General features: G+C 65.7%; 101 protein-coding genes, 2 tRNA genes, 1 pseudogene and 1 riboswitch (1 of these 105 running past the window's edge). Of the genes and pseudogenes, 37 read left to right on the forward strand and 67 right to left on the reverse strand.

All coding sequences use genetic code 11. From position 1 onward, the window contains the following. The 4 genes from ACZY08_RS24665 to prpD all read right to left on the reverse strand — a co-directional run. A partial coding sequence (locus tag ACZY08_RS24665) for an ATP-binding protein (RefSeq protein WP_463747246.1) occupies positions 1–1,454 on the reverse strand: 1,454 nt, incomplete at its 3' end. Next, positions 1,451–2,587, reverse strand: coding sequence for a bifunctional 2-methylcitrate synthase/citrate synthase (locus ACZY08_RS24670; protein ID WP_463747247.1), 1,137 nt, complete (start codon positions 2,585–2,587; stop codon positions 1,451–1,453). The genes ACZY08_RS24670 and ACZY08_RS24665, both read right to left, overlap by 4 nt. Then, the gene (gene prpB, locus ACZY08_RS24675; protein WP_463747248.1) at positions 2,584–3,501 is read right to left on the reverse strand and encodes a methylisocitrate lyase; all 918 of its coding nucleotides are present in this window, start codon (positions 3,499–3,501) and stop codon (positions 2,584–2,586) included. Before prpB ends, ACZY08_RS24670 begins: the two co-directional genes overlap by 4 nt. A 28-nt stretch (positions 3,502–3,529) precedes the next feature. Next, complete coding sequence (gene prpD / locus ACZY08_RS24680; RefSeq protein ID WP_463747249.1) at positions 3,530–5,035, reverse strand: 2-methylcitrate dehydratase PrpD; 1,506 nt, start codon at positions 5,033–5,035, stop codon at positions 3,530–3,532. Between the two features lie 120 nt (positions 5,036–5,155). On the opposite strand from prpD, the gene ACZY08_RS24685 reads away from it, so the two are divergent. Both ACZY08_RS24685 and ACZY08_RS24690 read left to right on the forward strand, forming a co-directional pair. Continuing rightward, a complete protein-coding gene (locus tag ACZY08_RS24685; RefSeq protein WP_463747250.1) occupies positions 5,156–6,562 on the forward strand; it encodes a short-chain fatty acyl-CoA regulator family protein in 1,407 nt (468 codons plus the stop codon). 75 nt (positions 6,563–6,637) lie between these two features. Next, positions 6,638–7,345, forward strand: a complete 708-nt coding sequence (locus ACZY08_RS24690) for a DUF2275 domain-containing protein (RefSeq protein WP_463747251.1) — start codon at positions 6,638–6,640, stop codon at positions 7,343–7,345. Positions 7,346–7,350: 5 nt separating this feature from the next. On the opposite strand, the gene ACZY08_RS24695 is transcribed toward ACZY08_RS24690, so the two are convergent. Further along, positions 7,351–7,989, reverse strand: a complete 639-nt coding sequence (locus ACZY08_RS24695) for a DUF5134 domain-containing protein (protein ID WP_463747252.1) — start codon at positions 7,987–7,989, stop codon at positions 7,351–7,353. A gap of 160 nt (positions 7,990–8,149) precedes the next feature. Between ACZY08_RS24695 and ACZY08_RS24700 the strand changes: the two genes are divergently transcribed. Continuing rightward, entirely contained in the window at positions 8,150–10,105 is a 1,956-nt protein-coding gene (locus tag ACZY08_RS24700) for a cytochrome c oxidase assembly protein (protein WP_463747253.1), read from the forward strand. Positions 10,106–10,393: 288 nt separating this feature from the next. After that, the gene (locus ACZY08_RS24705) at positions 10,394–10,873 is read left to right on the forward strand and encodes a hypothetical protein (RefSeq protein WP_463747254.1); all 480 of its coding nucleotides are present in this window, start codon (positions 10,394–10,396) and stop codon (positions 10,871–10,873) included. Here ACZY08_RS24705 and ACZY08_RS24710 read toward each other — a convergent pair. Next, positions 10,843–13,131, reverse strand: a complete 2,289-nt coding sequence (locus tag ACZY08_RS24710) for a heavy metal translocating P-type ATPase (RefSeq protein ID WP_463747255.1) — start codon at positions 13,129–13,131, stop codon at positions 10,843–10,845. The genes ACZY08_RS24705 and ACZY08_RS24710 overlap by 31 nt on opposite strands. A gap of 110 nt (positions 13,132–13,241) precedes the next feature. Between ACZY08_RS24710 and sigC the strand changes: the two genes are divergently transcribed. Next, a complete protein-coding gene (sigC, locus tag ACZY08_RS24715; RefSeq protein WP_463747256.1) occupies positions 13,242–13,808 on the forward strand; it encodes an RNA polymerase sigma factor SigC in 567 nt (188 codons plus the stop codon). Here sigC and ACZY08_RS24720 read toward each other — a convergent pair. From ACZY08_RS24720 to ACZY08_RS24755, 8 genes are all read right to left on the reverse strand, one after another. Continuing rightward, positions 13,805–15,271: a PepSY-associated TM helix domain-containing protein gene (locus ACZY08_RS24720; RefSeq protein WP_463747257.1), complete on the reverse strand. Its 1,467-nt coding sequence runs from the start codon at positions 15,269–15,271 to the stop codon at positions 13,805–13,807. The two genes, sigC and ACZY08_RS24720, sit on opposite strands and share 4 nt — an antisense overlap. A gap of 80 nt (positions 15,272–15,351) precedes the next feature. Further along, positions 15,352–15,711 (reverse strand): heavy-metal-associated domain-containing protein, encoded by a 360-nt coding sequence (locus ACZY08_RS24725; RefSeq protein WP_463747258.1) that lies wholly within the window; start codon positions 15,709–15,711, stop codon positions 15,352–15,354. Then, positions 15,702–19,937 carry an AMP-binding protein gene (locus ACZY08_RS24730; RefSeq protein ID WP_463747259.1) on the reverse strand — a complete coding sequence of 1,412 codons (4,236 nt, stop codon included), beginning with the start codon at positions 19,935–19,937 and terminating at the stop codon, positions 15,702–15,704. The genes ACZY08_RS24725 and ACZY08_RS24730 overlap by 10 nt, the downstream gene beginning before the upstream one ends. After that, positions 19,924–20,157, reverse strand: a complete 234-nt coding sequence (locus ACZY08_RS24735) for an acyl carrier protein (RefSeq protein ID WP_463747496.1) — start codon at positions 20,155–20,157, stop codon at positions 19,924–19,926. Before ACZY08_RS24735 ends, ACZY08_RS24730 begins: the two co-directional genes overlap by 14 nt. Before the next feature lie 4 nt (positions 20,158–20,161). Continuing rightward, on the reverse strand, positions 20,162–21,736 hold the full coding sequence (gene fadD10, locus ACZY08_RS24740; protein WP_463747260.1) for a fatty acid--CoA ligase FadD10: 1,575 nt from the start codon (positions 21,734–21,736) through the stop codon (positions 20,162–20,164). A gap of 18 nt (positions 21,737–21,754) precedes the next feature. After that, on the reverse strand, positions 21,755–22,309 hold the full coding sequence (locus tag ACZY08_RS24745; RefSeq protein WP_463747261.1) for an FcoT family thioesterase: 555 nt from the start codon (positions 22,307–22,309) through the stop codon (positions 21,755–21,757). Between the two features lie 2 nt (positions 22,310–22,311). After that, on the reverse strand, positions 22,312–23,181 hold the full coding sequence (gene scoE, locus ACZY08_RS24750; RefSeq protein WP_463747262.1) for a (3R)-3-[(carboxymethyl)amino]fatty acid oxygenase/decarboxylase: 870 nt from the start codon (positions 23,179–23,181) through the stop codon (positions 22,312–22,314). A gap of 81 nt (positions 23,182–23,262) precedes the next feature. Continuing rightward, positions 23,263–24,732 (reverse strand): PPE domain-containing protein, encoded by a 1,470-nt coding sequence (locus tag ACZY08_RS24755; RefSeq protein ID WP_463747263.1) that lies wholly within the window; start codon positions 24,730–24,732, stop codon positions 23,263–23,265. Between the two features lie 191 nt (positions 24,733–24,923). Between ACZY08_RS24755 and ACZY08_RS24760 the strand changes: the two genes are divergently transcribed. Further along, the gene (locus tag ACZY08_RS24760) at positions 24,924–25,733 is read left to right on the forward strand and encodes a class I SAM-dependent methyltransferase (RefSeq protein WP_463747264.1); all 810 of its coding nucleotides are present in this window, start codon (positions 24,924–24,926) and stop codon (positions 25,731–25,733) included. Between the two features lie 94 nt (positions 25,734–25,827). On the opposite strand, the gene metE is transcribed toward ACZY08_RS24760, so the two are convergent. The 3 genes from metE to ACZY08_RS24775 form a co-directional block, all read right to left on the reverse strand. Continuing rightward, positions 25,828–28,101 (reverse strand): 5-methyltetrahydropteroyltriglutamate--homocysteine S-methyltransferase, encoded by a 2,274-nt coding sequence (gene metE, locus ACZY08_RS24765; RefSeq protein ID WP_463747265.1) that lies wholly within the window; start codon positions 28,099–28,101, stop codon positions 25,828–25,830. Positions 28,102–28,228: 127 nt separating this feature from the next. Then, positions 28,229–28,433, reverse strand: a riboswitch (cobalamin riboswitch). A 76-nt stretch (positions 28,434–28,509) separates the two neighbouring features. After that, positions 28,510–29,184 carry a sensor domain-containing protein gene (locus ACZY08_RS24770; RefSeq protein WP_463747266.1) on the reverse strand — a complete coding sequence of 225 codons (675 nt, stop codon included), beginning with the start codon at positions 29,182–29,184 and terminating at the stop codon, positions 28,510–28,512. 58 nt (positions 29,185–29,242) lie between these two features. Further along, on the reverse strand, positions 29,243–29,764 hold the full coding sequence (locus ACZY08_RS24775) for a hypothetical protein (protein ID WP_463747267.1): 522 nt from the start codon (positions 29,762–29,764) through the stop codon (positions 29,243–29,245). Positions 29,765–30,255: 491 nt separating this feature from the next. Here ACZY08_RS24775 and ACZY08_RS24780 point away from each other — a divergent pair, with 491 nt between their 5' ends. The 4 genes from ACZY08_RS24780 to ACZY08_RS24795 all read left to right on the forward strand — a co-directional run bounded on the left by ACZY08_RS24780 (position 30,256) and on the right by ACZY08_RS24795 (position 33,013). Further along, positions 30,256–30,948 carry an MspA family porin gene (locus ACZY08_RS24780; protein ID WP_463747268.1) on the forward strand — a complete coding sequence of 231 codons (693 nt, stop codon included), beginning with the start codon at positions 30,256–30,258 and terminating at the stop codon, positions 30,946–30,948. A 91-nt stretch (positions 30,949–31,039) separates the two neighbouring features. After that, entirely contained in the window at positions 31,040–31,726 is a 687-nt protein-coding gene (locus tag ACZY08_RS24785; protein ID WP_463747269.1) for an MspA family porin, read from the forward strand. A gap of 10 nt (positions 31,727–31,736) precedes the next feature. Further along, positions 31,737–32,483 carry a hypothetical protein gene (locus ACZY08_RS24790; protein WP_463747270.1) on the forward strand — a complete coding sequence of 249 codons (747 nt, stop codon included), beginning with the start codon at positions 31,737–31,739 and terminating at the stop codon, positions 32,481–32,483. A 251-nt stretch (positions 32,484–32,734) separates the two neighbouring features. Next, positions 32,735–33,013: a hypothetical protein gene (locus ACZY08_RS24795; RefSeq protein ID WP_463747271.1), complete on the forward strand. Its 279-nt coding sequence runs from the start codon at positions 32,735–32,737 to the stop codon at positions 33,011–33,013. Between the two features lie 72 nt (positions 33,014–33,085). On the opposite strand, the gene ACZY08_RS24800 is transcribed toward ACZY08_RS24795, so the two are convergent. Continuing rightward, a complete protein-coding gene (locus tag ACZY08_RS24800) occupies positions 33,086–33,484 on the reverse strand; it encodes a hypothetical protein (protein ID WP_463747272.1) in 399 nt (132 codons plus the stop codon). Next, positions 33,471–34,016 (reverse strand): signal peptidase II, encoded by a 546-nt coding sequence (locus tag ACZY08_RS24805; RefSeq protein WP_463747273.1) that lies wholly within the window; start codon positions 34,014–34,016, stop codon positions 33,471–33,473. The genes ACZY08_RS24800 and ACZY08_RS24805 overlap by 14 nt, the downstream gene beginning before the upstream one ends. Before the next feature lie 106 nt (positions 34,017–34,122). On the opposite strand from ACZY08_RS24805, the gene ACZY08_RS24810 reads away from it, so the two are divergent. Continuing rightward, positions 34,123–34,875: an enoyl-CoA hydratase gene (locus tag ACZY08_RS24810; protein ID WP_463747274.1), complete on the forward strand. Its 753-nt coding sequence runs from the start codon at positions 34,123–34,125 to the stop codon at positions 34,873–34,875. Between the two features lie 8 nt (positions 34,876–34,883). Here ACZY08_RS24810 and ACZY08_RS24815 read toward each other — a convergent pair whose 3' ends face one another. The 8 genes from ACZY08_RS24815 to ACZY08_RS24850 form a co-directional block, all read right to left on the reverse strand. After that, entirely contained in the window at positions 34,884–36,071 is a 1,188-nt protein-coding gene (locus tag ACZY08_RS24815) for a dihydrolipoamide acetyltransferase family protein (RefSeq protein ID WP_463747275.1), read from the reverse strand. Beyond that, on the reverse strand, positions 36,068–37,075 hold the full coding sequence (locus tag ACZY08_RS24820) for an alpha-ketoacid dehydrogenase subunit beta (RefSeq protein ID WP_463747497.1): 1,008 nt from the start codon (positions 37,073–37,075) through the stop codon (positions 36,068–36,070). Before ACZY08_RS24820 ends, ACZY08_RS24815 begins: the two co-directional genes overlap by 4 nt. 83 nt (positions 37,076–37,158) lie before the next feature. After that, entirely contained in the window at positions 37,159–38,262 is a 1,104-nt protein-coding gene (gene pdhA, locus ACZY08_RS24825) for a pyruvate dehydrogenase (acetyl-transferring) E1 component subunit alpha (protein ID WP_463747276.1), read from the reverse strand. A gap of 251 nt (positions 38,263–38,513) precedes the next feature. Beyond that, entirely contained in the window at positions 38,514–39,326 is an 813-nt protein-coding gene (locus ACZY08_RS24830; RefSeq protein ID WP_463747277.1) for an HpcH/HpaI aldolase/citrate lyase family protein, read from the reverse strand. Next, positions 39,326–39,826, reverse strand: a complete 501-nt coding sequence (locus tag ACZY08_RS24835) for a MaoC family dehydratase (protein ID WP_463747278.1) — start codon at positions 39,824–39,826, stop codon at positions 39,326–39,328. The genes ACZY08_RS24830 and ACZY08_RS24835 overlap by 1 nt, the downstream gene beginning before the upstream one ends. Then, positions 39,823–40,983 carry an acyl-CoA dehydrogenase family protein gene (locus ACZY08_RS24840; RefSeq protein ID WP_463747279.1) on the reverse strand — a complete coding sequence of 387 codons (1,161 nt, stop codon included), beginning with the start codon at positions 40,981–40,983 and terminating at the stop codon, positions 39,823–39,825. The genes ACZY08_RS24835 and ACZY08_RS24840 overlap by 4 nt, the downstream gene beginning before the upstream one ends. Further along, a complete protein-coding gene (locus ACZY08_RS24845) occupies positions 40,980–42,977 on the reverse strand; it encodes an acetyl/propionyl/methylcrotonyl-CoA carboxylase subunit alpha (protein ID WP_463747280.1) in 1,998 nt (665 codons plus the stop codon). The genes ACZY08_RS24840 and ACZY08_RS24845 overlap by 4 nt, the downstream gene beginning before the upstream one ends. A gap of 47 nt (positions 42,978–43,024) precedes the next feature. Then, entirely contained in the window at positions 43,025–44,578 is a 1,554-nt protein-coding gene (locus ACZY08_RS24850) for a carboxyl transferase domain-containing protein (protein WP_463747498.1), read from the reverse strand. Between the two features lie 70 nt (positions 44,579–44,648). Between ACZY08_RS24850 and ACZY08_RS24855 the strand changes: the two genes are divergently transcribed. Continuing rightward, entirely contained in the window at positions 44,649–45,242 is a 594-nt protein-coding gene (locus ACZY08_RS24855; protein ID WP_463747281.1) for an SACE_7040 family transcriptional regulator, read from the forward strand. Here the strand turns inward: ACZY08_RS24855 and ACZY08_RS24860 are convergent. Beyond that, positions 45,239–47,116, reverse strand: coding sequence for an alpha/beta hydrolase family protein (locus tag ACZY08_RS24860; protein WP_463747282.1), 1,878 nt, complete (start codon positions 47,114–47,116; stop codon positions 45,239–45,241). The two genes, ACZY08_RS24855 and ACZY08_RS24860, sit on opposite strands and share 4 nt — an antisense overlap. Before the next feature lie 104 nt (positions 47,117–47,220). On the opposite strand from ACZY08_RS24860, the gene ACZY08_RS24865 reads away from it, so the two are divergent. Next, positions 47,221–47,976, forward strand: coding sequence for an MmpS family transport accessory protein (locus ACZY08_RS24865; RefSeq protein WP_463747283.1), 756 nt, complete (start codon positions 47,221–47,223; stop codon positions 47,974–47,976). Positions 47,977–47,996: 20 nt separating this feature from the next. Here the strand turns inward: ACZY08_RS24865 and ACZY08_RS24870 are convergent, their stop codons facing one another. Next, positions 47,997–49,295, reverse strand: coding sequence for an MFS transporter (locus ACZY08_RS24870; protein ID WP_463747284.1), 1,299 nt, complete (start codon positions 49,293–49,295; stop codon positions 47,997–47,999). A gap of 43 nt (positions 49,296–49,338) precedes the next feature. On the opposite strand from ACZY08_RS24870, the gene cmrA reads away from it, so the two are divergent. Further along, positions 49,339–50,145: a mycolate reductase gene (cmrA, locus tag ACZY08_RS24875; protein WP_454791102.1), complete on the forward strand. Its 807-nt coding sequence runs from the start codon at positions 49,339–49,341 to the stop codon at positions 50,143–50,145. A gap of 145 nt (positions 50,146–50,290) precedes the next feature. Here the strand turns inward: cmrA and ACZY08_RS24880 are convergent, their stop codons facing one another. Continuing rightward, positions 50,291–51,862 (reverse strand): helicase HerA-like domain-containing protein, encoded by a 1,572-nt coding sequence (locus ACZY08_RS24880; protein WP_463747285.1) that lies wholly within the window; start codon positions 51,860–51,862, stop codon positions 50,291–50,293. Positions 51,863–51,980: 118 nt separating this feature from the next. Between ACZY08_RS24880 and orn the strand changes: the two genes are divergently transcribed. The 3 genes from orn (at position 51,981) to ACZY08_RS24895 (ending at position 53,258) form a co-directional block, all read left to right on the forward strand. Next, positions 51,981–52,628 (forward strand): oligoribonuclease, encoded by a 648-nt coding sequence (gene orn, locus ACZY08_RS24885; protein WP_463747286.1) that lies wholly within the window; start codon positions 51,981–51,983, stop codon positions 52,626–52,628. A gap of 40 nt (positions 52,629–52,668) precedes the next feature. Continuing rightward, positions 52,669–52,741, forward strand: a tRNA-His gene (locus tag ACZY08_RS24890). Between the two features lie 118 nt (positions 52,742–52,859). Further along, positions 52,860–53,258 (forward strand): DUF7715 family protein, encoded by a 399-nt coding sequence (locus ACZY08_RS24895; RefSeq protein ID WP_463747287.1) that lies wholly within the window; start codon positions 52,860–52,862, stop codon positions 53,256–53,258. 30 nt (positions 53,259–53,288) lie between these two features. On the opposite strand, the gene ACZY08_RS24900 is transcribed toward ACZY08_RS24895, so the two are convergent. From ACZY08_RS24900 to ACZY08_RS24910, 3 genes are all read right to left on the reverse strand, one after another. Beyond that, the gene (locus tag ACZY08_RS24900) at positions 53,289–53,915 is read right to left on the reverse strand and encodes an NADPH-dependent F420 reductase (RefSeq protein WP_463747288.1); all 627 of its coding nucleotides are present in this window, start codon (positions 53,913–53,915) and stop codon (positions 53,289–53,291) included. A 135-nt stretch (positions 53,916–54,050) separates the two neighbouring features. Further along, positions 54,051–54,476, reverse strand: coding sequence for a nuclear transport factor 2 family protein (locus ACZY08_RS24905; protein ID WP_463747289.1), 426 nt, complete (start codon positions 54,474–54,476; stop codon positions 54,051–54,053). Between the two features lie 11 nt (positions 54,477–54,487). After that, positions 54,488–55,222 carry an SDR family NAD(P)-dependent oxidoreductase gene (locus ACZY08_RS24910; RefSeq protein WP_463747290.1) on the reverse strand — a complete coding sequence of 245 codons (735 nt, stop codon included), beginning with the start codon at positions 55,220–55,222 and terminating at the stop codon, positions 54,488–54,490. Between the two features lie 126 nt (positions 55,223–55,348). Between ACZY08_RS24910 and ACZY08_RS24915 the strand changes: the two genes are divergently transcribed. Further along, positions 55,349–55,951: a TetR/AcrR family transcriptional regulator gene (locus ACZY08_RS24915; RefSeq protein ID WP_463747291.1), complete on the forward strand. Its 603-nt coding sequence runs from the start codon at positions 55,349–55,351 to the stop codon at positions 55,949–55,951. Positions 55,952–56,202: 251 nt separating this feature from the next. Here ACZY08_RS24915 and ACZY08_RS24920 read toward each other — a convergent pair whose 3' ends face one another. Then, positions 56,203–57,147, reverse strand: coding sequence for an SDR family oxidoreductase (locus ACZY08_RS24920; protein ID WP_463747292.1), 945 nt, complete (start codon positions 57,145–57,147; stop codon positions 56,203–56,205). A 34-nt stretch (positions 57,148–57,181) separates the two neighbouring features. Further along, positions 57,182–57,814 carry an NADPH-dependent F420 reductase gene (locus tag ACZY08_RS24925; protein ID WP_463747293.1) on the reverse strand — a complete coding sequence of 211 codons (633 nt, stop codon included), beginning with the start codon at positions 57,812–57,814 and terminating at the stop codon, positions 57,182–57,184. 98 nt (positions 57,815–57,912) lie between these two features. On the opposite strand from ACZY08_RS24925, the gene ACZY08_RS24930 reads away from it, so the two are divergent. Further along, on the forward strand, positions 57,913–58,395 hold the full coding sequence (locus ACZY08_RS24930; protein WP_463747294.1) for a MarR family winged helix-turn-helix transcriptional regulator: 483 nt from the start codon (positions 57,913–57,915) through the stop codon (positions 58,393–58,395). Between the two features lie 59 nt (positions 58,396–58,454). Here the strand turns inward: ACZY08_RS24930 and ACZY08_RS24935 are convergent, their stop codons facing one another. Together ACZY08_RS24935 and ACZY08_RS24940 are read right to left on the reverse strand one after the other, a co-directional pair. Beyond that, complete coding sequence (locus tag ACZY08_RS24935) at positions 58,455–59,966, reverse strand: PPE domain-containing protein (RefSeq protein ID WP_463747295.1); 1,512 nt, start codon at positions 59,964–59,966, stop codon at positions 58,455–58,457. Between the two features lie 370 nt (positions 59,967–60,336). Further along, complete coding sequence (locus ACZY08_RS24940; protein ID WP_463747296.1) at positions 60,337–61,110, reverse strand: SDR family oxidoreductase; 774 nt, start codon at positions 61,108–61,110, stop codon at positions 60,337–60,339. Between the two features lie 155 nt (positions 61,111–61,265). On the opposite strand from ACZY08_RS24940, the gene ACZY08_RS24945 reads away from it, so the two are divergent. Beyond that, positions 61,266–61,949 (forward strand): DUF899 domain-containing protein, encoded by a 684-nt coding sequence (locus ACZY08_RS24945; RefSeq protein WP_463747499.1) that lies wholly within the window; start codon positions 61,266–61,268, stop codon positions 61,947–61,949. Then, positions 61,949–62,428, forward strand: coding sequence for an SRPBCC family protein (locus ACZY08_RS24950; protein WP_463747297.1), 480 nt, complete (start codon positions 61,949–61,951; stop codon positions 62,426–62,428). The genes ACZY08_RS24945 and ACZY08_RS24950 overlap by 1 nt, the downstream gene beginning before the upstream one ends. Here the strand turns inward: ACZY08_RS24950 and ACZY08_RS24955 are convergent. Beyond that, entirely contained in the window at positions 62,385–62,792 is a 408-nt protein-coding gene (locus ACZY08_RS24955; RefSeq protein ID WP_463747298.1) for a nuclear transport factor 2 family protein, read from the reverse strand. The genes ACZY08_RS24950 and ACZY08_RS24955 overlap by 44 nt on opposite strands. A gap of 85 nt (positions 62,793–62,877) precedes the next feature. After that, positions 62,878–64,098, reverse strand: coding sequence for a L,D-transpeptidase (locus ACZY08_RS24960; protein WP_463747299.1), 1,221 nt, complete (start codon positions 64,096–64,098; stop codon positions 62,878–62,880). 146 nt (positions 64,099–64,244) lie between these two features. On the opposite strand from ACZY08_RS24960, the gene ACZY08_RS24965 reads away from it, so the two are divergent. Further along, a tRNA-Lys gene (locus ACZY08_RS24965) sits at positions 64,245–64,320 on the forward strand. A gap of 68 nt (positions 64,321–64,388) precedes the next feature. On the opposite strand, the gene ACZY08_RS24970 is transcribed toward ACZY08_RS24965, so the two are convergent. Then, on the reverse strand, positions 64,389–64,568 hold the full coding sequence (locus tag ACZY08_RS24970) for a hypothetical protein (RefSeq protein WP_463747300.1): 180 nt from the start codon (positions 64,566–64,568) through the stop codon (positions 64,389–64,391). Between the two features lie 1,026 nt (positions 64,569–65,594). After that, on the reverse strand, positions 65,595–65,822 hold the full coding sequence (locus ACZY08_RS24975; RefSeq protein ID WP_463747301.1) for a DUF3618 domain-containing protein: 228 nt from the start codon (positions 65,820–65,822) through the stop codon (positions 65,595–65,597). 105 nt (positions 65,823–65,927) lie between these two features. Here ACZY08_RS24975 and bcp point away from each other — a divergent pair, with 105 nt between their 5' ends. After that, positions 65,928–66,401 (forward strand): thioredoxin-dependent thiol peroxidase, encoded by a 474-nt coding sequence (bcp, locus tag ACZY08_RS24980; RefSeq protein ID WP_463747500.1) that lies wholly within the window; start codon positions 65,928–65,930, stop codon positions 66,399–66,401. Here the strand turns inward: bcp and ACZY08_RS24985 are convergent. From ACZY08_RS24985 to ACZY08_RS25000, 4 genes are all read right to left on the reverse strand, one after another. Beyond that, positions 66,398–67,741 (reverse strand): M20/M25/M40 family metallo-hydrolase, encoded by a 1,344-nt coding sequence (locus ACZY08_RS24985; protein ID WP_463747302.1) that lies wholly within the window; start codon positions 67,739–67,741, stop codon positions 66,398–66,400. The two genes, bcp and ACZY08_RS24985, sit on opposite strands and share 4 nt — an antisense overlap. A 32-nt stretch (positions 67,742–67,773) precedes the next feature. Then, entirely contained in the window at positions 67,774–68,166 is a 393-nt protein-coding gene (gene acpS, locus ACZY08_RS24990; RefSeq protein WP_044522422.1) for a holo-ACP synthase AcpS, read from the reverse strand. A 35-nt stretch (positions 68,167–68,201) separates the two neighbouring features. Beyond that, the gene (locus ACZY08_RS24995) at positions 68,202–77,453 is read right to left on the reverse strand and encodes a fatty acid synthase subunit beta domain-containing protein (protein ID WP_463747303.1); all 9,252 of its coding nucleotides are present in this window, start codon (positions 77,451–77,453) and stop codon (positions 68,202–68,204) included. A gap of 552 nt (positions 77,454–78,005) precedes the next feature. After that, positions 78,006–78,617: a MerR family transcriptional regulator gene (locus ACZY08_RS25000; protein ID WP_463747304.1), complete on the reverse strand. Its 612-nt coding sequence runs from the start codon at positions 78,615–78,617 to the stop codon at positions 78,006–78,008. 318 nt (positions 78,618–78,935) lie between these two features. Here ACZY08_RS25000 and ACZY08_RS25005 point away from each other — a divergent pair, with 318 nt between their 5' ends. After that, positions 78,936–80,204, forward strand: coding sequence for an MFS transporter (locus ACZY08_RS25005; protein ID WP_463747305.1), 1,269 nt, complete (start codon positions 78,936–78,938; stop codon positions 80,202–80,204). Here the strand turns inward: ACZY08_RS25005 and ACZY08_RS25010 are convergent. Continuing rightward, complete coding sequence (locus ACZY08_RS25010) at positions 80,189–81,409, reverse strand: low temperature requirement protein A (RefSeq protein WP_463747306.1); 1,221 nt, start codon at positions 81,407–81,409, stop codon at positions 80,189–80,191. The genes ACZY08_RS25005 and ACZY08_RS25010 overlap by 16 nt on opposite strands. Before the next feature lie 202 nt (positions 81,410–81,611). Here ACZY08_RS25010 and ACZY08_RS25015 point away from each other — a divergent pair, with 202 nt between their 5' ends. Continuing rightward, on the forward strand, positions 81,612–82,199 hold the full coding sequence (locus ACZY08_RS25015) for an AfsR/SARP family transcriptional regulator (RefSeq protein WP_463747307.1): 588 nt from the start codon (positions 81,612–81,614) through the stop codon (positions 82,197–82,199). A gap of 136 nt (positions 82,200–82,335) precedes the next feature. Here the strand turns inward: ACZY08_RS25015 and ACZY08_RS25020 are convergent, their stop codons facing one another. The 5 genes from ACZY08_RS25020 to ACZY08_RS25040 form a co-directional block, all read right to left on the reverse strand. Continuing rightward, positions 82,336–83,010: a twin-arginine translocation pathway signal gene (locus ACZY08_RS25020; RefSeq protein ID WP_463747308.1), complete on the reverse strand. Its 675-nt coding sequence runs from the start codon at positions 83,008–83,010 to the stop codon at positions 82,336–82,338. Further along, the gene (locus ACZY08_RS25025) at positions 83,007–83,885 is read right to left on the reverse strand and encodes a hypothetical protein (protein WP_463747309.1); all 879 of its coding nucleotides are present in this window, start codon (positions 83,883–83,885) and stop codon (positions 83,007–83,009) included. Before ACZY08_RS25025 ends, ACZY08_RS25020 begins: the two co-directional genes overlap by 4 nt. A 143-nt stretch (positions 83,886–84,028) precedes the next feature. Next, a complete protein-coding gene (locus tag ACZY08_RS25030) occupies positions 84,029–85,546 on the reverse strand; it encodes a FadD3 family acyl-CoA ligase (protein ID WP_463747310.1) in 1,518 nt (505 codons plus the stop codon). Positions 85,547–85,585: 39 nt separating this feature from the next. Next, the gene (locus tag ACZY08_RS25035) at positions 85,586–86,776 is read right to left on the reverse strand and encodes an amidohydrolase family protein (RefSeq protein WP_463747311.1); all 1,191 of its coding nucleotides are present in this window, start codon (positions 86,774–86,776) and stop codon (positions 85,586–85,588) included. Positions 86,777–86,855: 79 nt separating this feature from the next. After that, positions 86,856–88,397 carry an AMP-binding protein gene (locus ACZY08_RS25040; protein ID WP_463747312.1) on the reverse strand — a complete coding sequence of 514 codons (1,542 nt, stop codon included), beginning with the start codon at positions 88,395–88,397 and terminating at the stop codon, positions 86,856–86,858. A 58-nt stretch (positions 88,398–88,455) separates the two neighbouring features. On the opposite strand from ACZY08_RS25040, the gene ACZY08_RS25045 reads away from it, so the two are divergent. Then, positions 88,456–89,172: an enoyl-CoA hydratase/isomerase family protein gene (locus ACZY08_RS25045; protein WP_463747313.1), complete on the forward strand. Its 717-nt coding sequence runs from the start codon at positions 88,456–88,458 to the stop codon at positions 89,170–89,172. Positions 89,173–89,291: 119 nt separating this feature from the next. Here the strand turns inward: ACZY08_RS25045 and ACZY08_RS25050 are convergent, their stop codons facing one another. After that, a complete protein-coding gene (locus ACZY08_RS25050) occupies positions 89,292–89,819 on the reverse strand; it encodes a VOC family protein (protein WP_463747314.1) in 528 nt (175 codons plus the stop codon). Positions 89,820–89,918: 99 nt separating this feature from the next. Between ACZY08_RS25050 and ACZY08_RS25055 the strand changes: the two genes are divergently transcribed. Continuing rightward, positions 89,919–90,356 carry a Zn-ribbon domain-containing OB-fold protein gene (locus ACZY08_RS25055; RefSeq protein ID WP_463747315.1) on the forward strand — a complete coding sequence of 146 codons (438 nt, stop codon included), beginning with the start codon at positions 89,919–89,921 and terminating at the stop codon, positions 90,354–90,356. Further along, a complete protein-coding gene (locus ACZY08_RS25060) occupies positions 90,353–91,498 on the forward strand; it encodes a thiolase family protein (RefSeq protein ID WP_463747501.1) in 1,146 nt (381 codons plus the stop codon). Before ACZY08_RS25055 ends, ACZY08_RS25060 begins: the two co-directional genes overlap by 4 nt. A gap of 75 nt (positions 91,499–91,573) precedes the next feature. Here the strand turns inward: ACZY08_RS25060 and ACZY08_RS25065 are convergent, their stop codons facing one another. Next, positions 91,574–92,179 carry a TetR/AcrR family transcriptional regulator gene (locus ACZY08_RS25065; protein WP_463747316.1) on the reverse strand — a complete coding sequence of 202 codons (606 nt, stop codon included), beginning with the start codon at positions 92,177–92,179 and terminating at the stop codon, positions 91,574–91,576. A gap of 191 nt (positions 92,180–92,370) precedes the next feature. Between ACZY08_RS25065 and ACZY08_RS25070 the strand changes: the two genes are divergently transcribed. From ACZY08_RS25070 to ACZY08_RS25080, 3 genes are all read left to right on the forward strand, one after another. Then, complete coding sequence (locus tag ACZY08_RS25070; protein WP_463747317.1) at positions 92,371–93,654, forward strand: cytochrome P450; 1,284 nt, start codon at positions 92,371–92,373, stop codon at positions 93,652–93,654. A gap of 167 nt (positions 93,655–93,821) precedes the next feature. Beyond that, a complete protein-coding gene (locus ACZY08_RS25075; protein ID WP_463747318.1) occupies positions 93,822–94,295 on the forward strand; it encodes a hypothetical protein in 474 nt (157 codons plus the stop codon). 15 nt (positions 94,296–94,310) lie between these two features. Further along, on the forward strand, positions 94,311–94,745 hold the full coding sequence (locus ACZY08_RS25080; RefSeq protein WP_463747502.1) for a hypothetical protein: 435 nt from the start codon (positions 94,311–94,313) through the stop codon (positions 94,743–94,745). Positions 94,746–94,819: 74 nt separating this feature from the next. On the opposite strand, the gene ACZY08_RS25085 is transcribed toward ACZY08_RS25080, so the two are convergent. Further along, positions 94,820–95,176, reverse strand: coding sequence for a hypothetical protein (locus ACZY08_RS25085; protein WP_208301462.1), 357 nt, complete (start codon positions 95,174–95,176; stop codon positions 94,820–94,822). 230 nt (positions 95,177–95,406) lie between these two features. Here ACZY08_RS25085 and ACZY08_RS25090 point away from each other — a divergent pair, with 230 nt between their 5' ends. Further along, on the forward strand, positions 95,407–95,916 hold the full coding sequence (locus tag ACZY08_RS25090) for an Rv2253/PknI dimerization domain-containing protein (protein WP_463747319.1): 510 nt from the start codon (positions 95,407–95,409) through the stop codon (positions 95,914–95,916). Positions 95,917–96,011: 95 nt separating this feature from the next. On the opposite strand, the gene ACZY08_RS25095 is transcribed toward ACZY08_RS25090, so the two are convergent. The 10 genes from ACZY08_RS25095 to ACZY08_RS25140 all read right to left on the reverse strand — a co-directional run bounded on the left by ACZY08_RS25095 (position 96,012) and on the right by ACZY08_RS25140 (position 108,924). Then, a complete protein-coding gene (locus ACZY08_RS25095; protein ID WP_463747320.1) occupies positions 96,012–97,754 on the reverse strand; it encodes an MCE family protein in 1,743 nt (580 codons plus the stop codon). After that, the gene (locus ACZY08_RS25100) at positions 97,754–99,139 is read right to left on the reverse strand and encodes an MCE family protein (RefSeq protein WP_463747321.1); all 1,386 of its coding nucleotides are present in this window, start codon (positions 99,137–99,139) and stop codon (positions 97,754–97,756) included. Before ACZY08_RS25100 ends, ACZY08_RS25095 begins: the two co-directional genes overlap by 1 nt. Further along, entirely contained in the window at positions 99,136–100,611 is a 1,476-nt protein-coding gene (locus ACZY08_RS25105; RefSeq protein ID WP_463747322.1) for an MCE family protein, read from the reverse strand. Before ACZY08_RS25105 ends, ACZY08_RS25100 begins: the two co-directional genes overlap by 4 nt. After that, on the reverse strand, positions 100,611–101,693 hold the full coding sequence (locus ACZY08_RS25110) for an MCE family protein (RefSeq protein WP_463747323.1): 1,083 nt from the start codon (positions 101,691–101,693) through the stop codon (positions 100,611–100,613). The genes ACZY08_RS25105 and ACZY08_RS25110 overlap by 1 nt, the downstream gene beginning before the upstream one ends. Next, a complete protein-coding gene (locus ACZY08_RS25115) occupies positions 101,693–102,718 on the reverse strand; it encodes an MCE family protein (RefSeq protein ID WP_463747324.1) in 1,026 nt (341 codons plus the stop codon). Before ACZY08_RS25115 ends, ACZY08_RS25110 begins: the two co-directional genes overlap by 1 nt. After that, complete coding sequence (locus tag ACZY08_RS25120) at positions 102,715–103,992, reverse strand: MCE family protein (RefSeq protein ID WP_463747325.1); 1,278 nt, start codon at positions 103,990–103,992, stop codon at positions 102,715–102,717. The genes ACZY08_RS25115 and ACZY08_RS25120 overlap by 4 nt, the downstream gene beginning before the upstream one ends. 9 nt (positions 103,993–104,001) lie before the next feature. After that, positions 104,002–104,859 (reverse strand): MlaE family ABC transporter permease, encoded by an 858-nt coding sequence (locus ACZY08_RS25125; protein ID WP_463747326.1) that lies wholly within the window; start codon positions 104,857–104,859, stop codon positions 104,002–104,004. Between the two features lie 13 nt (positions 104,860–104,872). Beyond that, the gene (locus ACZY08_RS25130; RefSeq protein WP_454791140.1) at positions 104,873–105,670 is read right to left on the reverse strand and encodes an MlaE family ABC transporter permease; all 798 of its coding nucleotides are present in this window, start codon (positions 105,668–105,670) and stop codon (positions 104,873–104,875) included. Positions 105,671–106,240: 570 nt separating this feature from the next. Then, positions 106,241–107,449, reverse strand: coding sequence for a CaiB/BaiF CoA transferase family protein (locus tag ACZY08_RS25135; RefSeq protein WP_463747327.1), 1,209 nt, complete (start codon positions 107,447–107,449; stop codon positions 106,241–106,243). Then, positions 107,446–108,924, reverse strand: coding sequence for an aldehyde dehydrogenase family protein (locus tag ACZY08_RS25140; RefSeq protein ID WP_463747328.1), 1,479 nt, complete (start codon positions 108,922–108,924; stop codon positions 107,446–107,448). The genes ACZY08_RS25135 and ACZY08_RS25140 overlap by 4 nt, the downstream gene beginning before the upstream one ends. A 262-nt stretch (positions 108,925–109,186) precedes the next feature. Between ACZY08_RS25140 and ACZY08_RS25145 the strand changes: the two genes are divergently transcribed. From ACZY08_RS25145 to ACZY08_RS25165, 5 genes are all read left to right on the forward strand, one after another. Then, the gene (locus ACZY08_RS25145; RefSeq protein ID WP_463747329.1) at positions 109,187–109,888 is read left to right on the forward strand and encodes an SDR family NAD(P)-dependent oxidoreductase; all 702 of its coding nucleotides are present in this window, start codon (positions 109,187–109,189) and stop codon (positions 109,886–109,888) included. Positions 109,889–109,936: 48 nt separating this feature from the next. Further along, entirely contained in the window at positions 109,937–110,812 is an 876-nt protein-coding gene (locus ACZY08_RS25150) for a mycofactocin-coupled SDR family oxidoreductase (protein WP_463747330.1), read from the forward strand. 34 nt (positions 110,813–110,846) lie between these two features. Then, entirely contained in the window at positions 110,847–111,041 is a 195-nt protein-coding gene (locus tag ACZY08_RS25155) for a ferredoxin (protein ID WP_454791145.1), read from the forward strand. Positions 111,042–111,077: 36 nt separating this feature from the next. Then, positions 111,078–112,469: a cytochrome P450 gene (locus ACZY08_RS25160; protein WP_463747503.1), complete on the forward strand. Its 1,392-nt coding sequence runs from the start codon at positions 111,078–111,080 to the stop codon at positions 112,467–112,469. Positions 112,470–112,595: 126 nt separating this feature from the next. Next, positions 112,596–112,931, forward strand: coding sequence for a hemophore-related protein (locus tag ACZY08_RS25165; RefSeq protein WP_463747331.1), 336 nt, complete (start codon positions 112,596–112,598; stop codon positions 112,929–112,931). On the opposite strand, the gene ACZY08_RS25170 is transcribed toward ACZY08_RS25165, so the two are convergent. From ACZY08_RS25170 to ACZY08_RS25180, 3 genes and pseudogenes are all read right to left on the reverse strand, one after another. Further along, positions 112,925–114,133, reverse strand: coding sequence for a cytochrome P450 (locus tag ACZY08_RS25170; RefSeq protein ID WP_463747332.1), 1,209 nt, complete (start codon positions 114,131–114,133; stop codon positions 112,925–112,927). The genes ACZY08_RS25165 and ACZY08_RS25170 overlap by 7 nt on opposite strands. 52 nt (positions 114,134–114,185) lie before the next feature. Beyond that, entirely contained in the window at positions 114,186–114,968 is a 783-nt protein-coding gene (locus tag ACZY08_RS25175) for a spirocyclase AveC family protein (RefSeq protein WP_463747333.1), read from the reverse strand. Positions 114,969–115,119: 151 nt separating this feature from the next. Then, a pseudogene (locus ACZY08_RS25180) lies at positions 115,120–115,343 on the reverse strand (mycofactocin-coupled SDR family oxidoreductase); it runs 651 nt beyond the window's last position.

A 115,343-nucleotide genomic window follows, 5' to 3' on the forward strand; every position in this document is an offset into this window, starting at 1 on the left:
GGGTACACCGTCGACGGCCGCTCGCCATTGGGCTTGTTCACCGTGACATCGGCCAGATAATTCAAGATCTTGGTACCCCGATCCGCCGGCGTGTGCGCGGTCAGAAGCTGCGGACGGTCGTCGATGAACGAGGTGGTGACCCGACCAGCGGCGAAATCGACGTCCTCCAACACGGCCTGCAGGAACGGAATGTTCGTCGATACGCCGCGAATGCGGAACTCTGCCAAGGCGCGACGTGCGCGCCGCACGGCCACACCGAAGTCCCGGCCCCGGCAGGTGAGCTTCACCAACATGGAGTCGAAATGCGCCGAGATCTCAGCACCGACATTGGTGCCGCCGTCCAGACGTACACCAGCTCCCCCGGGCGAGCGATAGCCGGCGATCCGCCCGGTGTCCGGCCGAAAGCCGTTTGCCGGGTCCTCGGTGGTGATCCGGCATTGCATAGCAAACCCGCGCACCGTCAACTCGTCCTGAGCCAAACCCAATTCCGAAAGCGTTTCGCCACCGGCGATTCGCAGCTGACTCGCCACCAGGTCGACATCGGTGATCTCTTCGGTCACCGTGTGCTCCACCTGGATGCGCGGGTTCATCTCGATGAACACGTGGCGCCCGCGCGCGTCGAGCAGGAACTCCACGGTGCCGGCGCACGAGTAGCCGATCTCACGGGCGAACGCCACCGCATCGGTGCAGATCCGTTCCCGTAGAGCAGGATCCAGGTTCGGCGCCGGCGCCAGCTCGATCACCTTCTGATGCCGCCGCTGCACACTGCAATCCCGCTCGAACAGGTGCATCACATTGCCCTGCGTATCGGCCAGGATCTGCACCTCGATATGGCGCGGATCGAGCACAGCCTGCTCGAGGAATACCGTCGGATCCCCGAACGCTGACTCGGCTTCCCGTGACGCGGCTTCGATGGCCTCGGGCAGCACCTGCGGCTCGGCGACCCGCCGCATGCCACGCCCACCGCCACCGGCAACCGCCTTGACGAACAACGGAAATTCCATGCCGCTCGCCGCTGCAACCAGTTCGTCCACCGAAGCAGACGGCTCCGACGACGCCAAGACCGGTAGACCCGCGGCCCGAGCTGCCGCAATCGCGCGCGCCTTGTTGCCCGTCAACTCCAGAACCCGTGACGGCGGACCGACAAAAGTTATCCCGGCCTCCGCGCAGGCGGCCGCCAGTTCCGGGTTCTCCGACAAGAACCCGTAGCCCGGATACACCGCGTCCGCGCCCGAATACTTTGCCACGCGGACGATCTCGTCCACCGACAGGTACGCCCGTACCGGATGGCCGATCTCGCCGATCTGATACGACTCGTCGGCCTTCAGCCGATGCAATGAATTGCGATCCTCATACGGATACACCGCCACCGTCGCGATGCCCATCTCGTAGGCAGCGCGAAACGCACGGATCGCGATCTCGCCACGATTGGCGACCAGAACCTTGGAGATCACGAGAGCGCGCGCTGCGGCTGTCCGCTGTAGTCACTGAGCGGCCGGATCAAGGCGTTCGACGCGGCCTGCTCCATGATGTGGGCAGTCCAGCCGGTGATCCGACTCATCACGAAAAGCGGCGTGAAGCTTGGGATGTCGAAGCCCATCAGGTAATAGGCCGGCCCGGTTGGGAAGTCCAGGTTCGGCTTGATCTTGGTGGCCGCGAACATCGCGCTCTCCAGCACGCTGTAGATGTCCAGCCACCGCTGGCCATCGCGCACCGCCGCAATGTGCTGCAGCGCGGCCTTCATGGTGGGGACCCGGGAGTCACCGTTCTTGTACACCCGATGCCCGAATCCCATCACCTTGTCTTTGCGGGACAGCTTGCCGTGCAGCCACTCCGCAGCGCGGTCGGCCGAGCCGATCTCGAGCATGTCGTGCATCACCGCCTCGTTGGCACCACCGTGCAGCGACCCCTTCAAGGCGCCGATGGCAGCCGTCACCGCGCTGTAGATGTCCGATTGGGTCGAGGTGACGACCCGTGCCGCGAACGTGGACGCGTTGAAGCTGTGCTCGGCGTAGAGAACCATCGACTGCTCGAAAGCGTTGACGATCGCCGGGTCCGGCACGTCGCCGAAGCACATGTTGAGGAAGTTCTCCGAGTAGCCCATGTGGCTGTGCGGGGCAATCGGTTCCAGCCCGCGACGCCTGCGCATATCGGCCGCGACGATGGTGGGCAGAACCGCGAACATCCGCAGCGACTTGGCGAAGTTGGCCGAGGGGCTGCTGTCGTCCTCTTCCGGGTCCTCGGCACCCAGGTAGCTGATCGCGGTACGTACCACATCCATCGGATGGCAGTTGTCCGGCAGCTTGGCCAACAGTGACTGCATCGAGCGGTCGATGCGGCGCGAGGCGCGCTCCCGCTGGGTGAACAATGCCAGTTCCTGATCGCTAGGCAGTTCGCCGTGCCACAGCAGGTAGGCCACCTGCTCGAAGCTGCAGTGGGCGGCAAGGGCCTGCACCGGGTACCCGCGGTAGGTCAGCGTGTTCGTCTCGGGCACCACCTTGGAGATGGCGGTGGTGTCGACCACCACCCCCGCCAGGCCCTTGTGGATCTTCGGCGTGTCGGCGGCGCCGTTCGCGGTAATAGTCACTGCGTCGCCCCTTGCAGCGAGAAGTTGTAGATATCGGAGTCGAACTGGTTGTAGTCGGTGTAACGCAGCAACTCGTAGAGCCGGCTGCGATGTTGCATCTGATCCACAAGGCCGGATTGTGTTCCTGCCGAGGAAATCTCGCGGAGCCCGACCTCGACCGCGTGCATGGCCAACCGCAGGGTGGTGACCGGGTAGATCACGATGTTGTAGCCGATCTCGGACAACTGCCCCGCAGTGAGTAGCTCGGATTTGCCGAACTCGGTCATGTTCGCCAACAGGGGCACATCGACCGCCTCACGGAACTGCTCGAAATCTGCCGGGGTGTGCAGTGCCTCGGTGAAGATCAGGTCCGCACCGGCGTCGGCGTAGGCCTTGGCCCGGTCGATGGCCGCGGAGATTCCTTCGATACCCGCGGCGTCGGTACGGGCACAGATGATGAAGTTCGGATCTCTGCGCGCCGCGACGGCCGCCCGCAGACGCTTGACCATCTCCGAGGTCTCGACCACGGCCTTACCGTCGAGATGGCCGCACCGCTTGGGGTTCACCTGGTCTTCGAGGTGAAGACCGGCCACGCCGGCATCCTCGAGTAGCGTCACGGTGCGGGCCGCACTCATCGGCTCCCCGAACCCGGTGTCGGCGTCGATGAAGGTCGGAAGTTCGGTGGCCGAGGCGATCTGGGCGCCTCGACTCGCCACTTCGGTCAGCGTGGTCAAGCCGATGTCCGGCAGGCCCAGGTCGGCGGACAGCACCGCACCGGATACATAGACGCCGTCGAAGCCGATCTCGGCGACGAGCTTGGCGACCAGTGGTGAGAACGCGCCGGGAAAGCGCAGGAGACGACCAGACTCCAACCCGCGGCGGAACTTTTGGCGCTTCTCCGAGGCCGGTGTGGCCGAGCCGAGCAACCCGCTCATCGGTGCTGTCCTCTCTTCGCGCAAGCGCTCATCGGAAAATCCCCGAGGGGACCGTCGGCGCCTTGTCCAACACCCGCGGATCGACCCGGACATTGAGCGCACCGAGCCCACCCGACTTGGTCGCCGAGACGTTCTCCACGGCAGACAGGAACCGTTGCTGTTCTTCGGCTTCCACGACACCTTCGGCCAGCTCGGCGAACTTGGCGACATATTGCGCACGCTCGAAGGGACGCGCTCCGAGCGGATGAGCGTCGGCGACCGCGAGCTCGTCGACGATGGTCTCACCGCTCTTGAGGGTGATGACGGCCTTGGCGCCGAATGCTTTTTGGGCCGGGTCGTTCGAGTGGTAGCGCCGCGTCCACTCCGGGTCTTCGACAGTGGAGATCTTGCGCCACAGCTCGACGGTGTCGGGCCGGTGCGCCCGCTCCGGCGCGTAAGACGTTTCGTGGTGCCATGTTCCGTCCTGCAGCGCGACGGCGAAGATGTACATCACCGAGTGATCGAGCGTTTCGCGGGAAGCATCGGGATCGAACTTCTGCGGATCATTGGATCCGGTACCGATCACGACGTGGGTGTGGTGGCTGGTGTGCAGCACGATGGTGGCGATCTGGTCCAGGTCACCGATTCGCCCCCGCATCCGGCGGGCCAGGTCGATCGGCGCCTGACTCTGGTACTCCGCCGAGTGTTCCTTGGTGTAGGTGTCCAGGATGGCGCGCTTGGGCTCGCCCGGTGCCGGCAGCGGCACCTGGTAGGTGTGGTCCGGGCCCGACAGCAGCCAGGCGATCACCCCGTCCTCGCCTTCCCAGATCGGGGCGGGCGATCCCTCACCGCGCATCGCACGGTCGACGGCCTCGATGGCCACCTTGCCTGCCCATGCCGGGGCGTAGGCCTTCCAGCTCGAGATCAGCCCCTTCCGCGATTGGCGGGTGGCGGTGGTCAGGTGCAGGGCCTGACCGATTGCGGCGTAGATGGTTTCGGGGTCCAGCCGCAGCATGGTGCCCAAACCGGCGGCCACCGACGGTCCCAGGTGGGCAACGTGGTCGATCTTGTGCTCGTGCAGGCAGATTCCCTTGACCAGGTCGACCTGTACCTCGTAGGCGGTGGCGATACCGCGGATCAGGTCGGCACCGTTCACCCCGAGCTGCTGGGCCACGGCGACCAGTGCGGGGATGTTGTCACCCGGATGGGAGTACTCGGCGGCCAGGAAGGTGTCGTGGAAGTCCAGTTCGCGGACGGCGACGCCGTTGGCCCACGCCGCCCATTCGGGTGAGACCGCGCCGTCGACGCCGAACACTCCTGCGCCCCTCGGTGTCTTGTGCGCGAGCGCCTGGGCACGGGCCACCGTCACCGGCCGGCGAATCACCGACGCGGCCGACACGGCGGCGTTGTCGATGATCCGGTTGATCACCATCGCCTCGGTCTCGGGCGGTACCGGTACCGGGTCGGCGGCGATCTCGGCGATCTTCCAGGCCAAGTGTTCGCTACGCGGGAAGTCCTCGGCGCTGCGCCGTGTTCTGACGTCATGTTCAAGCATGATCCGCACGGTACGCAGATGCGACCACCGGGGAAACCACCTGTAAATGCGTATTTTTGTGTCCTTTGAACCCCACTTTTGCGAATGTTGTGAAACCCGATCGAGGTAGCCTCGTCAGCGGTGACCAAGACATTCGCCGGCGCCCGTCTGCGACGGCTACGCGACGAGAGAGGCCTGACGCAGGTCGCGCTCGCGCGCGCCCTGGGACTGTCGACCAGCTACGTCAACCAGCTGGAGAACGATCAGCGCCCGATCACGGTCCCGGTGTTGTTGGCCCTGTCCGACCGCTTCGATCTGCCGACTCACTACTTCGCCCCCGATGCCGACGCGCGGCTGGTATCGGACTTGCGCGAAATCCTGACGGACAGCGCCACCACCGCGCAGATCGAGGAGCTTGTCGCACGGATGCCCGAGGTCGGTCAGACCATGGTGAACATGCATCGCCGTCTGCACGATGCCACCGCCGAACTGGAGGCCGTGCACGGTCGGGCCAACCTGGATGCGCAGGCGGGCGCGCAGCAGCCCATGCCTTTCGAGGAGGTGCGCGACTTCTTCTACGACCGACGAAACTACATCGACGCGCTCGACCGCGCCGCCGAGGAGCTGTTCGCCCGTCACCGCCTCCAGATTGGCGGGCTCGACCGGCAACTGGCCGACTTGCTGGCAGGCGAGTTCGGCATCTCCGTCGTAGTAGACGACGGAGATGTGTTGGGTTCCAGCGTGAAACGCCGGTACCAGCCCGAAGCCGGCACGCTCCACGTGGCGCGATGGTTGCTGCCCGGCCAGCGCGCATTCCAACTCGCCACCCAGATCGCTTTGTTGCTGCACTCTGAACTGATCAACTCCATCGTGTCCACCGATGACCAATTGAGCTCGGAAGCAAGGGATGTCGCACGGATCGGGCTGGCCAATTATTTCGCCGGCGCCCTGCTGCTCCCCTACCGGATGTTCCTGTCCGCCGCCGAGGAGTTGCGCTACGACATCGACCAACTTGCCCGGCGTTTCGAGATGGGATTCGAGACGATCTGCCATCGGCTGTCCACTCTGCAGCGGCCGGAGGCCCGCGGCGTCCCGTTCATCTTCGTCCGTACCGACAGCGCAGGAAACATTTCGAAGCGTCAGTCCGCCACGGCCTTTCACTTTTCCCGGGTGGGCGGAAACTGTCCGCTATGGGTGGTGCATCAGGCGTTCTCCCGTCCCGGCGAGTTCCTGACCCAGGTCGCTCAGATGCCTGACGGCCGGAGCTATTTCTGGATCGCGAGAACCTCCGCGTCGGCACCGAGCCGGCACCTGGGTACCCCCAAGAGTTTCGCCATCGGGCTCGGCTGCGATCTGAGCCATGCCGACAAGCTCGTCTATTCGGTGGGCATCGATCTGGCCGATCCCGAAGCCACAGTGCCCATCGGAGCGGGTTGCCGGATATGCGACCGACCGGCCTGCCCACAGCGGGCATTCCCATATATGGGGCGGCCGGTCCATGTCGACCCACAGACCAGCAGCAATCTGCCCTACTCCCCGACCACGTAGGGGTCGACGCAGCCGCGTTGCGCGCGGAGCCGAGCGGGTGTGCAATCCCCGAGGTCAATGCGGGAGAATGGTCCGGTGGACTGCGTTGTGGCACGTGAGGCGCTTTCGGCACGCCTCGATGGGGAGCGTGAGCCGGTCCCCTCTGCACGCGTAGACGAGCATCTCAGCGATTGCCCGGAGTGCGCCACCTGGTACGAGCGGGCCGGAGTTCAAGCCCTGCAATTACGCGATCTGGCCAACACCGGGCTGATCGGCGCCGTGGGCGGACACCCTCACCGCGGGGCGGGCGCCGTGAGCGGGCTGTGGCAACGGCTGAGCCCCCACCTGCGGACCATCGCGATCGTCGTCATCGGGGTAGCCCAAGTGGGTTTGGCGATCGTTCAAGCGGCAGGCATCAATTTCGGGATGGTCGGCGCACATCACGGCTCGGCCAGCGGGGCTCATTTGCTCAACGAGTCCACGGCGTGGTCGGCGGCGCTGGGGATCGCGACGGTTGCCATGGCGTTCCGCCGGCGCATCGCGCCCGGTCTGGCCTGCGTGCTCGTGATCTACTGCGGATTCCTGACCTATTACGTGGTGTCGGATGCGCTGGCGGGGCAGGTGACACCGGTGCGCGTCCTGAGTCATGTTCCCGTGGCGTTGGCTGCCGTCGTCTCGATGTGGGCTTCGCGCACCACGCGTCCGCACGACCCGTCGCCCAGGGCACACGGTGCGGATGACGAATCGGGCCCGGCCGAGCCGAACCGTCGTCATCTCCGCGCAGCCGATGACCCAGCCGCCTGAGCGGCTTACAACATCACGCCGAACATGATCGCCATCCCTGCGGCCATCATCGCCCGGCACAACGTTCCGAAATGCGAGGACGCCGGAGTTTCGGACCGCTGGCGGCCCGCGAAGTAGCGGTACAGCCACACGGCGGCGGCGATCACGAAACCGATTGTCAACAACCAGTTGATCGCAGGGATCCAGAGCGGCGGCTGCACCGAGACATGTTCCACGGCCATCGCCGTGCCGCCATGGTGCCCGGCCGGATGCATCGCAGACATGTCGTGGCTGCCCTCGCCGACCGTTTCGGTATGGCGCCCAATCACATTGCCGTCCATGACGGCATACATCCAGGCCATCGCCAGCATCATCGCGGCGTGATAACCGTCGACCAGGTGGTCATGTTTCGTCCCGGACCTCACCGATCCGGCCACGAACCAGACCGCCGCGGCGACGAAGAAGAACATCGGCCCCTGCGTCGGCAGCTCGGCCCCACGCGGCCAGGCCATCACCACCATTGCGATGGCCATCGCCAAGTGGAGCAGCCGGCTCACCGCAGCGCTCGGACGGCCACGAGAACCCGCCAACGCGTAGGTGCACTCGAACGCACTCAGGGCGAACAAACCCGTCACCACCCAGCGGAGTGCAAGATCGGCGATCATTCCGGGTCCTGTCTACAAGAGTGTCGGGGTGCGGTCATCCTCTGTTGGTCGCAGATGCGGGCGCCAAAGTTCCCGCACCCGTCAGCACTACGACACGTTGTCGTAGAATCGCATGGCCGCGACGTTTCGTTCGTTTCCGCGGCGGAAGGCCGGTTCGACTATGGCGCGTGTGCGCATGTCCGCTGCGGCCGGGGTGTGGCGGGAACGCCTGACACTGCTCGGCATCGTCGCAGGTTGCACTGTGGTGCTGTTCATGTGCGCCTCGCAGCTGGGTGCACAGCGGCTGGACGCGGCGGGGATCGCCGATCCGGGAACCGTCACCAGCGCAGCTCGCTTGCTCGGACACTGGGCCGGCATCCTGGCGGGCGCGGTGTGCGTCGGGGCTCTCGTCTGGATTGTGACGACGGCGACACCTCGCGACGACGGGCGAATCGACGCGGCGTCCTTTTCAGCGCATCTGCTCGTCGAACGCATCGCCATCGTCTGGGCCTGCTGCGCCGCGGCGATGGTCGTCGTCTCGGCGTCGGCCGACGCGGGTATTCCCGTCGGCCGCCTCGTCTCCGGTCCCGGCCTCGGCAGCACCATCGCCGCCTCTGAGGCCGCTCGCGGGTGGTGCGTAGCGACGTTGTGTGCGCTGGCACTGGCCGTCGGCGTCCGTTTCACTCTCCGCTGGGTCGGGCATTGCGTGGCCCTCCTGCCGGCGTTGGTCGGAGTGGTCGCAGTGCCTGTGACCGGCAATGCCGGGCAGGGGCCGGACCATGACATCGCCACCAGCGCGGTGATCGTCTTCTCGGTGGCCGTCGCGGTTTGGGCCGGAACGAAAATCGTGTCCGCCGGATTGCCGGACGTCGTGTTTCGACGCCGGGTCCAGGTGCTACAGCTGGCATGTGGGTCAGTAGCCATCATCTACGGCGCCCTCCTCGCCACGCTGATGTTGGGCGGGTTGCCGATCCTGGGATCGGCCTACGGGCGGGCCGTGGTGGTCGCGGGGGTGCTGCTGGCACTGGTCTGGGTTGGCGACGGGGTGCTGCTGGTGACGCGCGGTGCCCGGTCGCGGCTGCTCAATACTGTGTCCGCGGCCGCGATGGTCATCGTCACCGCCGCGGTGGCGCTCGCCGCGAGCAGTGTCCCGCCACGATTCACGGTCCACGAATTCTCAACGTGGGACGTCTTTTTGGGCTACCAGCTCGATTCACCGCCGAATGTGGTCAGCCTGATGACGGCGTGGCGGTTCGACCCGCTGATCGGAACGGCAGCCATCGTGCTCGCACTCGGCTATCTCCTCGCCGCGACACTGCTGCGGCGACGTGGCGACCACTGGCCGGTGGGACGCACGATCGCCTGGTCACTGGGTTGCGCGGCCCTGTTGATCACCACGAGTTCGGGTGTGCGTGCCTACGGATCGGCGATGTTCAGCGTGCACATGGGTGAACACATGGCCCTGAACATGTTCGTACCGGTACTGCTGGTACTCGGCGCACCCGTCACCCTCGCTCTACGGGTCCTGCCCGCCGCACCGAAAGGCGGGGCACCGGGGCCCCGCGAGTGGCTGGTGTGGCTCGTGCATGCACCGGTGACACGGTTCGTGTCGCACCCGGTGACGGCGTTCATACTGTTCGTCGGCTCTCTGTACCTCGTCTACTTCACGCCGCTTTTCGACACCTTGATCCGGTATCACTGGGGCCACGAGTTCATGAGCGTGCATTTCCTGCTGACCGGCTACCTGTACTACTGGGGAATCATCGGCATCGACCCGGGACCGCGGCGCCTCCCCTTCCTGGGGCGTCTCGGGCTCCTGTTCGCCGTGATGCCGTTCCACGCCTTCTTCGGCATCGCCACCATGACGATGACATCATCTCTGGGCGAGAGCTTCTACCGATCCGTCAATCTGCCTTGGTTGCAGAGCATCTCGGATGACCAACACCTGGGCGGCGCCATCGCGTGGGGTTCGAGCGAGCTGCCGGTGATCATCGTGGTGATCGCCCTGGTGACCCAATGGGCCCGCCAGGACCGCCGAGCCGGAGAGCGGGAGGACCGCCACAGCGACCGCGGGTACGACGACGAACTCGACGCCTACAACGCGATGCTCAGCGAGCTCGCCCGTAACCGTCGGTGAAGCGCGTCCGGACCGATCCGACCCGGATTGCGGCGATGGCTGGGTTATTCGGCGGTGTCAGAACCGCACGTGCAGTTGCTCCCGCAGTTGCAGTTCTCGCACGTACAGTTCGGGTTGTCGCACTTCGTCGACTCGGCTGTTTCATTGCTGGTCATGCATGTGAGATTACGCCCAAGGGTTGCTGATCAGGCCGCAACGGAACTAATCCCGCTGTGTTCCCGACCAATCAGTGGACACCCCAACGGTCGATGTCAGGCGGTCAAATACATTGATGAGCGAGGTATCTCGGTGACTTCGAGGCAGATCACCGGCACTGTCGAGACCGAACTGCGGGCTATTGAGCGCCGAGTGTTCGAAGACGTCTGGATCAGCACCACGCGCGCCCGTGCCCTGGCCGCACTTGCCGCAGTGCTGGCGGTGCTGGCCCTGACGCTGCGGGCGACCGGCGAAGCCGCTGCCGGCGTTACCCGCAACGGGCACTGGATATCTCTGGTCGCTGTTTCGCTGTTTGCTTTCGCGGCATCGGTATCGGCATTCGCTCTGCTGCGTCGCCGATTTCGATGGTGCTGTATGGCGATGTGTGCGTCAGCTCTGGCCACCGTGGACGGCGCCGGAGCGTTCTGGTGGCATCACACCGCACATACCGCTTCCTGGATTCCGGCGGCTCTGGGCACGCTCACCGTTGCGGCACTGACTGCCGGCTGGCTGGGCGTGTGCCTGGCGCCACTGGCCTCGTCTCAGCCGGATATGCGCGCGGCCGGCAACTGAGCATCACCGAACGTGTTCGGTTGGACCGTCCCGTAATTGCGTAACCGCAGGCTGTTCGACACGACCAGGAAAGATGACACCGCCATCGCCGCGCCGGCGATCAACGGATTCAGCAGGCCCGCCGCGGCGATCGGAATAGCCGCGATGTTGTATCCGAAGGCCCAGATCATGTTGACCCGGATGGTGCGCATTGTCGCCCGGGCCAGGCCCAACGCCTGCGGAACCGAATCGAGATTGTCACGGACCAGGATGATGTCGGCCGCGCCGATGGCCACATCGGTCCCCCGGCCGATGGCCAGGCCCAGGTCAGCACAAGCCAACGCGGGGCCGTCGTTGATCCCGTCGCCGACCATGGCCACCACCCGGCCCTGATCGCGCAGCTTCTCGATCGCGCCGACCTTGTCCTCCGGCAGTACCTCGGCGACCACATCGTCGATGCCGACCGCTGCGCCGATCGCGGCGGCGGTCGCGGCGTTGTCACCCGTCAACAGCATGGTCTTCATGCCCTCGGCATGAAGTTGCGCGATGGCACCGGCCGCCGACTCCTTGACGGCGTCGGCGACGCAGATGGCACCGCAGACCGTGTCGCCGGCGGCGACGAATACGACTGTCTGACCTTGTGACTCGCCCACTTTGCGGGCCGCGGCAAGATCGGCGGGAATCACCCGATCCCGGGACACCCAGGCCGGGCGGCCGACGACGACCGCCACACCGTCCACGGAACCCGCCACGCCGTGGCCGGCGAACGCTCGGAAGTCCTGCACCGCGGCGACCTCACGTTCCCCGATGGCGGTGACGATCGCATGGGCCACGGGGTGTTCGGATGCCGACTCGACCGCCGCCGCATGCCCGAGAACCTCGTCCTGGCTCCAGCCGTCGGCCGCGACGACGGTGATGACCTGCGGCTGTCCGGTGGTCAGGGTGCCCGTCTTGTCGAATACGACGGTGTCGACTGCGCGAATCGCCTCCAGGGCGCGGTGTCCCTTGAGGAAGATCCCGAGCTGAGCGCCTCGGCCGGAGGCCACCATCATCGCGGTCGGGGTCGCCAGTCCCAGTGCGCACGGGCACGCGATCACCAGGACGGCCAAGGCGGCCGATACCGCTCGGTTGACATCGCCATCGACCAACAGCCAACCGATCGCGGTGACTGCCGCGATCACCAGCACACACGGCACGAACACCGCGGCGATGCGGTCGGCCAGTCGCTGCGCGTCAGCCTTCTGCGCCTGCGCCTGCTCGACCAGGCGGACCATCCCGGCGAACCGGGTGTCGGGTCCCACCGCGGCAGCCTCGACGATCAGGCGGCCATCGAGCACCACGGTGCCGCCCACGACGCTCGAACCTTCGCGTGTCTGTAGCGGTTTCGACTCTCCGGTCATCGCGCTGACATCGACCGCGGCCGCCCCGCTCACCACAAGACCGTCGGCGGCGATGGCCTCACCGGGGCGAACGACGAAACGCTGGCCCTCCTTGAGCTCGTCGGCGGGCAGCACGAGTTCACTGCCATCCGCAAGCAGCACGGTCACCGACTTGGCGCCGAGCGCTGCGAGCGCCCGCAGCGCTCCCCCGGCGCGCGAGCGAGCCCGGGCCTCGAAGTAGCGGCCGGCAAGCACGAAAACCGTGACACCCGCGGCGACTTCGAGGTAAATCGCGTCGCTTCCGAGCAGTGCCTGCCAGATGCCCGCAGCGTGATAGGTCTGGTGGTCGAAGAAGATCGTGTACATGGACCACACGGTGGCGGCCGTGACGCCGATGGAGATCAACGTCTCCATGGTGGAGGTTCCGTGCCGGGCGTTGCGAAGCGCGCTGCGGTGGAACGGCCATGCCGCCCACGTCACGATCGGCGCCGCCAACGCGGTGAGCACCCACTGCCACCCGGCGAATCTGGTGTCGGGCACCACCGCAAACATCACCGACAGATCGGCGAGGGGGATGAACAGCACGGCGGCGATCGCCAGCCGGCGGAGCAGGCTGCGGGCATGGTCGGCATCGGGGTCGACGTCGGTCGTGGAGCGCTCGGTCCGGGGGGCCGCTTGATAGCCGGCCCGCTCGATGACGGCACACAGCTGCTCGACTCCGACGTCCGCGGTGGCTTCGACGCTGGCGACGCGTGTGGCGAAGTTCACTGACGCCCGCACCCCGTCGACCTTGTTGAGTTTGTTCTCCACGCGGGCAGCGCAGGCCCCGCACGACATTCCGGTGACGTCGAGCGCAATGCGCTGAGTCGCCTCTTTGTCGGGGACAGTTGCTGTTGTCACCACTACTCCCAATTGCTCACTCACCACGTCGGTGGCCTACGTCAGCGACATACGTCACCAGATATCTAGTCGGTCCGGGCCGATGCCGAGTTCCCGGGCGTCATCGAATAATGTCGATGGCTGTGACTACCGAACGCAGCGAGGATCACGTTACGCGGTTGGCCTTCGCCGCCGGCCGCGGTGATTCGGCGGCGCTCGAGCAATTCATCCGGGCCACTCAGACCGATGTCTGGCGAACCGTCGCCTACCTGGGCGATTCCGGGTCGGCCGACGACCTGACGCAAGAGACATTCATGCGCGCCATCACGGCGCTGCCCCGGTTCAGTGGCCGGTCATCGGCCCGTACCTGGCTGCTGTCGATAGCTCGGCGCGTCGTGGTCGACCAGATTCGCCACAAGCAGAGCCGGCCGCGCACCCAGCACGGAGTCGACGTCGAGCAGGTCCTCGACAGCTACCGCCCGGTCGGTGGCTTCGAGAAGATGGTGGAGATTCGTCTCCTTTTGGACGGACTGGACCCCGACCGTCGACACGCGCTGTTGCTGACCCAGGTCCTCGGCCTGTCCTATGCCGAAGCGGCCGAGGTCTGTGGCTGCCCTGTCGGCACCATTCGTTCACGCGTGGCACGAGCCCGCGAAGATCTGATTGCAGCATCCGAACGGGACGATCTGACCGGCTAGGGCCGCTGCTCCTGTCTGCGATGTTGCCGCCACCCGATCATGGCGTCGACGACCACGAACGCGACCAGGCTTGCCCCCAGCAACGGGATGAACCAGCCGACGGCGGCCGCCACGAGAACCACGGCCACTGCCGCGCCGGGCGGCAGTCCGGTCAGGACACCACGACGTGCCGCACTACCCACCGGGCGGCCCCCGGCAATGGGGCGGCGATGCCACCACAGCAGGTAGCCGCGAACAATCACGGTGACCAACGCGACCGCAAGGCCCAGCAGCAGGAGCTGGTTGGCCACCCCGAACAAAAGTCCCATGTGCAGCTGGATGCCCCACGCGGAAAGCTTTGCCGCCAACGGCCAGTCGGCGAACCACGAAGTGTCGGTGATTCGCCCGGTTGCGCCGTCGACAGCCACCGCGTTGTTGGACATCACCCACGGCTGTCGCGTCTGCGCCACGGTGAATGCGGTATCGGCGCGGGCGGGAATGCCGACCTCGACCTTGCCGCCGACACCGGCATCGCGGGCAGCCTCCAGCACCCGGTCGAGGTCACCCACCATGGGTGCGGTGTCCTGGGGAGCCGCAGCCGCAGCGGGGGCACTCTGATGCCCTTCATGACCGGACATTTCTGCAGGCGGGCCGTGAATGGCTGTCGACACGGACGGTGTCGTCCATGACAGTGCGGCGCGCACAGCGGTGACGTTGTCACCGGCGAACCGGGACCACGTCAGGCCCGTCGCCGACAGGAACAGCAGCCCGACGGCGATCCAGATCCCCACCGCCCCATGCCAGTTCAGTATCCGCACCCGGCCCCGGGCAGAGCGGTCGAGCGTCAGCAGTCTGGGCTTCGAGTCATCCTGCCGCGGCCTTCGCCGGTATCGGCCCCACCACAGGAACACCCCGGCGAGCGCGATCAACCACAGCCACGACGCCGCGAGTTCGCTGTACAACCGACCCGGTTCGCCCAGGTGCAGGCTTCGGTGCAACTGATCGATCCAGGTCCGCAGCGGCAGCGCACCGCTGCTTCCGTAGACCGTCAGTTCCCCGCGCGAGGCCGCTGTCACCGGGTCGATGAAGACGGCATGACGCTCGGACTCAGCCAATGACGGATCATCGAACATCACCCGGGTGGTCTCGCCGGGCCCGGTCGCTGGACGTACCGCGGTAACCGGAAGGTCGGGCCGTTCGGCCTGCGCGGCCCGAACCTGATCGGCGACCGGCAGCATGTCACCGATGCTGGCCGATTGAAGCTGATCGCGATAGGCGAACTGCTCGATGGTGGGTGCGATTGCGTACAGCCCACCGCTGATCGCGGCAATCAGCAGGAAGGGCCCGACGAAGATCCCCGCGTAGAAGTGCAGGCGCAGCAAGAACGCACGGTAGGGCGCGGTCCCCACCGGTGGCGGATTCGACGCCGCTGGCCCCGTTGGCGTCGGGGTTTCATCTGTGGTTGTCGACGGGTTCTCGCCCATGGCTCCTCAGCGGTCGAACGGTCCTCGATAAGAGTGGTCGTTCGGACCGCGTCCACAGTTCCCGATGGACATTCAGTAATTCAGCCCCCCATGTGTCCCACGGTCACCCAGCGGATGGCCCTCGACACCAGCGAGGAGGGTTCCTGGGGCGGCGCTTCAGACGGGGATGCCGCGTCGTCGTCGACGGCGGTGCGCTCTTCGGCGTGGTAACCGGCCTGTTCGACCGCGGCACACAGGTCAGCGATGCTGACGTCGTGACGGGCATCGATGGTCGCGATCTTGGTGGAGATGGCCACCGAGGCGCGCACTCCGTCGATCTTGTTAAGCGCGTTCTCGACCCGGCGCGAGCACGCTCCGCAGGACATTCCGGTCACATCGAGTCGGATCCATCGGGTACCTGTTGCCTCGGTACGGTGTGCGGCTACGTCTGTCACTGCCATCCCTCACTGTCTAACGGCGTCTGGTTGATAAGTCGTTGGGCACGGGTGTTCAGTTCCCGAGAACATCCCTGGGCGAGCAGATTCTGCAACGACGGCGATCTCGCCACGATTTGGCCGACGGTGTCGATGTCCAATGGAAGTGTCGGATACTCGGCCAGGTATTCCGCGTAGGAACGTCCATCGAGCTTGCGGCCCAGGCCGATCCATGCGTCGATCACCGACCAACGCCGCGGATTGGCCCTCGCCCAGTCACTTTCATCCAGCCGGCGCTTCCACTCGTGACTGTCGATATCTTCGGAAGCAACCGCGCCGAGTAATTCCCGGTACGCCACGGTCTGCCCGCGCATCACATCGATCCCCGATCCCAGCTCGTCGGGTCCACCGAACTGCGACAACCTGCGAAGGATGCTCTCCGCCGCCGCGCGGCCGGTCGTCACATCCTCGGTCAACTCCACCGCCGGGTAGGCCTTCAGCGCATGGCAGGCATCGACTACGGACACCAGGATGTCGGCGGACCCGCGTACCTGTTCGGGGGTCCCCAGTACCCGGGGCAAGCGCACGATCGTGAAGTCGAGTTCTCGGCCCGCCCCGGCCACCGCCAATTCCGCGAGTGCCTTGGACGCTGCGTACGGGTACGGAGCCTGACGCGGGTCGACCACGTGAGGCGCGTCGACGTCCGCATTGACGACGTACGTCGACAGGTGGGCCAGCCGGGCACCCGAAGCAACGCACGCCCGCGCCATGGCCGCCACCAATTCCACATTGGCCGAACGAAGTTCACGGTACGGAACCACCACGTTGGTGTTCCCGATGCAGTTGACAACGGTCCGGGTGCCGGTCTCGCGGATGAGCGCCTCCAACTCGACCGGACCGAAACCGGGGACGAGGGGCTCGATCCGGATACCCGGCATGCCGCGCAGCTCCGTCCAGATCCGGGTATCAGGTGGGGCCGACCTCATCGCCAGCACCACGTCAGGACGCGGTACCCCCGAACGCGTCAGCTCCAGAATCGCCTCGGCGAATCCGGTGCCCAGCACTCCCGACGCACCCACCACCAGGATTGGCTCAGCTCCATGAGCTGAGGATTGCGGTGGGTTCGACACCGCACGGGCACGCCGCATCGACAGTGTGGTGACGTCACATTCGATCTCTGCCGCGGTGTCGGCGTCCATCCAGCTGTCTGTGGTCGACATGTCGTGCACCAGGTTTGCCGCGGTGTCGGCGCTGATCAGGTCCAAAATCGACACCTGCCGGCCGAGATATCTGCGCGTATCGGGCAGGATCCGGGCGAGATCCAGCGACCCGACGCCTCCCTGCAGGAGCGAACCGTGCGGCGTGATGGGCCGGTCGAGGCGGACGCTCCACAGAGTGGCGAGACCGGCCGCCGACTCTCCGGGTTCGTCGGCGTGGGTTCCTTGTCCGGATGCGGCAGATGCCGGCAGCCTTGCGGTGTCGATCTTCCCACCGGGCTTTCGCGGAACGGCGGCGACGCTGGTAACTGCGAACGACGGGACCCGCGCATCGACCAGGATGCGCCTGATCCGTGCTGCCGCCGCGGGGTCTTCGCCACCATCGCGGGTCCGCCGAGTCTCGAACCAGATGCCCAGACCGCCGTTGTGAAGCTCAACGGCGATGTCCACCACCGTCGGGTCGGCCACGATCCGTCGGGTGATCTCGGCGGTGTCCACCCGCTTGCCGGAGATCTTGACGAGCGCATCCTTACGGCCCGCGAAGATCGGGTATCCGTCGCCGTCGATCGTTACCCGGTCGGCGGTCGCAAAGACACGCTGCTGCCGCCCGCCGGGCGTGGTGACCAATCCGAAACCGGCACTGTCCACGCCGAGATAGCCGTCGGCCACCATCTGCCCCATCACCACGACTTCGCCGAAGGCGATCACCACCGTATTCGGAACGAGCGGTCGTCCCAGTCGAAGTCGCGCACCGTGCGCGAGCACCTCACCGCCCTCAACGATCGGCAGGTAGGTCACCACGACCGTGGTTTCTGTCGGACCATAGCTCGACACCAGTGAGATGTTCTCGGCGCCGGCGGTCTTGATCCACTTGTCGACGGCAGTCGCACGGACGGGCTCACCGCCGATCACGATCTGTCGCAGACCAGATTCGCGAACAACCGACATCGCGTCGACGTCGTCGCACCATAGCTGCCACACCGCGGTGGGCAGATCGACGATGGTGGCCCCGGCCGCCACCAGATCGGTGCAGAGTGCCTGCAGATCACCGGCTTTCAGAGCAGCGGAACGCACGATTGCCGCGCCGCTGAAAGCTGCACCGAAGATTTCTTCGACGCTGATATCGGATGTCAGCGGCGCGCATTCAAGGATGGTGTCATCCGGCCCCCAGCCGTACGAGCGGGTCACTCCAGCGCAGAACACCGCCAGCGAACCATGGCTGACCTGCACGAGTTTGGGTTCCCCGGTCGATCCGGACGTGGGCATGAAGTATGCAGTCCTGGCCGCGAGGTGCGGGTCAGTTGTCGCCTCGTCGATACGCGCCTCGACCCGCCGCCGATGACCGTCGTCGAGAAGTTGCCGGACGGGAGCCGAGTAGACATCGACGATGTGCGTTGAGATGCCGTTGCCGTACTCGTCGATCCGACGAGCCCGCACTCCCAGCTGATCCTTGCTGTCGCAGACGCTGTAGCCGCAGCCCGCCAAGTGGCACGCGATCAAGAGATCGATCGTCTTGTCGGTGCCATCATCGGTGAGAACCACCACATCTCCTGGTGTCACATCGTTTTCGAGCAGCCAGGTGATCCAGGAGTCGACATGGAGACGCTGTCGACGACACTCGCCGACGGCCCCGGCGCGGCCGAGGAACCACGCGAGAGGCACCGGATGCTCCGGCTTTGGCGCTTCCGATATCGGACGCGGCGTCCCGTCACTCGCGATCGGCCGCCATGCCCCGACCGTCATCGCGATCGGGGAATCCCACATCGCTGTCATCGATTTCAGCGCAGCCGCGACCCGCAACGCCACGTTCGGAGCATTCAGGCGCGGCAGATCGGGCCGAGTCCAGATGTTGAGGGTGAGCGTGCGTCGTTGCTCATCGAGCACCGCAGCAACGGTGACGCCCTCGATCGGGCCGATATCCGACGTCACGGGTGCGTCACACAAGAACGGCGCCAGCTCAGAAGCACAGGGCTCACGGAGAAAATTGAGCGCCAACGTCCCTACGGAGGTTGTCCGATTGATCGCCAGATACATTCGACGGTAGTGCTCTTCGCGCAGCCAGCGGCGCCGACCGGCCTTGACGTAGCCCCGGTCCACCGCGCGCACCACGTCCGCCACCGATGCATACGGCAGGAACCGGACCGGCTGCGCCACCGAGTTGACCAGGCACGTCGCGACATCGAGATCGGGGTCGCCGAACCGGTTGTCCACCGCGTGCACCAGAAGGCACTCGGTGGTGCGACGAATACTCGCGTCCACTGCCGTTGCCGCCGCCGCGACGAGCACGTTCAGCGGAATGTTCTCGCGGTCGGACAGTTCAAGGATCCGGTCGTAATCTTCGCCGAGGATCACCGAGGTTTCGATGAGGGTCCCCCTGGTCGCGAACACCGGGGCCTCGCCATCCGCATGTCCGTGGCCACCCTCCGCTGCGGCCGCGGTGAGCTCCTGTTGCACAGCGATGGTGAGCCGCTCAAGTGATTCGTCGATACGGCTCGACTCCCGACGATGCGCGGTGGCGACACCGGTCAGGCCATCACGGACACCGGCGGTATCAGCCGGGCCGCCGTGCGCGAGCGCGCGCCCGAGGTGGGCCTCGATGATGCCGATCGCTCCCCCATCGAGCAGGAGGTGATGCGCTTGGGCATCGAGGCCACACACCAGGCCGTTGCCGTCGAGATGCACGGTGTAGCGCGCCAACGGCTTTGCGACGATGCCCGATCGCCACTCCTGGGTCAGCGCTGTGCTGTGGTCATCGTCCGACACGTACACGATGTCATCCACATCCAACTGGGGCACGAGGACGGGATATCCGCCGTCATCGGGGGGCGGCACCAGAACACACAGCTGAACGGGGTTGGCGAGGACGGTCTTCCGCAGAGCGGCCAGGAATTCGGCTTGCACCATCGGCCGCAACCGGTAGCGCCTACCGATCAGGTACAGGTGGGGATCATCGTCCCGCAACACTCCGTTGTAGATGTTCTGTTGTGACCGGCTCAGCGGAATACGCAGTGCCTGAGGACCTTCAGACAGGTTCACCCAGCTTCTCCAACTCCTGGACCCAGCCGGTGATCGACAGGTTCTCCGCCAGTCGCCGCGGTAGGTCTGACTCCCGATCGATGCCGAGCCGCTTCATCAACAGAACGAACCGGACCGAGTCCAGCCCGAGATCTCGCAGGTCTGTCGCATCGCCGTCGACGAAATCCGATTCATCGACGTAGAGCACCTCCGAGAGGGCCGCGAGCAGTCTGCCCCTCAGACACTCATCCACCGGTCGTCACGCCCAGTGATGCCCGCATGACCTTGCCCGACCTGGTTCGCGGAATCTCCTGCACGAACCTGATCGTCGAGGGCCTGGCGATCGGTTCCGACTCCTGCCGGAACCGTGCCGCAATAGCGTGTTTGAGCTTCCTTGCCGCTGACTCATCCCGCATCGTCGACGTGACCACCGCCAGACCTACCAGCGCACCGAACTCGTCGTCGGGGATTTCGTAGCAGGCTGCCTCGTCGACGCCGGCGACACTCTCCGCGATCCGATCAACCTCATCGGGCACGATGTTCACCCCACCCGAGATGATCATCTCTGACGATCTTCCCCGGATATAGAAGAAGCCGTCGTCGTGGCGGTCGAGAAGATCCCCGGTGTTCACCCACCCGTCAACCAGAGCTTCCGCGGTACGGTCGGGATTGCCCCAATACCCCAACATGTTCGCCGGGGACTTGATCCACAGCGTGCCCGAGGAAGCCGAACCACGGCCGGACCGAGGCGGCGGGCCGCTGCCGTCATCATCCAGGTGAACTTCCACGCCGGGATACGGCCGTCCCACCGCACCCGCCGCAATTCTGGCGATCGACCCGTCATCGGTGGGGAGGCACAGTGCGGTGCACCCTGTTTCGCTGAGGCCGTAGACCTGCGCGGTATGAACCCCCGCCCCTTCGACAAAGCTGACGTCGGAGGCGACCGCGCGAGATCCGCCATAACCCACCATGCGTAGCGACGGCGGGACCGGAGTTCCGGTGGACCGCAGTTCGGACACCAGCCGGGTCAGTAGCGTGGGAACCAGACATGTTGTCGCTACCTCATTCACGGTGAGGATCTCGGCGATGGACGACGTGTTCTCGCCACCGGTGATGCACGACCCGCCCTGCATCAGACAATTGAGGATCCACCACAGCCCACCGATGTGCGTCGCGGGCAGCGGCGAGTACGTGGTCTCGCCGACGATCCAGTCGATCCAGTTCAGCTGCTCGCGCCGCAGAATGTCGGCAACGGAGTAGAAGGTCCGATTCGGGAGCAGGACGGCTTTCGGCATACCGGTCGTACCACTGGTGAAGATCATTGCCAGCGGGTGTTCTGCTCCTCCAACAGGAGTGCTGGGTAATGGTCCTGAGACCGGACGGTCGGCGCGGACAGCTGCTCCGGCCGTGATGGCGACGTTGATGGCAGGGATCGACCGGAGAGTCCCGAGGTCGGCGGTGCGCAGCCGGCAGCGCGCCGCGATCAGCATCGCACTGGGCGTCGTGATCTCACCGAACCGGTCAATGGTTGCGGCGGGCAGGGTGCCGTCCACCATGACCGCGACGGCGCCCACTGCCGCACAGGCCAGCACCGCCAGGTACGTCTCGGGCCCGTTGTCCGAGATGACGAATACACGACTTCCCGGAGCGACCGATCGGGAGACGAGATCGGCTGCGAGCCTGTCCACTTCGACCATGAGGTCTCGGTAGCGAATGGAACTGGTTCCGTCGCAGCGGCGTAGGGCGATCGTCTCGGGATGTTGCCGTGCCCGCTCGACGATACGTTCCAGCACCGTGGATGGTGGGGGTGTCATAGCCATACCGCTCTTGTACGGGAATCAGGGGATGTTGAGGGCTGCCAGTTCGACTTCGCCGGATGCGGCGCCGCCGTCCTCATCCCAGAATTCGACCGTGCACGGAATCTTGAGATAGCGAATCGTTCGGTCGACAACCTCGAAGTCCTTGCACAGCAACCGCGCCGAGAATCTCTGCGACTTGATCGGACGCTTGAACCGCGATTTGGTCGTCTTGATCAACATGCTGGGGAGTTGGTAGTTGAAGTAGTCCTCGATCGACCAACCCCGGAATTCGGGTATCACCTCGTTGAGGATGGCCGGTGCGAATGCACTGTAGGCGAGTTGGTTGAAGCACAGCACCCACTCGGCGGCGTTGAAGTGGCCGGTATCCCGAATGTATGCGGGCTCTTTGATGCTGAAGTTCCCGACGGCGGATACCGAGCTCTCGGTAGCCTCGTATTCCGCGTCGAGAAGATAGCGGCACCCCTTGTAGGAGTACGGCTCCAGCACCTTCACCAGCAGATCTTCGGGGATCGGCGTCATGCGGGCGATGTCGTACCCACTCGTGACCACAGACAGTGTTTCGGCGGTGCTCATGCTCATACCCCATATCCCGGTGTTGTGAGGCCGTCCAGCATGGTCAGCCGATGTGTCGTCACAGTGCCTGGTGTCGTGCCGTGTTTTGCCCGGTGCATCAGAACCCGGTTGTCCCACAACACGACATCGCCGACCTCGTAGTGCTGGGCATGGATGAACGGCGAGGTGAAATCCGGATCGAGTTGTCCGGTGGCAGTCATGAGTTCCTGCAGCACGGTGGGATCCAAGACACGCCCGTTCCCGTCCTCGATCTTCGTGGTGCCCGACGCGCAGATGTAGAGAATCTCCTGCCCGGTCTGCGGGTGTCTGATCACCGTCGGCCAGGCGATCGGAGGCGTGGTGCCGGAGATCTCGTCCCACACCTCGCCGATCGGCTTGTACACATCGTGCGGGCGAATCTTGATGTGGCGCCGCGGATCATGAGTCGCGAACGTGCCACGCACCGGGTCGCGCACAGCGTCGGGAAGGGACTCCCACACCTTGTTGAGGTCGATGAAGTAAGTCCCGCGGTCACTCCCGGGCACCGCAAGTGGCACCACCATCGAGAAAGCGAATGGCTCGGGCATGAACATGTAGTCGATGTGCCAGAACGCACCGGTCCTGGGTACTCCGTGCCCCTCCTCCGTCGAGGAGACGAAGATCTCTGGGTGGTCTTTGTGGTGATAGATCGGCTCGTAATACGTGACGACATCACCGACGATGCGGCCCAGTCGAAGGAATTCCTCAGGAGTCGGATGGACATCCTTCAGAATCACCAGCTTGTTCTGGTAGACGATCTCGCGGATCTCGTCCCTGGTGACGTCACCGAGGTTCTTGGGGTCGATTCCCGTGACTTGCGCCCCGAGCCCCTCCCCCAACACATTCAGCGTCAACTCTTCTCCCTCGTTCGGCACTGCACAGCGCCGGTGGTGCGACTATCGGATTGGTCGAATCAAACCGGTTGAAAGTTCCCGCTATTCGCGGGTCTCCGGCGAACTGCCCGCCCAGGTGGCGGGCAGCATGGGAACGGATTCCCCGGCGCCGTCGGACGCGCACTGGACCATCCCCGCCGCGGGCGCACTCGTGGCGACCGCAGCGACCCCGGAGAACCCGAGACTGGTTGTCCCGTGCTCACTGGATGCCGGTGACGCGGGCCGGCCGCTCTCGGCGCGCTCCACCGGGTCGGGGTCGTCCAGAAATTCGTAGCGGTAGCTCCTGGCGCGGTCTCGGTTGCGCCCAGCCTGCTTTCGACGGCTACGCGCGACGACCGCTGCCCTGGCCGCCGCAACGGCGGTGACGGTATCTGCCATTCCATCAGGTGATTTCGCGCCCACCCTGGGCCCTGCGGCCACCGCCGGCGGATCCAAACCCGGTACGGCGTAGCCGACGACGGATGGGCCTGGCGGCCCGCCCGCGGCGCCCGGACTGCTCGGGGTGGGCACACCTGACCCCGTACCGGTCTGCGGAACTGCTGTCGAGGCAGTGGACAGGGGCGGTGGCACGCCGATATCGGCTGACCCGCCGGCGCGATGACCCACGTGGACCGCGGCGGGTCCTGGTATCAGCCCAGATGCTGGAACCTGGTTCTGCAGCAGCGCCAGTGCGCTGAGCGCGCTGAGAGCACTGAGCGCCGGCGCGAAGAACGGTAGGAGAAGTAGCGAATACGAGGCGTAGTACGGGTACCAGAGCATGTCGTAGAGCACCAGCGCGATTGCGGCGAGTATGGCGGTCTCGGCCGGGTTGAATCCCAGTTGCCCGAAAAACTGTTGGAACGTCTCGAGGAGCTGCTGGGGATTTCCGGCTCCCGAAATGAGCTCAGAAATCAGTTTCCAGATGTCGCTCAGTTGCAGGTTGCCCGAGGTTGTGCCGGAGGCATCCTGCTGCTCGCTTCGCCCTTGACCGCCCGGCGCCAGGATCGACGGAGCCGGCCGGGTCGGCGGAACCACCGAGTACGCGCTCGCCGCCACCGCTTCGTAGATCATCATCACTTCGGCGGCCTGTAGCCACATTCGCACGTAATCGGCTTCGTTGAGTGCGATGGGGATGGTGTTGATTCCGAAGAAGTTGGTGGCCAACAGAACGCCTTGGGTGACGTGGTTGGCAGCGAGCTCGGCCAGGGTAGGCATGGTCGCCAGGGCGCTGCTGTACGCGGCCGCGACGGTCTCATGCTGCGCGGCGGTGACCGCACTGTCGGCCGAGGCCTGCTCGAGCCACGTCAGGTAAGGGCCGTGGGCTGCCACATACCTTGCGGCGCTCGGACCTTCCCAACTCCCGGCCTGAACTTCGGCCATGATCTGCGTGAGTTCGGCAGCCGCTGCACTGTACTGCGCGCTCAAGCCCTGCCACTCGGCAGCTGCCGCGATCAGTGATCCGGGGCCCGGTCCGGCAGTCAACAACGCCGAATGCACCTCCGGAGGCACCGCAAACCAGAGCGGTGCGGTCACGTCATCACCTCCTCGCATGAGCGTTGATTGCGGCCACACAGGCCGGTACGCGTTGCCTCGTAATTCAGCTAGTCGGGCAGGAGTGCCGGAAAGTTCCCGAGATGTCGGCAATGACCGGTCAACCGGGGCAATGACTCTCGACGGCATGACACGTGTGCCGCTGCTTGTGCGTTGCCGGGTACGGTCGGCGCATGCCAGTCATCGACGCTCGTCACCTGACCGCGATCTCAGAGACCGCGCTACTGACACTGCACCAGCGAGCTACCGAGGCGGCCCGGCCCGACGGCATCATCGACGACCCGATGGCGATCACGTTGCGGGATGGCCTCGGGTACGACTATCAGCATTTCGGCCACACCCATCAAGCCACCGCGCTGCGGTCCCTGGCATTCGACAACGCTTCTCGCCGATATCTCCAGACGCACCCGCGTGCCACCGTGGTCGCGCTCGCCGAGGGACTGCAAACCAGCTTCTGGCGTCTCGACAATGGCGAGATGATCTGGCTTTCAGTGGATCTGGATCCGATTGTGCGTCTGCGTCAAGAATTGCTGCCGTCACCCGACAGACTCCGCCACCTGGCGCAGTCCGCCCTCGACTACTCCTGGATGGATCAGGTGGACACCGCCAACGGTGTGCTCATCACTGCCGAGGGCCTGTTCCAGTACCTCGACCACGATGCGGTGTTCGATCTCATTGCCATCTGCGCCAACAGATTTCCGGGCGGACAGCTGATCTTCGACAGCGTTCCCCGCTTTCTGAGCTGGTACTCGCAAAGACGCGGCATCAGACTCAGCAAGCAGTACACCGCTCCGCCGATGCCATTCTCATTCACCGCCGACCGGTACGGCGAGCTCCGTTCTCTACCAGGAGTTCTCGCGGTACACGAGCTTGCGATGCCAGGAGGGCGGGGCAAGGTCTTGTCGCGCGCCGCGGCACTCGTCTACCGATCGCGCACACTCGAACGTTTCCGCGCACCAACCAACGTCATCGAGTTCGGCTGATACCCGGAAGGGTAGGCGGCACCGAGCGTGGGTCTTGCGCACGGGATCGAACCCATCGCGCGCATGAGACCCACGCTCGGCGACCTGAACGCCGCTATCCCGCGCGAACTTCCGCTGCAGCACTGACCACGTGCCTGAGCGCCGCAGTAACCTCATCAGTGGTGCGGGTCTTCAAGCCACAGTCGGGGTTGACCCAGAGTCGTTCGGCAGGAACCGCTTTGAGTGCTTCACGCAGAGATATGGCAATCTCCTCCACGCCTGGCACCCGGGGTGAGTGGATGTCGTAGACACCCGGACCGACGCTGTTCGAGAACCCGGCCGCATTGAGGTCGGCGAGCACCTCCATGTGAGACCGGGCCGCCTCGATGGAGGTCACGTCGGCATCCAGGTCGGCGATCGACCCGATCACCTCACCGAACTCCGAGTAGCAGAGGTGGGTGTGGATCTGCGTGGAGTCGGTGACGCCGGAGGTGGACAGCCGGAACGCATCGACGGCCCAGCGTAGGTACGCCGCCTTGTCCTTGGTGCGCAGCGGGAGCAGTTCGCGCAACGCGGGCTCGTCGACCTGGATGATGGCGATGCCCGCCGACTGCAGGTCCACGGTCTCGTCTCGGATGGCCAGGGCCACCTGAAAAGCGGTGTCGGACAATGGTTGATCATCCCGGACGAAGGACCAAGCCAAGATGGTGACCGGGCCGGTGAGCATGCCCTTGACCGGCTTGTCGGTCAACGACTGGGCATAGGTGATCCACTCAACGGTCATGGGCTCGAGTCGCGCCACATCCCCGTAGAGGATCGGCGGGCGCACGCACCGACTGCCGTAGGACTGCACCCAGCCATTCTGCGTGGCGAAGAACCCGTCGAGTTGTTCGGCGAAGTACTGCACCATGTCGTTGCGCTCGGGCTCACCGTGGACCAGCACGTCGAGGCCCAGCTGCTCCTGCAATCCGATGACATCGGCGATCTCCGACTTCATCCGGCGTTCGTATTCGGCGGCATCGATCTTGCCGGATCGAAAGTCCGCACGGGCGATACGAATGGCCGAGGTCTGCGGGTAGGACCCGATCGTGGTGGTCGGCAGGGACGGCAGCTTCAGGCGGTCCTGCTGTACAGCACGACGCTGGTCGGCCGGTCCGCGTGTGGAGCCCGAGGCGACGATCGCCGAGATCCGCGCCCGGACTTCTCCGTTGTCGAGTCGTGGATCGGACTTGCGTGAAGCGATGGCCGCGTCGGAGGCGGCCACTTCGGCCGCGATCGCGTCCTGCCCCTCACTGAGACCGCGCGCCAGGGCCGCGACCTCGTCAACCTTCTCGGACCCGAAAGCCAGCCAACTGCGCAGCGCCCCATCCATATCCGACTCCGCGTCAAGCGTATAAGGCACATGCAGCGTCGAGCACGCCGTGGAAACTGCGATCGCCGCGGCTGATTCCCGCAGCGTGGCCAGGGTTCCCAGCGTCCCCGCCAAGTCGGTGCGCCAGATGTTGCGGCCGTCGACCACACCGGCCACGAGGAGCTTGTCCTTCAGCTCTGGAACCGCTGCCAAGCTCTCGGCAGTGCCGGCCACCAGATCGATACCGATGGCCTCGACCGGAGTCCCGGCCAGGGCAGGCAGCGCGTCCGTCAGCTCGCCGAAGTAGGTCGCGACGAACACCGAAGGCCGCTTGTTCAGCGCACCGAGTCGCGAGTACGTCTGCTCGGCAAGCTCGGCAGCGTTGTCCAGGATGTCGGTCACCAACACGGGCTCGTCGAACTGGACCCACTCCACTCCGTGGTCAGCCAGCAGTCCCAGCAGTTCGGCATAGACATCGACGAGTACGTCCAACCGTCCGATCGGCGCGTCGGCCCCCTCGACCGCCTTGGCCAGCGCCAGGAAGGTGATCGGGCCGACGATCACCGGTCGAGCCGGGACACCCTGGGCTGCAGCTTCTTCCAGCTCGCCGAGCACTTTCGCCGGGTTGAGCGCGAAGTTGGTGTCCGGTCCGATCTCCGGCACCAGGTAGTGGTAGTTGGTGTCGAACCACTTGGTCATTTCCAGTGGCGCGATGTCGTCGTTTCCACGCGCGGCAGCGAAATAGCGCTCGAGATCATTGGCGATGCCGTGGACCCGGGACGGCAGTGCACCGACCAGCACTGCGGTGTCGAGCACGTGGTCGTAGTACGAGAAGGTGTTGACCGGGACCGAGTCCAGCCCGGCCGCGACCAGCGATGCCCACGTGTCGCGGCGCAGCGTGGCAGCGACGGACTCGAGTTCATCGCGATCGATCCGTCCGGCCCAGTATTTCTCGACGGCGCGCTTGAGTTCCCGGTTGGGACCGATGCGGGGCGACCCCAGAATCGTGGCGACGAAAGGTGTTGCGGTTGTGCTCATGACGACGTCCTTCAGCGTGCGGGGGATGGCCACCGCCAAGAGACGTCGAACCGAACGCAGCCACCCGCCACGAGTGACCCGCCTTCGGCCACTGCCTATTCCGCGAGGCGATGAACCACCGGGCGCGGCGCGCCCGGTACGGCTGGCAGGTCTTCGGACTCACAGGCACGCACGGAGACCGTGCACCTACTGGCCGTCGCTTCCCAGCTGCAGATCCCTGCGTGCCAGTGCTGATGACGGCGGTCGTTCCTGCATACCGCTGCGGGACAGTCCCGGATTCTCACCGGGTTCCCTCTCACGTCGCATCTGAACCAGCCTGCGGCGCTCGATGTCGGCACCGCAAACACCCCGGCACCGACAAACCAGCTGCGAGCCTGAGACTACCCGCAGCACGCCGGCGGGCACCGGTCAGCGCGGCATCGCGGCCTTGATCTTGTCCACCACATCAGCGGCCTGGGTCACGGATGAACCGTCCGGCTTGCACGCCTGGATGTCCATGACGAGATTGGCGGCAACGGCCAACGCACGCTGGCAGTCGCGCGTCTGATCCCCATCGACGCGGGTGAACGGCAGCGTGAGCTCGGACTCGGTCTTCGTGAGATCGCCGCTCGTCCACTTGGGCAACCGTTCCCCGTTGAGAGTGATGTTCACGTGGTGGTTGGTGCACTTGGACCAGCGGTCGGCCGACTGATTGAGGAAGTCGGTGGCGTCCTGCGCGGACGGGAAGATCACCACCGACTGCACCAGCAGGTTGTCCCAGTTGTCGTTGTCCGGAGCCCTGAGCAAGACCTGACGCATCGCGGCCCAGTGATCCCCGTAGATGGCGGCCTCGTCGACCTGCCACGCCCCCAGGCAATTCAGATTGGGCAGCAGGTTGCGGTGGTCGTTCATCTGGGTGACCGCGGGATGCGCCGTCATCCCATCGGTCCCCATCAGGGTGTTGACCTCTTCAGTGCTGAGCAGCAGTCCCTCTAGTGCCGACCTGGGTACGTCGCTCGGCGGCCCCTGGGCCTCGTCACCGTTTCCGGTACAGCTGGTTGCCACGAGCACGAGCGCAACCAACGAGATCACAAGCCGGATCACGGGCATTCCTTTACTGAAGGCACGGCGCACCGCGCATTCCAACACGATTGAGTTTCCGTCAGGCGTGCGTGCCCGCGGCGGCGCAAGCCATCTGAGCGTTGTTGGCGTCGGTGTTGAGCTGGGTGGCCGTGTCGTTGAGCGATTGACCACCGGTCCGCAGGCCCATCTTCAGCAGCAGCTTCGTGGCACCGAAAGACCACGACCGCATCGGGTTGGCAATATCGGGCGAGAGCCCCGGCGTGCCCGCGGCATTCATCGCCGACGAGGCAGCTTCACGCAGCGCCGTCCGGCCACTCGTGTTCGTGGTGCTGATGGTCGGATCCCCATAGTCGGGGCGCTCCACACCTTCGATGGAATCCGCGAAATCGCCGTAGAAGGTCGATGCCGAATCGAGAGCATCGGCAAACGTCGAGCACGCCGTAACCGCAGGCACGCCGGCGTCATCCGTGCTCGCAACCGGTACCGGGACCGGACCTGCCACCGGCGCACCCGCCGTCACCGGAGGTAGCTCGGGCACCCCGGGCGCCGCCGGCCCCGGCGTGCCGGCCTCGTCACCAGGTTCGGCGAGTGCCATGGGCATGGCGCCGAACCCAACGCTGAAGGCAATGAGCAGCGATGCAATCCCTCGTTCGTACACCTGAGACCACCTCAACGATTCCTCCGTCAGTCGGATAGCAGTTCGGCGCCGAGCGCCACAGTTGACGTCTGCGTCTCACCGACGCATCTGCCGTCCCCCCGGATCACCACACGGTCGAGGGTTCACATGTCCAAAAGGTGAACACCCGGCCAACCCGTTCCCCCTGGCGGTCGTCCATTGTGCGTCGGCCGCCGTCGCCGATGCCTCATATATGTAATGCGCTGCGGCGCAGGGCGTTTCCCAGCAACCTCACAGGTTCGAGAACTTCAGCTGGACGGAAACGCGGCGGCAGTTGTTGGGGCGTTGTTCACCGAATCGAAACGCAACCGGTTAATGATTCGTCGCGACAGATTCCTTGGGCCCATTGGCTTCTGACGACCACGGCGCGTCGCAGAAGGACTGGGTCCAGAACCACGAGAGGCGCAAGTTCACGCATGTTGAGTCGTTTTGCCCCCCTGGCTGCAGTCTGCATGTTGGCCCCTGTAGCGATTGCGCCCCTTGCATCAGCGGATCCCCCGCCCCCGCCGGACCCCGCGGTTGCCGCCGCGCCTGCCCCACCCCCACCGGACACCGGCGCGGTGCCGTCCTCACCTCCCGGCGTCCTGGACACCCCGGACGGCTGGCACGTGACCGTGGTCGGCTCCAACGAGACCCTGCTGCCGGTCGCACCGCTGACCACCGCGATCTCGTCACGCGAGTATCTCGTCGGTGGCACCTTCAACGGCAAGGTCTCCGGCGGTGGCAAGACGAAACTGACCGGCGGCACGCTTGAGGCCGGGGCTCAGATCGGTTGCGGCATCATCAGCGACGAGGCCGAGATCAACCCCGGTCTCAGCTTCACCCCGAGCCTCAAGATTCCGTTCACCGGGTCCGCGGGCGATGTCGGCGGCGGCACCGGTATCAGCTTGCAGGGCAAGGTGTATCTGAAGCCGGGAACGGTCACGATCGTCCCGATCGACAAGAAGTCGTTCAAGGGCACGGGTACCCGCGTGACCATCACGGGCGTTCGGATCAAGTTCGATCAGTGCGCGGGGCAGTCGTTCATTCGCACCTACGCGACCCTGACCAGCTCCACCGACAACACCGACGACGTCATCACGTACCTCGGCGTCACCAAGGCCGTCTGACCGCGGCCCGGCGACGACACCGACCATGTATCGCACTGATCACGACGTCGATCCCTCTGATTCGAAACCCATGAGAGGCACAAGTTCCCGCATGTTGAATCGTTTCGCCACCCTGGCTGCTGTCTGCCTGTTGGCCCCGGTAGCGTGGGCGCCGCTGGCGTCCGCCGACCCGCCACCGCCGCCGCCGGACCCCGCGGCACCGGTGGATGCCGGCCCACCGCCGGACAACGGACTCGTCGCCTCCGCCGAGCCGGGCGTCGTCACCACCCCGGACGGCTGGAAACTCACGGTCTCGGCGAAAGACGAGAGCCAGCTGCCCGTGGCGCCGCTGACCACCGCCGCATCGTCTCGCGAATACCTCGTCGCGGCCACGTTCACCGGCACCGTCACCGGCGGCGGGTCGACGTCGCTGAACGGCGGCACACTCGACACCGGCTACCAGATCGGCTGCGGGATCGAACTCGGTCAGGTCCGCCTCATCGGTTCGATCGGCCTGAGTACATCGGGCTCGACGCTGGCCGGCATCATTCCGACCGGTGTCAGCATGCCGATGTCGGGCACCATCGAGATCCACGCCAAGCCCGGCACCGTCACCAACGTCTCGGTGAACAAGAAGTCGTTCAAGGCGGCACCGGTGCGCGTCACGGTGAAGGACGTCCACATCAAGATCGACGGCTGCGTGGGCCAGTCCTTCCTGCGCTCGTACGCGACGCTGACCAGCTCCACCACCGACACCGACGATGTGGTGGCTTACTACGGCGTCACCAAGGCAGTCTGACGGACTGGACGTGAGAGCGAAACACGAAGGCATGAGCGAGAACCCGGACAGCACATTCGCGGTCAAGAACGCGATGGCCACCCTCGCCGCAGCCGGATTGTTCGTGGTCGGCGCGGCGGTTGCGTGCTCGGCAACCGCCGCCGCCGACCCGGCACCGCCGGAGGTTCCAGGTGCGCCCGCGGTGGCCGCCCCGGCTCCTGAACCGGCACCGCCCGGACCGACGGTACCCATCATGGGGGCACCGCTCGGGCCGAACGGCCTGTCGGTTCTGGGCCAGACCGGCAACGACACGGCACCCGGCAGACTCGGCGTCCCGAACGGGGTTGACATGAGCCCCGGCGCGCTGCTGGGCCAGTATGAAGCTCCGTCGGCGCCGGGAGGGCCGCCACCAACCCAGGCGCCCAACCTCCGGGCGTTCAACAACGGAAACTTCTTCCCGCAGAACGAGGAGCCGGCGGCGCCCGGACAGGGCACCATGGTGGGCGTCGCACCGGGTCAGGAGAATGCGGACATCTCCGGGCTCGACTGGATGCGACAGATGCACACGATGTACCGCAACGGGAACCTCCGTGGCGCAGCGCTTGGCCAGATGCCCAAAGAGCAACTGGGTGAACCACTTCCGGGCACCGCCCCGCCGCCCGGGACCAACATGCCGCAGGGTCTCGGCGAGAACCTCCCCGACCCGGCAGCTCCCCCGCCGGCACCGGGAACACCGCTCCCCCCGGCGGATCCGGTTCCGCCAGCGCCTGCTCCGTAAGACATTCGGGCAGCGTCCGGCTATGCCGGACGCTGCCCGTCTGCTTTCTGACCCACCCGTCACCCGGTCAGCCGAACTCGAGCCCGGTGCCGCCAGTTGGACGAATTTTCGTAACTTTCCGTTAACTTTGCATACATCGGGAATACACTGACTGGCAACGGTCGGGGCTACCGGTGAGAGCGACAGCATGAGATCCGACCGCCGGGAGGATCGAGATGCTGACTCATGCTCGATGTTCGAAAGCCGCCGGTATGGCCGTGCTCATCCCCGTCATTGGGATGGGGGGCATCCCGTTGGCCGCGGCCGACCCGACTCCCGGCAGTCAGCGGGCCGACGAGACCATCTCGGCCCTGAGTGCCGAGGGCTACACCGTCGCGATCAACTGGGTGGGCGGCACCAGCACATTGCCGCTGGACAGATGCCGGGTCAATGCGATCCACAATCCGAACCGGGGAATACCGGCCTTGCCCAAGTCAGCGGTAACGGTCTACGTGGATGTGCAATGCCCAGACGAGAGCTCGAATTCGTGACTCTGCCGCCAGTCACGGTGGCCGGAACCGGATCCGGCTGAACCTCGACTCGGGCCATCCGGTCGGCTTACTTCAGAATGCCCCGGCATTGGGCGCCGAGGTGGTGGCGTAGGGATTCGACATGGTCGTGGTCGCCGGTGTGGTGGTCTCCACCGGAGCTTCCTGCGGTGGCGTTGGCGCGCTTGATGTTCCGATGTCTTCGCTGGTGCTCACCGGCGTCCGTGGCGAAGTGCTCGTGCTGGTTGTGAACGACCGCGACGATGGCTTGAGGGGTGTCACCGGGGTGAGTCGATCAGGTTGAGGAGGCAGTACCGAGTGGTGCGACGTCATCAGGATCGCGAAAACCAACGCGCCGACGGCCACCACGCCGCCGATGCCCGCAACGACCATCGCCGCGGGGGTCTCGTGCCACGGCGTACTCGGCGGGTCCTCGATTGAACCGACCCGGTGGTCTCGATCAACGTCCGGCATGCGACCCCGAGGTCCGGGCGGCACCGTTGAACGGAAAACCAGACAGCGACAACGCGATCAGCCACACCACGCCCGCCAACACAGCCAGGTCCGCCACGTTGAACACCGGCATCGGGCCGACTGCCAAGAAGTCGATCACCTGACCGCGCAATGGTCCTGGGGCTCGGAAGAAGCGGTCGATGAGGTTGCCCGCGGCACCGCCGAGGATCGTTCCGAGGCCCAGCGCCCACCACGGTGAGCGGACATTCACGCCGATCCAGGCAATGACCGCGGCAACCGCAAGGACCACGATGGTCAGCATCACGGTGCGGTCGGCAGCCATCGACAACGCGGCACCAGAATTGCGGGTGAGCTCGACCGTCAACCAGTCGCCGAGCAACGGCACCGCGCGACCGGGTTCGAGCAGGCCCACGGCCAGCGTCTTGGTCCCCACGTCGACCGCAAAGATCGATCCGGCCGCCAGCAACAGCAATCGGCGCCGCGTCGGCTGCGTCGACCGGGCGCCAGAAATACCGGCAATGTCAGCCGTCATCGAATCATTGTCCGCTCGCACCGACCGGACCGCCGGACCACACGGCTGACATTTCGATGAACATCGGTGGTCACCACCCCCGGCAGGGGCGCGCTAGGGTGACCTGGTGTCGGATTCCGTGTTGGTCAGCGTCGACGATCACATCGCAGTCATCACCGTCAACGATCCCGATCGCCGCAACGCGGTGACATTCGAGATGTCGGCGGCCCTGCGCGCCGCGGTCGAGGCCGCCGAGGCCAACCCCGACGTGCACGCGGTCATCGTCACGGGCGCCGGCAAGGCGTTCTGCGCCGGCGCCGATCTGACCGCTCTCGGCGAAGCCACCGAGGACGGGCTGCGCAAGATCTACGACGGGTTTCTGGCGGTCGCGCACTGCACCCTGCCGACGATCGCCGCGGTCAACGGCGCAGCGGTGGGCGCGGGCCTGAACCTCGCGCTGGCTGCCGATGTGCGTATCGCCGGCCCGGCGGCATTGTTCGATCCACGATTCCAGAAGCTGGGCATCCATCCCGGCGGCGGCGCCACCTGGATGCTGCAGCGCGGCGTCGGCCCGCAGGTAGCCCGGGCAGCGCTGTTGTTCGGGATGCGCTTCGACGCCGAATCCGCGGTGCGCCACGGGCTGGCGCTGTCGATCGCCGAGGATCCGGTGGGCGCTGCACGCATACTCGCCGCAGGCCCTGCCGGCGCTCCACGCGACGTGGTGATCGCCACGAAAGCTTCGATGCGGGCAACCACCAATCCCGGGACAGTCGACATCGACCAACATGGGGCCGCCGTCGACATCGAACTCGGTCCGCAGGCCCGCTCCATCGAGTCCCCGGAATTCGCAGCGCGTTTGGCTGCCGCCAAGCGCAAGTAGCCTCCGCCTCAGAGGTCGATCACGGCCAGCTCGGGCGCTTCGAGCAGCGCGCGCAGGTCGCCCAGGAACGCGGCGGCCTGAGCACCGTCGACGACGCGGTGGTCGAAGACACAGGTCAACGACATGGTCGGGCGGGCCACCACCGCGCCGTCCACCACGACCGGGCGCGGTTTGATCGAGCCCATGCCCAGAATCGCCGCCTCCGGATAGTTGATCACCGGCACACCGTCGTCCAGCCCGAGAGCGCCGAAGTTCGACACGGTGAATGTCGATCCACTCAGCTCGGCCGGGCTGAGCGTTCCCGCTCTGGCCTGCTCCACCAGGCCGGCCACCGTGCCGGCCAACTGCCGGGTCGTCATCGCTTGCGCGTCGCGGACCACGGGGACCAGCAGGCCGCGCGGTGCAGCCACCCCGAAGCCCAGATGCACGGCCGGATGCCGGTGAATCTGAGCGCCTTCCGTGGTCTCCAGCCACGTGGAGTTCAGTAGCTGATGCCGTCTCAGCGCCAGCACCAGCAGCCGCAATGTCAGGACGAACGGCGTGACGGGCAACTCCGCATCGACGATCCGGATTCGGTCGCGCAGCTCCAACAATGCAGTGCAGTCGACGTCTACACGGGCGTGGGCATCGGGAATTTCCTTGTGTGACAGAGACATCCGCCGCGCCATGGCGGCCTGCACCCCACCGACGTCCAGAATCTCCGAACTGCCCGCGGCGGCCAAGACGTCGTCGCGGGTGACGATGCCCTCGGGCCCGGACCCGGGGGTGAGCGCGTCGAGGTCCACGTGCAGGTCGGCCGCCAGCTTGCGCACCGGTGGTTTGGCACGGGCCCGGGAGCTACCCGGCGCCGGCGTGCGTCTGCTGGCATCCATGCTGTCGTCGGCGCCGTACCCGACCAGTACCGATTTGCGTGGTGTCGCACCATTTTTCGCGGTATCGGTGGGTACGGCGGCCGACTCACCGGCCTCGATCCGGACCAGCAGCGAGCCGACGGTCAAGGTATCCCCCGCTGCACCGCCGAGTTCGAGCACCTGCCCGGCGAACGGGCTGGGGATCTCCACCTCGGCCTTGTTGGTCTCGACGGTGCACAACGTCTGATTGAGCTCGACCGTATCGCCCACCGCGACACTCCAACTGGTGATGGTGGCGTCCTGCAGCCCCTCGCCGAGATCAGGGACCAGGAACTCCCGGTTCACGGCTGTTCCAGCGCACGCTCGACGCAGTCAAGCAACCGGTCGACGCCGGGCAGCCACGCCTTCTCCAGCCGGGCCGGCGGGTACGGCGTGTCAAACCCGGTGGCGCGCAACACGGGTGCCTCAAGGTCGTAGAAACACTCCTCGGAGATCCGGGCGGCGAGCTCGGACCCGAAGCCCAAGGTCCGAGGCCCCTCGTGCATCACCACGGCGCGCCCGGTGCACTGCACCGAGGCCGCGACGGTATCGAAGTCGAGCGGGTTGAGCGAGCGCAGATCCACCACCTCGAGGCTCCAGCCCCGATCGGCTGCCAGGTCCGCGGCGTTGAGCGCGGTGCCCACCAGCCCGCCATATGTGATCACCGTGACATCGGTTCCGTTGCGCCGCACCGCGGCCCGGCCGATCGGCGGCGCCGGCGCGCTGGTGTCGACGAGTTCGCGGGACCAGTAGCGCCGCTTGGGCTCCAGGAAGATCACCGGATCCGGGCTGCTGATCGCGTACCGCAGCAGCCAGTAGGCATCCGACGGGGTGGACGGCACGACCACCTTCAGGCCGGCGGTGTGCAGCCAGTACGACTCGGTGGACTCTGAGTGATGCTCAACTGCACCGATGCCGCCGAACGACGGAATTCGCACCGTCACCGGCATGTTCACATCGCCGTGGGTACGCATGTGGTACTTCGCCAGGTGGCTGGCGATCTGGTCGAAGGCCGGGTAGCTGAATCCGTCGAACTGCATCTCCGGCACCGGGATGAAACCGCGGATGGCCAGGCCGATGGAGGCACCGATGATCGCCGATTCGGCCAGTGGAGTGTCGAAGCACCGGTCGGGACCGAATGTTTCGGCCAGTCCCTCGGTGACCCGGAAGACTCCGCCGAGGGTGGCGACGTCCTCGCCGAACACCAGCACATGCTCATCGGCCGCCATGGCGTCGCGCAGCGCCCGGTTGATCGCGGCGGCCATCGTCAGTTCGGCGGCCACCGGCATGGACCCCGCCGACGGGGGCATCTTGAGCGGAGTCAGGGCAGGCTCCCACGGTTCCGGTGAATCACCCTGAGCGGCAGGACGATCGATGATCTGAGTCATGGGTCTCACGCCTCCTTCGCCAGTTCGGCCAACAACTGATCGCGTTGGCGTGCCAAATCCGGGGTGATCTCGGCATAAACGGAGTCGAACAGCTCGGCCGGATCGGCGTCGGCGGCACCGACGATGGTGTCGCGGAGCTCGGTGCACAGCCGGTGTGACCGCGCCGCCACACGTTGGTCCAGGCGGTCGTCGAGCACGCCGACAGTCTGCAGGTAGGTGCGGTAACGCGCGATCGGATCGCGGGCCAGCCAGTCGTCGAGCTCGCTCGCCGACCGATAGCGGGTGGGATCGTCGGACGTGGTGTGCGGACCCATCCGGTAGGTGACCGCCTCGATGAGCGTGGGACCGCCGCCGCGGCGCGCCCGTTCGGCCGCCTCGGCCATCACGGCAAAGCAGGCCAGCACATCGTTGCCGTCGACGCGGATCCCCGGCATGCCGTACCCGATCGCCCGATGTGCGATCGACGGGCCGGCCTGTTGCCGGCTCACCGGCACGGAGATCGCCCACTGATTGTTCTGCACGAAGAACACGCATGGCGTGTGGAACACCGATGCCAGATTGAGCGCTTCGTGCGCGTCGCCCTCGCTGGTTGCGCCGTCACCGAGAAAGGCGACGGTCACCGAATCCTCACCGAGGCGTTGGGCGGCCATCGCCGCGCCGACCGCATGCAGCCCGTGGGTGCCGATCGGAATCGCGATCGGGGCGACGCAACGGCTGACGAACTCCACGCCCCCGTGCCATTTGCCCCGCCACACCGCACCCATCTGACCCGGGGTGATCCCGCGCAGCAGGAAAGCGCCGATCTCCCGGTACTGCGGGAACAGCCAGTCGGTCTTGCGCAGACAGGCCGTCGCCCCGATCTGCGCGGCCTCCTGGCCGCGACACGACGCGTACAACGCCAGCTCACCCTGGCGTTGCAGGTTGATGAACTCCGTGTCCAGATCACGGGTGACCACCATGGACTCGTACAGCCAAGCCAGAGTCTCCTGAGGCAGATCGCGGCTGTAGCGAGTCTCTGTGGTGGGTGACCCGTCGGCGTCCACCAAGCACACCGGCTCGAGATCGACACTGAGATGTGCCGGGGCCGGCCCTGCAAATGACTCAGCCATACCGCCTCCTTCTCTGGTGACGGCATGTTGCGCCGCCATTCCACGAGGTGCTCAGGGCAGCGGCGGTACGTGCAAAACCCCTGGTGAGAGGCCTCCGGCTAGGTGCCTGGGTATGGCGCTAGCCGGACGATCCGCTCGGCCCGTCGCAGCACTGGGGCATATCGCCATTATGCGCCCGAACCGGCGGCAGCTACCGCCATCACAGATAACGGAATGGAGGCGTGTCGGATGCGGCCGGCCCGCGGACCAGGTCAGCCCCGTGGAGCCAGGGCGACGATCCGTTCGGCACGGCGCAGCACCGGAGCGTCGACCATCAGGCCGTCGTGCTGGAATACGCCACGTTCACCTGCCACCCGATCGAGCACCGCGCGCGCCCAGGCGATCTGCTCATCGGTCGGCGCATAGGCCGACCGGATGACCGCGACCTGCGTCGGGTGGATCGCCACTTTGGCGTCGAAACCGACGGCGACAGCGTCGTCGGACTCCGCCCGCAACCCGTCGAGATCCTTGATGTCGAGATACACCGAATCCAACGCGAGCTTCCCGTAGGCCTTGGCCGCCAGCAGGGTCTGTGACCGCACATGCTGAGCGACGTCGCGATAGGTGCCGTCGGGCCAGCGGTTGGCGGTGCCACCGGTGACGGCGAACAGATCCTCGGCTCCCCACATCACCGCGAAGGCGTTAGCCGGCTGCGCCAGCTCCACCACGTTCAGTGCGGCCAGCGGCGTTTCGATCAGCACCACGACAGCCAGGGGCGCCAGCGCGCGTACCTGGTCGGCATGTTCGGTCTTCGCCAGCATCACGGTGGTGTAGTCGGTGGCCGCGACCGCCTTCAGGTCCAGCTCATGATCTGCGCTGTCGGTCGGGTTGACCCGCACCACGGTGCGGGCCGGATCGAGCGGGGTGTCGATCAGGGCCTGCCGTGCCGCGGGACGGTCCTTGGCCGCGCACCCGTCCTCGAGGTCGAGGATCACCACATCGGCTGCCGCCGCGGCCTTTTCGAACCGCTCGGGGCGGTCGGCCGGGCAGAACAGCCAGCCCGGGCCGGTTGTCTGTAAAGCCATCAGGCTTCCCCCTCCGGGCGCATCCGCACCATCGTCTTGCGCGAGGCCGTCGCCACGATGTCGCCGTGCTGATTGCGGCCGGTGTGGGCGAACGTCACGATGCCCTCACCCGGCCGGCTCTTCGACACCCGCTTCTCGGTGATCTCGGTTTCGGCGTACAGCGTGTCACCGTGGAAAAGCGGTTTGGGGAAGGCGATGTCGGAGAATCCGAGGTTACCGACGATGGTGCCCTGGGTCAGCTGCGCCACCGACAGACCGACGAGCGTCGACAGGGTGAACATCGAGTTGACCAGGCGGGCGTTGAACGGCGGCAAAGCATCGGCGAACGCCGCATCCAGGTGCAGCGCCTGGGTGTTCATGGTCAGCGTGGTGAACAGCACGTTGTCGGCCTCGGTGATGGTGCGGCCGGGGCGGTGCAGGTAGCGCACCCCGATCTCGAACTCCTCGAACCAGAGCCCCCGTTGCACAACAACTTTCTCCGACTGTTCTGATCCTCTCACAGGCCCGCCTCCCGCGCGATCAGCATCAGCTGCACTTCCGTTGTCCCCTCGCCGATTTCGAGAATCTTGCTGTCGCGGTAGTGACGGGCCACCGGGTATTCGTTCATGAATCCGTAGCCGCCGAAGATCTGGGTGGCATCGCGGGCGTTGTCCATCGCGGCCTCGCTGGAGACCAGCTTGGCCACCGAGGCGGCTTTCTTGAAGGGCTTGCCGGACAGCATCAGCGCGGCCGCGTCGTAGTAGGCGGCGCGGGCCGTGTGGGCGCGGGCCTCCATGCGGGCGATCTTGAAGGCGATGGCCTGATAGGTGCCGATGGCCGCACCGAAGGCCTGACGCTCCTTGGCGTACTTGACACATTCGTCCACGCAGCCCTGCGCGACACCGACCGACAGCGCCGCGATGGCGATGCGGCCCTCGTCGAGGATGCGCAGGAAGTTGGCGTAGCCGCGTCCCCGCTCACCGAGCAGGTTCTCGGCGGGTACGCGCACATCGTCGAAGCTCAGTGGGTGGGTGTCCGACGCATTCCAGCCGACCTTGTTGTAGGCGGGTTCGGCGGTGAATCCCTCGGTGGGAACCGGCACCAGGATCGACGAGATCTCCTTCTTGCCGCCCGCCTCCCCGGTGACCGCGGTGACGGTGACGAGCTTGGTGATGTCGGTACCGGAGTTGGTGATGAACTGCTTGGAGCCGTTGATTATCCAAGTTGATCCATCCGTTCGGGCGGTGGTCTTGGTGGCGCCGGCGTCGCTGCCACCGCCCGCCTCGGTCAGCCCGAAGGCACCGAGGGCCTTGCCGCTGGCCAGCAGCGGCAGCCACTCCTGCTTCTGGGCGTCGTTTCCGAAGCGGTAGATCGGCATGGCGCCCAGCGAAACCCCGGCCTCCAGGGTGATGGCCACGCTCTGGTCGACCTTGCCGAGTTCCTCCAGGGCCAGGCACAGCGCGAAGTAGTCGCCGCCCATGCCGCCGTATTCCTCGGGAAACGGCAGGCCGAACAATCCCATGTCGGCCATGCCGGAGACGACCTCGTACGGGAACGAGTGTTCTTCGTCGTGTTTGGCGGCCACCGGAGCGACGACGCTCTGGGCGAAGTCGCGGACGGTCTTGGCCAGTTCCGCGTAGTGATCCGGCAGAGTGCCGGTGGACAGAAAGTCCGTCATTGCTCGTTCTCCTGTGTTGCAGCGGTAATCCGGGCCAACGGCTGGCCCACCTTGACCTGGTCGCCGACGGCGACAAGTAGTTCGGCCACACCGGCGGTGGGTGCCGTCAGGGCATGCTCCATCTTCATCGCCTCCACGGTGACCACCATGGTTCCGGCAGCCACCTCGGCGCCGCTCGCAACACCCACGGCGACAATCGATCCCGGCATGGGGCTGACCAGTTCGGCGTCGCCGCTGTGCTCGTCGTCGGGCCGCACCGGAGCCTCTCGTACCTCCTCGACGACGTAACTGCGCCCGGCACCGGAGAGCCAGAGTTGGCCGGTCCCACCGCTCAGCTGGGTGGCGACCAGGTACTCGGCACGCATTCCGTCGAGCGTGAGGATGAACCGATCCGCGACGAAAGACGCGCTGACGGTGTGGGTTTCACCGTTCTCCACCGCCGCGGTGGCCTGGTCGGGAGTGCCGGTGAGGTAGACGTGATCGGTGCGGTCGCCGGCCCGGAGCCGGAAGGCCGCCGGGGCACGCTCCCCCACCCGCCATCCCGTCGGACGGGCCCAGAGGTCGTCGCCAGCCTCCGTCCAGTTGCTGATCCACTGGTAGGCCGCCGCCGCGATCAACTCCGCATCGTCGATTGCCTGGGGTGTGAAATCCGGGGCCCGACGGTCCAACAGGCCGGTATCGAGCCGTCCCGCGGCCACATCGGGATCGGCCAGCAGGAAGCGCAGGAACTCGGTATTGGTGGTCAGGCCCAGTACCGCGGTATCGGCCAGCGCCCGGTCCAGCTTGTGCAGCGCCGCCGCGCGGTCGGCGCCGTGGGCGATGACCTTCGACAACATCGGGTCGTAGTCGCTGCCGATGACCGTGCCCGTAGTCAGACCGGAATCCACCCGAACACCTGGTCCATTGGGCTCACGCAGTCCGAGCACGGGCCCGCCCGTAGGCAGGAAGCCGTTGGAGGGATCTTCGGCATAGACCCGAGCCTCCACCGCATGCCCGGTCATGACGATGTCGTCCTGGCCGATCGCGAGCTTCTCCCCGGCCGCGATGCGGACCTGTTGTTCCACCAGGTCGACACCGGTCACCATCTCGGTGACCGGGTGTTCCACCTGAAGCCGGGTGTTCATCTCCATGAAGAAGAACTCGTCGGGCGCATCGGCGGACACGATGAACTCCACCGTGCCGGCACCCGTGTAATCGACACTACGCGCGGTATCGCACGCGGCCGCTCCGATGCGGGCCCGGGTGGCCGGGTCCAACAGCGGCGAGGGCGCCTCCTCGATGACCTTCTGGTGCCGGCGCTGCAGGCTGCATTCCCGCTCGCCCAGGTGGATCACATTGCCATGTCCGTCGGCGAGCACCTGCACCTCGATATGGCGGGGCCGCAACACAAATCGTTCCAGGAACAGGGTGTCGTCGCCGAAGGCGGAGGCGGCCTCGCGGCGCGCACTCATCAGTGCGGCAGGCAGATCAGTGGCCTGCTCGACCACCCGCATGCCCTTCCCCCCGCCGCCCGCAGACGGCTTGACCAGTACCGGGAAACCCACCTCGGGCGCCCCCGCGATCAGGTCCTCGTCGGTCAGACCCGGACGCGAGATGCCGGGTACGACAGGGACACCGAACGCCGACACCGCGGCCTTGGCCGCGATCTTGTCGCCCATCGTGGCGATTGCCGTAGCCGGCGGGCCGATGAACACGATGTCTGCGGCCTGTAGCGCGGCGGCGAATTCTGCGTTCTCGGAAAGGAATCCGTACCCCGGGTGCACGGCCTGCGCTCCGGTGCGCTGTGCGGCTGCGACCACTGCGCCGATATCGAGGTAGCTCTGCCGGGCCGCGGCGGGTCCGATACGGACCGCCACGTCCGCCTCTGCGACATGACGCGCGCCGGCGTCGGCATCGCTGAAGATCGCGACCGACCGGATGCCCATGGCGCGCAGGGTGCGGATGACCCGTACCGCGATCTCGCCACGGTTGGCGACGAGGACTGTATCGAACATCCCGTCGCTCCGCTCGCCCTGACTGTCGAACATCGTTGAGCTCATCATCACATCCGGAATACGCCGTAGGAGACCGGCTCCAGCGGAGCCTGGCCGACAACCGAAAGAGCAAGTCCGAGCACGGTTCTGGTATCCGCCGGATCGATCACGCCGTCATCCCAGAGCCGGGCGGTCGAATAGTACGGGTTGCCCTGGTGCTCGTACTGGGCGCGGATCGGCGCCTTGAACTGTTCTTCCTCCTCGGCGCTCATCTCGCCGCGCACGGTGGCCAGCACCGAGGCGGCCTGCTCGCCGCCCATCACCGAGATGCGGGCGTTGGGCCACATCCACAGGAACCGCGGCGAATACGCGCGACCGCACATCGAGTAGTTGCCCGCGCCATAGGAGCCGCCGATCACCACGGTCAGCTTCGGCACCCGGGCGCAGGCCACCGCAGTGACCATTTTGGCGCCGTGCTTGGCGATGCCCGAGGCCTCGTAGTCGCGGCCGACCATGAAACCGGCGATGTTCTGCAGGAACAACAGCGGCGTCTTGCGTTTGTCGCACAGCTCGATGAAATGTGCTCCCTTGAGCGCGGATTCGCCGAACAGCACACCGTTGTTCGCGACGATGCCGACGGGGTGGCCGTGGATGCGGGCGAACCCGGTGACCAGCGTGGTGCCGTACTCGGCCTTGAATTCGCTGAATTCGCCGCCGTCGACGATACGGGTGATCACCTCGTGCACGTCATAGGGGACGCGGGCGTCGACCGGAACCACGTCGTAGAGCTCGCTCTGGTCGGCGACGGCGTCCACGGTGGGCGTCACAGCCCACGGCGGGGCTTCGGCCGGCCCCAGGGTGGCGACGATGTTGCGCACGATCCGCAGCGCGTCACGGTCGTCGTGGGCCAGGTGGTCGGTGACGCCGGAGGTCTTGGAATGCAGATCCCCGCCGCCGAGGTCCTCGGCGGTCACGACCTCACCGGTGGCAGCCTTCACCAGCGGCGGGCCACCCAGGAAGATCGTGCCCTGGTTGCGCACGATGACCGCCTCGTCGCTCATCGCCGGAACGTAGGCCCCGCCGGCGGTACACGAGCCGAGCACCGCGGCGATCTGGGCAATCCCCTGCGCACTCATCGTGGCCTGGTTGTAGAAGATCCGGCCGAAGTGCTCACGGTCGGGAAACACCTCGTCCTGACGCGGCAGGAAGGCCCCGCCGGAGTCCACGAGGTAGATGCACGGCAGCTTGTTCTGCAACGCGATCTCCTGTGCGCGCAGATGCTTCTTGACGGTGACCGGGTAATAGGTGCCGCCCTTGACGGTCGCGTCGTTGGCGATGATCAGACATTCGCGGCCCGAGACCCGACCTACGCCCGCGATCATCCCGGCGCCGGGACATTCGTCGTCGTACATCCCGTCGGCGGCCAGTGCGGCGATCTCCAGGAACGGACTGCCCGGGTCCAGCAGGCCGTCGACCCGGTCGCGAGGCAGCAATTTACCCCGGTCGACGTGGCGTTGACGGGCCCGCTCGGGGCCGCCGAGGGCAGCGGTGGCGAGCTTGGCGCGCAACTGCCCAACCAGCGCCAGATGGTCGTCGCGGTGCGATGACAAGGCAGCCCTCATTTCGGTTAATGACAACTAACTCATGGTAGGTTAGTTTCCATTAACTGAGTTGTCTACCCCCGGAGACGCCATGTCCGACAGCGCCGTCACCCGTCGCAGTCAGGCCAAGTCCGACCGCCGCAGCCAGCTGATCGCTGCCGCCGAACGGCTTGTGGCCGAACGCGGTTACCTCGCCGTGCGCCTGGAGGACATCTGCTCGGCTGTCGGGATCTCCGGACCGGCCATCTATCGGCACTTCCCCAACAAGGAGGCGCTACTGGTCGAACTGCTCGTCGGGATCAGTACCCGCCTGCTCGCCGGCGCACAGGAGGTCGCCGCCCGGGACGCCCCGCCCGCAGACACCCTGAACGGCCTGGTGGACTTCCACCTCGACTTCGTCTTCGGCGAACCCGACCTGATCCGCATCCAGGACCGCGATCTGGCCCATCTGCCGGACGCCGCCAGGCGTCAGGTGCGGCGTTCTCAGCGGCAGTACGTGGAGATCTGGGTGGCGGTCCTGACCCAGCTCAACCCCGATCTGTCCGAAGACGACGCCCGCGTGATGGCACACGCCGCATTCGGCCTGCTGAACTCCACGCCTTACAGCGTGAGACCTGCTGTCCCCAAAACACATTCACGCGCTCTTCTGCGCCGGATGACGCTGGCGGCGCTCACCGCGGACTAGGCACCGAACGCCTTGGACAGCCAACGGGTCGCGGCATCGACCAACACCGCGCGGTTCTCCCGTTTGACGATCTCGTGGCCGTCATCGTCGAAGATCAGCAGTTCGACGGTGCGCCCGAGCGCCACCAGCGCTTCGTACATCTGACGCGATTCGTCGGGCGGCACGTTGGTGTCGTTTCCACCGTGCACCAGCAGCAACGGGGCGATCACCGCATCTGCCTTCGGCAACGGCGAAAGCTGTTCCAGCAGATCACGATCCGCCACCGGATGACCGTATTCGGGATAGGACGCCGCTGCGATCCACGGCTCAGTGGTGTGATAGAAGCTGTTCAGGTCGCTCATCCCGCAGATACTGATGCCGGCCACGAACAGCTTCGGATGGAAAGCCAGCGCCGCCTGGGTCAGGTAGCCACCGTACGACCAGCCCGTGCAAGCCAGCCGGTCGGCCGGCGCAATGCCCCGGTCGACCAGATACTTCGCACAATCGGCGACGTCGTCGATCGCGGCGAACCGCAACTCCTTGTTGTCGGCGTGCACGAACGCCCGGCCGAATCCACCCGAACCACGCACATTCGGCGTCAGCACCGCGAAACCCGCATCCAGCAGGGCCGGGAAGATCTCGTTGTATCCGGGCCGCGCCTGCCCCTCGGGCCCGCCGTGCAGGAACATCACCGCGCCCACCACTTCGACCGGCGGCCGGTACAGCCACCCGGTGAGCTCCAAACCGTCGCGCGCGGTGATCCGTTCCAGCGTCGGCATCGAGGTGAGCGGACCGCGGCTCGGCTCCCGGTCGATGCGCTCCCACTCCAGCGAGCGCGGATCCACGAGTTCGACGGTGCGCGGCAGTGACGGCCCCTGCACGGTCACCGCCACCATGGACCCGCCCGCGCTGATGCTCAGCTCGCCGGCGACCGGGCCGGGCAGCGGAATCGGCACGGACAGCGTCTCGTCGGCATACTCCAGGATCTGCAACTCGCTGCGGCCGTCGATGTTCCACAACAACGCGACAGCGGACAGATCGTCACTGACCACGAACTCGTCGAGCTCGTAACCGGCCCGCTCGGCGACCACGTGATAGGTCACGCCCTCGGCGGTGACCGTGACCTCCAGGAGCCGGGCGTGGGCCGCGCCGTTGTCACTGCGGATCAATGCCCGCACAAAGCCTTCGGTGCTGCCGGGCCCGTATGTACTGGCCGGGTGGTACAGCGTGGTCTCGCCTTCGAAGCCGCTACGGAGCCGGCGCGGGGTGTGATCGTCGAGGATCACCCCGAAATCGGTGACCGATCCGGGATCCGATGGCAGCAGCGCGATTTCGGTGAGCCCCCACAGCATGATGAGCTCCTGGTACCCCCGCGGGCCGACCCGCACGAGCGAGGCTCCCGCCCATGCGTCCACCAGCCGGCCGCCCGAGCGCCGGTCGAGCACAACTGTCTCCCCGGTGGCCGGATCGATCAGACAGGAGCTGCCGACGCCGTCCTCCCCGGTGAGGATCGCCGCGACCTGGGTGCCGTCCCAACTGATCAGTTCCGCGGTGCCCTCCGCGTCGCCCGGCCAATAGTCGATCCGACGCGCATCACGGTCGTCGGGATCGGTCGTCACCACCCAGATCTGGCTGCGGGTCCTGCCCTCGGGAGCCACCTCGCAGGCCAGCCAATGGCCGTCGGCGGAATGGATGACCTTCGTCACTGGGCCCACCACGGGCAGCTCGACGTCGCGCGAGGAACTGGCCCGCCATCCGCGCAGGAAGCGCTGCACCGCGCGCGGATAGCCGCCATCGTCGACCAAGTGGGCAAAGGCCGTCGCATCCGGTGACAACGACGCCCCGTAGTTCACCCGCACATGCCGGTCTGCGGCCACCTCGTGTCCTCCCGTCACTTCCGCAGTCCACTGAAGCATCTCTCACTCCCGCTCGAACGCTGGGACCTCGGCCGCAGCGGACTGAGCATCCGCACAGGTACCCTCGCAGCCATGAGGTGGGCATGACCGATTCACCACGCCGCGACGGGTCCGAACCGACCCAATCTTTCGGTAGCGGCTACCCCGTGGACTATCCGGATCCGGCGTACTCGAACCAGCCGCCGTATCAGGGCGTGTACCCGGCCGTGCCCGGTTCGACGTCACAGGCGTCCCCGAATCCCACCCAACAGCTGCCGCCCTACCCTCCCCACGGGTACGACGCAGGCGCACCCTGGCATCCGCCGGGCGCACCCATTCCGCCGGAACCCGATGGCAACGGGCCCCGGCTGTGGCTGTGGGTCCTGGCCGCGGTGGCGGTGCTGGTGGCCCTCGGCCTGGTCATCGCGTTGGTGATCGCCAACGGGTCGAGCCAGGAGACCGTGGTCGCGCCGCAACCGATCACGCCGCAGCCCAGCTTCAGCACGTCGCCGAAGCCCACCACCACGACCTCGCGCGCACCGAGGCCGATGCCGCCGCCCACCACCGCGCCGCCCGGTGAGACCACGCCTGGGCCCACCGAATCCGTCACCTACGAGGTCACCGGCGAGGGCCGGGCCATCAACATCACCTACCTGGACACCGGCAACATGCTCCAGACCGAGTTCAACGTCATGCTGCCGTGGAGCAAGCAGGTCGAACTGGCTCAGCCGGCAACGGAAACCGCCAGCGTGAGCGTCGTGAACTTCGGCCCCGAGGTGGCCTGCACCGTGACCGTCAACGGCGTACAGACCCAACATCGCACCGGCTCGGGGATCACCATCTGCGTCGGTACGGCCTGAGCTGACGACGCGCGACGCCGTCAGCTCGTTGTGACGGCGGTACCGGGATGCCGGGCGGGCACCCGCACGGCCAACATGCCGGCCAATCCCAGCGCCAGCACCAACACCAATCCGCCCATCCCGGCGCGGTCGGCGCCGAACACATTGATGAAAATGGAGAACAGCAACGGCGCCAGGGGGGACGCTGCGCGTCCGACGGTGGTGTAGAGCCCGAACGCCACGCCTTCCTTGCCGTCCGCGGTGATCCGCAGCATCAGGTTGCGGGACGAGGCCAGCGTCGGCCCGATGAACAGACACAGCAACAGGCCGCACACCCAGAAGGCCACCGGTCCTGACAGCACCAGCAAGGCCAGCCCCACCGCGATCAGGGAGACCAGCGATCCGACGATGACGGGTTTGGAACCGACCCGGTCATCGAGCATGCCCCCCACCACCGCACCGACCGCCGCGATCACACAGGCGCTCATACCGAACAACAGCACGTCTGCCTCGGAGATGCCGTAGACGCTGACCCCCAGCACCGCGCCGAAGGTGAACACCCCGGCCAGCCCATCGCGGAACACCGCGCTGGCCAGCAGGTAGTAGACCACGTTGTGGTCGCGTTGCCACTCGCTGCGGATCTCGGACCACAACTTGCGGTAGGCGCCGAAGAAGCCGACCCGCTCAACAGGGGGCGCATCGGTCACCGGCGGCACCATCACGAACATCGGCAGCGCGAACAATGCGAACCAGACCGCGGTGAGCAGCATCACCGCTCGCACGTTCTGCCCGTCTTCGGTCTGGATGCCCAGCACCCCCCCGTCACCGGCCATGAATCCGACGTAGGCCAGCAGCAACAGCACAACGCTGCCCCCGTAGCCCATCGCCAGGCCGAGCCCGGAGATCCGCCCTGACGTCTCAGGGGTGGACAGCTGTCGCAGCATGGCGTTGTAGGGCACGGTGGCCAGCTCGTTGCAGGCCGCCGTGCAGGCCAACAGGATCAACCCCGGCAGCAGGTAACGGTGGTCGTCGCGGATCAGGCTCATCGCCGCGGTGAACGCCACGGCGGCACCCGTCATCACCGCCAGTACCCGACGCCGCCGCTGCGGCGCGTCGACCCAGATCCCGACGGCGGGCGCCAGCAGAGCCACCGCGAGACCGACGGCGAACATGGCCCAGCCCAGCCAACTGGCCGGCGAGGTGTCGCCGGGCAGGTCCGATCCGACACCTTTCGTCAGATACACCGAGAACACAAACGTGATGACGATGGCGTTCAGCCCAGTCGCGCCGCAGTCCCACAGTGCCCACGCGAGCACACTCGCCCGCCGGGGGTTAGTCATGACCGACACCTTATGGGTTCGGGCGCCTTCTAGGATTGGCCGCATGCCAGTACCCGCACCCAGTCCGGATGCCCGTGCCGTCGTGACCGGCGCCTCACAGAACATCGGCGAAGCGTTGGCCACCGAACTCGCTGCCCGCGGCCACCACCTGATCATCACTGCGCGACGCGAGGACGTGCTGACGTCACTGGCCCAGCGCCTCACCGAGCGCTACGGCGTAACCGTCGAGGTGCGCGCCGTCGACCTCACCGATCCCACCGCCAGAGGCGTCCTGTGCGACGAACTGGCCCAGCGCGAGATCTCGATCCTGTGCGCCAACGCGGGCACCGCCACGTTCGGTCCGGTCATCGATCTCGATCCGGCCGGCGAGAAGGCACAGGTACAGCTCAACGTTCTCGGCGTGCACGATCTGGTGTTGGCCGTACTGCCGGGGATGGTCAAACGCGGATCCGGCGGGATCCTGACCTCCGGATCGGCGGCAGGCAACTCACCGATCCCCAACAACTCCACGTACGCGGCGTCCAAGGCGTTCGCCAACACGTTCAGCGAGTCGTTGCGCGGCGAGCTCAAAGGCGCAGGCGTGCACGTCACCGTGCTGGCGCCGGGACCGGTGCGCACCGACCTGCCCGACACGTCCGACCAATCCCTGGTGGAGCGGTTGATCCCCGACTTCCTGTGGATCTCAACCGAATACACCGCCAAGCTGTCGCTCGACGGCCTGGAGAAGAACAAGATGCGGGTGGTGCCCGGGGTGACCTCCAAGGCCATGTCGATGGCCAGCGGCTACGCGCCGCGGGCCATCGTCACCCCGATTGTGGGCGCCGTCTACAAGAAGCTCGGCGGCGGCTAATTTCTCGGCACCCATCTGCGGCCCTCTGCGGCCCTCTGCGGCGAAACGGCATTCCAGCAGCGAAACATCGAGTAACGCCCTGCCGGAATGCCGTTTCGGCGGATTCGTGGACTAGTCGCTCAGCGGCGCAAGCCTGATTCGCCGCTCAGCGGCGGCGGCCCGTCCCGAAAATACTGCGGGTTATCTCACGGCCGAGAACGGTGCCCGCCGAGCGCATCGCGCTCTTGAACGCCGAGCTCTTGAGCACCTGCTCAAGCATCCCCGGTTCTGCCGGTTGCGCCGGGGCGGGCATCGCCTCGATCTCACCCGAGGCCTCGACGCCGCCGAAACCACCTGGGTCCTCGGGCGACGGCGCCGGCGCCAGTTTCGCGGCAAGCCGCTCATAGGCCGAATCCCCGTCGATGGTCTGGCCATACGTCGCCTGCAGCGGGCTGGCCTTGGCGACCGCGGTGATCGCGTCGGTCCCGATGGTGTCCATCAACGACCGCGGCGCCCGCATCCTCGTCCAGGCCACCGGCGTCGGCGCGCCCTTCTCCGAGAGCACCGTGACCACAGCCTCGCCGATCCCCAACGACGTCAACGCCTTCTCCAGGTCGTAGACATCGGTCTTCGGGTAGGTGCGCACCGTCTTCGACAACGCCTTCTGGTCGTCCGGGGTGAACGCGCGCAACGCATGCTGCACCCGGGCACCCAGCTGCGACAGCACCGCGTTGGGCACATCGGTGGGCAGCTGCGTGCAGAAGAACACGCCGACGCCCTTCGAGCGGATCAGCTTGACGGTCTGCTCGACCTGTTCCAGGAACGCCTTGGACGCATCGGTGAAAAGCAGATGAGCCTCGTCGAAGATGAAGACCAACTTGGGCTTGTCGATGTCGCCGACCTCAGGCAGGGACGTGAACAGATCAGCCAGCACCCACATCAGGAACGTCGAGAACATCACCGGCCGCGCGGCCTGCGAACCCAACTCCAGCAGGCTGATGATGCCGCGACCCTCGGCGTCGGTGCGCAGCAGATCCTTGGGCTCCAGCTCCGGTTCGCCGAAGAACGAATCAGCGCCCTCGCCCTCAAGGTTGACCAAGGCGCGAAGGATGACGCCCGCTGTCGTGGTCGACACCGCGCCCAGCGCCTTGAGTTCGGGCTTGCCCTCATCGCCGGTGAGGAACTGGATCACCGAGCGCAGGTCCTTGATATCCAGCAGGGGCAGGCCCTTCTGGTCGGCCCAGTGGAAGATCAGGCCGAGCGTGGACTCCTGGGTTGCATTCAGACCCAACACCTTCGACAGCAAGATCGGGCCGAAGCTGGTGATCGTGGCCCGCACCGGAACACCGATGCCCTCGGTGCCCAGTGACAGGAACTCCACCGGGAACGCCGTCGGCGTCCAGGTGTCACCGGTGTCCTTGGCGCGCTGCTCGGTCTTGTCATTGGCCTCGCCGGGCTTCGACAACCCCGACAGGTCACCCTTCACATCGGCCATCACCACTGGAACGCCGGCAGCCGAGAGCTGCTCGGCGATCACTTGCAGCGTCTTGGTCTTGCCGGTACCGGTGGCGCCCGCGATCAACCCGTGCCGGTTGACCGTGGCCAACGGGATACGGACCTGCGCGGTCGGGTCGACAGCGCCGTCTACGACGACCGTTCCCAATTCCAGTGCCTGGCCTTCGACTGCGTAGCCGGCAGCGATCTGCTGCGCGGGGGTGGCTGTCGATTCGGTGGTCATTGCCGCGGTCCTCCCAGTTTGCGCGAACGAGCCAATCGGGGTCTGACACTACTTGTCAGGCGGCGCGAGCGGTGGGTGTCGCGGCTCGTCGACCGGTATGGGAATAATGTGGATCTTCGTGCGAGACGAACTGGTATGGATCGACTGCGAGATGACCGGCCTGGACCTCAAGTCCGATCGGCTGATCGAGATCGCGGTTCTGGTCACCGACGCTGACCTGAACATCCTCGGTGACGGCCTGGACGTGGTCATTCACACCGACGACGACGCGCTGTCCTCCATGGTCGACGTGGTCAAACAGATGCACAGCCGGTCCGGGTTGACAGAAGAAGTCCGGGCGTCGACCGTCGATGTGGCCACCGCCGAACAGATGGTGCTCGACTACATCCGCGAACACGTCAAGACCGCCAAGTCCGCTCCCCTGGCCGGCAACTCGATCGCGACCGACCGCGGCTTCATCGCCCGCGACATGCCCAAACTCGACGAATACCTGCACTACCGGATGATCGACGTCAGCTCGATCAAGGAGCTGTGCCGCCGCTGGTACCCGCGGATCTACTTCGGCCAGCCGGAGAAGGGTCTGGCACACCGCGCCCTGGCCGATATCCACGAGTCGATCCGCGAGCTCAAGTACTACCGCTCGACGGCGTTCGTCGCGCAGCCCGGCCCGTCTACCAGCGATATCGCTGCGATCGCCGCCGAGCTCGGCCCGCCGAGCAACGACCCGACCGAAACCGATTCGGCACTACAGCACCCGAGCAGTTAGTATCTACGAGCCGCATATGCCGAAAGGCAGCGCGGCGATGGTGGCTGTAGTTCAGTTGGTAGAGCACCAGGTTGTGATCCTGGCTGTCGCGGGTTCGAGTCCCGTCAGCCACCCCGATATCGGGAACGCCGTCTGCGCAAGCAGGCGGCGTTTCTGGTTTCGGCCCGTCATATGCGTACTCCCCCGCACCGGGCGTTGCCCACGGAGCTTCCGAGCCTTACCGTCGCAAACATGAAAGTGCTTGTGGCCAAGCGTCCCTCACGCCCCCTGGCCACGACCGACCGCTGGTCTGCCACCGAGGGCGAGATCGTCGTCGCGCCACTGGTCTGCGATGACGTGACGTGCGGATGCGACATCGTCCACCAGGGCATCACATCGCACGGCTACTCGACCCTGACTGTCGTCCGTGAGGTCACGGCCGCACCAGACGACCTGATCACGGCCTGCCGGACGCATCTGGCGGCCAGCGCATGGGCCGGGGTCGTCAATGAACCTGCTGAACTGGACCTCATCGCTGAGGACCTCGTCACCGACATGTGCGACGCGGCCACACACCATCCCGCCGGAACGTTGTTGCGCATGAGTTTCAACCGGCACCGCGGCGGCTGGGATTACCAGCCGCCGGGTTGACCTGCGACTACTTCAGTCCAGGGGTGCGGCTCAGTCGGGAAATTCGGTGGCGCCGAGGGCGACGTCGAAGTTCCCCACCCCATGACGGGCGAGACCCATGAGGACCAGGCCCGTTCCCTCCAGCCAGTGCGCCATGTTCAAGCCGCCGACGTCCAACGGACGCAGCTCGAGACTCGTGATGAACTCCGCTACGCGTGCCTTGGCCTGCGCATCGTCGCCGGCGAAGAACACATCCGGCGTCCGGCCCTTCTCCAGGACATGACCGAAGACGGTGTTGAACGCCTTCACCACGCGGGCGCCGGCCGGAGCTGCCTTGGCGACTTCCTGTGCGATCGAGGTGTCATCGGCAATGGCGAGCCCGTCGGCCGCGGCATTGAAGGGGTTGCTGATATCGACGATGACTTTGTCCGCCAAAGCGTTTCCGTACCGAGTGACGACCGGAACTACATCGGCGCACCTCAGGGCCACGATGACGATGTCCCCGGCCGGGACTGCGCCGAACTCTCCTGTCGTGGCGCTGCCGCCGAGCGCTTTGGCCAGGTCGGCAGCCTTGGACTCATCGCGGCCGATGATCTCAACGGTGTTGCCGCCCGCTACGGCCAGCGCGCCGATCGCGCGGGCCATGTTCCCGGTGCCGATGATGCTGATGTTGCTCATAAGGTGTCCCATGTTTTCGTTTGAATAAAGGGTTGACGGCTCCGCCATGTGCGGATTGGTCTGTGCATCAACCAATCCGGCAATGTGGAGGTCGATGGAACCGGGCCGTACGCTCGGCGGGCACGACCTTCGTCGTTACTGCCCGTTCGTGAGAAGTTGCCAGGGCTGCATGCCGAGGAGACCGGCAAGGTGACCCTGCATCTGGACGCCGGACGGCAATGGGCGCCACCAGATGGTCACCTCGGCGATCTTGCCGTCAGCATCGAGCCGGATGTAGTCCATCCCGTTGACCACGGTGTCTTCGATCTGCAGCCGGAAGTGCGCGGCGTGGTGCGTTTCGCCGCTCAGGACTTCTGTGTAGGTGAGGTCGGTCGCCACCGTGCCGACCGCCCGGATGGCTTCCAGGACTGCCTCACGGCCGGTGAGCGGCTCATCGCCGAGCGGGCCGTACAGCACCACGTCTTCGGCGAGGATTCCGGCAAGAGCGGCTTTGCCTGCGCCGCCGTGCATGCAGTCGACAAAGGACTCCACGGTGTTGCGGTGCGGGGCGAAGGTAGTCATGGCTGGCTCCTTCAGATCGCCGCGACGCCGCCGTCGACAACCAACTCCATGCCGTTGACATAGCTCGAGTCGTCCGAGGCGAGGAACAACGCGACCGACGCGATCTCCTCGGGGCGGCCCATCTTTCCCCGCGGGATCAGGGATTCGAACTGCGCCTTCGTCGCCTCGTCGAACAGTTCCTCCTGGATGGGAGTGGCGACCTGGCCGGGGGTCAGCACGTTGACCCGGATGTTCCTGTCCTTCAACTCGGATACCCACACCCGTGCGTAAGCGAGGAGGACTGCCTTGCTCGCCGCGTACACACTCCACTCGGGGTAGCCCTTGAGCGACGCGTTCGACCCCGTCATGAAGATCGAGCCACCGTCGTTGAACAACGGCAGTGCCTTCTGGACCGTGAACAGTGTGCCGCGCGCGTTCAGCGAGAAGGTGGCATCGAAGTCCTCCTCGGTGATCTCGCCGAGCCTGCCCTGCTTGCCCATCCCGGCGCTTGTCCACAACACGTCGATCGCGCCTTTTTCCTGCTTGACGGTGTCGAACAAGCGGTCCAGATCGTCGAGATCGGCTGAATCGCCCTGTACGCCGGTGACGTTCCGCCCGATCAGTTCGACGGCTTCGTCCAGCGCGTCCTTCCGTCGACCCGAGATGAAAACGTGAGCTCCCTCGTCAACGAACAACTTGGCACCTGCCAGTGCCAGACCACTGGTCGCGCCGGTGATTACCGCGACCTTCCCATCGAGCTTTCCCATGATCGCTCCATTCATTCATTGATGTCGATGTTAAGCACACCGATCTGAGTACTTAACGTAGCCCGTGACCGGGCAATGCGCAAGCTATGTACACCGATCCGTACCAAACTGGGCTACGCTGGACATATGACGGAGTTGGAGAAGGGGCCGCAAGGCCTGCGCCGCGGCCGGGGCGCGCGCGAGCGCATCCTCGGCGCTTCACGACGACTGTTCCGCGATCAGGGCATCAACAGCACCGGCCTGGACCAGCTCTGCGCCGAGGCGCAGGTGTCCAAACGCACGTTCTACCAACACTTTTCCAGCAAGGACGAGCTGATCGCCGAACACCTACGCAGATTCGATCCCGAGGTCCTTCCCGAGGTGTTCGACTGCACCGACCTCACGCCCCGTGAGCGGCTCCTCGCCGTCTTCGACATTCAGGGACCGCTGTGCCCGTTCATCGCGGCGGCCGTCGAACTCCACGACTCGGACCACCCGGCACGCGTACACGCCCGCGACTACAAGCAGGCCTTTGCCGCACGACTCACCGAGACCGCGCGCGAGGCCGGCGCCGCCGACCCCGAACAGCTCGGCGAACAACTGGCACTGCTCCTCGACGGCGCCTCGGCCCGCAACCGAGTCCTCGACGCCGACACCTACGCCACCGCCACCGCCGCCGCCATCGCGGCCGTCCTCATCGACAACGCCATCCCCGCGACAGCGACACTGTCCGGCACAGGCGGGAGCTAATCCGCCATGCGCCTTCCATGTCACTCCCCATCTGTACGAAGTTCCCAGGGCTGCATGCCGATTACATCCGCAAGGTTCCTTTGCAGCGCGACGCCGGACGGCAGCGTGCGAGCAAACGGGTGAGGGTGTCTTTGTCTGCGCCGCTGTTGATGCAGTCGACGAAGGACTCCAAGGTGCCGCGGTGCGGGGCGAACATGGCCATGCCTACTCCTCGTAGTGTGAATTTCGTAGTGTGAATTCGATTGGTGCGCCTAGGCCGTCAGCTGCCCGGAGAAGTAATGGCCGTTGTCCAAATCAGCAAAAAGGTTGGGCTGGATGGGTTCCCAGCCGAGGGTCTGGCGAGTGATCAGAGTGGAGACCGGAAGGTCCATCGTGACCAGATTCGTGAACATCCCGAAATATCCCGGCAGCATCAGGACATCCACGGGAACACTCACGGCGGGCAGGCCCAGGCGGCTGCCGATGGCCTCGGCGATGTCGCGGAATGGGATGGCCCCATCCTGAACCGCGTGCCAATATCTACCCGCCGGACCCTTCTCCAACGCCAGGCGGAACAGGGAGGCGACATCGCGAATGTGGACGGCGTTCCACGCATTCATGCCATCTCCGGGGTAGCCGGCGAAACCCTTCTCCTTGGCGAGCCCGATCAGCCCCGGCAGGAAGCCAGCGTGGTCCGTCATGTCGTGGGCGATGAGCGGAAGCCGTACGATCGACGACCGCACTCCCTGCTCGGCGAGGCCAATTACCGTCCTTTCCACGATGTTACGAGCCCGCAGCGTCCCCTTGTGCTCCTCCCCGCCGGGAAGGGCCGGGTCTTCCTCGGTGGCCGGCCGGCCCAGGTTTCCCGGCGAGCCGATGCTGCCCGCCGCAACCAGTGGCTTTCCGGTTCCCGCGAGCGCCTCGCCGTAGGCAAGCATGATCGGCAGTTCCGCGGCGGCCACGGCGTCCATTCCGCCGGACGGAAGCAGGTCCTGCCGGTGCGCGAGGTGGATGACGCCGTCGGAGTCCCGGGCTGCCTCCTTGAGCCCGTCGAGATCTTCGAGGCTGCCGCGACGCACACTCGCGCCGAGGGTGGACAAGGCCGCTGCGGAGGCGTCCGAGCGGGCCAGGCCGGTCACCTCGTGCCCGGCAGCGATGAGCTCGGGGATGATGCATGAACCGGAATGGCCGGTCCCGCCAGTGATGAAAACGTGCATGTGACTGTCCTTTTGGAGGTAGGTGGGGGCTTACTCAGCTGAGAATGTTGACGCCGAGGGCAAAGTTGGTGTGGTTGACCGTGTGGGTCATCAGGCCGAGCTGCAGCAGACCCGCGTTCTCCAGTGCCCGTGCCATCGGCAGCGGCCCGGCGTCCATCGGGCGCAGTCCCAGGCTCTCGATGAACGCCGACACCCGTGCCTTTACCTGCGCGTCGTCGCCGGCGATGAACACGTCCAATGGGTGACCCTCGCCTGAGCCCGCTGCCAGAACATTGGCGAACAGGGTGTTGAACGCCTTGACGACATGCACGCCGCTGGGGGCAGCCTTGGCGATCTCCTGCGCGCCGGAACTACCCTCGGGGGTAACGAATCCCATGAAATCCGGGGAGACCGGGTTGGTGATATCGACGACGACCTTGCCGTGTAATGCCTCCCCGTACTGACTGACCACCGCCGCCGCGTTGGCATACGGCACGGCGAGGATGACGATGTCCCCCACCGGGGTGGTGCCCAGCGTCCCGAAAGTGGCGCCACCGAGCGCGGTGGCCAACTCCTTGGCTCTGACCGGGTCGCGACCGACGATCTCGACTGCGTTGCCGCCGGCGAGTGCTCGCTCGGCCAGTGCGCTGGCCATGTTTCCCAGGCCGACGATGCTGATGCTGTTCATGTGGTGTCCCGTCTTGGCTGACGAATGGAAAGGTTGATACATCAACCATATGCCGATTATTGGTGACGCGTCAACCAATCGAGGTAGCATGGAGGCCGATGGAAGCGAACTGGCTGAACTCCCGCGAGGACCGCGCCTGGCGGGCCTTCATACACGCGCATCAACAGATCGAGGTCCACCTCAGCCGACGTCTGCAGAAATCGGACCTGTCCGGGACCGACTACGAGGTCTTGGCGGCGCTTTCGGCGGTCGACGAAAACCGCTTACCCTCCCACGCCCTGTGCAACGCACTGGGCTGGGAGAAAAGCCGCCTCTCACATCAGGTGCGGCGCATGCAGAAGGACGGGCTGGTCAGCCGTGAGCCCAATCCCGACGACGCCCGCAGCACCGTCGTCCGCCTGCTGCCGGCCGGCCTCGCCGCCATCAAGAAGGCGGCACCGAGGCACGTCGAGGACGTCCGCCGGAACTTCATCGACCTGTTCACCCCGGCTGAACTCGACACGCTCGCCACCCTCAACGAACGAGTCCTGCACCACCTGGCCAAAGACGACATCTCCCCCGCCGAAGACGGACCGTCGTAACCTCCGCCAGCAGTATGGGTGTCAGCTCCATCCCAGGCTTTCAGGCGGGGATCTGCCGCTCAGTCCTCGTGGTCTGGATCCCAGGTCGACGGCAACAGCGGCACTGCCGAGCCGGCATCAAACCCGGCACCGCCCAACGTCGTCAATCCCGCCGTCGTCGCATCCGCCTTGTCGAGTACGCCGGAAAAGCCCACCGGCCCCGCACCGCGGTCCGAGGCCGTCGGCGATATGTCCGGAGCGGCATCCCCCGGCGGATCGGCTTGGAGGTCCATGTATTCGTTGCCGTGTCCGCGCTCCCGGATCGCTGCGCGCCGACGACGGCGGGCCCGCGCCTCGCGGGCTGATTCGCCGGCCGCCGCCACAGCGATATCGGGTTCTGCGGCTTTCTTCTTGGCGGCGGCCGCGGCGTTGGCCCGCGCCGCGGCAGGGACGCCGACGCCGGGCGCACCGATCAAGTAGGGCGGGAAGAAACCTGGTCCACCGCCCGGGGCAGCCGAGGGCGCCGGTCCGGCGGCGCCCGTTGCGTTCGCCGCCACCCCGGCCGAAGGCGCCGCGGGAGCCGTCGGCGCAGTCGGAGCCGGTGAGCTGCTCGACACCGTCGATGAGCTCCCGGCCGCCGGCCAGGATCCGGAGTCGGTGCCGGCCGGAATCTCCGCGACACCGGATGCAGGCGGCTGAATTGCGGCCAGACCGGTGATCGCCCACCCCAGGTTGGCAATCACGACACTCAGGGCCGGCTGGATCAGCGCCGGGGACAATTGAACAACGACCTGCAACAGCTGTGCCGCATGGAAAGCCATGTCGGCCAATACCATCGGCAGATTGGTCAGCAGCGCAGCGGGATCGTTGAGCAGATTGTCGATCAGGAGGTGGATGTTCTCAATCTGCTCTTGGCCGACTTCCAGCCACCACTGCGGGTCGAGTGGGCTCAAGTCTCCATGCCCATGGTCGTCGTCGTGGTCGTGGTCGTGGTCGTGGTCGTGGTCGTGGTCGTGGTCGTGGTCGTCATGATCGTCGTGATCGTGGTCGTCCTCGCCGTGCAGGATCCGCGGCGCCATCGGCGTCGACGGGGTGGATGCCACCGCCGCTTCTGACACCCCTTGATAGACGGTCATCGTGGTTGCCGCCTGAATCCACATCCGCACGTAGTCGGCCTCGTTCACCGCGATCGGGATCGTGTTTATACCAAAGAAGTTGGTGGACAACAGGACTGCCTGCCGGGCATGATTGGCGGCCAGTTCGGCCAGGGTGGGCATCGTCGCCAATGCGCTGGCGTACGCCGCGGCTGCGGTTTCGTGCCGGGCGGCGATCGCCGCTGTGTCGGTGCCGGCCTGGCGCAACCACGCCAGGTAGGGAAAATGTGCGGCGACGTATCGTTCGGCACTCGGGCCTTGCCACGCACCCGCCTGTACCCCGCCCAGAATCACGGCGAGTTCTGTTGCCACCGTGGAATATTCGACGCTCAACGAGGACCAAGCGCCGGCGGCAGCCAATATCGGACCCGGGCCCGGGCCGCTGGTCAGCAAGGCTGAGTGCACCTCCGGCGGCGACGCCATCCATACCGCGGCCATCAGAACCCTCCTTGTAACCGTCTACCCGAAGCGTCCAAATTATTGAATATGATTGTCATTATCAATGAATCTGGCGAAACTCATAGAAACGCCGGCCGGAAGCAGGTTCAAATTCTGCGAGATCGCCACAGCTCCGCACCCAGAAGGAGCAGTGACAGTTGCTGCGGTTCAAGGCATCTGGCTATGGACGCGGAGTCGTGAGGCAAGGAGCCCCCAGGCGTCAGCCTCGCCCGATAGGCATACGGCCGACCACAGCGGTCACCAACGGTTCACCGCCAACAGTCGGGCAGTGCAAAATGTGTTTGCCCGAATACCGGCCCATCCACTACGACGGCCGAGAAGTAATCCAACGGGACAGCCCGGCTGAGCGCTACTTCGACGCGCGCCCTGTGCCCTTCTTGATCCGCGGGGCGAGTTGCACGATCTCGGGCACCACAGTCGGATTCTCGTAAGCAGTGGTCACCAATGACACCAAAGTGTTGGCGACATCGCGCAGGGCCGACATCCGGGCCGGCAGTGCGCCCTGGGCCACCCACGTCTTGAGCAGTTGATCCAGCAGGTCACGGTCGGCGCCACGCAGGATCTCGGTGTCGTCGGTCGGACCGATGCCCACCCGAATCAACGACAGTTCCGGATGCTCACTGCGCCAGGAATGCAGGATCTCGTCGAGAGCGGCCTTGCTCGCGCTGTAGGCCGCTACGCCGGCTCGTGGCCGGCCCACGTCATGACTGGAGGCGACCAGGACCACGCCGTTCTCGGTCAGTCGGGGCTCCGCGGCACGCAGCACGTTGTTGGCACCGACGGTGTTGACGCTGAATGCGTGCAACCAGGTAGCGACGTCGGTGTCCTCGATGTGGGCGAAGGGGATCACCGTGCTGGTGAACACCACGGCATCCAGACCGCCCAGCGCATCCGCCGCCTCGTTGACCACGCGACCGATGGCTGCGGAGTCCTCGACGTCAAGTTCGTAGGCGAAGCCACCGATGGCATCGGCCAGGGAATTCAGCAGGTCGATACGTCGCGCGGCCACGGCAACCTTGGCACCGCGTTCGGTGGCACTGACCGCAACAGCGTGGCCGATGCCCGACGAGGCACCGACGACGAGGAGACGCAGCCCAGCTGCATCGGCTCGCTGACCGCTCATTCTGGATCAACCTCCATGGTTCATCTCGAGGTGTTAGGTCACCCTTCGCTCGTCGGACATTACCGGGTGCGATGAGTTCCGGCCGCGCGGTGGGTCCACTTGAGAGACCGTGTTTTCACCAGATGCCAGTCGAGGAGCCCACAATGACGACCGAGATGACGACAGGAAAGCCTCCGATAGTCGACCCGCAGACCTGGCAGACCGCGCTCGGCGAGTTGCGGCGCCGGGAGAAGGCCGCCACCCGGGAGTTGGACGCGATCGCCGCAGCGCGACGGAGACTGCCGATGGTGGAGTTGCCCGACTACACGCTGATCGGCGCGGACGGCCCGGTGCGGCTGGCCGACGTGTTCGACGGCCGCACGCAGCTGATCACCTACCACCACATGTGGACCGACGGCGCGGAATGGCAGTGCGGCGGTTGCACGGGCTTCACCTCGCAGTTCACGCGACTCGACTTCCTGGACAACTATGACGCCCGCTTCGTGATCGTCACCAACGGTCCGATCGAGGAGGCGCTGACCTATCGCGACAAGGTGGGTAACCGGATGGAGTGGTACTCGTCGTCGGAGAGTTCGTTCGGCACCGACGTCGACGCCGCACCGAACGACGGTTTCGCCGTCAACGTGTTTCTGCGCGACGGGGAGACCGTGTATCGCACCTGGCACACAAATGGCCGTGGCACCGAGCAACTCAGCCACTCCTTCGCCCTGATCGACCTGCTGCCCTACGGCCGCCAAGAGGAATGGCTGGATTCGCCGGAAGGGTGGCCGTCGCGCCCCACATACTCGGGCTGGTTGGACAGCCCTGACATCGCCCGCCTGTATGGAAAGGACTCCTGATGACCGCATCCACCGACCAACAGCGCTACGTTCTCACCCGCACCATCTCGGCCTCGCCGGCGGAGGTGTTCGCCGTCCTGGCCGACCCGGCCCGCCACTGCGAGACCGAGCCCGGCGACTGGGTGCGCGACGCGATCGATCCCCAGCCGATCACCGGGACCGGCCAGATCTTCGCGATCAACATGTTCCTGCCGGCCGCCGGCGGCCACTACGTCATGCACAACCTGGTGACCGTCTTCGACCGGGATCGCACCATCGAATGGTTGCCCGGTCAGCTGGACGAAGACGGCCACCACGCCCCGGGGGGTTGGTCCTGGCGCTACGACCTGGCCCCGAACGGCGAACAGACCGACGTCACCATCACCTACGACTGGACCGACACCCCGCAGAGCTTCCGCGACCAGATCGGCGGGATGCCACCGTTCGGCACCGACTTCATCGCTGAATCGCTTGCGGCGCTTGGGCGCGCGGCGGAATAGTCTCCGCGGGCACCTGGTCCAGGAAGCCCAGCACGGTCTGGATCCGGCCGTCGCCGTCAGTGGCGAGCACATCGAATCCGACGACCACGGGATCGGCGTCGCTCGGCCCCAGCCCCCACTGGAATCGCGCCTGCCGGTGGTGGGTGTCGGGCCCGCTGACGAGTGAGAACACGAATCCCGGGAACTGGGAGTGGACCGCGTCGATGGCAGCGGAAAGCCCGTCGTGTCCACTCACCTCGGCCAGCGGATCGGTGTACGTGACGCCCTGTGACCAGTGCCGTTCCAACAGGGCCCGCCGATGGCCAGAATCGGTGGCATTCCAGGTGTCGAGGTACGCGGTAACGGTGTCGTTGTGCTCGGCCATATCGCCTCTTTCACGGTAATTGACTGGGACTCAGTCAGATTCACCGATTCGCGGCGGGGTGTCGATTACCGCAGGGGTAATCGGCTCAGGTGGCGGCGTTGCCGGTGCGCCACTGGTCCCACGGGATGTTCCAGTCCCCCAGGCCCTCGGTGCCCGGCAACACCGGGCCCACCGTGTTGACGACCTCGACGATGTCGCCGCGTTTGGTGTTCTCGTAGAACCAGCGGGCGTTGGACGTACTGACATTCAGACATCCGTGGCTTACATTGCTGTACCCCTGGCTGCCGACCGACCACGGGGCGCCGTGCACATAGATACCGCTGTAAGACATCTGGGTCGCGAAGTCGACCTCGGTGCGATAACCGTTGGGCGAGTTGACCGGCACCCCGTAGGTCGACGAATCCATCACCAGATGGTCGAAGCGCTCACCGACGATGTAGACCCCGTTGTTGGTCGGAGAACTGTTCTTGCCCATGGAGATCGGCATCGCCTTGACGACCTCGCCGTTGCGCCTGACGGTCAGGGTCTTGGTGGTGTCGTCGGCGGACGCGATCACCTCGTCGCCGACCGTGAAGTGGGTCGTGACGTTCCCTTGGCCGAACAGCCCGTCACCCAACGCGACGCCGTAAGTGTTGACAGTCACGTCCACCGAGGTGCCGGGCTTCCAATATTTGGCTGGGCGCCAGCGCACTTCGCGGTTGTTGAGCCAGTAGAACGCACCCTCGACCGGCGGATTGGTCTTGACGGTGACGGCGCGCTGGGCGGCCAGGCGGTCGGAGATGTTCTCGTCGAAGCGGATTGCCACCGGCTGACCAACCCCGACCACTTCCCCGTCGTTCGGCAGGAGGTAAGGCATCGTCAGATTGGCCGGCGAATGCGTCTCGAACCGCAGCCGGCGGTTGGCGACGCCACCGAGTCCCAGTGACTGCGCGTTGAGGGTGTACTGCTCGTTGTAGTCGAGCGGATCGGTGGTCGACCACGTCAGCCCGTCGGCACTGAACTTCCCCGCGACGCTGGCGCCCTCTTCATTGGTCATGGTGACCCCACCGAGCACGCCGTTCTCAGCGCTCACCGTGACCGGCGCGTCGACGGTCACCCCGACGGCGCCGTCTGTCACCGACGCATTCACCCTGGGCACCAACAAGTCGCCATAAGGCGTGCCCTTGTCAGTGATCACCGGCGGAGGCCCCTGTGGGTTTTCGCCCCCGCATGCCGTCAGGCCCAACATCATCGCCGGCACCATGGCAACCACCGCCCGCCGGAACACACCCCGATACGGACGGGTCAGCGTCTGGGCCTGCCCCATGTTCGTCCCACCCCTCGAACGGTCGATAGCAAATCTTGGCAATAGTCTAAGGGTTCCGACGGGATCGGGCCGACCTGAACCTGGCTCCAAGGCCGCCACCAGCGGATTTCACTGTTGAGTGAAACTCCTGTTATTGTCTCTCACGCGCGCCGTTAGCTCAGTTGGTAGAGCAGCTGACTCTTAATCAGCGGGTCCGGGGTTCGAAACCCTGACGGCGCACCAACCAAAAACCCTGCCTCGGCAGGGTTTTTGCGTTTCAGCGTTTCAGAGTTACTGGGACCGTGCATCTATCAGGCTCGGTACCTCTCGGCCAGCCGGTCACCGACACTGGATTCAGCCTCTTCCAACAACATCTCCACGGCACCCGCCAGATGCGCGGCAGCGTAGCCGTGATCCCGGTACTGCTCGCTCTTGAATCGGTCGAGCTCCCTGCGTAGGTCTCCCAGGGTTTCATCACTCACATGCGCCATATGGCTACCTCCAGTCGGTGTGACCACGGCCCACATCGCCATTTGGAGGTTCGACATGAGCCATCGGGTGTTATCAGCGAATCCCGACGACGAGTCCGTCGGGATTCGCTCTACCGGCGATAGCCCATGCAGCAATCCTGGCAAACGGAAAATAAGTTAGCTGCAACGCAATACCCCCTTGTCACGCGATCGTCCCGTGTTGCGGTCTGGATCGAGACCCAGGCCCGCCTCCCCGATCCTGACCCGACCTCGACCTTAGCTGGACACCTATGCACTAGCAACCGGTTCGGCGAGAAAGAGCCGTTCCCGCCCTGCTATGCAGCAGATTTCAGCTACCGCGCCCATTCGGCGCCGAGTTGCGCAGAGGACCGGCGATTACCAGACGGACCCGTGTTTGCCAATCGTTTTCCCCACGAAATCAGCGTGGATCAGGGCAGAGAGGCCGTCGGCGCGTCGCGTGACGCCAACAACGCAGCAAACTTCTCACTGCAAGAAAGAATTTCACCCGCGCGCGCTTCCATCCGCCACCAGCGGCGCCCGTCGAATTTGCGGTGAGCGGTCCCTGTAACAGCCCGCAGCCCGTCGACGACATATCACGATGGTGTGCTGATAGCCGTCACGCAACTTGGCAATTATTGACGAGGCTGAATTGTTGACGTAGTCGTAAGTTACTGCTGAGTATCAGACTCCAGCACTTCCGCTGGTCAGACGGCAGAAACCGTGTTAATCTCAAGTTAGCTGATTTATTGTGATCCGGTACCGCGTGACGATTGCGTCAAGATGAGGGGTGTTAGCTGATGGCTACCGCAGATGGCGCCGATCTCACAGCTGTATCAACCGCCGCGTTTGTTGCTGCGAACCAGCCCGTCATGGTGTACACCTGCAGCCGCCTAGGTCGCGTCGCCAATCCCCCGAGTTTCTCGTTGGCGGACTGGCTCCTGTTCCGCCGCCGCTGAGCGGCGTATTCAGCGCGAGCCGCTGAGCGGCGAATCACCGCAGGGCACACGACGTGCCCTGCGGATCTGCTCAGCGCCGCTTGATCCGTCGCACGACGACGACCACCACCAGTAGTCCTGCACCGGCCAATGACGCCGTCACCGCAGGCTTCTTGATGAAGCCGACCACTGCCGACTTGAAATCGTCGGCCAGACGCTGGGGGTTGGCCCGCTCTGCCAGGGAGTCGACAGTCACCGCCAGCTGATCGCGAGCCTGATCGATGTCCCGCTTGATGCTCTCCGGGTCCCGGTTCGCCACTGTTTGCTCCTCCAAGCCGCTCCATGTCGTGCTGCCCTGCCGCACTACCCTAGATCAGCCGGCACCGTGACGACGGAACCGGTCGACAAGAAGGGATACCTACACATGCCGGCAACCCCGCGCCTCGAGGTTGGAGACACCGCCCCCGCTTTCAGCCTGCCCGACGCCGACGGCAACGTCGTCAAACTCTCCGACTACAAGGGCCGCAAGGTCATCGTGTACTTCTACCCCGCTGCGTCCACGCCCGGATGCACCAAGCAGGCGTGCGATTTCCGTGACAGCCTCGCCGAACTCAATGGCGCCGGCCTCGACGTCGTGGGCATCTCCCCCGACAAGCCGGAAAAGCTTGCCAAGTTCCGCGACAAGGAGGAGCTCACCTTCCCGTTGCTGTCCGATCCCTCCCGCGAGGTACTGACAGCCTGGGGTGCGTTCGGCGAAAAGACCATGTACGGCAAGACCGTTCAGGGCGTGATCCGTTCCACCTTCCTCGTCGACGAGAAGGGCAAGATCGCCGTCGCGCAGTACAACGTGCGGGCCACCGGTCACGTCGCCAAGTTGCGCCGCGACCTCTCGGTCTAGGGGGCCAGCGCTTCGAGCAGGAGCGCTTCGGCCGTCGCCGCTTTGTGCAGCACGCCCAGGTGCAGGCTTTCGTTCACGCTGTGCGCCTGGGTTCCGGGGTCCTCGACACCGGTCACCAGAATCGTCGCGGCCGGGAAGGCTTCGGCGAATTCGGCGATGAACGGAATCGATCCGCCCATGCCCATGTCCACCGGATCGGTGCCCCAGGCGGTGCGGAACGCCGTGCGCGCCGCGTCGTACACCGACCCCGAGGCGTCGATCGCATAGGGCTGACCGACGTCGCCCGGGGTGACGGTGACCTGGGCACCCCAGGGCGCATGGGCTTCGAGGTGACGGGTCAACGCGTCCAGATGCGCGTGCGCGTCGCCGCCGGGCGCGACCCGCATGCTGATCTTGGCGCGGGCGCGTGGGATAAGGGTGTTCGACGACTTGTCGATGGGTGTGGTGTCGATGCCGATGACGGTGACGGCGGGTTTGGCCCACATGCGTTGCACCACTGAGCCGGAACCGATTTCGGACACGCCGTCCAGCAGGCCGGATTCTTGCCGGACCCAGTCGGGACCGCGGTCCGCCCCATTGTCCCCGGCGGCCGGCCGCGGACCCTCGTGCAAACCGGCGACCGCGACATTGCCGTCGTCGTCGTGCAGGCTCGCGAGCAGTCGTACCAACACGCTCAACGCATCCGGCACCACCCCGCCCCACAGGCCCGAATGCAGGCCGTGGTCCAGGGTGGCCACTTCGACGACACAGTCCGCCAGGCCACGCAGGGTCACGGTCAAGGCGGGGATCTCGGTGCTCCAGTTGTCGGAGTCGGCGATGACGATGACGTCGGCCGCCAGCGCCTCATGATGAGCACCGAGCAGTGCTGCCAATGACGGCGATCCGGATTCCTCCTCGCCCTCGACGAACACCGTCACGCCCACCGGCGGTTTGCCGTCGAAGGCGCGTATCGCGGCCAGATGTGTTGCGATCCCGGCCTTGTCGTCGGCGGTGCCACGACCGTAGAGCCGGCCGTCACGCTCGGTCGGCTCGAACGGCGCGGAGTTCCACTGGGCTGGATCCCCTTCGGGCTGCACGTCGTGGTGGGCGTACAGCAGCACCGTCGGCGCCCCTGCAGGGGGCGGGTAGTGCGCGATGACGGCAGGCGCACCGCCCTCGCTGACGATACGAACGTCGGGGAAACCTGCGTCGGACAACAGCTTTGCGACCGCCTCGGCGCTGCGGTGCACCTCGTCCCGGCGCGCCGGATCGGCCCATACCGATTGGATGCGGACCAGATCCTCCAGATCGGACCGTACCGACGGCAACACCTGCTGCACCCGCGCCACCACGTCACTCATGCTGACGAGCGTAGTTGCTCGCCGGAGAAAGGTTAGGGCTCCTCGATGATCGCCACCGCGGCGGCGGTGTCGGCCTCATGGGTGAGCGACACGTGAATCGTCACGCTCTCAAGGTGCTTGGCGATCTCACCGGACAGCCGCACCTTGGGACGACCCCACATGTCGGTGACCACCTCGATGTCGCGGTGGATCCCCTCCGGCAGGGCCGGTCGCTTCGAGAACCGTGAACTCGACCAGGCCTTGATCACAGCCTCCTTGGCTGCCCACCGGGCCGCCAGGTGCCGGGCCGCCGACGAACTCTTGTCCGCGGCGTCCCGGCGCTCACCAGGCGTGAACGTCTCGGCGAATACAGTTCCCGGCCGGTCCACCTGCTCGGCGAAATCGGGTATGGAAACCAGATCGATGCCTACTCCCACAATCGCCATGCAAGCGAACCTAGCTCACCTCTCCGTGCACGCCGTCACCGCACATACAGATCGTCGTCACCGAGTCGGGCGTCGGCATTCAGCAACATCGCGGCTTCCTGACGCTTCTCCGGTACATCGTGGTCGAACCGGCGATCGGCGGGCTTCTCGTACATCGGACGCCCACCGGCGATCGCCCCGGCCAACCGGCGCTGACCAGCCAGCGTGCGCTGCTCGGCACGCTTGCGGTAATCGTCGCGCTCGGCCGGATCCAGCGCCGCGATGAACGCCTCCGGGTGCACCAGGGCAACCAGACCCGACACGTGGCCGAACCCGAGGCTGGTGACCAGACCGGCCTTGAGCGGGAACTTCCCGCGCAGGTCGAGAGCCTCGCGCACCCAGACGAAGTGGCCTGAGGTGGCCAGCTCGTCGTCCACGCAGTCCAGGCTGCGGTTCGGCGGGATGACGCCGTCGCGCAGGATCTGGCACAGGCCCATCATCTGGAACACCGCCGCGCCACCCTTGGCGTGACCGGTCAGCGTCTTCTGGCTGACGATGAAGAGCGGCGCGCCCTGCGAGCGGCCCATCGAGTCCGCCAGCCGCTCGTGCAGCTCGGTCTCGTTGGGATCGTTGGCCAGTGTCGAGGTGTCGTGCTTGGAGATCACCGCGATGTCGTCGGCGCCCACACCCAGCTTGGCCAGCGAACGGGCCAGCTGCGAATCCTTGCCGCCACGGCCGGCGCCGAGAGCACCGAGTCCGGGAGCCGGGATCGAGGTGTGCACACCGTCGGCGAAGCTCTGCGCGTAACCGACGACAGCCAGCACCGGCAGGCCCATCTTGACGGCCAGGTCACCGCGGGCCAGCAGGATGGTGCCACCGCCCTGTGCCTCCAGGAAGCCGAGACGACGACGGTCGTTGGCGCGGGAGAACTTCGAATCGCTGATGCCCTTGGCACGCATCATCTCGGTGTCGGCGGTGGCCGCCATGTCACCGAAGCCGATGATGGCTTCCAGGGTCAGGTCGTCGAAGCCGCCGGCCACCACCAGGTCGGCCTTACCGAGACGGATCTTGTCGACCCCCTCCTCGACCGAGACGGCCGCGGTGGCGCAGGCACCCACCGGGTGGACCATGGCGCCGTAGCCGCCGACGTAGGACTGCATGACGTGTGCCGCAACAACGTTCGGCAGCACCTCCTGCAGGATGTCGTTCGGCTTGGCCTTACCCAGCAGGTTGCCGTGGTACATGGTCTGCATCGAGGTCATGCCGCCCATGCCGGTGCCCTGTGTGGAGGCCACGAGGCTCGGGTGCACCCAACGCATCAGCTCGGTCGGGGTGAAGCCCGAGGACAGGAACGCATCCACGGTCGCGACGATGTTCCACAGCGCCACCCGGTCGATGGAATTGGCCATGTCCGGGGTGATGCCCCACACCGTCGGGTCGAACCCGGTGGGGATCTGGGCGCCGACCGTGCGCGATAGCTTGGTCTTGCGCGGAACCCGAATCTCGGTGCCCGCCTTACGGATCACCTGCCAGTCGCCGGAATCCGGTACCGGCAGGGCCACCGTGTGCTCGGGGTCGAAGGACACGAACGCCCGGGCGTCGGCCTCGCTGGACACGACGAAGCTGAAGTCCTTGTCCAGGAACACGCTGACCAGCAGCGGCGAGGCGTGATCGGGGTCGATCGCGCCGTCGTCCACGAATTCGCGGATGCCGCAACGCTCTACGACAGCGTCGTGGTAGCGCTCTACGATCTCCGATTCGGGCACCAGCTCACCGGTCTCGGTGTCGTACCAGCCGGCCTTGGGATCGTCTTCCCACTTGACCAGACCGGTCGTCCAGGCCAGCTCCAGCACGCCGGCCGCCGACAACTCGCCGGAGACCTCCATCTCGAAGCGGGTGCGCGACGAGCCGTACGGCCCGAGCTCGGCACCACCGACGATGACCACCAGATCGGCCGGATCGACATCGAGGTCGGCCCACTCCGGCGCGGGCGCCGGATTGTGTCCGCGCGGCGGGGACGGCAGGGCCGCCAGGACACCAGTCTCGTCCTCCTCCTCGGACTCGGCTGCCGCACTTGACATGTCCTCGCGAGCCTTGGCGGCCAGCTCGGCCATGTCGATCTTGACGTCGCCGAGACCACCGGTCAGATCCACCTTGATCGGAGAACTAGCCGCAGCCACCTTCGACTCCACCGTGCAGAGGTTCAGCAGCATGGCCGCCATCTCCGCGGTGCTGTAGGTGGTGACACCGGCCTCTTCCACCGCGCTGACGATGGCATCGTTGTGCCCCATCAGCCCGGTGCCCTTGGTCCAGCCGATGAGTGCGTGCGCCAAGCTGACCCGCTCGGCCCATGAGGACTCCGCGCTCCAGCGGGTCACCAACGCGTCGAGCGCCGACTTCGCTTCGCCGTAGGCACCGTCGCCACCGAACATGCCGCGGTTGGGCGAGCCCGGCAGCACCACGTGCAGGCGCGAGGCGATGTCACGCTCGGCGCCGATCGTCGACAGGCCACCGATGAGCCGCTGCACGGCCCACAGCAGGACCTTCATCTCCATCTCGGAGCGTGAACCCGCCTCCGAGAGGTCCCCGGCCACACGCGGTGCGGCGAACGGGAACAGCAGCGTCGGGGTCTGCGCATCCTTGAGGTGGATCGATTGCGGCCCAAGGCTTTCGATCTGCTCACTACCGACCCATTCGACCAGCTTGTCGATGTCGGAGTAGGACGCCATGTTGGCCGGGACCACCCACAGGGTGGCGCCGAAACGGGCGTTCTCGCGGTACAGCTTCTTGTAGAACGCGAGCCGGTCGTCGTCCAGACGCGAGGTGGTGGCGACGACGGTGGCACCGCCGTCGAGCAGCTGCCCGACGACCGACGAGGCGATGGAGCCCTTCGACGCACCGGTCACCACTGCGACCTCGTTGCTGTAGCGGCCCTTGCCAGGGTTCTCCGCACCGGCCGCGATGCGACCGAACAGCGAGGCATGGATGGTGCGCCCGGCGGCCAGAGCCTTGCCTTGCCACCAATTCGCCTGCGTGGCAACGACATGTCCGGCACCTTCGAACCGCTCCGACAGGCGCTGCCAATCGGCGTCGATCTCGCCCTCGTCGGCCAGCCACAGCTTGACCAGGTCCTCACGGGCGCTGGCCCAGCGGTCGTCGAACACGACGGCCTTCTTGGCGTCGAACGCCGGAGCCACCAATCGCGGCCAGTCCGAACCGAGTTCGGTGGTGACCAGGTCGATCAGCTCGGCGTCGGTCGCAGCCTCGGGGGCACCGACCGGAGCGTCCAGGCCGAGCTGGCCCAGCACCAGGCGCGCGGCCGAGGCCAGCACGCCGTCGGGACCGGTGACCTTCTCGGCGAACTCGTTCAGCGCGGCCGAATCCACCACGCCGCCGGCCCCGGCACCGCCGGCCGAGGGCAGGCTCACCGGCACACCCTGGCGGGCGCCCACCGCGACCACCGCAGCATCGATGACCTTGTCGACGTCGGCGGCACTCGCCAGCGCGCCTGGGTGCAGGGCACCCAGGTCGCCGCCACGCACGCTGCTGCCCTCACGGGTGCCCAGTGCCACCTCGACGGTGACGTGCTTGGCCCAGCCCGGACCCAGCTCCCAGGTCTTGGTGACGCGCTCGGCGATGTAGGCCGGGCGCTTACCCGACGGACCGAACACGGTGCGCAGCTGATCGTTGATGGCGTCCGAGAGCACCGGGCCGAACGGCTTGTAGGTGCGGGCCAGCTTGCTGACCTGTCCCTTGAGCGCACCCAGATCTGCTTCGGCGGCACCATCGATGGCGCCGAGGTTCAGCTCGGAGCCGAGGTCTACCAGCAGCTGGTTGCGGCGTGAGGACGCACCGTCGGTGATCGACTCGATGGAGTCCAGCCCCTCGATCTGGTCGATGCGCATCTTGGCGCTCAATGCGATCAGGCCGACGGTGGCATCCGCTGCGTCGAAAGCCAGGTCGTCGGGGCGGGGCCCGCCGGAAGGAGCGGCCGGGGCGGGGGCTGCCGCGGCAGCCGGAGCGGCCTCGGATTCTGCGGAAGCCGGTGCTGGGCTTTCCTCGATATCAGGCTCAGGCTCCGGATCGGTGTCGCTGGCGAAGAGCACCGCGGCATCGCGCTCGGCGTTGAGCACCTCGACGGTGCTGTGGGCGAATTCGGGGAGCTTGAGCGTGTTGGTGGCCAGGCCGGCGACCGTCGGCGCGTTCTTCACGCCGATCTCGACGAACCGCTCCACGCCGAGTCCGCCGGCGGCCTCCTCGATGAACAGCAGGTCCTGGGTCTCGATCCAGCGCACCGGGCTGGCGAACTGCCAAGCCAGCAACTCGATGACGACCTTGCGCATCAACTCCCTGGGCTTCTCGTTACGCCAGGTGTCGTAGTCGGCGAGAATTTCGTCGAGCGGCTCGGCCGGCACCAGGTCGCGGATCTCCTGAATGAAGTCGCGGTCCAGTGTGAAGGGCCGGGGCACCAGGTTCGGGACATAGCGCCCGACGACGAGCTCCGGGTCCCGGTCGCGGGGCAGAACCCGCTCGAGGCTGCGCCGGAAGTCGTCGACACCCACCCGCAGCACGCTGGAGTGGAACGGCACGTCGATGCCGGGCACCAGGATGAACGAGCGCTTGCCGCCGCTGATCTCGCGACGACGCTCGACCTCTTCCTCCAGCGCTTCCAGGCCGCGCACGGTTCCGGCGATCGCGTACTGCGAACCGCGCAGGTTGAAGTTGACGATCTGCAGGAATTCACCTGTGCGCTCGGCGATTTCGGCGACGAAGTCCTCGACGTCGTCGTCGGCGAGGTCGATCTGCGACGGCCGGATGGCGGCGAGCCGGTAATTGGACCGACCCCGCTCGTCGCGCGGCACGATGTCGTGCATCTTGGAGCCGCGGTGGAACACCGCCTCCAGCAGACCTTCGAGTTCGATGACGCCGGACACACAGGCCAGCGCGGTGTACTCACCGACGGAGTGACCGCAAGCGATCGCGCCCTCGACGAACGCGCCCTGCTCACGCATCTCGGCAACCTGGGCCGCAGCTGTGGTGGCCATGGCGACCTGGGTGAACTGGGTCAGGTACAGCACGCCCTCGGGGTGCTCGTAGTGCACACCGGAGGCGATCAGCGACGTCGGGTTGTCGCGAACCACGTGCAGCACCGAGAAGCCCAGCGTCTCGCGGGTGAACTTGTCGGCCTTGTCCCACACCTTGCGCGCGGCCTTGGACCGGGCCCGTACCTCCATGCCCATGCCCTTGGACTGGATGCCCTGGCCGGGGAACGCGTAGACGGTCTTGGGTGCCGCGAGGCGTGCGGTGGCGGCCATCACCAGCTCGGTGCCGATGCGGGCCTGAACCTCGACAACCTCTGCGCCGACATCGATTCCGACTCGGTCGACGCGGAAGTCCACCTCATCGCCCGGCTTGACCATGCCCAGGAAGCGGGCGGTCCAGCCGACCAGCTTGGCCGGCGGAACCGGCTTGCCGTCGGTGGCGGTCACGACGTGCTGCGCTGCGGCCGACAGCCACATGCCGTGCACGATCGGCGATTCCAGACCGGCCAGCAGCGCGGCCGCCCGGTCGGTGTGGATCGGGTTGTGGTCACCGGACACCACGGCGAACGGCCGCATGTCCACGGGTGCGCCGACGGTGATGTCGCGCCGGCGGCGACGCGGGGTGTCGGTGGCGTTGTCCGAGATCGCGCCGCCGGCGCGAACCGGATCGGTCAGCTCGGCCTCGCCGGTACGGCCGCGGATCGCGAACCGCTCCTCCAGCTTGGCCAACTCGGTGCCGTCGGAGGCACGCACCGTTACGTTGACCGGGACAACCCGGCCCACCTCGGTGTCGGTGGCAGCCGAAGCTGTTGCGGTGACGGTCAATTCGGCAGGCTCGGTCGGCAAAGCAGCCAACAGGTGAGCGGCGTGGTCCAGATGCACCAGGCTCAGCAGACCTTCGACGACCGGGAATCCGGAGTCGGTGGCGGCGGAGCCGATCGCGGCGAACACCGCGGGCCAGCAGCGACCGACGAGCGCGTCGGGGACGACGGTGAGGGTCGGCGCCAGCGGGGCACCGAAGGTGGCAGTGACACCGGTGTGGTCGGCGACCTGCTCGGGGTTCCAGGCGACGGTGACCTTGGCGGTCCCGTCGACGACCGACGGCAGTGCGTCGGGACCGTCCACACCCGCGGCGATGGCGAGCACCGACCGCATGGCGGTCGCGGCATCGGCGACCTCGACGACCGGTGCGCCACCGCTGCGGATGGCCTCCGTCAGGGTGAACCGGATCTCGATCCAGGTCCCCGACAGTGGCACCGACAGCAGCACATGCTGGTCGTCGGCAACCTCAAGCCGGGCCCCGGTGGACGGATGGGAAGCGGAACGCTTCGCCGATCCTTCGCGGACCAACCACTCGTTGGCAGGGGCGATCCGGTGCACCGGGTTGACCGAGGTGCGACCGGCCCACAACACGTCAGGGGCATCGAGCAGAACGGCCAGCGGACCGGTCACGTCGTCGCGGCCCTGGCGGCGTGACAGCACGGCCTGCGGCTGAGCGCCGGCAGCCAACGCCTGGTCGACGGCGGTCTGTTCGAAGCGGTCCAGCAGCTCACCGACGGGCTCGTCGACGCGCGTGATGCCGGCGACGGCCTCGGTGCCGGGGATGACGCAGACCTGATCGGCGTCGTAGCGCGCGTCGTGGGCCTGCCACAGCGAATCGCTGCGCCACCAGCGGCGCACGTCCTTGTCGATCACCGGAACGAAGTTGACGGGCTTGCCCAGCGTCTTGCACAGCTCGACGAAGAACGGCACATCGGCCGGGTGCAGCTGCACCGATGCGGCGTCCGGGTAGGCCGAGACCAGCGCGGCCAGCGCGGCCTTCGGGTCCTCCAGCAGCGCCTCGCCGTCGCCGGAGGCGTCGAACAGCGTCTCGATGGCGCCGAAATCCTTTGCGTGCAAACGTGCTTCGGCACGCTTGAGCATCTGCTCGAAGCGGTCGCGCCAGGTGACGTCGAGCCACGGTGAGTGGTCGCGCTTGGTGTCGGCGGTGCTGTTGCCCTCGCCGATGGACAGTTCGATGTAGCGGCGCAACCACTGCAGGTAGGTCATGTCGGCGACATCACCGAAGTACGGCTTGGCGGTGTTGGCCATCGCGGCGATGATCTCGTCGCGGCGCGCGGCGACGGCGTCGGCGTCGCCGGCCACCTCGTCGAGCAGCCGGCCACAACGCGATGCGGCGTTGTCGATCTCGTGGATGTCGGCGCCGAGCTGGCTGCGTCCGGACGCCATGCCGCCCGAGGCCTTGCCGGCACCCACCCAGGTGTCGGTGCCCTTGGTGTCCACCAGCAGCTGCTTGACCTGCGGGCTCGTGGTGGCCTCGAGGGTGGCCATCGCGGCGGTGCCCACCAGGATGCCGTCGATCGGCATCAGCGGGTAACCGTGGGCGGCCGACCAGCGGCCGGACAGGTACTCGGCCGAACGTTCGGGGGTGCCGATGCCGCCGCCGACGCAGATGGTGATGTTGGACCGGCTGCGCAGCTCCGAATAGGTGGCCAGCAGGAGGTCGTCGAGGTCTTCCCACGAGTGGTGGCCACCGGCGCGGCCGCCTTCGATGTGGACGATCACCGGCTTGGTGGGCACCTCGGCCGCGATTCGGATGACCGAGCGGATCTGCTCGACAGTGCCCGGCTTGAACACCACGTGGCTGATACCGAGATCGTTGAGTTCACCGATCAGCTCGACGGCCTCTTCGAGGTCCGGGATACCGGCGCTGACGATGACGCCGTCGATCGGCGCACCGGACTGGCGGGCGCGCTGCACCAGGCGCTTGCCACCGACCTGAAGCTTCCACAGGTAGGGATCGAGGAACAAAGTATTGAACTGGATGGCCCGGCCGGGCTCCAGCAGCTCACCCAACTCGGCGATGCGATCGTTGAAGATCGGCTCGGTGACCTGTCCGCCACCGGCGAGTTCGGCCCAATGGCCGGCGTTTGCTGCGGCCGCGACGATCTTGGCGTCCACTGTGGTGGGGGTCATACCGGCCAGCAGGATCGGCGAGCGTCCGGTGAGCCGGGTGAACTTGGTCGAGAGCTTGACCGATCCGTCCGGCAGGCTGACGACCGTCGGGGCGTAGCTGGACCACGGACGGGCCACCTCCGGCACCGCGCCGATGGTGAACAGGTTGCGCTGGCCACCGCGGGTTGCAGCGGGAACGATTCCGATGCCGAGTCCGCGGACCACCGGGGCGGTCAGGCGGGTCAGGATGTCGCCGGGACCGAGGTCAAGAATCCATCGAGCTCCGGCGTCGCTGATCTCGGTGATCTCGTCGACCCAGTCCACCTGGCTGACCAGAATGGCCTCGGTCATCTCACGGGCCAGCTTGACGTCGATGCCGACGGCCTCTGCCCAACGGGCGACGATGTCGATCCCGTCGGCCAGACGCGGCGTGTGGAAACCGACCTCGACCTGCACCGGGTCGAAGACCGGGGCGAAGACGGCGCCGCCGCGGACTTTGCTCTTGCGCTCGGCCTCTTCCTTCTCAGCGATCTGGTTGCAGTACAGCTCGAACCGCGACAGCTGCTCGGGTGTGCCGGTGATCACAACAGAGCGCCGTCCGTTGCGGATGGACAGCACCGGGGGCAGCACGGTGCGCACGTCCTGGCTGAACTCTTCGAGCAGCTCGTAGATGCGCTCGGGCTCGGCATTGGTCACCGACACCATCGGCGGGCGGTCGCCGAGCACGGTGATCCCGCGGCGACGCGCGACCAGGGTGCCCGCTGCACCGATCAGCTGCGCCAGCGCCAGCAGCTGCACGTCCTTGGCACCCTTGGCGGCCAGTGTCTCGACGCCCAGTACGCCCTGAGAATGCCCGGCGACGGCCACCGGCGGGGTTGCGGCCAGGTCCATGCCCTGGCGGGCCAGCGCCCGCACTGCGGCGATCTGGGTGAGGAGGACGCCCGGGACCGAGACAGCGGCGGAGGTCAGCTGCTTGTCGGACGGCACCGGCTCCTCGGCGGCCAGCGCGCGGACCCACTGCAGGGGCTCGAAGCCGATGGGCCGGACGACCACGAGCTCGGCGGCGACCGGCTCGAGCAGCAGCTCGGCCTCTCCGGCCAGGGTCGCCAATTCGGCCTCGATACCGGCCGAGGACACCAACTCCTCGAGAGTCTCCAGCCAGGCGCTGCCCTGACCGCCGAAGGCGACTGCGTAGGGCTCACCGGCGCTCAGCCGATCGACCAGGGCGTGGGTGGAGTCAGCCTGCCGACCGTCGGATCCTGAGTCGTCGTTGCGACCGGCGGACACCCGGTCGTGTTCATAGATCGTCACTGGCGCTATCTCCTCGGTGCTGCTGCGGTTCTGCGGTGAATGGTGTCGCGTGTGGCTGTCGCGTGCGGTCTCAGGTATCTGTCTGCATGTCTGGGCGGTTGTGGCTGCCCGGCGACAAGCCAACGGCGATTCAGCGTCGAATCAGGTGAGGAACGCGGTGTCGCCGGAGCCCTCCGGACGGCGCCACTCACATTCCCGCCGTACTAAGAGTGTCATAAGAGGCAGTGGGCTTTTTCCGTCCAGATTGGTTACTGGCGAGTTCTACGCATGGGTAACCGCCGGTAACGTAACGCCGCGTCGAGTGGCGCCCGAAGACATTCGGGACAAACGTCCTGTTGGCAGGTGGTTACGGTCGAGTAGCCACAACTGCGCAGATCAAGGCAGTATTGTTATCGAATCGTTATCTAAATTTTTCGCCACATCCGGGCCCGCGAACCGAGTGTGAACCAGCAGACAATCGGGCCGATTCTGTCTAGCGAATCCTGCCAGTCCGAGCCAAAAGTTTGCTGGAATATCTTACCCGTCGGTAACTATTCAGCCCTGGCGGTCGGTCTACTCGGCGGCCACGCCGGCACGCAGGGCCCGGTCCACCCTGGCCGAGACCACTGCCCGGGCCAGCTCGGGCAGACCGGCATCCGGAGCGCCGCCCCGACACTCGGCCACCGCAGCAGCGACCGACTCGGCCAGGTGATCGATCGCCACGCCGGTGGCCCGGCAGACATGGGCCATGCTGCGGACGACGCGCCGATGGTCCTCCGCGTCACCGACGAGCGCGACCAACGCCGGATCTGTCACCTCGACGGAGTCGTCCACGACGCGCACCAACCCGAACTCGACGAGCGCTTGGACGTCGTCGCCGGCCGGGTCGACGTTCAATGCCAGCGCCGTCGGCCGGAACCAGCCCGAGGCCTGGAGCCCCAAGGCGTCGGACAGATCCTTGCCGCCGCGCAAGGCGGCGAAGAACTCGGCGATATGCGCCGAGTTGAAACCCTTGGCCAGTAGCTGGCTGATCGCTGTCAGCTGATCAAGGTGCCGCTCACCGTAATACGCCGAGCGCCCGACGCGGCGCGGCGAATCGAGCAAGCCGCGTTCACGATAGGCGCGGATATTACGAGTGCTGACGCCGGAAATGCGCGCCAGGTCTTCAAGGCGGTACTCAACCAAGCCGGCGTCCCCCGCGTCGGTTTGAACAGCGATTCATGCCGACACCCTACTCCCCGGTTAATGTTGCGAGCGAATTCGCAGCTACAGCATTCAGCCGTCCCCGCATTTGGCCGATAACGCGATCATCTGCGGATATGCCAACCTGCTCCCCTTACCTGATACATGAGAGTGCAGTTTCAGCCAACTCGATGAATCGCTCTAAAGCCGGCCCGGAGGCGAAATTCACATCCGCCACAGAGAACTCTGGTCGCTTCGCCGCCTACGGTGAGAGAGCATGTACCTCTGCCCCACGAATCACATTTGACGAAAGGTGCCCGCGTGCGTCCCTGGATCGTTTGGGCCACCGGACTACTCGCGTACATCATCGCCGTTCTCGACCGCACCACCCTCGGCGTCTCGGGGCTGCAGGCCGCCGATAGATTTGCCGCAAGCCCCGGTGTGCTGTCCACGTTCGTCGTGTTGCAAGTGATCGTCTACGCCGCGGCCCAGGTTCCCGCCGGACTGCTGTTGGACCGCTTCGGTTCCCGCCTGCTCATCGTCTGCGGTGCGGCGCTGATGACAGCCGGGCAATTGGTGCTCGCGCTCAGCGAGTCACTACCCGCGGCCATCGGCGCACGCGCCATCGTCGGTCTTGGCGACGCACTGACCTTCATCTCGGTTCTCCGCCTGGTGCCCTATTGGTTCGAGCCGGCTCGGGTCCCCTTGGTGGCTCAGTTGACGGGCATCTGCGGTCAGCTCGGCCAGGTGCTGTCCGCGGTCCCTTTCCTGGCGATCCTCACCGGAAAGGGTTGGACGCCCGCCTATCTGTCGGTCGCTGCATTCGGGCTTGTGGTAATCGTGTTGGCGCTGGCCCTGATCCGCAACACGCCACACGGGTCGGCGATGACGTCCGAGCCGATCTCACTGCACACCACCCTGTCTCGCATCAGGACCGTCTGGCTGCGACCCGGTACCAGGCTCGGGTTCTTCACGCACATGGGCACCCAGTTCTCGGTGACGGTGTTCGCGTTGATGTGGGGAGTGCCCTATCTCACCGTCGCGCAGGGACTTTCGGAGACGGCCGCGGGCACGCTGCTGACCGTCTCGGTGGTGGCCGCGATCTCGGCTGGGATCATGATCGGCATATTCACCGGGCGCCATCCACACCGCCGGTCACGCCTGGTGCTCTGGATCATCGCCAGCAATGCATTGGTGTGGACCGTGGTGCTGGCCTTGCCCGGTCCGGCGCCGGTGTGGTTGTTGGTGGCACTCATCGTCGTCATCTCGGTGGGCGGTCCCGGATCGATGGTCGGCTTCGACTTCGCCCGCACCTTCAATCCGAGCCACACCCTCGGTACCGCGCAGGGCATGGTGAACATGGGCGGTTTCCTGGCCGCACTGCTGGTGATGCAGGCCATGGGTCTGATCCTGTCCGGAACGGACAGCTACTCGTTCGCGTCCTTCCGCGTGGCCTGGTCAGTGCAGTATGCGGTGTGGATCTTGGCCACCATCGGAATCCTGATCACCCGCCACAAGACGCGCCGCCTGCTCGCGGCCGAGCAGGAACGAATGCTGTTGGAGAGCTTCGAGACTCACCCGGGTCGGTGAATGTCCAGACGCCGGTCGACGATCGCCGCCGCATGCCGGTGGCCGACGGCCTCGAACCCGACGACGACCACCACCGGAGCCGCGGTGACCACCAACAGACACAGCGCCATCGACATCCCGTGTGCGGCCAGCGCCACTGCGGCGGCGAGCGCGGCCCCTGCCAGCGCCAGCAACAGTGCGTGGAGCAGATCGACCTCTCCCACCAGACATGAGTAGATGACGAACATCGAGAGCAGGTAGATGCCCACCGGAATCGCCACCGCCAGCACGGTGCCGACGGAATCCAGCTTCGACTGATCCTCGATGTAGTAGGCCGCCACGTGCAGTCCCGCTCCGGTGGCCACGATCGCACCGAACACCGCCAGGTGCAGGTAGCCGTACCAGAACGACAGCTGACGCCTGGCGTGCAGCAACTCACCGGCCGGAATCAGGAAATACACCCACCACATACCGAAGGTCAGGCCGGTTCCGGCCGCTACCAGCAGGATGGCATCGGTGGACCAGCCGTGCTCCCCCACTGCCGCCGTCAAAGACGCCACGGTGCCGACCACGCCTTCGCCCAGCGCGATGATCGCGAGCAACCCGTATCGCTCGGCCACGTGGTGGGCATGCCACGGCGTGCCTCCCATGCGCCGCTCGGCCAGCAGCGGTCCGCTGATCTCCACTATCACCAACCCCAGGGCGGTGACGAAGAAGACCGGGACCGAGACCTGAACGAAGATCTGGACTATCCAGCCGATCTGGGCGACAACGACCGCACACGCGTACGTCAGGCAGGCGGACCGATGTTGCGGATCTTGCGCGGCAGCCCGTAACCACTGCCCCACCAATGCAATTCGCATCACCACGTAGCCGGCCACCAGCACCGAGTTGTCGACGTGCCCACCGTGGTCGACGGAGGCGAACATCGCCGGTATGCCGAGCGAGAGGATGATGACGCCGACCATCTGCAGCATCGTCATCACCCGGTAGACCCAGTCGTCGGTGTCGTAGGCGGAGGCGAACCAGGTGAAGTTCATCCATGCCCACCAGATCGCGAACGCAGCGAAGGCGAAGGCGACGAGCCCGGCCGACATATGGCCCTCGGCCATCAGATGCGCGAACTGCGCGGCAGCCACCCCGAAGGCGATCACGAACGTCAGGTCGAACAGCAATTCCAACGGACTCGCCACCCGGTGCTGCTCGTGCGGGTCGCGTCCGGACATCCGGCTCAGGCGGTGTGCTTGAACCGGACGGGGCGTGATCTCGTTCAACCTGGTATGTCCCCTTTGTCGCCTCGTTTCCCGCAATTCCATCTCATTGGGACGCCGGACCGTGGATTGCCGACGGCGTGGTGGCAGAAACTCACCGAAATACGAGTAGTGCACTACTGATGTCAGGGCTCCGGCCGCCCTCGAGGATGCGTATATGTACAAGCAATTCAGGCTGAATCTCCTGGGCGAGTTCGCCGTGTACCGAGACATGGAACCGCTGGTGTTGCCACCCTCGTGTCGCCGGTTGGTGGCACTTGCCGCCGTGAAGCGTCGCGAGCTGCACCGCAGCTGGGTCTGCGACCTGCTGTGGCCGGGTAGCCCTGCGGACAAGGCGGTGTCCTCGCTGCGTTCTGCGCTGTGGCGATTGCGACCGGTGGGCGCCGACGCGTTGCTCGTGGTGCAGCACCAGTACGTCAGCCTGGCGCCCGACGTGACGGTCGACTGGCATGAGGCGGTCGCCTTGCACGAGGCGATGGCCGTGATCGAAGGACGACCGGCACCTGCGGGTACCCATCCGAACCTGCACCGGCTGGTGCGCAGCGGTGACCTGCTCGAAGGCTGGACCGATTCCTGGTGCGTCGCCGAGCGTGACCGCTACCGCGCCATCCAGCAGGCCGTCCTGGACACCCCCGACAGTGTCGTGCCGAGGCAGGTGACGCACTACGCGGTCCCGGGCTCTGCGCTCCGTCCCACATCTCGCGGGGGTCGCCACCACAGCGACAATGCGGGGTGTCGGCCGTGAGTACGTTACTGCTCGGCCTCGTAGTGGTCAGCGCAGCGGCGACCGCGTTTGCGGTACACCAGCTGCAGACGTGGCTCGAGCGGTGGGCGTACGAGCGGCACGCTCAGGACTGACGCGGTTCGGTTGAAGGTCTCAGCTACACCGGGTCGAATGACGAGATCAACCAGTTGCCGTCGATCTTGCTCATCCCCACTTTGACCGCGCTGGCGGTGAAGCTCCCGTTGGGGTTCTCGGCACTCGTCGTGGCCTGGTTGACGAACACCAGCGCCACCGCTGAATCGGGATGGATCTCCGAAACAGCCGAGCGCACCACTGCCGCGCTGGTCTTGACCGATTTCTGCTTGGCGGCCGGGGCGACGATCTCCTGGGTGAACTGGGTGTAGTACGACAGGAAATCGCCGGTCAGGTGCGACTTGGCTGCCGAGAAGTCCCGGTCGAGACTGTCCGGCGCATAGCTCAGCAGGGCCACGGTGCCATCGCTCGCAGCCTTGAGCACCGTCGCCGACGCCGCCTGACCGGTCTCCTGGTCGTCGCGGTACTGCGCAAAGTACAGCCATCCGGCCAGCGCAGCCGACGCGATCAGCGCCACGGCCAGTGCCAGCGGGAACCACAGCTTCATCAAGTTCCGGCGCCACCCTGTTGCGGGCTCGTCGGCCGCGGTGGCGGTGACGTCCTCGGCCAGATCGGCCTCGGTGGCGTCCTGATCGCCGGCTTCGTCGGCGCTGTCGATCTCGACTGCCGTCTCGGTGCCTTCGATCTCGACTGCCGTCTCGGTCTCTTCGTTCTCGGTCTTCTTGATATCCACGGTCACGGCACGAACTCGACTTTCGACAGCTTGATCTGGTCGCCTTCACGGACCAAGTCGACGGCCACCCGCCACGGCCGCGGTTGCTTGTTGGCGCCTGTGGTGTTGGTGACCTGGGTATTGACGGCGACCAGAACGACGGCGTTGTCATCGCTCATGGTGTCCACGGCAGCGGCGGTCACTTTCGCCTCCGTCACCACCTTCGCGTCCTGGGCCAGCTTGACGAAGTCTTTCGACTGCCCTTCGAAATCCTCCCGGAACTCGCCCGTCGAGTTGTCGAGAATGTTCTTGACGGCGTCCTGAGCGTGGTTGAAATCCAGCGACATGAGCGTCACGACGGTCTGGCGGGCAGCGGCGGTGTATTCGGCCGCCAACTGCTGACGATGCTCGGCCTGCCGGTGGTGCCAGATCATCAGCCCGCTCAGGGTGAGCAGCCCGGCGATGAGGATGATCGTCAGACAGCTCGCCAGTACCTTCCAGAACAGGCGCGATACCTGCACCCGCGGTAGCCGGCGGGACGACGTGGCCCCGACTTCTCCCGCTGTCTCCGGCTCGGAGCCGTCGAGCGGCTCGGCCTCGACGGCCCCCGCCTCTGCATCGGCGCCGGTGGTGTCGGTGACCTCGTGGGTATCGGAGTCTTCGGTGTCGGAGTCTTTGGTATCGGCGGGGTCGTCGGCCGCGGTCGTGGTGGCGGCGTCCTTGTCAGCGGCCGCCTGGTTCCGCAGCCGAATGGCGCGGGCCCGGGCCCGGGCGGCAGCCGCGGCGGCCTCGGCCTCTGCGGCCTCGGCTTCGGCCAGCTCGGCCGATTCCAATGCGTCGCCTGGCGACGCGTCATCTTCGCTAGTATCGAGTACCGGCGACGAAGGCTTGCGGGACGGCATGCCGACCTCCTGTCCGTTCAGCAGCCTGCTTAACGAGAATTACGTTATCAGTTTGCGGTAGTGACCCGAGAGTACATCATCGACAGCAGGCGCTTAAACCGCCATTTACCTGCGGAAATGATGTTTACGTGCTGTGCGTTCACTTAGCCCGGACTGGCAGTCATCCGCGCCTCAAGCTGGTTCTTCATCACCTTGCCGGTGGCATTGAGCGGCAGTTCGTCGAGGAACTCGACATACCGGGGCACTTTGTAGCCAGCCATACGCTCGCGGCTCCAGGCAATGAGATCCTCGGCAACAACAGCCGAGACCCCGGGCTCGTCCCGCAGCACCACGAACGCCTTGCCGACCTGTCCCATCCGCTCATCGGCGACACCGATGACGGCAACCTGCGCTATCGCCGGATGCTCCAGCAGGAATCCCTCGATCTCGGCCGGGTAGGCATTGAAGCCGCCGACGATGAACATGTCCTTCTTGCGTCCGACGATCCGTAGCCGGCCGGATTCGGTGAACTCGCCGAGATCTCCGGTGTGCAGCCAACCGTCGGGGTCGATCGCCTCCGCGGTGGCCGCCGGATCGTCCAGATAGCCCTGCATCACGTTGTAGCCGCGCACCAGCACCTCGGCGTCGTCGGCAATGCGCACCTCGACGTCCTCGCACGGAAGTCCGGCCGTGGTGGCCACCTCCTCGGCCGAGTCACCGGGCCGTGACAACGTGACGTTGCCTGCCTCGGTAAGGCCGTAACCGGTCATCAGCGTCTGGAACGGCAACTCCTCGCGGATGCGTCGCACCAACTCCACCGGGATGTCGGCAGCACCGGTAACCCCCGCGCGCAGCGTCGCCAGCCGGTCACGCTCGGCGACGGCCAGCAGCGAGTGATACAGCGTCGGCGGGCCCGGCAGCATCGTGATGCGTTCACGCTCAATGAGTTCCACGACATTGTCGACGTCGAACACTGCGACCGGCAGCATGGTCGCACCGCGCAGGAACGACGCCACCAACCCTGCCTTCAACCCGAAGGTGTGGAAGTACGGGTTGATCATCAGATAGCGATCACCCTCGCGCAGATCCGCCAGCGTGGCCCACTCCTCGTAAGCCTGCAGCGTCTGGCGATGGTTCATCATCGCGCCCTTGGGCCTGCCGGTGGTGCCCGAGGTGAAGATGACGTCGGCGATGTCGGTGGGCTCCAACTCGTCTACGCGGCCCTGACTCAACGGGCTCCCACTACTCAGGAAGTCCGACTTCAGATCGATGGTGGGGACATCGAGAGCCGTCTCGGAAAACGTGAAATCCTGCCCGAGGAAACCGTTTTGGATCATCACCGCCTTGGCGCCGCTGCGCGCCACCACATCGGCGGCCTCTTCGGCCTTGAAGCGGGTGTTGACCGGGACCAGGATGCCACCGGCGGCCATGATCCCGAACGCCGCGATGATCCACTCGGCCGAATTGGGGGCCCAGACCGCGACCCGGTCCCCCTTGACGACGCCGAACTCGGCGAACGCACCCGAGGCTTTCCGGATGCGCTCGCCGAGTTCGGTGAAAGACAGGCGCAGCGGACCGTCGACACCAGCCGAATTGTCGCCATAGTCGACCCCGGCTGAATTGTCGCCATAGTCGACGACCGCCTCCGTGTCGCCGAAACGGTCCGCTGCACTCAAGACCATCCCGGGGATGGTCTGCTGCTGTTCGATGCGTCCGGCCCCTTAGGTCGTGACGAGGCGACCGAGGTTCCCACCCATGATCTTGGCCTGGTCCTCGACAGCGAGGTGCTCAAGCGCGGTCACGTAGTGGGTCGGCTCGGCCAGGCCCTCGGGGTGCGGCCAGTCGGAACCGTAGAGCACCTGGTCCACGCCGATCAGGTTGATCAGCTCGTCGATGCCCTCTTCGTAGAAGGGGCTGACGTAGATGCGGTTCTTGATCTCCTCGATCGGGTTGCCCAGGAAGGCCTCGGGGGCCTTCTTGTAGACCTCGGCCATGGAGTCCAGCAGCGGGAACATCCACTTCGAGCCGGCCTCGACAATGCCGACCTTCAGCGTCGGGAAACGGAACAGCGCGCCGTGAATCACCCACGAGGCCACGGCATCCTGGATCGGGCGCCACTCGTTGAGGATCGACATCGCGTTGGTCTGGAACGGCAGCATCTCCTGCGCCGCGCCGTCCCACTCCGAGGTGTAGCGCGAGTAGCCGCTGTCGCTGGAGTGCATGCCGACGAAGACGTCGTACTCGACGCACTTCTGCCAGAACGGATCGAACTCCGGCAATGCGAACGAGCGCGGACCGCGGAAGCCGGGCACCGGGGCCGGCCGGACCAGGATGGCCCGCGCACCGCGCTTGACCGCCCACTCCAGTTCCTCGATGGCCTTGTCGACGAGGGGCAAGGTGATCACCGGGGTGGTGAAGATGCGGTTCTTGTAATTGAAGCCCCAGACCTCGTCCAGCCACTGGTTCAGCGAGTGGATGATGACGTGGATGGCGACCGGGTCGTCGCGGAGCCGCTCCTCGATCAGGCTGGCCAGCGTCGGGAACATCAGGCTGCGGTCGAGGCCCAGCTCATCCATCAACTCGAGGCGCGGAGCCGGCTCGAAGAAGGCCGGGATGGACTTCATCGGCTCGCCGAAAAGCTCGCGCTTGCTCTTGCCGTCCGGGTTGCCGAACTTGAAGTACTCCTCCCAGGCGCCGGGCTTGGCGACATGCGAGAACGTGGGGTTCGGAATGTAGTTACTGATCTGGCCCTTGATGGCGATCTTGGTGCGCCCGTTGATCTCGACGTACTGGACGATGTCCTTGTACTCCTTGGGGAGGTACGTCGTCAGCGCCTCGGGCGGCTCGTAGAGGTGGTTGTCCGCGTCGAACAGCGGAAACGGAATGTCGACCCTGTGCGACAGTTGTCCCATGGAAAACTCCTTTGCAATTCGAGAGAATCATATTCTCACTTGTTAGCCGCCGCAATGCCCCGCCCGCCCGAAGGGCTGCTCAGCGGGCGATTTCAGCAATCTGCTGACGGATGACGAACTTCTGGACCTTGCCGCTGGCCGTGCGGGGAAAATCTTCGGCCTGATGTAGCTCTTCCGGCCACTTCTGCCGGGCCACCCCGCTGGACTCGAAATGCGCCCGGACCTGATCGAGGGTGGGCATCGTGCCGCCGTCGCGCACCCGGAGGGCCGCGGCCACCCGCTCACCCAACCGCGCGTCGGGAGCCGCCACCACGATCGCCTCGATCACATCCGGCAGCCCGAGGAGCACCTCCTCCACCTCGAGTGCGCTGATGTTCTCGCCGCCGCGGATGATGAGGTCGGTGGTGCGGTCGGTGATGGTCAGATACCCATCGTCGTCCAGCACGCCGATGTCGCCGGTGCGATACCAGCCGTCGTCGTCGAAATGCTTTGCGGTGAGGGCGTCGTCGGTATAGCCGAGGCACAGATCCGGTCCACGGCTGAAGATCTCGCCGTCCGGCCCGAGCCGGATCTCCACACCGGGACGCACATTGCCGTCGGTGTACAGGCGCTTCGCCTCAGGCGCCCCTGCGCCCGATCCGGTGATCGACGGATGTTCGGTGCTGCCGTAGGAACGGAAGACGAAGAGGCCCAGATCGGCAAGCCGCCGGGTGACAGCCGCGGGCACCGTCGAGCCGCCCAGGCCGACGGTGGTGAACCGCGCCAGATGGCGCTCGTTGAACTGCGGATGGTCCATCAGGCTGGTGACGAAGTAGGGCGGCCCGCCACCGATGGACAGTTCGTCGCGTTCGATCAACTCCAGGACCTTGCCGGGATCCCAGACATCGCACAGGTCGATCGGTGCGCCCTCCAGCACGGGGATCAGGAAGGCGCCGACCATGCCGATGAAGTGCCCGACGGGCGTGGCCGTGAGTTGACGGCCACGGTTGGGCGGGTAGTTCTCCAGCAGTTGGCGGGTCTCGAAGCCCAGCGTCTGATGACTGTGGATGACGCCTTTGGGATCGCGGGTGGTTCCGGAAGTGAAGGCGATCAGGGCCGGCGCAGCCGGATCGGCGGTCAGGGTGCCCCGCATCGGCTCGTCGGCAAGCAGTTCGGTATATGAATCTTGCCCGACCAGGCCGACGATCGGGACGTCGGCGCACAGATCCGGCTCGAACTTCATCCGGCCGAATTGCTCGGTGGTGATGAACACCTTCGGCTTGGCCGTGGCCATGATGTGGCCGAGTTCCTTGCGCCCGTAGAAGTGCACGATCGGCACCGTCACCGCACCGAGGAAGGCCGAGGCCCAGAACGCGACCGCGGCCTCCATCCAGTTGGGCAACTGCAATGCCACGACGTCACCGGGCCCGACGCCGCGCTCTCGAAGCCCGGCAGCGAGGCGCCGGGCGATGTGCTCGACCTCGCCGAAGGTGCCCTGGTACGGGCGTATCGCGGAATGGACATGGAACGCGGCCCCCGGGCTGGCGGCCAGCCCGTCTGCCAGCATCTGGCCCAGGGTTTCCGGTCGCCACCAGCCTTCTTCGACGTACCGTTTGGTCAGCTCAACAGGGATGTCGCGCACAACGGTGATGTTATTCTCATCAAACGAGAATGCCAATCCCGGAACTGGAGAACGTTTGATGGTCGACCTCGAAATCGACGGCGAACTGGCGATCATCACGATCGACCGGCCACAGGCACGCAATGCCATCTCGCTTGACACCATGGATGCGCTCAACAAGGCGTTGGACGGTGCAGCCGGCGCGTCCGCCCTGGCGATCACCGGCGGCGGTGACCGTGCCTTCGTCTCGGGGGGCGACCTAAAGGAACTGGCCGCCCTGCGCACCGAGCTCGAGGCTTCCGAGATGGCCTGGCGGATGCGCACGATCTGCGACCGCATCGCCGGTTTCGACGGACCCGTCATCGCGGCACTGAACGGACATGCCCTGGGCGGCGGGGCCGAGGTGGCGGTGGCAGCAGACATCCGAATCGCCGCGGACGACATCAAGATCGGCTTCAACCAGGTGGCCCTGGCGATCATGCCGGCCTGGGGTGGGGCCGAGCGGCTGGCCACGCTCGTCGGCCGCAGCCGGGCACTGCTGCTGGCCGGAACCGGTCGCATCCTCGGCGCCCGTGAGGCCGAGCAGCTCGGCCTGATCGACCAGGTGGTTCCCCGCGCCGAGTTCGCCGAGACCTGGCGCTCGACGGCGCAGTTGCTGGCCAGGCGTCAGGCCGGTGAGGTCAAGCGGGTCATCAACGGGGTGCCGACCACCGAGGCCGTGTCCGCCTTCGCCCGGCTCTGGTGCTCAGACGAGCACTGGGCCGCCGCGGACAAGGTGATGAACAAAGGCAAGTAGCCCCGCCGCAGCGCCGCAGCGCCGCCCCGCCAGTCGCCGAAACGGCATTCCGTCAGGAAGAATTCGAGTACCAGCCTGCTGGAATGCTGTTTCGGCGGCGGGGAGATCGCCCGGCCGAGTCAGCCACCCAACTCCCGGATCGGATCACTGCCGTCCCAGCCGGCAGCCTGTTCACGCACGTGGCCAGCCATGCCGGCGGAGGCCTCGGTCAACTCCATGATCTCGACGATCGTGGCACCCGTCGGCGGCTCGAAGTAGGCGAATCGAACGCCCTCACCTTCCCCGCCGGACCACACCTGCGGCCAGCCGGCTTCGCGTAGTTTATCCATCGCCGCATCGAAATCGTCTGTCCAATAAGCAAGTTGGTGAAATCCCCCGCCTGCGCCGGCGCCGGCGAGAAACTCGGTGAAGATGCTCGGCGTGTGATCGAGTTGTTGGATCAGCTCGACCTGCAGGTCACCGCTGTTCGACAACGCCAGAGATAGTTTCACCTCGCAGGGCGCGCCCCGGTACGTCACGCGCTGCGGCAGGTTGCGGATGACGAACCACGGGCCCACACCCATCTTCAGCCAGCCCGATATCGCGTCGTCCAGGTCGGTGACCACGTACCCGATCTGGCGGACCTCCCCCGGTAGAACCTCGCTCACGCCGCCTCCATTCAGTAGCCCGTCTGAACTGCCCACGAGAGCCCATCGACAGTCGGTTCTCACTAGACGAGAATTGCATTTCCAGTTATCGTCAGCGACGTGTCAACACAGATTGCTCTGGCGCCCGAGATTTCGACATGGCCCGACGCCGAACCCCAGCTGATCGGCAGCCGCTGCACCGACTGCACGGCCACCACGTTCCCGGCCCAGGCCCGCTGCCCCAAATGCTCCGGCGGCAACACCGAAGAGAGGCGCCTACCCCGGCGCGGCACCGTCATCGCCTGGACCACCCAGGGCTTCCCACCCGGCGCCCCCTACAAGGGACCCACCGGAAAAGCCTTCGTCCCCTTCGGCGTCGGTCTGATCGAACTCGCCGACGACACCGGACCCGTCCTGCGCGTCGAAGGCCGCCTCACCGAAAACGACCCGGCCAAATTGCAATTCGGCATGGACGTCGAACTCACCATGATCCCGTTCACCACCGATGAAGACGGCAACGAGATCGTCACCTTTGCCTTCGCACCCGTAGGAGCCTGATGAACGACGTAGCCATCATCGGCGTCGGCCTGCACCCGTTCGGCCGCTTCGACAAGACCGCGATGCAGATGGGTGCCGAGGCAATCCAATTCGCGCTCGAAGATGCGGGCCTGGAATGGAAGGACATCCAGTTCGGGTTCGGCGGCAGCTATGAGGTGTCCAATCCGGATGCGGTCACCCGCCTGGTCGGACTGACCGGCATCACGTTCACCAACGTGTTCAACGCCTGTGCCACCGCCGCCAGCGCCATTCAGCAGACCGCCGACACCATCCGGTTGGGCAAGTACGACATCGGGATCGCGATCGGCCTGGACAAGCACCCGCGTGGCGCGTTCACCGACGACCCGGCCAAACTCGCTCTGCCGCAGTGGTATGCCGAGAACGGCCAGTTCGTCACCACCAAGTTCTTCGGGATGAAGGCCAACCATTACATCCACAAGCACAACATCTCCGAGGAGACGCTGGCGCGGGTGGCCAACAAGAACTTCCGCAACGGTGAACTGAACCCGAATGCGTTCCGGCGCAAGGAGATCTCGGTCGAGGAGATCATGGCCTCACCGGTGCTGAACTATCCGCTGCGGCAGTACATGTTCTGCGCACCGGACGAGGGCGCCGCTGCAGTGATCATGTGCCGTGCCGACATCGCGCACAAATTCACCGACAAACCGGTGTACGTGCGGGCCAGCGAGATCCGCACGCGCACCTTCGGCGCCTACGAGGTGCACGGCACCTCCGCTCCGCTCGACGAGGATCCCTCGCCGACGGTGTACGCGGCCAAGGCCGCCTACGAAGCCGCAGGCATCGGCCCGGAAGACGTCGACATCGCTCAACTGCAGGACACCGACGCCGGCGCCGAGGTGATCCACATGGCCGAAACGGGACTGTGCGCCGACGGCGACCAGGAGAAGCTGCTCCTCGAAGGCGCGACGGAGATCAACGGCACGATGCCGGTCAACACCGACGGCGGCCTGATCGCCAACGGCGAGCCGATCGGCGCCTCGGGCCTGCGCCAGATGCACGAGCTCGTGCGTCAGTTGCGCGGCGAGGCCGGCGATCGTCAGGTGCCGGGCAATCCACGGGTCGGCCTGGCCCAGGTCTACGGCGCGCCGGGCACCGCCTCGGCCACCATCTTGTCGCTCTAGATCCCTGCGCGAGCAGACGCAAACTGGCCCATTTCCAGAGGAATCAGGGCAAGTTTGCGTCTGCTCGCGGGGATGTCAGGCCGGCAGTTCCAGCGGCTGCGGCTCACCTTCCAGGCGTCGCAGCCAGTCCTCACAGAACTGCAGTACCTCGGTGTGCCCCGACGTCATGCCCAGGGCCTGCTCCATGACCATCACGCGCGACACGCTGGCCGCGATGAATGTCCACACGATCGGCGGCACCTCGGAGGCGTCGACGCCGTACCGGCGCAACGCCCCCTCTATCGCCTTCGTCTCGGCGTCGCGGAACATCTCGGCGTAACGGCCGATCTCGGCCCGCAACACCTTGCGGTGGTTGGCCAACCCGGTCATCTCCATCGTCAGGCGCGTAGCGCTGGGATCGATGGAGAACCGCCACAACGCCCACAGCGGCTGCGGCGATTTCAGGGCCTCGGCCTGCGCGACCAATCCCTCTTCGGCACGCCGCACGAACACCGCCAGAAACAGGTCGTCCATGGTGCGGAAGTAGTAGTGCACCAACTGGGGCTTGAGACCGGCCCGCTCGGCCACCCGGCGGGACGTGACCGCGACGTACCCTTCCTCGATCATCAGCTGCTCGGCAGCATCGAGCAGCACGATCCGGTTCTTCGCGTCCGGCGCCCCGATCCTTCGCGCCGATGCCATACCCGACCCTCCTTACGGCTTGCCCCCGACAATGTCTGGCTGATCGTAACTTTCCCCCAGCCTCGTGACCTTGACCACGACTCTACCGACATGCTAAGCAGGTGCTCAGCAATTTTCGAAAATTCTTCGCGCGGTGCAGCCCGTCGCGAAACCACCGCAGCGCATATCGATTTCGGGAGGCAGCGCACACCATGACCGAGACCAATTACGACACTGTCGACTACTTCACCGACCCGTCGCTGGTACCTGACCCGCACCCGTACTTCGACCACCTGCGCAGCAAGTGTCCGGTGGTGAAGGAGCCGAATTACGGCGTCATGGCCATCACCGGGTTCGAGGAAGCCACCACGGTCCTCAAGGACACCGATCTCTTCTCCTCGTGCATCGCGGTGGCCGGCCCGTTCCCGCCGCTGCCTTTCACGCCCGAGGGTGACGACATCACCGAGCAGATTGCCGCGCACCGAGCGCAGATGCCGATGTTCGAGCACATGGTCACCATGGACCCACCCGACCACACCAACGCCCGTTCCCTGCTCAACCGGCTGCTCACCCCGCGGCGGTTGAAGGAGAACGAGGACTTCATGTGGCGACTGGCCGACCAGTGCCTCGACGACTTCATCGCCGACGGCAAGTGTGAGTTCCTCAGCGCCTACGCGAAGCCTTTCTCACTCCTGGTCATCGCCGACATGCTGGGGGTGCCCGAAGAGGACCACGAGGAATTCCGCACGGTGCTGGGCGCCCCCCGGCCCGGGGCTCAGGTCGGCTCCCTCGATGGCGACCTCGTCGCCAGCAATCCGTTGGAATGGCTGGACGAGAAGTTCAGCAGTTACCTCGAAGACCGTCGAAAAGAACCGCGCGACGACGTGCTGACGGCACTCGCGACGGCGAACTACCCGGACGGCTCCGTACCGCCCATCATCGAGGTCGTTCGGTCCGCGACATTCCTGTTCGCAGCCGGCCAGGAGACCACCACCAAACTGCTGTCGGCCTCATTGCGCGTGCTCGGCGACCGCCCGGACATCCAGCAGGCCCTGCGCGACGACCGTAGCCGTATCCCGACCTTCGTCGAGGAAGCCCTGCGGATGGACGCCCCGGTCAAGAGCCAGTTCCGGCTGGCCAAGAAGGACACCAAGCTCGGCGACATCGAGGTGCCCGCCGGTACCACCCTGATGGTGTGCCCGGGCGCGGTGAACCGCGACCCGGTCCGGTTCGAGGACCCGCACACCTTCAGTCTGGATCGCAAGAACGTGCGTGAGCACATCGCATTCGGCCGAGGCGTCCACAGCTGCCCGGGTGGCCCGCTGGCCCGCGTCGAGGGCCGGGTGTCGCTGGAGCGCATCCTGGATCGGATGGCCGATATCGGTATCGACGAGGAGTTCCACGGTCCCGCCGACGATCGTCGCTACAGCTACGAGCCGACGTTCATCCTGCGCGGCCTGACCGAGCTGAACATCACGTTCAAGCCGGTGCGCTGACCCCGGACCCGGACTGCCGATCCGCGAATCTCGTCTCCGTCGTATTTGTTATTCTCCGAATGAGAGAATGACAATCTCACTGGCGAAGACGAGATTCCGGTTTCGGCACGGTGAAGCCTGATCTCGTTCTATAGTCAGCCGACCAGTGCCGATCCGTGGAGGTGCGTGTGAAGTCCAGTTTGATCCGCATGGCGTTGAGCGCCGCGCTGGGATTGGGGACTGCAGTCGCATTGGCACCGCCGTCACAGGCCATGTATTTCGGCAACTACAACCTGAACATGCCGGACCGCAGGGACTTCCACACCTGGATCTGGGCGGCCGTCAATCCGTGCAGAAGCCCGGGTACCGACATCCAGCTCAAGGACTGCATCATCGTCGTGACCATCCCCCAGCCGGTGGCCAAGGCAGTCTCCAGCAATGTCCAAGCGCACTTGGTGGACGGTCGGTTCTCGATGACGATCGACGATCCCTTCGGCCTGCGGTGCGGAGACATCTACTACGGGCCGACGATTCCCACCCATGACGTGTACTCGTGGGATGCCAACACGCTCGCGGGCGAGATGGTTTCCTCGTTCGATGCCGGTTGCGACGGCGCTCCCGGCGGCGCCTTCACCTACCCGTTCACCCTGACGAGGATGTGATCGATGCGCCACCTGATGAGCCGAGCCCTGACCGTCACGACGGCCACCGTGCTGACGGTCGGCACAATCGCCACGGCCGCACCGGCATTCGCCGACGATCCAGAACCGCCCGGTCCACCGCTGCATCACGTGCAATACACCGTGACCTCCGACGCCCCGTACTGGGCCCACATCTACTACCGCGACACCGACCCCGTTCAGTTCTCGGATTACAGCCACAATCCGTACGAGTTCAGCCCGAGAGCCGACGTGGACATCGCACCGGACCGGCCGTGGGTCTTCGATGCCATGCTCGCCGACCCGGACCTGTGGGCGATGGTCCTGGTGCAGAGCGGTGAGTCACCCAACCTTCCGACCCCTGGGTTCAACTGCAAACTGACCGTCGACGGCGTGGTGGTCAAGACGAACAGTGGCCCCAAGGGCGCGGTGTGTTCGATCCGGAACTGGTAGATCCCAACTCACGACCGAAATGCCTGGGGGCGACGCGAATCGCGTCGCCCCCAGGCATTTCTCAAGCGTTGAGCTCAGGCGTCGCCACGAAGCCAGCGTGTCTCACCGTTCATCGGCACGCAGCTCAAGAACAGCCCGTCCGGGGCCTGGGCCACCGAGTTCTGTTCGTTGATGCACAGGCTGTTCTCGTCCCTGATGCCGACCATCGGCGGCGACCGGAACCACCTCGGCTCATAGCGCCGCGGCGAGCCGCAGAACACCAGCCGGCCCCACCCGTTGCGCGCGTCCACCCCGAACACGTAGTAGGCGGTGTTGTCGCACGGAGCGCCGAGCACGGCGTTCGGGTTGATGCCCGGTGTGCAAAACGCGTCATTACATGTCTGCGGACCCGCATTCGCCTGCGGAGCAGCCAGCATCCCGGCGACAATCATTGAAGCGGTCACCATCACCGTCACACGCACGTTGCTACTTTCGCATAGCTGGAAATCAAACTCTCGGTTTTGGAGAATATTACTACGAATGGCCCGCCGCAGTTCTCGTGCGCCGTGGGGCGGTGGTTCGGAGGCCACCACAATCCATCGTGAACCAGCCCTTGATAGTGATATTCTCCGGAATTGAGAAGATGGCTACCGCCTCGTCAGGTCGGCCAGAAGGAGCGTTCATGTCAGTCTCCCGGGTAAGCGCTGTTGCGGCGGCCGTTGCCGCCGCCGCGGCCGTCAGCCTGAGCGGCGCCGCCCCTGCGGTCGCCGGCGAACAGTGGGGTATCAACGGCACCTACGCCACGTCGTCCAACGGCGAATGGGCCAAGATCAACGACCGCTACGAGAACCAGCCCTCGACACGCGGCAACTGGACAATCTCGACCCAGTGCATCTCTCCCACCGAATGCAACGGGACGGTGAACAGCGACGCGGGCTGGACCGCCCCGGTCTACACGACCAACGGACTGTGGTACGTCAAGCGGGTCGTACCCAATTGGCGTTTCTGCGCCGACGGCACACCGGTTGAGGGCATGCAGATAATCAAGTTCTATCCGGTGGGTTTCGACGGCCACGTTGACGTGACCGCAACCGAATACGCCGGCGAGGACGTGACCACCGGCCCCAGCGGATCCTGCGGACGCAATCAGTGGCCCTCCGTCCGGATGCCGTTCTATATGAGGCCCGCATAGCTGCTGTCGGCTTCAGCTGGAATCGAAAAACGGAGTCAGACAAAAGAACTGGCCACGGGCTGTTGCCCGTGGCCAGTTCTTTTATGCACGGCCGGCTATGTCGGCATCAGGTCCTGCCACGACTTGGCCGAGGACACCAGGTCCGTCTGCTTGTACAAATTGCCGTCGCTGCCCATGTACTCCCCGGTGCGCGGGTTGTACTTCGCAATCGCCACCGACGGCCCATGGCCGGCCCCACCGTTGAATGCGCTCGGCGCCACGCCGGGTTGTGCGGGCATGGGAAGCTCAGGCGCGTCGGGCAATACCCCTTGACCGTGCGGGACGGACGGAACCTCGGTGGCCCGCGGCTGGTCGTTCGCGGGCACCGGAACCGCGGCCGGATCCCCCGGCGGCGGTGGCGGCACGCCGGGCACCGGCGGCTCCAGGTACATCGGTTGCCCCGGCAGCAGGGGGCCCGGACCCGTCCCGGCGAAGCTCGGCGCCGGCTGGGGCTCAGGTGCCGCACCCGGTGGCGGAGCGGTCACCCCGGGCGGCAACGGGGTGCCTCCGAGCGGCCCGAAGATCTTCTCGTCCGGCAGCACCCGGGTGTCCGGGGGCACTCCCTGCGCGATCAGGTTGGGGTCGAGCGGGTACGGCCCGAGAGCATGCTGGCGCTGTGCCAGCGGCTGGAATCCCCTTGGGTCGTTGCACAATTCGACCGTCGGTGCCCGCTTGCCGGGGTGGCCCATGCACGGATAGTTCCGTGCACCACGCACGCCGATCGGGGAATCCTGCGGCAACTTGCAGTAGATGTTGTCCGGGGTGTCGATCACGGTGGTGTCGGCCGGGGAGCGCCAGGCCGAAGGCGGCAGGAAACCCACCGTGCAGGTCGGCGGATCACCCAGTCCGAGGGAGAAGTCGGCCATTGGAAGGCCGCTCGTATTGTTTGTCGGCGCGTAGGTCTGCAGCTGAGCGACGTACGGCGGCAACAACACCAGCAACTGCTCGATCGACGGGTTATAGGTAACCGCGATCTGGCCGAATGTGGTCAGATTCGCCAGCAAGACCGGCAACGTCGGCTTGATCTGCTCGAGCAGCTTGGTGGTCTCCTGCGCGAAACCCGGACCGTTGCGTAGCAACGATCGAACCTCGGGATCCTTCTCTGCAACCTTCCCGGTGATACCGGCCATGCTGGCGGCCCAGGTCCGGATCGAATCGGTCGTTTGGGCCTGCGCATCGAGGAAGGGCTTGGAGTCGTCGATCAGTGCCCGGGTCTGGTCGGAGATCGCGTTGGAATCCCTGGTGATCGTCGATGCCGAGTCCAGCAGCGAGCCGAAGTCGTAGCCGGTGCCGTTGAACGCGTTATAGGACTCGTCCAACAGCTGGCTCAGCTTGTCCTTCGGGATGGTATCCACCAGGGCACTGAGCTGGTCGAGCATGGGACCGACCGCCTGCGGAACCTTGGTGTTCGATACCGCGATCACCGAGCCGTTGTCCAGGTAAGGCCCGGAGTTGGTGCGCGGCAACAACTCGACGTACTGCTCACCCACCGCCGACATGCTCCGGACCTCAGCAGCCAGGTCGGCAGGCACTTTCGGAGAGCGGTCCAGAGACAGAGTCGCCTCGGCACCCTTGTCGGTCAATTCCACCGAGGTGACCTTGCCGATCTGGGACCCGCGGTAGGTGACGTTGCCGAACTGGTACAGGCCCCCCGTCGCCGGCAGTTCCATCTTCACCGTGATGCGACCGATACCGAGCAGCGTAGGCAGCTGCATATAGGCGAACAGCATGACGGCCACACCGACGACAGAGGCGACGGTGAAGAGAATCAGCTGAGTCCGGATGAAGCGCGTGAGCATTACCCACCACCTTCTGTCGCCGCTGGAGTAGGTGGTGCCGGTGGTGCCGGCTGTTCAGCTGGAGCCGAACCGCCTTGCTGCGCATAGGGTCCCGCGAACACCGAGGTAGACGGACTCGGCGCTGCAGCCGGCTGCGGCATGCCACCAGGCATGGTCATCGGTGCCGGAGGCACCACCGGGAGCACCGGGCCGGAATAAGTCGGCGCCGGGAGATCCGGTGGGGGCGGGGCGTCCGGCACGGCCGGCTCCTCCCCTGGCAACACATCCGGCGGCGGTGGGGCGACTCCGGTCTTGAGCGGGTCGTAGGTGTAGTTCAGATACCCGGGTTCACCCGGCACCGGAACGTTTTGGACGTCTCCGTCTTCCCAGCGGGTCCCACGCAGCAGGCTGCGTTTGAGGTGCGGGATCGTCATGTCGAAGTACGCGAACAGGTTGTAGTAATCGCCACGGATGACCCGGTCCATGAAGCTGTCGGTAAACGGGAAGTGCGGGGCGTATGAGAGCACCGCATCGAGGTCCGGCCCGACATTGGCCAAGGCCTTGAGCGCAGGCTCCAGATTCTTCAGGTTCCTGACGAGATCAGCCTGCGACTCGTTGACGAACTGGTTGGCGGTGTTGCTGAAAGTCCCCAGCTTCTGCAGCGCCGTGGTGAATCTCGGCCGCTCCTTGATCAACACGTCGAGGGCCGGCGGAATCTTCTCCAGTGCACGGGTGATCACATCGCGTTGCCCGGCGAAGGTCGATGCCAACTGGTTGAGCCCTTGGATGGACGTCACGATGTTGTCGCGCTGGGCATCCAACGCGCCGACGAAGGTATCCAGTCGGGTGAGCAGGTCGCGGAAATCGGTTTCCCGACCGTTGATCGCGGCACTGAAGTTGTGGATGACATCGCCCATCTGCCCCAGGCCGCCGCCGTTCACCACCGCCGCCAGCGAGGACAGCGTCTGCTCGGTCGTCGGATACGTCGACGAGTTGTTCAGCTGAATCGTCGCTCCTGCTGGGAGTTTCCCATCTGGCGCCTGCCCGGCCGGCGGGTTGATGGCCAGATGCATCGAACCCAGAAGGCTGGTCTGCCCGATGCTGGCCACCACGTTGGCCGGCACCACCACACCCGGCTTCACCGAGAACTCGACGTCGGCGTGCCAGTCCTTCACGGACAGGCTGCGCACGCTACCGACGACGACGTCGTTCATCATCACCGGTGAGTTCGGTTCCAGCGTGGCCACATTCGCGATCTCGACGTGGTAGACGCTGGAGTCCGTACCCCGGCCCACCGCGCCTGGCAGCGGCAGCGAGTTGACACCTTGAAAGGCGCACCCGCTGGTGGTCAACGCGACGCAGGATCCGACGGCGATCGCCAGTCGTACCGGCTTTCCCCTGGTCATGCTGGTGGCGTCCCTTCTGCTGGTGACGGTGCCGCAGGCGCCGGGGCTTCGGCGGCCAGCGGACCGGGCGCAGGACCTGGCGCAGGTCCCGGCGGCGGACCCGCTTGTCCCCCAGCTGGATTGAGCATGTCCGACACCGTGTTCGGCATGTTGGGTGGGTAGTAGTCGCCTCCGGGAAGCATCTGCTGGGCCCCTGGCGGCGGCACCCCGGGCTCCCGGCCGGTGAACGGCGGGGGCGGCTCGGGACCCGGGTTGTACGCCGAGATCGCTGGTGGCGTCTCGGGCGCAGAGGGCGCCCCACCACTGCCGCCAGGTGCCAGGCCCGGCTCGGAGTACACGATGTTCTCGGGTTTGGCCGATGGCATCAGGTAGGGGTCGATCGGGAACGGAAGGTAGTTGAAGTTGACCAGCCGCAGCGCCGGGCCGAGATACTGCGAGCACAGTTTCGCGGTCTCCGGTGCGGTGGTGTTCTCGACAGCGCCGATCGCGCCGCAGACGAACTCCACCGGGTTGGAGAAGTTGTTCATCACGAACTGACCGACGGCGCTGCCCGTGTCCGGGTTGTAGATGTTGTAGCCGTTCATGAATGCGTTGGGCGCGACGTGCAGGAGATTCTCGATGTGCATCTTGTTGTCGACGAGATTCTGGGTGACGTTGGCCAGCCGCTGCACCTGCTCAGAGGTCTGATCACGAGATCCCGCGACGAACCGCTGCACGTCGACGACCGCCACCGAAAGGTTCGTCAGCGCCGCGTCGAGGTCGGACCGGCTGCCGTCGACGACGCTGGTCAAGGTGGCCAACCGGTTCTGGAACGACACCACCTGTTCGTTGCTGTCCCGCAGCGCGGTCATGAATGTCTGCAGGTTCTTGATGATGTCGACGATGTTGCCGCTGCCCTCGGCGAGGATGCGGGCGACGCCGGACAACTGCGAAATGGTCTGCCGCAGTTTGTCGCCGTTGCCTGCCATCGCGTCGGCCGTGCTGTTGATGAACCGCGACACCGACGTCCCGTCGACACCGCTCTGTGGTCCCAGGTCGGTGGAGAGCCGCATCAGCTGCTCCTTGACCTCATCCCACTCCACCGGAACGGCGGTGCGGTCCAGGCCGATCACCGCGTCGTCGGGCAGCGTGGGGCCACTCGACCGGTAGGCAGGCGCGAGCTGCACATAGCGTGCGGCGACCAGGTTCTGGGCCACGATCACCGCTTTGGCGTCCGCGGGGACCGGCACGTCGTGGTCGACCTTGAGCGTCACCCGGGTCTGGGTGCCCTCAGGCTTGATGGACTCGATCGTGCCGACCTTGACGCCGGAGACCCGGACATCGTCACCCGGGTAGACGCCGGTGGCCGAGGTGAACATGGCGGAGATGGTCTTCTGCCCGAAGAGCTTCTGGCGCAACAGCACTGCTCCGCCCACCACCAGTAGCGCCACCAGCGCCACCGCCAGCCACTTACCGAGACGACTGCGGTTCATCAGCGTGAACCTCCGGGAATTCCGTTGTAGGGCAGCGGCAATTCGGCCCGCGGGCCGGCATTGTCCGGCGGCTGGCCGGCGTTGGTCCCGCGCCGGAATCCGAACGCGTAGTCGAAGAACGGCTGCAGCAACTGAGCGGGCTGCAGGTTGGGAACGTAGGCGTTGTAGTAGGCGCCGTTCGCCAGGGTCTCGGCCTGGGACAACTGGAACTTGTTCATGTTCGGGAGGGCCTTGCTGATGTTGTCGCGGTTGCGTTCCAGCATCGCGGTCACCGAGTTGAGTCGCTTGAGTGTCGGCGCCAACACGGCTTCGTTGTCGGCGACGAGACCACTGAGTTGCTGCGAGACAGCAGCTGTGTTTGCGAGCAGATCGACGAGCGCCTGGCGCCGGTCGTTCAGCACACCGAGCAGATCATTGGCGTTGAGAATCAACGTGTTCAGCTGATCGCTGCGCTGGGACAGCACGACTGTGACGTCGCTGGCGCTCTTGAGCAGGCTGGCCAGACTCTCGTTGCGCCCGTTGATCGATTTGGACAGCCGGCTCAGACCGTCGAACGTCGGCCCCAGCTTGGGTGCGACCTGGTCGATCGTGGCCGAAAGGGTATCCAGAGACTGGTTCAGCGATGTCGTGTCGGTACCCGCCGAGTTGGTGGTCAGGTCACTGACCGCTTCGGTCAGCGAGTACGGCGACGACGTGCGCGACGTCGGGATCACGTCGGTGGTGCGCAGCGTGCCGCTGCCATCGGACTCCAGCGTCAGCACGCGCTCGCCCAGCAGTGAACCGGTGCGGATGTGCGCGGTGGTCAGCGATCCCAGGGGGTACTTGCCCTCGGTGGTGAAGGTGACCAATGCGTCGCCGTTCTCCAACGACACGTCGGTGACCGCACCGATCTTGATCCCTGACAGCGTGACGTCGTTGCCCGCGGCGATGCCGCCGGCCTCGCTGAACAGCGCCTGGTGACGGACCGAGGAGGCCCACTGCTGCAGCCGCTCGGGCTGTAGCCCGACGGCGATGATGAGCATCATCAGCACGACACCGATGAAGCCCGCCTTGATCAGATTTGATTCGCGGTACTTAAGCATCAGGGCTCCGCGCACCTCCCGCCTTGTTGTTTGATCATCGGGAAGTGCGCAGTGCGCCCCTGCAGATCGGTGACGCGGATGGAAAGTCCGCAGATGTAGTACATGATCCAGCTGCCGTAGGAACCCAGCCGAGCCAGCTTGCGGAAGTTGTCGGGGGCCTTCTGCAGGCCCCGGTCCAGGACGATCTGGTGGTCGTCGAGCAGCGGCGCCAGCCGGTTCATCTGATCGACGGTCCCCTTGAGCGGTGGGCGCGCCTCAGTGAGCAGGCTTGCGAGCGAAGCGGTTCCGTTGTCGAGTTGGGTTACCGCCGTGCCGAGCGGGTCACGATCCTGCGACAGGCCGCTGATCAACTGTTCGAGACGGTCGACGGTTCCGTCGAACTTCTTGCCGTCCTTGGCCAGCGTTCCGACGACCACGTTCAGGTTGTCGATCAGCTGCTGAATGACCTGGTCGTTGTTGGCCAGCGTATTCGAGAACGACGACGTCTTGCTCATCAGTGAATCGAGAGTGTCGCCCTGTCCTTGGAAGATCTGGATGAGCGACGACGTCAGCGCGTTGACGTCCTGGGGGTTGAGTCCCTGGATCACCGGACGCAGGCCGCCCAGCAACATATCGAGATCCAGCGCACTGGCGGTGCGGTCCTTGGGGATCTGTGATCCGGCGGGCAGCAACTTGGTCGAGCCGGGGCTGTCGATCAACTCCAGGTAGCGGTCGCCGACCAGGTTCAGGTAGCGGACCGCAACCTTGGTGCTGGCGGTGAGCGCGATATCGCGGTCGGTGTCGAAGTCAACCCGAACAGACTTGTCCGATTGCAGCGAAACGCCTTTCACGGTCCCCACCCGGACCCCGGCAATGCGCACCGAGTCCCCGGACTCAAGACGTGAGGCATCACCGAACACGGCCGAGTAACCCGAGTAGGAGCCGCCGCGGTATTCCGAGAACGTCATGAACAGGAAGGCCGTGAGGACGACCATCACGACGGCGAACGACGCGAACTTGATGAATGTGCTTCTGCCGCGCTTCATCCCGGCTGTCCGATCTGCATGGTGTTACGTGGCGGACCGTCCAGCGGGCCGAACAGGATCTGCTTGAGTCCGTCGGAGTTGAACAGGATGCCCTGGTTGCCGTACTTCCACGGGTTGGCGTTGGTATCGGTGACGAGGTACTTGGCCTTGTTGCCGAATCCGAGGTACGGCAGGCCCATGCATTGCGGCCCGCCCTTGGCAGCCACCTTCGGCAGGTTCTGCGGGTAGCGGTACCGCTCGATCCCGAGTGTAAATGCGACGTTCACCACGACGCCGGGGTCCGGCTGCGGCGGCTCCTTCAGCAGATAATTCATGCCCTTGAGGCCGCACTCCAGTCCGGGAGCGTACTCATTGAGCAGATCGGTGGTGGGTACCAACACGTTCAGCGTTTTGCTCAGGGCCTCACGGTTACCGCCGATGACGTCGTTGCCGGCGTCGGCCAGGCCGATGGAGCTGACGAGGAAGTTGTCGAGGTTCTGTTGCTCGGCCACGAGGCTGTCGCTGATCCGGTTGGTGTTGTCGACGGTCTTGAGCAGGTCGGGTGCGGCGTCACCGTAGGCCCGCGACACCGCGGCCATACTCTCGATGTCACCGGTCAGGTTGGGCAGGCTCGGCTCGATCTTCTTCAGCACCGCGTCGAAGTCGGACAGCGACTGCCCCATCGCCTCGCCGCGCCCGGAGAACGCCGACGACAACGCGCCGAGGGTCTCGTTCAGCTTGGCCGGGTCGATCTTGTTCAGGACATTGGTCAATTGCTGGAAAACCGTGTTCATCTCGACGGTGACATGGTCGCCCTGCAGGGTCTGGCCGGGGCGGAGCTTGTCCGATGACGGATTTTCCGGCGCGACGAGCTGGACGTACTTGGCGCCGAACACGGTCGTCGAGGCGATGTCTGCCTGAACGTTGCCGGGGATCAGGCGCAGCTGGGACGGGTTCATCGCCAGGTGCAGCACGGCCTTGCCGTCGGCACGCTGCTCGATCGAGCTGACGGTGCCGACCTGCACACCGCGCATCTTCACCTTGGCGTCGGGGTTCATCACCAGGCCCGCGCGATCAGAGATCAGGGTGATCGGCTCGGTCTTGGTGAAGCTGCCGCGGAACAGTGCGACCGCCAGGCCGAAGATCAGGCCTATAGCGACCACGGTCGCCAGACCGGCCAGTGGCCGCGCGGAACTGCGCGCACCGAAGCTGCGTCCGGGACGTGCTGCCACCGGCGCCGCGGTACTTGTGGTTTCGGACCGGTGGGCTGGACCCGGTCCCACATTTCGAGTCAATTCTTCTCCCTAACCCGACAGGTTGAAGTTGCCGTTGGAGCCGTAGACGGACAGTGACACCAGCAGGGTCACCGAGACCACGACGATCAGCGAGGTACGTACGGCGTTGCCTACCGCCACCCCGACTCCGGATGGCCCGCCGGAGGCGAAGTAGCCGAAGTAGGTGTGGATCAACAGGATGGTGATGGCCATCAGGATGGCCTGCAGGAACGACCAGAGGAGGTCGATCGGGTTGAGGAACGTCGTGAAGTAGTGGTCGTAAAGGCCGCCCGACTGCCCGAGCAACACCACGGTGGTGAACTGGGAGGCCAGGAACGACAGGATCACCGCGATCGCGTACAGCGGGGTGATGGCGATCATCCCGGCCACGATGCGGGTGGACACCAGGTATTCGACGGGCCGGATCGCCATCGCTTCCAGCGCGTCGATCTCCTCGTTGATGCGCATCGCCCCGAGTTGGGCCGTCACGCCCGCCCCGAAGGTCGCGGCCAGCCCGATACCGGCCACCACGGGCGCAGCGATCCGGACGTTGATGAAGGCGGCCAGGAATCCGGTCAGCGCTTCGATGCCGATGTTGCCCAGCGAGGAATAGCCCTGGATGGCGAGCACACCGCCGGTAGCCAGGGTCAAGAACCCCACGATCACCACCGTGCCGCCGATCATGGCCAATGTGCCTGCGCCCATGGAGATCTCGGCGATCAGCCGGACGAGTTCCTTGCGGTAGTGCATGGCGGCGTGCGGAGTGCCTGCCAGCGCCTTGAGGTAAAACAGCGTGTGATCGCCGATGCGGCTCAACGTCGACACCGGCTTGTTGAACTGCCGGGTCACCCGCGGATAGGTCGACCGCAGGATCGTCATGGTTCCCATTGCTTCCCCTGCCTCAGTGCGCCGTCATGCGGATACCGATGGCCGTGACGACCACGTTGATGACGAACAGCGCCATGAAGGCGTACACCACGGTCTCGTTCACCGCGTTGCCCACCGCCTTGGCGCCGCCACCGCTGATGGTCAACCCGCGGTAACAGGCCACCAGCCCGGCGATCAGTCCGAACAGCGCAGCCTTGACGCACGAGATGATCACCTCGGGCACACCGGTCAGCAGCGTGATGCCGGCCGCGAACGCACCCGGGTTCACATCTTGGATGAATACCGAGAACACGTAGCCACCCAGAATGCCGATGATCACCACCAGGCTGTTGAGCAGCAATGCCACGAGCCCCGAGGCCAGCATTCTGGGGGTCACCAGGCGCTGGATCGGGTTGATGCCCAGCACCTCCATGGCGTCGATCTCCTCGCGGATCGTGCGGGAACCCAGATCCGCGCACATCGCCGTCGCACCGGCACCGGCGACGATCAGCACCGTCACCATCGGCCCCAGCTGGGTCACCGCACCGAAGGCAGCGCCGGCGCCGGACAGATCGGCCGCACCGAGTTCGCGGAGCAGGATGTTGAGGGTGAAGCTCACCAGCACGGTGAACGGGATCGCCACCAAGAGCGTCGGCGCCATCGACACCCGGGCCACAAACCAGCACTGCTCGAGGAACTCCCGCCACTGAAACGGCCGCACGAACACGAACCGCACCGCATCCAACGCCATCGAGAACAGCGCCCCGACGGCCTGCATGGGGCCGGACAGGCTACGTACCAGAGGTACTCCGGTCGACCATTTATCTGCCATCAGAACTCCTGTCCCGGCAAGTGGCTGCCGACACCGCCGTTGGTGCGCCGATGTTAAGTGGTTCAGCGCGCCGGTGCTCGAACAGATCTAGTGCGCATGGTGCGGCCTGCGGCCCCACCGGGGTCATGCCGCAACCCCGGAATCAGCACATGCCAACCGGCTGGTTGGGTGTTTACCGATCCGGCTGTAATCCGAATTCAACTCAGCCCCAATATCTTTGACATCCATGACCGCGTGTGGGCCCGGCGACTCGACAACAGCCGGCAAATACGAGGTGCGTTCGAGCATCTGACGCACCTCCTGTTTCCCGCTGATGTTCTGCGCTCCACCGGATCCAGCGGCGAAGCCGGACAGACTTGTCCGTATGACTTCCCCCCGGGTGCCTGATGCTATCGGACCCGGGATCTGTCGCGGAGGCAAATAACGTAGAACTTGCTCGGGTAGTTGACAATTGGCGCGGCCCAGCCCGTACGGTTGCACCGCATGGCCCCTTGTGCCGTGAGCTGCGTTGGCAGCAGCCCACGACAGGCGGGTTCCGGTGGAATCGTTGAAGGGCATCACAGAGGCGGCTTAGGTGACGGCGCCGACGGTCTTGAGTTCGATGATGCGATCCCAGTCCAGTCCGAGTTCGCCCAGGATGTCGTCGGTTTGTTCGGCGAAGCCCGGCGCGGGCCCGGTGCTCGGCGCGGTGACGTCGAACTGCACCGGATTGGCCACCAATTCGAGCTCGCCCGCCTGCACGAGGTACTCGTTGGCCCGGACCTGGGCATCCTTGCCGGCCTGGAGGGTGTCCTGCACGGGAGCCCACGGACCGGCCAGCGTGGCGAATCGCTCGCTCCACTCTGGCAAAGTTCGCTTCTTCATCGCTTCGGTGAGGATCTCGACCGCGTCGGGCGTGTTCTCTGCGAACGATTCGGCCGTGGCGAACCTCGGATCGTCGATGTAGCTCTCCAGGTCCATGTGCCGGCAGACGTCGGCCCAGAACTTGGTCGGCTGCATCATCACGAAGGAGATGTAGCGATCGTCCGCGGTCGCGTACAACCCGACCAGCGGATTGATCGGCGACCCGTGTACACCGGGTGGCGGTGTCACCATCAATTCATTCAGGTGCTGGGTCAACGCCACGGTGTGGCCCATCGACCACAGGCCGCTCCCCAGTAGCGAGACGTCCACCACCGACGGCTCGCCGGTGCGCTCCCGCTTGAACAATGCCGCGGCAATACCGCCGGCCAGGTTGGTGCCCGAGATGGTGTCACCGTAGGCGGGCCCCGGTGGTGCGATCATTCCCGCCATCCCGGCGGGAGTGATCGTCGCGGCCGTGCCGGCCCGGCACCAGAAGGCGGTCATGTCGTAGCCGCCCTTGACCGACTCGTCACCGCGGGGCCCCAGCGCGCTGCCGCGGGCATAGATGATCTTCGGGTTCACCGCGCGAATGTCCTCGACGTCGATCCCGAACTTCTGCCGGTGCCCCGGCAGGAAACTGGTCAGGAAGACATCGGCCTTTTTGGCCAGTTCCAGCAGGATCTCGCGACCCTCCGGCACCGACATGTCCAGCCCGATGCTGCGCTTGCCGCGGTTCGCATGCTCGATGTTCGGATTCGGGTCGCCCTCCACGCGCAACGGCCCGGTCTGACGCAGGCCGCGTTGCGGGTCGCCGGTGACGGCGTGCTCGACCTTGATGACGTCGGCACCCCACTCCCCCAGCACTGCACCCGCCGACGGGACGAAGCCGTACATCGCGACCTCGAGGATGCGAACTCCTTGCAACGGGCCGGTCACGACAGCACCCGCGCGAACGTCTTGGCTTCCATGAACTCCTCGAGTCCGGCGGTGCCCATCTCGCGGCCGATGCCGGACTGCTTGTACCCGCCGAACGGACTGTCGGGGCTGAAGTAGTTGCCGCCGTTGATGGAGAACGTGCCGGTCCGGATCCGCCGGGCCACGCCCAGCGCACGATCCTCGCTGCCGAACACCGCGCCGGACAGCCCGTAGATCGAGTTGTTGGCGATCCGCACGGCGTCGTCGTCGTCCTCGTAGGCGATCACCGCCAGCACCGGTCCGAAGACCTCTTCCTGGGCGATCTCACTGTCCGGATCGACATCAGCCAGGAGTGTCGGGGTATAGAAGTAGCCCGGATCGACCTTCTGTCCACCGGTGACCAGCGTCGCGCCGGCCTCGACGGCCCGCTGGACCATGCCGTCGACTTTGTCCCGCTGCTTCTCGCTGATCAGCGGCCCCATGTAGGTCTTGGGATCGGTCGGATCGCCGTAGCGGACCAGGCCGAAGTTGTTCTTGATCAGTTCGACGATCTCGTCCTTGTGCTTGGCGGGCACGAGCAGCCGCGAAGTCAGCGCGCAGCCCTGACCGGCGTGGGTGACCATGCTGAAGGCCGAGAACAGTGCGGCGGTATTGAAGTCGGCATCGTCGAGCACGATCGCGGCCGACTTGCCGCCGAGCTCCAGGAACACCTTCTTCAAGGTCTCACTCGCCGCGGCCATGATGCGCCGGCCGGTGGGCGTGGAGCCGGTGAAGGTGACCATGTCGACGTCGGGACTCGTGGTGAGCACCGCGCCGACCTCTGGGTCCGCACCCGAGAGCACGTTGACGACGCCGGCCGGGATGTCGGTGTGGTTGGCAATCAGCTCGCCGAGGGCCAGCGTGATGAGCGGGGTATCCGGAGCCGACTTGAGCACCACGGTGCAGCCGGCAGCCAGGGCCGGCGCCAGCTTGGCCAGGGCCAGCTGGTTCGGATAGTTGTAGGCGATGATCGCGGCCACCACGCCGCCCGCTTCCTTCTCAACCCACCGGTGATGCTGCATGCCGCGGCTCTCGATGTTTCCGAGGTCCTCGGTCAGCGGGTAGGTCTTGAGCAGCTCCGCGTAGTAACGGACGATGTCGATCGGCCCGTCGAGCTGCGCGCCGGCGCACAGCGCAGCCGTGGCCCCGACCTCGGTGGTGGTCAGGGCGGCCAATTCGTCGCGATGTTCGACCAGTGTCTGGTGCAGCTGCTCCAGGCAGTGGATCCGCAATTCCGTGTTCGTGGACCAGTCGGTGTTGTCGAACGCGTGCCTGGCCGCAGCGACCGCGGCCTCGGCATCGGCGACGGTTGCGTCCGGCGCATGGCCGAATACCTCACCGGTAGCTGGATTGACGGAAGGAAACGTCCGCGGCGTCTCGCGCAGCTCTCCGCCGATCAACAACTTCCGGTCAGCACGCTGTTCTTGCGCGATGGTCGGCGCTTCCTGCTGCATCATCCTCCTCAGGCGTTTCCCACTGTGATGGAAACTGCATTCTCATCACCGGCGAATCATACATTCGCTCGATGAGAACTCAAGTGAAAGCTAGATCAGCTAGTCATGCCCTATTCGCTGCGAATCCACCATCCGTGCAGGCGGCACCGAGGTTGGGCCCGGATCTTGCGGTGCGGGCCAGTCCGAGAGTACGGTTCTCATAATCGGAAGGATGATTCTTGACCCCTGAGAAAGTCCGGCCTCGCCCGGCGACCGGAGATCTGCCATGAAGAATGCCGTTGTCACCGGAGGAGGTTCAGGCATCGGGGCGGCCGTCGCGGCCCGCTTGCGCGCCGACGGCCTCCATGTCGCGACACTCGACCTGCAGCAATCCGACGATGAGTTCGCCCACGTCGCCGACGTGACCGACCGCGCCGCCGTCGACTCCGCACTCAACGCCGTTCGCGCCCAACTCGGCCCGATCTCGGTCTTGGTCAACGCCGCCGGGCTGGACTGCTTCAAGCGTTTCAGCGACGTCTCGTTCGAGAAGTGGCAGCAGATCATCGACGTCAACCTCAACGGCGTATTCCACTGTGTACAGGCGGTATTGCCCGACATGCTCGAGGCCGGCTGGGGCCGGATCGTCAACATCTCGTCATCGAGCACACATTCGGGTCAGCCCTTCATGGCGCCCTATGTCGCGGCGAAGTCCGCGGTGAACGGTCTGACCAAGAGCCTCGCGCTGGAACTCGGCCCCAGCGGCATCACAGTCAACGCCGTGCCGCCGGGCTTCATCGACACCCCCATGCTGCGCAAGGCCGAAGGCAAGGGGTTCCTCGGGGACACCGACAGGCAGATCGAACAGACCCCGGTACGGCGGATGGGCAAGCCGGAAGACATCGCCGCGGCCTGCGCCTTCTTCGTCTCCGACGAGGCGAGCTACATCACCGGCCAGATCCTCGGCGTCAACGGCGGCCGTAACACCTGACGGGCGCGACGCACCCGAAACATCATCAGCAGCGAAAGGACATATGCAGTGGGAAGCAGCGCAGAAGGCCGGGTGGCCGGGAAAGTCGCATTCATCACCGGCGCGGCACGCGGCCAGGGCCGCAGCCACGCGGTCCGGCTGGCCGAAGAGGGCGCCGACATCATCGCGGTCGACATCTGTAAGAACTACGACACCGTCGGCTATGCGATGGCGACAGCCGAAGATCTCGAAGAGACCAAGAACTACGTCGAGAAGACCGGTCGGCGCATCGTCACCGCCCAGGCCGATGTCCGCAACGAGGCCGAATTGCGCGGTGCGCTGGACGCCGGGCTCGCGGAGTTCGGCAAGGTCGACATCGTCGTGGCGCAGGCCGGCATCGCCGCGATGAAGGGTCAGCCCGCGATGCAGGCGTGGACCGACGGCATCAACACAAACTTCGTCGGCACCATCAACGCCATCCAGGTCGCGCTGCCACACCTCAAAGAAGGCGCTTCGATCATCGCGACCGCATCGGCCGCCGCGCTGATGGACGCCCACAACAAGCCCAACCCGGGTGGCGATCCGGGCGGCATGGGCTACATGATCTCCAAGCGGCTGATCTCCGAGTACGTGCATGCGCTGGCCACCGAATTGGCGGTGCGCGGTATCCGCGCCAACGTCATCCACCCGACCAACTGCAACACGAACATGCTGCAGAGCGAGCCGATGTACCGCTCGTTCCGGCCGGATCTGGAGAACCCCACCCGCGCCGACGCCGAACCGGTGTTCGGTGTGCAGCAGGCGATGAAGGTCAACTTCATCGAGCCCGAGGACATCAGCAACGCGGTGCTGTGGCTGGCTTCCGACGAGTCCCGCTACGTCACCGGTATGCAGCTGCGCGTCGACGCCGGTGGCTACCTCAAGTGGTACGACTACCACGTGTGATTACTCAGCCATTGATTCGAAAGGAGTTGGCGTAGTGAAGGTTTCGGTCGATGCCAGTCGCTGCCAGGGGCATACCCTCTGCGCGATGATCGCGCCCGACTCGTTCGAACTCGACGACGTCGACGGTCATTCATCTCCGGTGTCGGACGTGGTGCCTGCCGACCAGGAAGATGCGGTCCGGGAGGCAGCGCAGTCCTGCCCCGAGCAGGCCATCCTCATCGAGGAATGAGGCCGGCCAATGACAAAGGGAGACAACGCCGTGAGTATCGGCCGTAGCGATGAGCCGCTTGCGCGAGGAGCAGCCGTCGATGTCGTTACCGACGACGACCGCAAGAAACACAAGATCCAGTTCGACCGGCACACCCCGGAGTACCGGGAGCAGTTCCAGGACATCACCGAGGAAATGCACGCCAAGTGCCCGATGGCCTGGACCGATGTCTACAACGGGCATTGGATCGCCGCGGACAGCAAGCACGTGTTCGAGCTGGCTCGCTGTCCGGTGGTGTCCAATCACCACGACATCAGCGGTGAGACTCCGTTTCAGGGCATCACCATCCCGAAAGCCAGCCGTGCCACCGTCGTTCGGGGCGGCATCCTCGAAATGGACGAGCCCGAACACAGCGCGTACCGCGGTGCGCTGAACCCGTATCTGTCTCCCGCGGCGATCAAGCGCTGGGAACCGTTCGTCGATGAGATCACCAGGGCCGCACTCGACGAACACATCGCGTCGGGCCGGATCGACTTCGTCGAGCACCTGGCCAACGTGGTGCCCGCGGTCTTCACGCTGGCCATGATGGGCATCGAGCTGAAGAAGTGGAACGTCTACAGCGAGCCCACCCATGCGTCGGTGTACACGCCCGAACACTCCCCCGACCGGGAGAAGATCAACGAGCAGCACCGCGAAATGGGCATCGACATCATCAACAACATGATGGAGATCCGGGAGACCCCGCGGCCGGGTCTGGTGAATGCTCTGCTGCAGTTGCGGATCGACGGCGAACCGGCCCCCGACATGGAGATCCTGGGCAACCTCGGCCTGGTCATCGGTGGAGGTTTCGACACCACGACGGCGCTCACCGCACACGCACTGGAGTGGCTCGGCGAGCACACCGACGAACGCGACCGGCTCAGCCGGGAACGAGACAGCCTGCTGCACCCCGCGACCGAGGAGTTCCTTCGGTTCTTCACCCCGGCACCCGGTGACGGGCGCACCTTCGCCGAGGACGTCGAGGTTGCGGGGCACCAGTTCAAGCAGTACGAGCGGCTGTGGTTGTCGTGGGCGATGGCCAACCGGGACCCGTCGGTGTTCGACAGGCCCAACGAGGTCGTCCTGGATCGCAAGGGCAACCGGCACTTCAGCTTCGGCATCGGCGTGCACCGCTGCGTGGGTTCGAACGTGGCCCGCACGGTGTTCAAGTCGATGCTCACCGCGGTCCTGGATCGGATGCCGGATTACGTGTGCGACCCGGAAGGCGCCATTCACTACGACACGATCGGCGTCATCCAGGGCATGCGGAACCTGCCCGCGACCTTCACACCAGGGAAACCGCTCGGCCCCGGCCTGGACGAGACCTTGGAGAAGCTGCAGCGCATCTGCAATGAGCAGGAGTTGGCCCGGCCGATCACCGAGCGCAAGGAAGCCGCCGTCATCGACTGACGCAACCGACAGCGGTTTCGCGAGGACGCCTTGTACGTCTGCCGCCTGTTAACCTCGAATGAGGTCGGGTCCGGCAAACGTGCAAGGCGTCGCCTTCTTGGGCGAACAACATGGGGGTTCCAACAGGTGATCAAATCTTTCAAGTACATCGCGGCCGCTCTCGGTGGGCTGGCCCTGTCCGTTCCGCTGGTGACGGGGGTGGCATCCGCCCAACCCGATTTCAGCGGCGTGGTCAACACGACGTGTAGCTACGAGCAGGTCATGGCGGCGCTCAACGCGCAGCGTCCAGACCTTGCCCAGCAGTTCAATGCTTCCCCGTTCGCCCAGGGTGCGTTGCGTAACTTCCTGGCCTCGGGGCCTGCCCAGCGTCAGCAGACGGTGGCCCAGCTGCAGGCCAGCCCGGCCGCTCAGGAGTACTTCGGGCCGATCAATGCGATCGCGGGCAGCTGCAACAACTACTGACATGTTGAGCCGGTCTTGACCGGCATCCGCGCCCATCCCCGCACGCTTGAGGTGTGGGCCATGGTCGCGCATTCGTAGTCGACCGTCCAGTCGGTCCAGCGCTTCAGGACCTCTTCGAAGGCCACCCTCGCCTCAAGCCGGGCCAGTGCCGAACCGAGGCAGAAATGCAGCCCCTGGCCGAAGCTCAGATGGCTGCCTTTGCGGTGGATGTCGTAGCGGTCCGGATCGATATACCGGGTGTCGTCCCGGTTGGCCGAGCCGTTGAGCAGCAGCATGTAGGACCCTTCGGTCACAGTGTGCCCGTACAGTTCGACATCGGCCGCTACGTAGCGCGCCTGTACCGGTGACGGCGGTTCGAAGCGCAGTGTTTCCTCCACGGCCATCGGGATCAACGCCGGATCGGCGGCGAGCTCATGACGTTGGTCGGGGTGCTCCGCGAGAAGCTGTCCCATGAAGCCGATGAGCCGGGCCGTGGTTTCACCCCCGGCCCCGGCGATCATGGCCGTGTAGGCGAGAACTTCGGTGCGGTCGAGCCGGCGCCGCGACCCGTCCGGCTCCTCCACCTCCGCGTTGATCAATTCGGTCATCAGGTCGTCGGAAGGATGGGTAGCCCGCCACTCGATGTAGTCCGCGAACTCCGCGAGGGACTCGGCGAAGATCGCCCCGCTGATGTCGCCGGCCTCATTCCCGACCGAAATGCTCTTGTCGGTGCGGTCACGGATCTTCTCCTGCCCCTCCTCGGGAATCCCGAGCAGGTACCCGATGGTACGCATCGGCATGATCGCGCCGAGGTCGGCGACGAAGTCGAATCCGCCGCTGTCCATCAGTGGATCTAGTGCACGAGAACAGAATCCACGCACCAGGTCTTCGACGGCCAGCATGCGCCGGGGCGTGAAGACCCGGGACAGCAGACGCCGGTGCAGATCATGCAGTGGCGGGTCCTCGAACAGCAGGATGCCCGGCGGCACCTCGATGCCGCTGAACAGGATGTCCGCCGTTGTACCCCGCCCCGACCGGTAGGTCTCCCAATCGGGCAGGGCCTTGGCCACGTCGTCGTAGCGACTCAGGGCGTAGAAGTTGTACTTGTCGTTGTAGTACAGCGGAGCTTCTTGACGCATTCGCCGCCAGATCGGATACGGGTCGTCGTCAATCGCGAAGTCGAAGGGGTCGTAATACAACTCCACCGCGGGGTCGACCGTCACCGTCGTTCCACCTTCCAATCATGCCGTGTTCCTGATGATTGACCGCCGGGCGTTACTTGGGCTGATTCGGTACCCCGGGGAAGAACTGCTCGGTGGGTCCTGCTGTCACCCAACCGCCGAGCTTGGTGACCAGGTGCGGTGCGAACACCGAGGCGTAGACGGCATGGCCGACCACGATCACGGCGATCACCGACAGCACACCCGATTGCAGCCGGGTCGCCGAAATCCTGTCTGCCCATATCTCGATCACGTTGCGGCCCTGGGAATCGGTGCGGCCCAACAGATACGTGAACACCATCATCTGCAGACCCATGGCGATGGCGTCGTAGATCGGGTACTGGTGCTTGGTTCCCTCCCACAGCCCCAATCCTTCGATCACATAGCCGTAGTAGAACAGGCCGAGCCGCGCGCCGATGATCGCGTTGAAGAACAGGGCCCAGAGGAATCCCACAGCGAAGCCCACCACAAGCAGGGTCTGCGGTCGGCGCCAGTTCCATTTTCCGCACACCCAACGGCCAAGTGCCGCACCGATGATGGCCGGCAGTACGAAGTACCCCATGTAGCCCACCGGAACTGCCGAGGGCAGTCCGCCGCCCCAGGTCATGTTGAGCGGCCACCAGGACGGCATCCGCGGTAGTTCGGGCGGGAACTGCGCATACACCGCCCAGTCGTACGGTGCCTCGATCCAGGAGAACGAGAGCGCCGAGATGCACAACAGCAGCAACGGATGCAGACGCCCACGCCGCACACTCAAATAGACACCGACGGCCAGGAAACCCAGCCCGCTGATGTATGCGAACGCCACTCCGGCGTTGATCAAGACCTGCACGCTCACTGACCCGCCTCCGGCCCCGGTGAGGGTTGCGGCTCAGGCGGTGTGCGACGCGCCTCCGGGTCGAAATACACCACCAGGCCGACGATCAGGACGATCAGGCCAAACAGGGTGCCCAACATGATGATTGCGCCCATTGCCCCTCCTCGGAGAACTACTGGGGCCCGTTGGGCCACTTGAGCAGGGAACCGGCATCGACGCGGATGTGTGCCCGGTGATGTAGCGGCTCTCCTCGCTTGCCAGGAATACCCCGAGATTGGCCATGTCCTCCGGTTCGATGTACGGGATCGGCATCGCCTGGAACAGGTTGAACAGGGGTTCGGCGTCCTCGCGGGTGGCCGTCTTGCCCGCGGCCTTGAGGTCGGGGCGGAACACCCC

This window comes from Mycobacterium sp. IDUB_9 (assembly GCF_055419505.1).

Bases quoted from the DNA above. Each gene is read 5' to 3' on its own strand.
- ACZY08_RS25140 (WP_463747328.1), bottom strand. From the start codon at position 108,924: ATGATGCAGCAGGAAGCGCCGACCATCGCGCAAGAACAGCGTGCTGAC.
- ACZY08_RS24910 (WP_463747290.1), bottom strand. From the start codon at position 55,222: ATGGGAAAGCTCGATGGGAAGGTCGCGGTAATCACCGGCGCGACCAGT.
- ACZY08_RS25025 (WP_463747309.1), bottom strand. From the start codon at position 83,885: ATGCCGTCCCGCAAGCCTTCGTCGCCGGTACTCGATACTAGCGAAGAT.
- ACZY08_RS24870 (WP_463747284.1), bottom strand. From the start codon at position 49,295: ATGACTAACCCCCGGCGGGCGAGTGTGCTCGCGTGGGCACTGTGGGAC.
- ACZY08_RS24865 (WP_463747283.1), top strand. From the start codon at position 47,221: ATGACCGATTCACCACGCCGCGACGGGTCCGAACCGACCCAATCTTTC.
- ACZY08_RS25090 (WP_463747319.1), top strand. From the start codon at position 95,407: ATGTCAGTCTCCCGGGTAAGCGCTGTTGCGGCGGCCGTTGCCGCCGCC.
- ACZY08_RS24760 (WP_463747264.1), top strand. From the start codon at position 24,924: ATGCCAGTCATCGACGCTCGTCACCTGACCGCGATCTCAGAGACCGCG.
- ACZY08_RS24985 (WP_463747302.1), bottom strand. From the start codon at position 67,741: ATGAGTGACGTGGTGGCGCGGGTGCAGCAGGTGTTGCCGTCGGTACGG.
- ACZY08_RS25110 (WP_463747323.1), bottom strand. From the start codon at position 101,693: ATGCTTAAGTACCGCGAATCAAATCTGATCAAGGCGGGCTTCATCGGT.
- ACZY08_RS25065 (WP_463747316.1), bottom strand. From the start codon at position 92,179: ATGGCATCGGCGCGAAGGATCGGGGCGCCGGACGCGAAGAACCGGATC.
- cmrA (WP_454791102.1), top strand. From the start codon at position 49,339: ATGCCAGTACCCGCACCCAGTCCGGATGCCCGTGCCGTCGTGACCGGC.
- ACZY08_RS24930 (WP_463747294.1), top strand. From the start codon at position 57,913: ATGGAAGCGAACTGGCTGAACTCCCGCGAGGACCGCGCCTGGCGGGCC.
- ACZY08_RS25130 (WP_454791140.1), bottom strand. From the start codon at position 105,670: ATGGCAGATAAATGGTCGACCGGAGTACCTCTGGTACGTAGCCTGTCC.
- pdhA (WP_463747276.1), bottom strand. From the start codon at position 38,262: ATGGCTGAGTCATTTGCAGGGCCGGCCCCGGCACATCTCAGTGTCGAT.
- ACZY08_RS25080 (WP_463747502.1), top strand. From the start codon at position 94,311: ATGAGCCGAGCCCTGACCGTCACGACGGCCACCGTGCTGACGGTCGGC.
- prpD (WP_463747249.1), bottom strand. From the start codon at position 5,035: ATGCTTGAACATGACGTCAGAACACGGCGCAGCGCCGAGGACTTCCCG.
- ACZY08_RS24855 (WP_463747281.1), top strand. From the start codon at position 44,649: ATGTCCGACAGCGCCGTCACCCGTCGCAGTCAGGCCAAGTCCGACCGC.
- ACZY08_RS24785 (WP_463747269.1), top strand. From the start codon at position 31,040: ATGTTGAATCGTTTCGCCACCCTGGCTGCTGTCTGCCTGTTGGCCCCG.
- ACZY08_RS24950 (WP_463747297.1), top strand. From the start codon at position 61,949: ATGACCGCATCCACCGACCAACAGCGCTACGTTCTCACCCGCACCATC.
- ACZY08_RS25095 (WP_463747320.1), bottom strand. From the start codon at position 97,754: ATGCTCACGCGCTTCATCCGGACTCAGCTGATTCTCTTCACCGTCGCC.
- ACZY08_RS24940 (WP_463747296.1), bottom strand. From the start codon at position 61,110: ATGAGCGGTCAGCGAGCCGATGCAGCTGGGCTGCGTCTCCTCGTCGTC.
- ACZY08_RS24700 (WP_463747253.1), top strand. From the start codon at position 8,150: ATGGCGCGTGTGCGCATGTCCGCTGCGGCCGGGGTGTGGCGGGAACGC.
- ACZY08_RS24895 (WP_463747287.1), top strand. From the start codon at position 52,860: ATGAAAGTGCTTGTGGCCAAGCGTCCCTCACGCCCCCTGGCCACGACC.
- ACZY08_RS24845 (WP_463747280.1), bottom strand. From the start codon at position 42,977: ATGTTCGATACAGTCCTCGTCGCCAACCGTGGCGAGATCGCGGTACGG.
- ACZY08_RS25125 (WP_463747326.1), bottom strand. From the start codon at position 104,859: ATGGGAACCATGACGATCCTGCGGTCGACCTATCCGCGGGTGACCCGG.
- ACZY08_RS24795 (WP_463747271.1), top strand. From the start codon at position 32,735: ATGGCCGTGCTCATCCCCGTCATTGGGATGGGGGGCATCCCGTTGGCC.
- ACZY08_RS24970 (WP_463747300.1), bottom strand. From the start codon at position 64,568: ATGGCGCATGTGAGTGATGAAACCCTGGGAGACCTACGCAGGGAGCTC.
- ACZY08_RS25145 (WP_463747329.1), top strand. From the start codon at position 109,187: ATGAAGAATGCCGTTGTCACCGGAGGAGGTTCAGGCATCGGGGCGGCC.
- ACZY08_RS25030 (WP_463747310.1), bottom strand. From the start codon at position 85,546: ATGGTCTTGAGTGCAGCGGACCGTTTCGGCGACACGGAGGCGGTCGTC.
- ACZY08_RS24945 (WP_463747499.1), top strand. From the start codon at position 61,266: ATGACGACAGGAAAGCCTCCGATAGTCGACCCGCAGACCTGGCAGACC.
- ACZY08_RS24915 (WP_463747291.1), top strand. From the start codon at position 55,349: ATGACGGAGTTGGAGAAGGGGCCGCAAGGCCTGCGCCGCGGCCGGGGC.
- ACZY08_RS25085 (WP_208301462.1), bottom strand. From the start codon at position 95,176: ATGATTGTCGCCGGGATGCTGGCTGCTCCGCAGGCGAATGCGGGTCCG.
- ACZY08_RS24840 (WP_463747279.1), bottom strand. From the start codon at position 40,983: ATGACGGACTTTCTGTCCACCGGCACTCTGCCGGATCACTACGCGGAA.
- ACZY08_RS25035 (WP_463747311.1), bottom strand. From the start codon at position 86,776: ATGGGACAACTGTCGCACAGGGTCGACATTCCGTTTCCGCTGTTCGAC.
- ACZY08_RS24935 (WP_463747295.1), bottom strand. From the start codon at position 59,966: ATGGCCGCGGTATGGATGGCGTCGCCGCCGGAGGTGCACTCAGCCTTG.
- ACZY08_RS25105 (WP_463747322.1), bottom strand. From the start codon at position 100,611: ATGAACCGCAGTCGTCTCGGTAAGTGGCTGGCGGTGGCGCTGGTGGCG.
- fadD10 (WP_463747260.1), bottom strand. From the start codon at position 21,736: ATGGCTATGACACCCCCACCATCCACGGTGCTGGAACGTATCGTCGAG.
- ACZY08_RS24780 (WP_463747268.1), top strand. From the start codon at position 30,256: ATGTTGAGTCGTTTTGCCCCCCTGGCTGCAGTCTGCATGTTGGCCCCT.
- ACZY08_RS24725 (WP_463747258.1), bottom strand. From the start codon at position 15,711: ATGGCAGTGACAGACGTAGCCGCACACCGTACCGAGGCAACAGGTACC.
- ACZY08_RS25010 (WP_463747306.1), bottom strand. From the start codon at position 81,409: ATGTCCGGACGCGACCCGCACGAGCAGCACCGGGTGGCGAGTCCGTTG.
- ACZY08_RS24775 (WP_463747267.1), bottom strand. From the start codon at position 29,764: ATGCCCATGGCACTCGCCGAACCTGGTGACGAGGCCGGCACGCCGGGG.
- sigC (WP_463747256.1), top strand. From the start codon at position 13,242: ATGTCGATGGCTGTGACTACCGAACGCAGCGAGGATCACGTTACGCGG.
- ACZY08_RS24920 (WP_463747292.1), bottom strand. From the start codon at position 57,147: ATGCACGTTTTCATCACTGGCGGGACCGGCCATTCCGGTTCATGCATC.
- ACZY08_RS24960 (WP_463747299.1), bottom strand. From the start codon at position 64,098: ATGGGGCAGGCCCAGACGCTGACCCGTCCGTATCGGGGTGTGTTCCGG.
- ACZY08_RS25100 (WP_463747321.1), bottom strand. From the start codon at position 99,139: ATGACCAGGGGAAAGCCGGTACGACTGGCGATCGCCGTCGGATCCTGC.
- ACZY08_RS24720 (WP_463747257.1), bottom strand. From the start codon at position 15,271: ATGGGCGAGAACCCGTCGACAACCACAGATGAAACCCCGACGCCAACG.
- ACZY08_RS24955 (WP_463747298.1), bottom strand. From the start codon at position 62,792: ATGGCCGAGCACAACGACACCGTTACCGCGTACCTCGACACCTGGAAT.
- ACZY08_RS24900 (WP_463747288.1), bottom strand. From the start codon at position 53,915: ATGAGCAACATCAGCATCATCGGCACCGGGAACATGGCCCGCGCGATC.
- prpB (WP_463747248.1), bottom strand. From the start codon at position 3,501: ATGAGCGGGTTGCTCGGCTCGGCCACACCGGCCTCGGAGAAGCGCCAA.
- ACZY08_RS24905 (WP_463747289.1), bottom strand. From the start codon at position 54,476: ATGACTACCTTCGCCCCGCACCGCAACACCGTGGAGTCCTTTGTCGAC.
- bcp (WP_463747500.1), top strand. From the start codon at position 65,928: ATGCCGGCAACCCCGCGCCTCGAGGTTGGAGACACCGCCCCCGCTTTC.
- ACZY08_RS24925 (WP_463747293.1), bottom strand. From the start codon at position 57,814: ATGAACAGCATCAGCATCGTCGGCCTGGGAAACATGGCCAGCGCACTG.
- acpS (WP_044522422.1), bottom strand. From the start codon at position 68,166: ATGGCGATTGTGGGAGTAGGCATCGATCTGGTTTCCATACCCGATTTC.
- ACZY08_RS24805 (WP_463747273.1), bottom strand. From the start codon at position 34,016: ATGACGGCTGACATTGCCGGTATTTCTGGCGCCCGGTCGACGCAGCCG.
- ACZY08_RS24695 (WP_463747252.1), bottom strand. From the start codon at position 7,989: ATGATCGCCGATCTTGCACTCCGCTGGGTGGTGACGGGTTTGTTCGCC.
- ACZY08_RS25115 (WP_463747324.1), bottom strand. From the start codon at position 102,718: ATGAAGCGCGGCAGAAGCACATTCATCAAGTTCGCGTCGTTCGCCGTC.
- ACZY08_RS24820 (WP_463747497.1), bottom strand. From the start codon at position 37,075: ATGCCCCCGTCGGCGGGGTCCATGCCGGTGGCCGCCGAACTGACGATG.
- ACZY08_RS24830 (WP_463747277.1), bottom strand. From the start codon at position 39,326: ATGGCTTTACAGACAACCGGCCCGGGCTGGCTGTTCTGCCCGGCCGAC.
- ACZY08_RS25015 (WP_463747307.1), top strand. From the start codon at position 81,612: ATGTACAAGCAATTCAGGCTGAATCTCCTGGGCGAGTTCGCCGTGTAC.
- ACZY08_RS24880 (WP_463747285.1), bottom strand. From the start codon at position 51,862: ATGACCACCGAATCGACAGCCACCCCCGCGCAGCAGATCGCTGCCGGC.
- ACZY08_RS24850 (WP_463747498.1), bottom strand. From the start codon at position 44,578: ATGAGGGCTGCCTTGTCATCGCACCGCGACGACCATCTGGCGCTGGTT.
- ACZY08_RS25045 (WP_463747313.1), top strand. From the start codon at position 88,456: ATGGTCGACCTCGAAATCGACGGCGAACTGGCGATCATCACGATCGAC.
- ACZY08_RS24800 (WP_463747272.1), bottom strand. From the start codon at position 33,484: ATGCCGGACGTTGATCGAGACCACCGGGTCGGTTCAATCGAGGACCCG.
- ACZY08_RS24745 (WP_463747261.1), bottom strand. From the start codon at position 22,309: ATGAGCACCGCCGAAACACTGTCTGTGGTCACGAGTGGGTACGACATC.
- ACZY08_RS25070 (WP_463747317.1), top strand. From the start codon at position 92,371: ATGACCGAGACCAATTACGACACTGTCGACTACTTCACCGACCCGTCG.
- metE (WP_463747265.1), bottom strand. From the start codon at position 28,101: ATGAGCACAACCGCAACACCTTTCGTCGCCACGATTCTGGGGTCGCCC.